Annotated in this window: 111 protein-coding genes, 2 pseudogenes and 2 riboswitches (1 of these 115 cut by a window edge); of the genes and pseudogenes, 59 read left to right on the plus strand and 54 right to left on the minus strand. The window is 66.9% G+C overall.

Annotation, left to right across the window (positions count from 1 at the left end; all coding sequences use genetic code 11):
* Positions 1-354 precede the first annotated feature (354 nt).
* From alr to O3X23_RS14375, 4 genes are all read left to right on the plus strand, one after another.
* Complete coding sequence (gene alr / locus O3X23_RS14360; protein ID WP_269271741.1) at positions 355-1,512, plus strand: alanine racemase; 1,158 nt, start codon at positions 355-357, stop codon at positions 1,510-1,512.
* 16 nt (positions 1,513-1,528) lie between these two features.
* The gene (locus O3X23_RS14365; protein ID WP_269271742.1) at positions 1,529-2,752 is read left to right on the plus strand and encodes an alpha/beta fold hydrolase; all 1,224 of its coding nucleotides are present in this window, start codon (positions 1,529-1,531) and stop codon (positions 2,750-2,752) included.
* A gap of 87 nt (positions 2,753-2,839) precedes the next feature.
* Positions 2,840-3,436, plus strand: coding sequence for a tRNA (adenosine(37)-N6)-threonylcarbamoyltransferase complex ATPase subunit type 1 TsaE (gene tsaE, locus O3X23_RS14370; protein WP_269271743.1), 597 nt, complete (start codon positions 2,840-2,842; stop codon positions 3,434-3,436).
* 118 nt (positions 3,437-3,554) lie between these two features.
* A complete protein-coding gene (locus O3X23_RS14375) occupies positions 3,555-3,749 on the plus strand; it encodes a hypothetical protein (RefSeq protein WP_269271744.1) in 195 nt (64 codons plus the stop codon).
* A gap of 81 nt (positions 3,750-3,830) precedes the next feature.
* Here O3X23_RS14375 and O3X23_RS14380 read toward each other — a convergent pair whose 3' ends face one another.
* Positions 3,831-4,388, minus strand: coding sequence for a hypothetical protein (locus tag O3X23_RS14380; RefSeq protein ID WP_269271745.1), 558 nt, complete (start codon positions 4,386-4,388; stop codon positions 3,831-3,833).
* 152 nt (positions 4,389-4,540) lie between these two features.
* On the opposite strand from O3X23_RS14380, the gene tsaB reads away from it, so the two are divergent.
* Genes tsaB through O3X23_RS14405 form a run of 5 tightly spaced genes read left to right on the plus strand, consistent with a single transcriptional unit; the run spans position 4,541 to position 7,908 of the window.
* Positions 4,541-5,203 carry a tRNA (adenosine(37)-N6)-threonylcarbamoyltransferase complex dimerization subunit type 1 TsaB gene (gene tsaB, locus O3X23_RS14385; RefSeq protein ID WP_269271746.1) on the plus strand — a complete coding sequence of 221 codons (663 nt, stop codon included), beginning with the start codon at positions 4,541-4,543 and terminating at the stop codon, positions 5,201-5,203.
* A 17-nt stretch (positions 5,204-5,220) separates the two neighbouring features.
* A complete protein-coding gene (rimI, locus tag O3X23_RS14390) occupies positions 5,221-5,706 on the plus strand; it encodes a ribosomal protein S18-alanine N-acetyltransferase (RefSeq protein WP_269271904.1) in 486 nt (161 codons plus the stop codon).
* The gene (tsaD, locus tag O3X23_RS14395; RefSeq protein ID WP_269271747.1) at positions 5,699-6,805 is read left to right on the plus strand and encodes a tRNA (adenosine(37)-N6)-threonylcarbamoyltransferase complex transferase subunit TsaD; all 1,107 of its coding nucleotides are present in this window, start codon (positions 5,699-5,701) and stop codon (positions 6,803-6,805) included. The genes rimI and tsaD overlap by 8 nt, the downstream gene beginning before the upstream one ends.
* Positions 6,805-7,056 carry a hypothetical protein gene (locus O3X23_RS14400; RefSeq protein ID WP_269271748.1) on the plus strand — a complete coding sequence of 84 codons (252 nt, stop codon included), beginning with the start codon at positions 6,805-6,807 and terminating at the stop codon, positions 7,054-7,056. The genes tsaD and O3X23_RS14400 overlap by 1 nt, the downstream gene beginning before the upstream one ends.
* A 9-nt stretch (positions 7,057-7,065) precedes the next feature.
* Entirely contained in the window at positions 7,066-7,908 is an 843-nt protein-coding gene (locus O3X23_RS14405) for a polysaccharide deacetylase family protein (RefSeq protein ID WP_443047851.1), read from the plus strand.
* Here the strand turns inward: O3X23_RS14405 and O3X23_RS14410 are convergent.
* Positions 7,899-9,107 (minus strand): class I SAM-dependent methyltransferase, encoded by a 1,209-nt coding sequence (locus tag O3X23_RS14410; protein WP_269271750.1) that lies wholly within the window; start codon positions 9,105-9,107, stop codon positions 7,899-7,901. The two genes, O3X23_RS14405 and O3X23_RS14410, sit on opposite strands and share 10 nt — an antisense overlap.
* A 227-nt stretch (positions 9,108-9,334) precedes the next feature.
* Here O3X23_RS14410 and groES point away from each other — a divergent pair, with 227 nt between their 5' ends.
* Together groES and groL are read left to right on the plus strand one after the other, a co-directional pair.
* Entirely contained in the window at positions 9,335-9,643 is a 309-nt protein-coding gene (gene groES, locus O3X23_RS14415) for a co-chaperone GroES (RefSeq protein WP_138352939.1), read from the plus strand.
* A gap of 109 nt (positions 9,644-9,752) precedes the next feature.
* Positions 9,753-11,378 (plus strand): chaperonin GroEL, encoded by a 1,626-nt coding sequence (gene groL, locus O3X23_RS14420; protein WP_269271751.1) that lies wholly within the window; start codon positions 9,753-9,755, stop codon positions 11,376-11,378.
* 77 nt (positions 11,379-11,455) lie between these two features.
* Here the strand turns inward: groL and O3X23_RS14425 are convergent, their stop codons facing one another.
* From O3X23_RS14425 to O3X23_RS14445, 5 genes are all read right to left on the minus strand, one after another.
* Entirely contained in the window at positions 11,456-12,157 is a 702-nt protein-coding gene (locus O3X23_RS14425; RefSeq protein WP_269271752.1) for an ester cyclase, read from the minus strand.
* A gap of 77 nt (positions 12,158-12,234) precedes the next feature.
* A complete protein-coding gene (locus O3X23_RS14430; protein ID WP_269271753.1) occupies positions 12,235-13,008 on the minus strand; it encodes an SDR family NAD(P)-dependent oxidoreductase in 774 nt (257 codons plus the stop codon).
* Between the two features lie 9 nt (positions 13,009-13,017).
* On the minus strand, positions 13,018-13,668 hold the full coding sequence (locus O3X23_RS14435; RefSeq protein ID WP_269271754.1) for an MOSC domain-containing protein: 651 nt from the start codon (positions 13,666-13,668) through the stop codon (positions 13,018-13,020).
* A 9-nt stretch (positions 13,669-13,677) separates the two neighbouring features.
* A complete protein-coding gene (locus tag O3X23_RS14440; RefSeq protein ID WP_269271755.1) occupies positions 13,678-14,343 on the minus strand; it encodes an MOSC domain-containing protein in 666 nt (221 codons plus the stop codon).
* Positions 14,344-14,408: 65 nt separating this feature from the next.
* On the minus strand, positions 14,409-15,518 hold the full coding sequence (locus O3X23_RS14445) for an aminotransferase class V-fold PLP-dependent enzyme (RefSeq protein ID WP_269271756.1): 1,110 nt from the start codon (positions 15,516-15,518) through the stop codon (positions 14,409-14,411).
* An 83-nt stretch (positions 15,519-15,601) separates the two neighbouring features.
* Between O3X23_RS14445 and O3X23_RS14450 the strand changes: the two genes are divergently transcribed.
* The gene (locus tag O3X23_RS14450) at positions 15,602-16,507 is read left to right on the plus strand and encodes a LysR family transcriptional regulator (RefSeq protein ID WP_269271757.1); all 906 of its coding nucleotides are present in this window, start codon (positions 15,602-15,604) and stop codon (positions 16,505-16,507) included.
* 49 nt (positions 16,508-16,556) lie between these two features.
* Here O3X23_RS14450 and O3X23_RS14455 read toward each other — a convergent pair whose 3' ends face one another.
* The gene (locus O3X23_RS14455; protein ID WP_138352947.1) at positions 16,557-16,865 is read right to left on the minus strand and encodes a WhiB family transcriptional regulator; all 309 of its coding nucleotides are present in this window, start codon (positions 16,863-16,865) and stop codon (positions 16,557-16,559) included.
* Between the two features lie 498 nt (positions 16,866-17,363).
* On the opposite strand from O3X23_RS14455, the gene O3X23_RS14460 reads away from it, so the two are divergent.
* From O3X23_RS14460 to O3X23_RS14475, 4 genes are all read left to right on the plus strand, one after another.
* On the plus strand, positions 17,364-17,975 hold the full coding sequence (locus O3X23_RS14460) for a response regulator transcription factor (RefSeq protein WP_003948568.1): 612 nt from the start codon (positions 17,364-17,366) through the stop codon (positions 17,973-17,975).
* Between the two features lie 228 nt (positions 17,976-18,203).
* Complete coding sequence (locus O3X23_RS14465; protein WP_331283910.1) at positions 18,204-18,833, plus strand: sigma-70 family RNA polymerase sigma factor; 630 nt, start codon at positions 18,204-18,206, stop codon at positions 18,831-18,833.
* A gap of 111 nt (positions 18,834-18,944) precedes the next feature.
* Complete coding sequence (guaB, locus tag O3X23_RS14470; protein WP_269271759.1) at positions 18,945-20,447, plus strand: IMP dehydrogenase; 1,503 nt, start codon at positions 18,945-18,947, stop codon at positions 20,445-20,447.
* A 104-nt stretch (positions 20,448-20,551) separates the two neighbouring features.
* The gene (locus O3X23_RS14475) at positions 20,552-21,673 is read left to right on the plus strand and encodes a GuaB3 family IMP dehydrogenase-related protein (RefSeq protein ID WP_269271760.1); all 1,122 of its coding nucleotides are present in this window, start codon (positions 20,552-20,554) and stop codon (positions 21,671-21,673) included.
* Between the two features lie 86 nt (positions 21,674-21,759).
* Here O3X23_RS14475 and O3X23_RS14480 read toward each other — a convergent pair whose 3' ends face one another.
* Both O3X23_RS14480 and O3X23_RS14485 read right to left on the minus strand, forming a co-directional pair.
* Complete coding sequence (locus O3X23_RS14480) at positions 21,760-22,332, minus strand: hypothetical protein (RefSeq protein WP_269271761.1); 573 nt, start codon at positions 22,330-22,332, stop codon at positions 21,760-21,762.
* A 135-nt stretch (positions 22,333-22,467) separates the two neighbouring features.
* Positions 22,468-23,724, minus strand: coding sequence for a nucleotide sugar dehydrogenase (locus O3X23_RS14485; RefSeq protein ID WP_269271762.1), 1,257 nt, complete (start codon positions 23,722-23,724; stop codon positions 22,468-22,470).
* A 222-nt stretch (positions 23,725-23,946) separates the two neighbouring features.
* Here O3X23_RS14485 and O3X23_RS14490 point away from each other — a divergent pair, with 222 nt between their 5' ends.
* From O3X23_RS14490 to O3X23_RS14525, 8 genes are all read left to right on the plus strand, one after another.
* The gene (locus tag O3X23_RS14490) at positions 23,947-25,653 is read left to right on the plus strand and encodes a glycerol-3-phosphate dehydrogenase/oxidase (protein ID WP_269271763.1); all 1,707 of its coding nucleotides are present in this window, start codon (positions 23,947-23,949) and stop codon (positions 25,651-25,653) included.
* 24 nt (positions 25,654-25,677) lie between these two features.
* Complete coding sequence (locus tag O3X23_RS14495; RefSeq protein WP_269271764.1) at positions 25,678-27,321, plus strand: protein kinase domain-containing protein; 1,644 nt, start codon at positions 25,678-25,680, stop codon at positions 27,319-27,321.
* 71 nt (positions 27,322-27,392) lie between these two features.
* The gene (locus O3X23_RS14500) at positions 27,393-29,282 is read left to right on the plus strand and encodes a serine/threonine-protein kinase (protein WP_269271765.1); all 1,890 of its coding nucleotides are present in this window, start codon (positions 27,393-27,395) and stop codon (positions 29,280-29,282) included.
* Positions 29,283-29,398: 116 nt separating this feature from the next.
* Positions 29,399-31,351 carry a protein tyrosine kinase gene (locus O3X23_RS14505; protein WP_269271766.1) on the plus strand — a complete coding sequence of 651 codons (1,953 nt, stop codon included), beginning with the start codon at positions 29,399-29,401 and terminating at the stop codon, positions 31,349-31,351.
* Between the two features lie 13 nt (positions 31,352-31,364).
* Positions 31,365-31,712 carry a hypothetical protein gene (locus tag O3X23_RS14510; protein ID WP_269271767.1) on the plus strand — a complete coding sequence of 116 codons (348 nt, stop codon included), beginning with the start codon at positions 31,365-31,367 and terminating at the stop codon, positions 31,710-31,712.
* Between the two features lie 50 nt (positions 31,713-31,762).
* Positions 31,763-33,370: a serine/threonine-protein kinase gene (locus tag O3X23_RS14515; protein ID WP_269271768.1), complete on the plus strand. Its 1,608-nt coding sequence runs from the start codon at positions 31,763-31,765 to the stop codon at positions 33,368-33,370.
* Positions 33,371-33,504: 134 nt separating this feature from the next.
* Positions 33,505-35,115 (plus strand): succinic semialdehyde dehydrogenase, encoded by a 1,611-nt coding sequence (locus tag O3X23_RS14520; protein ID WP_269271769.1) that lies wholly within the window; start codon positions 33,505-33,507, stop codon positions 35,113-35,115.
* 20 nt (positions 35,116-35,135) lie between these two features.
* Entirely contained in the window at positions 35,136-36,968 is a 1,833-nt protein-coding gene (locus O3X23_RS14525; RefSeq protein WP_443047852.1) for a GMC oxidoreductase, read from the plus strand.
* A 79-nt stretch (positions 36,969-37,047) separates the two neighbouring features.
* Here the strand turns inward: O3X23_RS14525 and O3X23_RS14530 are convergent, their stop codons facing one another.
* Together O3X23_RS14530 and O3X23_RS14535 are read right to left on the minus strand one after the other, a co-directional pair.
* The gene (locus O3X23_RS14530; RefSeq protein ID WP_269271771.1) at positions 37,048-38,022 is read right to left on the minus strand and encodes an LAETG motif-containing sortase-dependent surface protein; all 975 of its coding nucleotides are present in this window, start codon (positions 38,020-38,022) and stop codon (positions 37,048-37,050) included.
* Between the two features lie 568 nt (positions 38,023-38,590).
* Positions 38,591-38,902, minus strand: coding sequence for a chorismate mutase (locus tag O3X23_RS14535; protein ID WP_269271772.1), 312 nt, complete (start codon positions 38,900-38,902; stop codon positions 38,591-38,593).
* A gap of 313 nt (positions 38,903-39,215) precedes the next feature.
* Between O3X23_RS14535 and guaA the strand changes: the two genes are divergently transcribed.
* Both guaA and O3X23_RS14545 read left to right on the plus strand, forming a co-directional pair.
* Positions 39,216-40,811, plus strand: coding sequence for a glutamine-hydrolyzing GMP synthase (gene guaA, locus O3X23_RS14540; protein ID WP_269271773.1), 1,596 nt, complete (start codon positions 39,216-39,218; stop codon positions 40,809-40,811).
* A 126-nt stretch (positions 40,812-40,937) separates the two neighbouring features.
* Positions 40,938-41,714, plus strand: coding sequence for a class II aldolase/adducin family protein (locus O3X23_RS14545; protein ID WP_269271774.1), 777 nt, complete (start codon positions 40,938-40,940; stop codon positions 41,712-41,714).
* 86 nt (positions 41,715-41,800) lie between these two features.
* Here O3X23_RS14545 and O3X23_RS14550 read toward each other — a convergent pair whose 3' ends face one another.
* The 5 genes from O3X23_RS14550 to O3X23_RS14570 form a co-directional block, all read right to left on the minus strand.
* Entirely contained in the window at positions 41,801-42,619 is an 819-nt protein-coding gene (locus O3X23_RS14550; RefSeq protein ID WP_269271775.1) for a class II aldolase/adducin family protein, read from the minus strand.
* 136 nt (positions 42,620-42,755) lie between these two features.
* Positions 42,756-43,130, minus strand: a complete 375-nt coding sequence (locus tag O3X23_RS14555) for a hypothetical protein (RefSeq protein WP_269271776.1) — start codon at positions 43,128-43,130, stop codon at positions 42,756-42,758.
* A gap of 35 nt (positions 43,131-43,165) precedes the next feature.
* A complete protein-coding gene (locus O3X23_RS14560) occupies positions 43,166-44,029 on the minus strand; it encodes a JmjC domain-containing protein (RefSeq protein WP_269271777.1) in 864 nt (287 codons plus the stop codon).
* Positions 44,030-44,115: 86 nt separating this feature from the next.
* A complete protein-coding gene (locus O3X23_RS14565; RefSeq protein ID WP_269271778.1) occupies positions 44,116-44,361 on the minus strand; it encodes a DUF397 domain-containing protein in 246 nt (81 codons plus the stop codon).
* 727 nt (positions 44,362-45,088) lie between these two features.
* Positions 45,089-45,301 carry a hypothetical protein gene (locus O3X23_RS14570; RefSeq protein ID WP_269271779.1) on the minus strand — a complete coding sequence of 71 codons (213 nt, stop codon included), beginning with the start codon at positions 45,299-45,301 and terminating at the stop codon, positions 45,089-45,091.
* A 119-nt stretch (positions 45,302-45,420) separates the two neighbouring features.
* Between O3X23_RS14570 and O3X23_RS14575 the strand changes: the two genes are divergently transcribed.
* The 3 genes from O3X23_RS14575 to O3X23_RS14585 all read left to right on the plus strand — a co-directional run bounded on the left by O3X23_RS14575 (position 45,421) and on the right by O3X23_RS14585 (position 46,934).
* On the plus strand, positions 45,421-46,257 hold the full coding sequence (locus O3X23_RS14575) for a helix-turn-helix domain-containing protein (RefSeq protein WP_269271780.1): 837 nt from the start codon (positions 45,421-45,423) through the stop codon (positions 46,255-46,257).
* The gene (locus tag O3X23_RS14580) at positions 46,254-46,478 is read left to right on the plus strand and encodes a DUF397 domain-containing protein (RefSeq protein ID WP_269271781.1); all 225 of its coding nucleotides are present in this window, start codon (positions 46,254-46,256) and stop codon (positions 46,476-46,478) included. The genes O3X23_RS14575 and O3X23_RS14580 overlap by 4 nt, the downstream gene beginning before the upstream one ends.
* 123 nt (positions 46,479-46,601) lie before the next feature.
* Positions 46,602-46,934, plus strand: a complete 333-nt coding sequence (locus O3X23_RS14585; protein ID WP_269271782.1) for a histone-like nucleoid-structuring protein Lsr2 — start codon at positions 46,602-46,604, stop codon at positions 46,932-46,934.
* A gap of 479 nt (positions 46,935-47,413) precedes the next feature.
* Here O3X23_RS14585 and O3X23_RS14590 read toward each other — a convergent pair whose 3' ends face one another.
* Complete coding sequence (locus O3X23_RS14590; RefSeq protein WP_269271783.1) at positions 47,414-47,617, minus strand: hypothetical protein; 204 nt, start codon at positions 47,615-47,617, stop codon at positions 47,414-47,416.
* Between the two features lie 2,391 nt (positions 47,618-50,008).
* Between O3X23_RS14590 and O3X23_RS14595 the strand changes: the two genes are divergently transcribed.
* From O3X23_RS14595 to O3X23_RS14625, 7 genes are all read left to right on the plus strand, one after another.
* The gene (locus tag O3X23_RS14595) at positions 50,009-50,269 is read left to right on the plus strand and encodes a hypothetical protein (RefSeq protein WP_269271784.1); all 261 of its coding nucleotides are present in this window, start codon (positions 50,009-50,011) and stop codon (positions 50,267-50,269) included.
* 859 nt (positions 50,270-51,128) lie between these two features.
* Positions 51,129-51,788 carry a hypothetical protein gene (locus tag O3X23_RS14600; RefSeq protein ID WP_269271785.1) on the plus strand — a complete coding sequence of 220 codons (660 nt, stop codon included), beginning with the start codon at positions 51,129-51,131 and terminating at the stop codon, positions 51,786-51,788.
* Positions 51,789-51,934: 146 nt separating this feature from the next.
* Positions 51,935-52,423, plus strand: coding sequence for a hypothetical protein (locus tag O3X23_RS14605; RefSeq protein WP_269271786.1), 489 nt, complete (start codon positions 51,935-51,937; stop codon positions 52,421-52,423).
* A 409-nt stretch (positions 52,424-52,832) separates the two neighbouring features.
* Entirely contained in the window at positions 52,833-53,219 is a 387-nt protein-coding gene (locus O3X23_RS14610) for a hypothetical protein (RefSeq protein ID WP_269271787.1), read from the plus strand.
* Positions 53,220-53,810: 591 nt separating this feature from the next.
* On the plus strand, positions 53,811-55,079 hold the full coding sequence (locus O3X23_RS14615) for a hypothetical protein (RefSeq protein ID WP_269271788.1): 1,269 nt from the start codon (positions 53,811-53,813) through the stop codon (positions 55,077-55,079).
* Positions 55,080-55,145: 66 nt separating this feature from the next.
* Positions 55,146-55,781 (plus strand): hypothetical protein, encoded by a 636-nt coding sequence (locus tag O3X23_RS14620; RefSeq protein WP_269271789.1) that lies wholly within the window; start codon positions 55,146-55,148, stop codon positions 55,779-55,781.
* A 105-nt stretch (positions 55,782-55,886) separates the two neighbouring features.
* Entirely contained in the window at positions 55,887-56,279 is a 393-nt protein-coding gene (locus O3X23_RS14625; protein WP_269271790.1) for an Lsr2 dimerization domain-containing protein, read from the plus strand.
* Positions 56,280-56,661: 382 nt separating this feature from the next.
* On the opposite strand, the gene O3X23_RS14630 is transcribed toward O3X23_RS14625, so the two are convergent.
* From O3X23_RS14630 to O3X23_RS44170, 20 genes are all read right to left on the minus strand, one after another.
* Positions 56,662-56,934, minus strand: a complete 273-nt coding sequence (locus O3X23_RS14630; protein WP_269271791.1) for a hypothetical protein — start codon at positions 56,932-56,934, stop codon at positions 56,662-56,664.
* 44 nt (positions 56,935-56,978) lie between these two features.
* Positions 56,979-57,779 carry a peptidoglycan-binding protein gene (locus tag O3X23_RS43945; RefSeq protein WP_331283911.1) on the minus strand — a complete coding sequence of 267 codons (801 nt, stop codon included), beginning with the start codon at positions 57,777-57,779 and terminating at the stop codon, positions 56,979-56,981.
* Between the two features lie 90 nt (positions 57,780-57,869).
* Positions 57,870-58,139 (minus strand): hypothetical protein, encoded by a 270-nt coding sequence (locus O3X23_RS14645; RefSeq protein WP_269271792.1) that lies wholly within the window; start codon positions 58,137-58,139, stop codon positions 57,870-57,872.
* Between the two features lie 10 nt (positions 58,140-58,149).
* Positions 58,150-59,844, minus strand: a complete 1,695-nt coding sequence (locus tag O3X23_RS14650; RefSeq protein WP_269271793.1) for a glycerophosphodiester phosphodiesterase — start codon at positions 59,842-59,844, stop codon at positions 58,150-58,152.
* Positions 59,841-60,878, minus strand: coding sequence for a hypothetical protein (locus O3X23_RS14655; protein ID WP_269271794.1), 1,038 nt, complete (start codon positions 60,876-60,878; stop codon positions 59,841-59,843). Before O3X23_RS14655 ends, O3X23_RS14650 begins: the two co-directional genes overlap by 4 nt.
* A 13-nt stretch (positions 60,879-60,891) precedes the next feature.
* Positions 60,892-61,902: a phage tail domain-containing protein gene (locus O3X23_RS14660; RefSeq protein WP_269271795.1), complete on the minus strand. Its 1,011-nt coding sequence runs from the start codon at positions 61,900-61,902 to the stop codon at positions 60,892-60,894.
* A gap of 3 nt (positions 61,903-61,905) precedes the next feature.
* Positions 61,906-63,144, minus strand: coding sequence for a siphovirus ReqiPepy6 Gp37-like family protein (locus O3X23_RS14665; RefSeq protein ID WP_269271796.1), 1,239 nt, complete (start codon positions 63,142-63,144; stop codon positions 61,906-61,908).
* Positions 63,145-63,221: 77 nt separating this feature from the next.
* Positions 63,222-69,962, minus strand: a complete 6,741-nt coding sequence (locus tag O3X23_RS14670; protein ID WP_269271797.1) for a CHAP domain-containing protein — start codon at positions 69,960-69,962, stop codon at positions 63,222-63,224.
* Positions 69,963-69,972: 10 nt separating this feature from the next.
* On the minus strand, positions 69,973-70,212 hold the full coding sequence (locus O3X23_RS14675) for a hypothetical protein (RefSeq protein WP_269271798.1): 240 nt from the start codon (positions 70,210-70,212) through the stop codon (positions 69,973-69,975).
* A gap of 164 nt (positions 70,213-70,376) precedes the next feature.
* Entirely contained in the window at positions 70,377-70,676 is a 300-nt protein-coding gene (locus O3X23_RS14680; RefSeq protein WP_269271799.1) for a hypothetical protein, read from the minus strand.
* Positions 70,677-70,761: 85 nt separating this feature from the next.
* On the minus strand, positions 70,762-71,439 hold the full coding sequence (locus tag O3X23_RS14685) for a phage tail tube protein (RefSeq protein ID WP_269271800.1): 678 nt from the start codon (positions 71,437-71,439) through the stop codon (positions 70,762-70,764).
* Positions 71,440-71,516: 77 nt separating this feature from the next.
* Positions 71,517-71,909, minus strand: a complete 393-nt coding sequence (locus O3X23_RS14690) for a hypothetical protein (RefSeq protein WP_269271801.1) — start codon at positions 71,907-71,909, stop codon at positions 71,517-71,519.
* Complete coding sequence (locus tag O3X23_RS14695; protein ID WP_269271802.1) at positions 71,899-72,258, minus strand: hypothetical protein; 360 nt, start codon at positions 72,256-72,258, stop codon at positions 71,899-71,901. Before O3X23_RS14695 ends, O3X23_RS14690 begins: the two co-directional genes overlap by 11 nt.
* Positions 72,259-72,564: 306 nt before the next feature.
* Entirely contained in the window at positions 72,565-73,149 is a 585-nt protein-coding gene (locus tag O3X23_RS14700; RefSeq protein ID WP_269271803.1) for a phage gp6-like head-tail connector protein, read from the minus strand.
* Positions 73,150-73,272: 123 nt separating this feature from the next.
* On the minus strand, positions 73,273-74,265 hold the full coding sequence (locus O3X23_RS14705; protein WP_269271804.1) for a phage major capsid protein: 993 nt from the start codon (positions 74,263-74,265) through the stop codon (positions 73,273-73,275).
* Positions 74,266-74,281: 16 nt separating this feature from the next.
* Complete coding sequence (locus tag O3X23_RS14710) at positions 74,282-74,878, minus strand: hypothetical protein (RefSeq protein ID WP_269271805.1); 597 nt, start codon at positions 74,876-74,878, stop codon at positions 74,282-74,284.
* A gap of 70 nt (positions 74,879-74,948) precedes the next feature.
* Positions 74,949-76,397, minus strand: a complete 1,449-nt coding sequence (locus O3X23_RS14715) for a phage portal protein (protein ID WP_269271806.1) — start codon at positions 76,395-76,397, stop codon at positions 74,949-74,951.
* Entirely contained in the window at positions 76,384-77,952 is a 1,569-nt protein-coding gene (locus O3X23_RS14720; RefSeq protein WP_269271807.1) for a hypothetical protein, read from the minus strand. The genes O3X23_RS14715 and O3X23_RS14720 overlap by 14 nt, the downstream gene beginning before the upstream one ends.
* 19 nt (positions 77,953-77,971) lie before the next feature.
* Positions 77,972-78,364, minus strand: coding sequence for a phage terminase small subunit (locus O3X23_RS14725; RefSeq protein WP_443047853.1), 393 nt, complete (start codon positions 78,362-78,364; stop codon positions 77,972-77,974).
* 208 nt (positions 78,365-78,572) lie between these two features.
* Positions 78,573-78,926 carry an HNH endonuclease gene (locus tag O3X23_RS44170; protein WP_443047854.1) on the minus strand — a complete coding sequence of 118 codons (354 nt, stop codon included), beginning with the start codon at positions 78,924-78,926 and terminating at the stop codon, positions 78,573-78,575.
* Between the two features lie 1,573 nt (positions 78,927-80,499).
* On the opposite strand from O3X23_RS44170, the gene O3X23_RS14730 reads away from it, so the two are divergent.
* From O3X23_RS14730 to O3X23_RS14780, 12 genes and pseudogenes are all read left to right on the plus strand, one after another.
* Positions 80,500-80,958 (plus strand): hypothetical protein, encoded by a 459-nt coding sequence (locus O3X23_RS14730; RefSeq protein ID WP_269271809.1) that lies wholly within the window; start codon positions 80,500-80,502, stop codon positions 80,956-80,958.
* A gap of 99 nt (positions 80,959-81,057) precedes the next feature.
* Positions 81,058-81,363: a hypothetical protein gene (locus tag O3X23_RS14735; RefSeq protein WP_269271915.1), complete on the plus strand. Its 306-nt coding sequence runs from the start codon at positions 81,058-81,060 to the stop codon at positions 81,361-81,363.
* The gene (locus O3X23_RS14740; RefSeq protein WP_269271810.1) at positions 81,260-82,144 is read left to right on the plus strand and encodes a PD-(D/E)XK nuclease family protein; all 885 of its coding nucleotides are present in this window, start codon (positions 81,260-81,262) and stop codon (positions 82,142-82,144) included. The genes O3X23_RS14735 and O3X23_RS14740 overlap by 104 nt, the downstream gene beginning before the upstream one ends.
* A 3-nt stretch (positions 82,145-82,147) precedes the next feature.
* Positions 82,148-82,366: a hypothetical protein gene (locus O3X23_RS14745; RefSeq protein ID WP_269271811.1), complete on the plus strand. Its 219-nt coding sequence runs from the start codon at positions 82,148-82,150 to the stop codon at positions 82,364-82,366.
* A gap of 23 nt (positions 82,367-82,389) precedes the next feature.
* Positions 82,390-82,917: a hypothetical protein gene (locus tag O3X23_RS14750; RefSeq protein WP_269271812.1), complete on the plus strand. Its 528-nt coding sequence runs from the start codon at positions 82,390-82,392 to the stop codon at positions 82,915-82,917.
* A 47-nt stretch (positions 82,918-82,964) separates the two neighbouring features.
* Positions 82,965-83,816, plus strand: coding sequence for a DnaB-like helicase C-terminal domain-containing protein (locus O3X23_RS14755; RefSeq protein WP_269271813.1), 852 nt, complete (start codon positions 82,965-82,967; stop codon positions 83,814-83,816).
* A 372-nt stretch (positions 83,817-84,188) separates the two neighbouring features.
* Positions 84,189-84,386, plus strand: a pseudogene (locus O3X23_RS44175) (CHC2 zinc finger domain-containing protein); the annotation flags it as partial.
* Between the two features lie 25 nt (positions 84,387-84,411).
* The gene (locus tag O3X23_RS14760; protein WP_269271814.1) at positions 84,412-85,062 is read left to right on the plus strand and encodes a toprim domain-containing protein; all 651 of its coding nucleotides are present in this window, start codon (positions 84,412-84,414) and stop codon (positions 85,060-85,062) included.
* Positions 85,063-86,058 (plus strand): hypothetical protein, encoded by a 996-nt coding sequence (locus O3X23_RS14765; protein WP_269271815.1) that lies wholly within the window; start codon positions 85,063-85,065, stop codon positions 86,056-86,058. It begins immediately after the preceding gene.
* Entirely contained in the window at positions 86,055-86,681 is a 627-nt protein-coding gene (locus O3X23_RS14770; RefSeq protein ID WP_269271816.1) for a hypothetical protein, read from the plus strand. The genes O3X23_RS14765 and O3X23_RS14770 overlap by 4 nt, the downstream gene beginning before the upstream one ends.
* Before the next feature lie 57 nt (positions 86,682-86,738).
* On the plus strand, positions 86,739-86,954 hold the full coding sequence (locus O3X23_RS14775) for a hypothetical protein (protein WP_269271817.1): 216 nt from the start codon (positions 86,739-86,741) through the stop codon (positions 86,952-86,954).
* 61 nt (positions 86,955-87,015) lie between these two features.
* The gene (locus O3X23_RS14780; RefSeq protein ID WP_269271818.1) at positions 87,016-87,243 is read left to right on the plus strand and encodes a hypothetical protein; all 228 of its coding nucleotides are present in this window, start codon (positions 87,016-87,018) and stop codon (positions 87,241-87,243) included.
* 296 nt (positions 87,244-87,539) lie between these two features.
* Here O3X23_RS14780 and O3X23_RS14785 read toward each other — a convergent pair whose 3' ends face one another.
* Positions 87,540-89,198, minus strand: a complete 1,659-nt coding sequence (locus O3X23_RS14785) for a recombinase family protein (RefSeq protein WP_269271819.1) — start codon at positions 89,196-89,198, stop codon at positions 87,540-87,542.
* A gap of 32 nt (positions 89,199-89,230) precedes the next feature.
* On the opposite strand from O3X23_RS14785, the pseudogene O3X23_RS14790 reads away from it, so the two are divergent.
* Together O3X23_RS14790 and O3X23_RS14795 are read left to right on the plus strand one after the other, a co-directional pair.
* Positions 89,231-89,575: pseudogene (locus O3X23_RS14790) on the plus strand (class II aldolase/adducin family protein); the annotation flags it as partial.
* A gap of 202 nt (positions 89,576-89,777) precedes the next feature.
* Positions 89,778-90,323: a DoxX family protein gene (locus tag O3X23_RS14795; protein WP_269271820.1), complete on the plus strand. Its 546-nt coding sequence runs from the start codon at positions 89,778-89,780 to the stop codon at positions 90,321-90,323.
* 119 nt (positions 90,324-90,442) lie between these two features.
* Here O3X23_RS14795 and O3X23_RS14800 read toward each other — a convergent pair whose 3' ends face one another.
* Positions 90,443-91,741: a PspC domain-containing protein gene (locus O3X23_RS14800; protein WP_269271821.1), complete on the minus strand. Its 1,299-nt coding sequence runs from the start codon at positions 91,739-91,741 to the stop codon at positions 90,443-90,445.
* A gap of 183 nt (positions 91,742-91,924) precedes the next feature.
* Between O3X23_RS14800 and O3X23_RS14805 the strand changes: the two genes are divergently transcribed.
* The gene (locus tag O3X23_RS14805; RefSeq protein ID WP_269271822.1) at positions 91,925-93,205 is read left to right on the plus strand and encodes an ATP-binding protein; all 1,281 of its coding nucleotides are present in this window, start codon (positions 91,925-91,927) and stop codon (positions 93,203-93,205) included.
* Positions 93,202-93,873 carry a LuxR C-terminal-related transcriptional regulator gene (locus O3X23_RS14810; RefSeq protein ID WP_269271823.1) on the plus strand — a complete coding sequence of 224 codons (672 nt, stop codon included), beginning with the start codon at positions 93,202-93,204 and terminating at the stop codon, positions 93,871-93,873. The genes O3X23_RS14805 and O3X23_RS14810 overlap by 4 nt, the downstream gene beginning before the upstream one ends.
* A 219-nt stretch (positions 93,874-94,092) precedes the next feature.
* Here O3X23_RS14810 and O3X23_RS14815 read toward each other — a convergent pair whose 3' ends face one another.
* From O3X23_RS14815 to O3X23_RS14825, 3 genes are all read right to left on the minus strand, one after another.
* Positions 94,093-94,506: a DNA-binding protein gene (locus O3X23_RS14815; RefSeq protein WP_269271824.1), complete on the minus strand. Its 414-nt coding sequence runs from the start codon at positions 94,504-94,506 to the stop codon at positions 94,093-94,095.
* Complete coding sequence (locus tag O3X23_RS14820) at positions 94,488-94,772, minus strand: hypothetical protein (protein WP_269271825.1); 285 nt, start codon at positions 94,770-94,772, stop codon at positions 94,488-94,490. The genes O3X23_RS14815 and O3X23_RS14820 overlap by 19 nt, the downstream gene beginning before the upstream one ends.
* Before the next feature lie 203 nt (positions 94,773-94,975).
* Complete coding sequence (locus O3X23_RS14825) at positions 94,976-95,419, minus strand: ATP-binding protein (protein WP_269271826.1); 444 nt, start codon at positions 95,417-95,419, stop codon at positions 94,976-94,978.
* Between the two features lie 94 nt (positions 95,420-95,513).
* On the opposite strand from O3X23_RS14825, the gene O3X23_RS14830 reads away from it, so the two are divergent.
* The 5 genes from O3X23_RS14830 (at position 95,514) to O3X23_RS14850 (ending at position 98,030) form a co-directional block, all read left to right on the plus strand.
* Positions 95,514-96,323, plus strand: a complete 810-nt coding sequence (locus O3X23_RS14830) for a helix-turn-helix domain-containing protein (protein WP_269271827.1) — start codon at positions 95,514-95,516, stop codon at positions 96,321-96,323.
* Entirely contained in the window at positions 96,320-96,511 is a 192-nt protein-coding gene (locus O3X23_RS14835) for a DUF397 domain-containing protein (RefSeq protein WP_269271828.1), read from the plus strand. Before O3X23_RS14830 ends, O3X23_RS14835 begins: the two co-directional genes overlap by 4 nt.
* 247 nt (positions 96,512-96,758) lie before the next feature.
* Positions 96,759-97,043: a hypothetical protein gene (locus O3X23_RS14840; protein ID WP_269271829.1), complete on the plus strand. Its 285-nt coding sequence runs from the start codon at positions 96,759-96,761 to the stop codon at positions 97,041-97,043.
* Positions 97,021-97,392 (plus strand): hypothetical protein, encoded by a 372-nt coding sequence (locus tag O3X23_RS14845; protein WP_269271830.1) that lies wholly within the window; start codon positions 97,021-97,023, stop codon positions 97,390-97,392. The genes O3X23_RS14840 and O3X23_RS14845 overlap by 23 nt, the downstream gene beginning before the upstream one ends.
* 56 nt (positions 97,393-97,448) lie before the next feature.
* On the plus strand, positions 97,449-98,030 hold the full coding sequence (locus O3X23_RS14850; RefSeq protein WP_269271905.1) for a Uma2 family endonuclease: 582 nt from the start codon (positions 97,449-97,451) through the stop codon (positions 98,028-98,030).
* Position 98,031: 1 nt separating this feature from the next.
* Here O3X23_RS14850 and O3X23_RS14855 read toward each other — a convergent pair whose 3' ends face one another.
* The 8 genes from O3X23_RS14855 to O3X23_RS14890 all read right to left on the minus strand — a co-directional run bounded on the left by O3X23_RS14855 (position 98,032) and on the right by O3X23_RS14890 (position 106,560).
* On the minus strand, positions 98,032-99,102 hold the full coding sequence (locus O3X23_RS14855; RefSeq protein ID WP_269271831.1) for a C40 family peptidase: 1,071 nt from the start codon (positions 99,100-99,102) through the stop codon (positions 98,032-98,034).
* A 292-nt stretch (positions 99,103-99,394) separates the two neighbouring features.
* Positions 99,395-99,976: a hypothetical protein gene (locus O3X23_RS14860; RefSeq protein ID WP_269271832.1), complete on the minus strand. Its 582-nt coding sequence runs from the start codon at positions 99,974-99,976 to the stop codon at positions 99,395-99,397.
* Entirely contained in the window at positions 99,973-101,388 is a 1,416-nt protein-coding gene (locus O3X23_RS14865) for a DUF58 domain-containing protein (protein ID WP_331283912.1), read from the minus strand. The genes O3X23_RS14860 and O3X23_RS14865 overlap by 4 nt, the downstream gene beginning before the upstream one ends.
* On the minus strand, positions 101,385-102,362 hold the full coding sequence (locus O3X23_RS14870) for an AAA family ATPase (RefSeq protein WP_269271907.1): 978 nt from the start codon (positions 102,360-102,362) through the stop codon (positions 101,385-101,387). Before O3X23_RS14870 ends, O3X23_RS14865 begins: the two co-directional genes overlap by 4 nt.
* A 177-nt stretch (positions 102,363-102,539) precedes the next feature.
* The gene (locus O3X23_RS14875) at positions 102,540-103,025 is read right to left on the minus strand and encodes a hypothetical protein (protein WP_269271833.1); all 486 of its coding nucleotides are present in this window, start codon (positions 103,023-103,025) and stop codon (positions 102,540-102,542) included.
* Positions 103,022-103,996: a DUF4129 domain-containing protein gene (locus O3X23_RS14880; protein WP_269271834.1), complete on the minus strand. Its 975-nt coding sequence runs from the start codon at positions 103,994-103,996 to the stop codon at positions 103,022-103,024. The genes O3X23_RS14875 and O3X23_RS14880 overlap by 4 nt, the downstream gene beginning before the upstream one ends.
* A 4-nt stretch (positions 103,997-104,000) precedes the next feature.
* Positions 104,001-105,053: an NlpC/P60 family protein gene (locus tag O3X23_RS14885; RefSeq protein ID WP_443047855.1), complete on the minus strand. Its 1,053-nt coding sequence runs from the start codon at positions 105,051-105,053 to the stop codon at positions 104,001-104,003.
* Positions 105,052-105,216: riboswitch (cyclic di-AMP (ydaO/yuaA leader) on the minus strand. (Overlaps the previous gene by 2 nt.)
* 195 nt (positions 105,217-105,411) lie before the next feature.
* Entirely contained in the window at positions 105,412-106,560 is a 1,149-nt protein-coding gene (locus O3X23_RS14890) for a C40 family peptidase (protein WP_269271836.1), read from the minus strand.
* 6 nt (positions 106,561-106,566) lie between these two features.
* Positions 106,567-106,740, minus strand: a riboswitch (cyclic di-AMP (ydaO/yuaA leader).
* Positions 106,741-106,965: 225 nt separating this feature from the next.
* Between O3X23_RS14890 and pcrA the strand changes: the two genes are divergently transcribed.
* Complete coding sequence (gene pcrA / locus O3X23_RS14895; protein WP_269271837.1) at positions 106,966-109,422, plus strand: DNA helicase PcrA; 2,457 nt, start codon at positions 106,966-106,968, stop codon at positions 109,420-109,422.
* 109 nt (positions 109,423-109,531) lie between these two features.
* On the opposite strand, the gene O3X23_RS14900 is transcribed toward pcrA, so the two are convergent.
* Both O3X23_RS14900 and O3X23_RS14905 read right to left on the minus strand, forming a co-directional pair.
* Positions 109,532-111,022 (minus strand): peptidoglycan DD-metalloendopeptidase family protein, encoded by a 1,491-nt coding sequence (locus O3X23_RS14900; protein WP_269271838.1) that lies wholly within the window; start codon positions 111,020-111,022, stop codon positions 109,532-109,534.
* 128 nt (positions 111,023-111,150) lie between these two features.
* Complete coding sequence (locus O3X23_RS14905; protein ID WP_269271839.1) at positions 111,151-112,050, minus strand: esterase/lipase family protein; 900 nt, start codon at positions 112,048-112,050, stop codon at positions 111,151-111,153.
* 313 nt (positions 112,051-112,363) lie between these two features.
* Between O3X23_RS14905 and O3X23_RS14910 the strand changes: the two genes are divergently transcribed.
* A complete protein-coding gene (locus tag O3X23_RS14910) occupies positions 112,364-112,777 on the plus strand; it encodes a cobalamin B12-binding domain-containing protein (RefSeq protein ID WP_269271840.1) in 414 nt (137 codons plus the stop codon).
* A 29-nt stretch (positions 112,778-112,806) separates the two neighbouring features.
* Here the strand turns inward: O3X23_RS14910 and O3X23_RS14915 are convergent, their stop codons facing one another.
* On the minus strand, positions 112,807-113,302 hold the final stretch of the coding sequence (locus O3X23_RS14915) for a DUF5691 domain-containing protein (RefSeq protein WP_269271841.1). The gene runs 1,121 nt beyond the window's last position; 496 of the gene's 1,617 nt are visible here — the last part of the coding sequence; its start codon lies beyond the right edge, outside the window — the gene reads right to left on this strand; its stop codon occupies positions 112,807-112,809.

The raw sequence follows: 113,302 nt of genomic DNA on the forward strand, positions 1-113,302 counted from the left end.
CGTCTGGCGTCGGGCTCCGCCACCTTCTCGGCCCAGGACATCGCCTCGGCCCTCCCGGCCGCCTGGCGGCAGGTCGCGGGCGGCTGAGCTGTCCCGGCGGACCGGGCCGCGGGGTTGGACGCGAGGGGGACGGGTCCGCAGGGGGTGGGTTTCGAAATGCTGCCGAGCTATTTGTGGGCCGCTGGGGGCGCCCCCGGCCGAAGGTTGGGGGACCTGAATGGTCGACGTCGAAGCCCACCCCCGGAGGGCCCGGCCCCCGACCCGCACCCGGCACCCCGCACCCCGCACCGCCCACCGCGCAGGGCCCCGTGCCGCCCGCGCAGGCCAGGGCCTGGGCCTGAGACACTGAGGCTGATGGACACCGATGTGATGCGTGCCCGGGCGGAGATCGATCTGACCGCGCTTCGGGCGAATGTGACGGCGCTGCGGGCCTGCGCTCCCGGCGCCGGGTTGATGGCCGTGGTCAAGGCGGACGCCTACGGGCACGGGATGGTGCCGTGTGCGCGGGCGGCCCTGGAGGCCGGGGCGACGTGGCTCGGGGCCGCCACGCCCGAGGAGGCGCTGGCGTTGCGCGCCGCGGGCGTCGGCGGCCGGCTGCTGTGCTGGCTGTGGACGCCGGGCGGTCCGTTCCGCGCCGCCGTCGAGGCCGACATCGATGTGACGGTGAGCGCCCGGTGGGCGCTGCGCGAGGTGTGCGCGGCGGCCCGGGAGGCCGGCCGCACGGCCAGGGTGCAGCTGAAGGCCGACACCGGCCTGGGCCGCAACGGCTGCCAGCCGGCCGACTGGCCGGAGCTGACCGCCGCCGCGCGGACCGCCGAGACCGACGGGCTGATCAAGGTCACCGGCATCTGGTCGCACTTCTCGTGCGCCGACGAGCCGGGGCACCCGTCGATCGCCAACGAGCTGGCGGCGTTCCACACCGTCCTGGCGGTCGCGGCGGACGCGGGCCTCGACCCCGAGGTGCGGCACATGGCGAACTCGCCGGGCACCCTGACCCTCCCCGAGTCGCACTTCGACCTGGTGCGCACCGGCGTCGCGATGTACGGGATCTCGCCGGTGCCGCAGGTCGGCGGCCCCGCCGACTTCGGGCTGCGGCCGGTGATGACGCTGACCGCGCGGCTGGCGTCGGTCAAGCGGGTGCCGGGCGGGCACGGCGTCAGTTACGGCCACCACTACATCACCCCGGGCGAGACGACCCTGGCGCTCGTTCCGCTGGGTTACGCCGCCGGCGTCCCGCGGCACGCGTCGGGCTCGGGGCCCGTCCTGGTCGCCGGCAAGTGGCGGACGGTCGCGGGCCGGGTCGCGATGGACCAGTTCGTCGTCGATCTCGGGGGAGACGCGGCCCGGCCGGGCGACGAAGCAGTACTGTTCGGGCCGGGTGACCGGGGTGAGCCGACCGCGGAGGACTGGGCGCGGGCCGCGGGCACCATTGCCTACGAGATCGTCACGCGGATCGGTACCCGGGTGCCGCGCGTCTATGTCGACAACGGGAGACGCGTACCAGGGGAGTAGCGGGAACACGATGACCATGGACAGCGGAGCGAAGTGGGAACGGGCCGGCAAGAACGCCGGCTTCGTCGGTGCGGCGATCGGCGTGGTGGCGGCGGGCGCCGCCGCCGGCGTGGCGCTGGAACGGCTCACCGTCGGCAGGGGCATTCGCCGGAAGGCGCGGCTCGCGCTGGACGCGGCCGGGCCGTACGGGGCGCTGCGCGGCGATCCCGGCACGGTGGCCGCCGAGGACGGCACCGAGCTGTACTACGAGGTCGAGGACGTCGTGGAGCCGCCGGTGGTGGTGCAGCGGCGCGGCTGGTCGGGGATCTTCAAGCGGACCGGCGGGGTCGAACCGCAGCCGCTCACCGTCGTGTTCTGCCACGGCTACTGCCTCAACCAGGACGCCTGGCACTTCCAGCGGGCGGCCCTGCGCGGCAGCGTCCGGGCCGTCTACTGGGACCAGCGCAGCCACGGGCGCTCCGAGCGCGGCCGCGACCAGCTCGCCGGCCGGCCGGCCACGATCGACCAGCTCGGCCGTGACCTCAAGGCGGTGCTGGACGTCGCCGCGCCCGGCGGACCGCTGGTGCTCGTCGGGCACTCGATGGGCGGCATGACGATCATGGCGCTGGCCGACCAGTTCCCCGATCTGGTGAAGGAGCGGGTGGCCGGGGTCGCCTTCGTCGGCACCTCCGCGGGCAAGCTGGCGGCGATGACGATGGGGCTGCCGGCCGCCGGGGCACGGGCGTTCCGCGCGCTGGCGCCGGGCGTGCTGCGGATCCTCGGCACCCAGGTGGACCTGGTGGAACGGGGACGGCGGGCCACCGCGGACCTCTTCGCGGGCATCGTGAAGCGGTACTCGTTCGCTTCGGAGGTCGACGCGTCCGTGGGCCGGTTCGCCGAGCGGCTGATCGAGGGGACGCCCATCGACGTCGTCGCCGAGTTCTACCCGGCCTTCATCCAGCACGAGAAGGCGGACGCGCTGGCCGTGCTCGACGGCAAGCCCGCGCTCGTGCTGGCCGGGGACAAGGATCTGCTCACGCCGAGCGACCACAGCGCCGACATCGCCGAGCGGCTGCCCGCCGCGGAACTGGTGATCGTCGAGAACGCCGGCCACCTGGTGATGCTGGAGTATCCGGAACTGGTGAACGCCCATCTGGCCGCCCTGCTGGCCCGCGCGGCGGACGCCGTCCAGGCCCCGCTGCCGCGCGCGGTAAGGGAGTTGGGCCTCCCCGAGGTACGGGCGGCGGTCCAGGAGGCGTGAGACCCGAACGGCCGGCCGGTCACGGGCGGCCGCCCTCCCGGCCGACGGCCGGGTCCGGCTCCGCCACGCCGCGTAACATTCGCGGACATGGAACCGCTGCACGGTCAGCACACCGCTGACGACTCCGTATCCGTCCGCCTCACGATCCGGACCCCCGACCGTATGCGGGAGTTGGGCCGGGCTCTCGCCGGGCTGCTGCTCCCCGGAGACCTGGTTCTCCTCAGCGGCGAACTGGGTGCGGGCAAGACGACGCTGACCCGCGGCCTGGGGGAGGGCCTCGGGGTGCGGGGGGCGGTGACCTCGCCGACCTTCGTGATCGCCCGGGTGCACCCGTCGCTCAGCGGCGGGCCCGCCCTGGTGCACGTGGACGCGTACCGGCTGGCCGGCGGTCTCGACGAGATGGAGGACCTGGACCTCGACGTGTCGCTGCCGGAGTCGGTGGTCGTCGTCGAGTGGGGCGAGGGCAAGGTCGAGGAGCTGTCCGAGGCCCGGCTGCAGGTCGTCATCTCGCGGACGCTGGGGGCAGCCGGACCGTACGACACCACCGGCACCGACCCGGACGCCGACCCGGACGTCAAGGCCGATCCCGACGCCGCATCCGACGCGGATGACGTGCGCGAGGTGACGGTCACCGGTATCGGTCGACGCTGGGTCAACCAGGACCTTTCGCCGCTGAGGGCGTGACCGGGCGCGGGGCCTTCCGACAACGTGTCGGGAAGATGTTGCGCGCGGGTGGTCCGGCGTGGTCGCATGGGAGTGCAGATGTTGGTCGAGGCTGCCTACATTCCCTCAGGAGGCACGCATGCCGGCTCATGGCACTTCGGGCGCCCCGAAGCCCGCCGCAGTCCCAGCGGTTCCGGCTGCCCCCGCGGTTCCCAAGGTTCCCGCGATCCCGGCCCTGCCGTCGATGAGCGCGCTGCTGGCGGCGGGCGCGGCGGCGACGGCCGTCTCCACCCCGCCGGACGAGAAGGACGGCGAGCGGCGCGACGCCGCGTAGCAGCCGACGGCCGCTCACTCGTTCGGTGGAATCCGCGCCCCCGGCCGGATGGCTCGATGGCCCGACGGCTCGATCGCCCGCTCAGCGGACGACGACGATCCTCGTGTCGACCACCGCGAGCTTCCACAGCGCGTCACCGTCGGCGGGCTTCTCACGGATACCGCCGGTCTTCTTCCGCGCGTCCGGGCTGGGCATCGAGGCGTCGACCGCCGCGCTGAAGCCTATGACGGTGCTCCCGACGGTCGCGAACCGGACGACGTGCTCGATCGCGACCCCGTCACCGCCGGTGCCGCGCGCGGTGCGTGAGGTGACCTTGTACCGGCCGGGCACGGGATCGACACTGCCCGGCGCGACGAGGAAGGTGCGCAGCACCTTGTTGTCGTCCCCCACCAGCCAGACCCGCCGGTCCGTCAGCCCGTAGACCACGCGCTTGCCGGTGCCGGACTGGGCGGGCAGCGGCGGCACCTTCGCGACCGGCGGCACCTTGGCCGGGGGCGCGGTGGAGGCCGGGTTCGAGGGGATGGCCGTCGCCGGACGGTCGGCCGCGGAACCGGAGGCCTGGACGGCCAGTACGGCGATGACGGCGAGCGCGGCAGCGGTGAGGCCTGTCACGAGGGTCCCCGACCCGATCCTTGGCACGGTTGGTTCGCTCCTCCGGAGGGGTTTGCGGGCTGTGGTCGACGGTAGCAGCCGGGGCCCGCCGGATGACCGCGTGAGCGGGCGCCGGGCGGCCGGTGTCACGGCCGCGCCTGCCCGCCGCCGCGGCCGGGGCGGGGCCGTAGGGTGGCACCGTGCTTCTGCTTGCTTTTGATACCGCCACCCCCGCTGTGACCGCCGCGCTCCACGACGGTCGGCGGGTGCTTGCCGAGTCGACGGTCGTCGACGCCCGGCGGCACGGAGAACTGCTCATGCCGGCCGTCGACCGGGTGCTGGGCGAGGCCGGCGCGGCGATCGGCGACGTGACCGGCATCGTCGTCGGAACCGGTCCCGGGCCGTACACGGGGCTGCGGGTCGGGCTGGTGACCGCCGCCGCGTTCGGCGACGCGCTCGGGGTGCCCGTGCACGGCGTCTGCACCCTCGACGGGATCGCCTACGCGGCCGGTCTCGCCGGAGTCGACGGCCCCTTCGTGGTGGCGACCGACGCCCGCCGCAAAGAGGTCTACTGGGCCCGCTACGACAGCCCCCGCGAGCGCGTGACCGAGCCGGCCGTCGACCGTCCCGCCGACCTCGCGGGGACGGTCGCGGGGCTGCCCGCCGTCGGCGCCGGAGCCGCCCTGTACCCGGAGGTCTTCACGGACGTCCGGGCCCCCGAGCACCAGTCCGCCGGTGCGCTGGCCGCACTCGGCGCCGTACGGCTCGCGGAGGGCGCGGAGTTCGCGCCCGCGCTGCCGCTGTACCTGCGGCGGCCCGACGCGCAGGTGCCCGCCGGCTACAAGGCGGTCCTGCCCAAGTGACGGTGACACTGCGCGAGATGCGCTGGTGGGACCTGGACCGGGTGATGGAGCTGGAACGGGAGCTCTTCCCCGAGGACGCCTGGTCGCGCGGCATGTTCTGGTCCGAGCTGGCCGACGCGCGGCACCCGCTGGCGAGCCGGCACTACATCGTGGCCGAAGAGGATGCCGGGGGGAACGGGGGCCGGCTGGTCGGGTACGCGGGACTCGCGGCGATCGCCGGGACCGGCGACGTGCAGACCATCGCCGCCGCCCGCGACCACTGGGGCTCCGGCCTCGGCTCCCGCCTCCTCGCCGACCTGATGCAGCAGGCCACCGCCTTCGAGTGCCACGAGGTACTGCTCGAGGTCCGCGTCGACAACCTCCGCGCCCAACGGCTCTACGAGCGCTTCGGCTTCGAGCCGATCGGCTTCCGCAAGGGCTACTACCAACCGGGCAACGTCGACGCCCTCGTGATGCGCATGACCGAACCCTCCTCCGTACAAGGAACCACTACTGATGGCTGACGAGCCGCTTGTCCTCGGTATCGAGACCTCCTGCGACGAGACCGGTGTCGGCATCGTCCGCGGGCACACCCTGCTCGCCGACGCGGTGGCGTCCAGTGTCGACGACCACGCGCGCTACGGCGGCGTGGTGCCCGAGATCGCCAGCCGGGCCCATCTGGAGGCGATGGTCCCCACGATCCAGCGCGCCCTGAAGGAGGCGGGGGTCGCGGCGAGCGACCTCGACGGCATCGCCGTCACCGCGGGCCCCGGGCTCGCGGGCGCGCTGCTGGTGGGGGTGAGCGCCGCCAAGGCGTACGCCTACGCGCTCGGCAAGCCGCTCTACGGGGTCAACCACCTCGCCTCGCACATCTGCGTGGACCAGTTGGAGCACGGCGCGCTGCCCGAGCCGACGATGGCGCTGCTGGTCTCCGGCGGGCACTCGTCGCTGCTGCTCGCGCCCGACATCACCAGTGACGTGCGGCCGCTGGGCTCGACGATCGACGACGCGGCGGGGGAGGCGTTCGACAAGGTCGCCCGGGTGCTGGGCCTCGGCTTCCCCGGCGGCCCGGCCATCGACCGGCACGCCCGCGACGGCGACCCGAAGGCCATCAGGTTCCCGCGCGGCCTGACCGGCCCGCGGGACGCGCCGTACGACTTCTCCTTCTCCGGGCTGAAGACGGCCGTCGCCCGCTGGGTCGAGGCGCGGCGCCGCGAGGGCATGGACGTGCCGGTCGCGGACGTGGCCGCGTCGTTCCAGGAGGCGGTGGTGGACGTGCTGACCCGCAAGGCGCTGCGGGCCTGCAAGGAGAACGGCGTGGACCACCTGATGATCGGCGGCGGCGTCGCGGCCAACTCGCGGCTGCGCTCGCTGGCCCTGGAGCGCTGCGAGGACGCGGGCATCGTGCTGCGGGTGCCGCGGCGGGAGCTGTGCACGGACAACGGCGCCATGGTCGCGGCGCTCGGCGCGGAGATGGTGGCGCGCAACCGTCCGGCGTCGACCTGGGACCTGCCGGCCGACTCCTCACTGCCCGTCACCGAGGTCTCCGTACCGGGCCACTCACACCCTTCCCCTCACTCGCACGACCACGTCCACGAGCTGAGCAAGGACAACCTGTACTGATGACCGTCGCCCTGATGTGGGAGGCGCGGGCCGCCGAGGGGCGCGGCGCCGAGCTGCTGGAATGGGTCCGCGCCCAGGAGCTGGCGCCCGTCCCGCTGCGCCGCGAGCACTTCTCCGCACCCGGTGAGCGGGTGCTCGTCATCACCTGGTGGGACGCGCCCTACGAGGCCGAGTTGCCCGAACTGGCGGAACCCCCGGCCGCTTTTCTGCATCGTTCAGTACACAGATGGCGGTTTGAACGAACAGCATAGGGCTTGAAAATGCACATAAAAGCGGCAGGGTTGATCGTTTCCGGTCTCCTGCTCGTCACCGGGTGCTCGGCGGGTTCGTCCTCGCCGAAGGCCGCGCCGCCAGCCCCCGGGACGGGTCCTGCCGCCGCCCCCTCGCGGGACGGGAGCCCGGCGCCCGGCGAGGACGCCGGCACCGCCGCCGCTTTCCGCAAGTGGAGGATCAAGCCGATGGCGCCGGTCCCGGCCCCGCCGAAGGTGAAGCCGGTGAAGACCGGTACCGGGGTGCCGCCGGTGGTCAGTGACATACCCACCAAGGAGAAGATCGTCTTCGTCACCTTCGACGACGGCGCGGAGAAGGACCCGAAGTTCGTCACCATGATGGGCGAACTGAAGGTGCCCTTCACGATGTTCCTGACCGACGACATCATCCGGAGCGATTACGGCTACTTCAAGCCGCTCCAGAAGCTCGGCAACCCGATACAGAACCACACGCTGACGCACCCGAACCTGCGGACCGAGCCGGAGTCCGCGCAGCGCCACGAGATATGCACCCAGCAGACGAAGCTGAAGGCCGAGTACGGCACCGCGCCCCGCCTCTTCCGTCCGCCCTACGGCAACCTGAACGAGGCCACCAAGACCGCCGCGAAGTCCTGCGGGGTCCAGGCGATCGTCCTGTGGCGCGAGTCCATGCAGATCAAGGGCATGCAGTACCAGCGCGGCGACAAGAAGCTGCACCCCGGCGACATCATCCTGGCGCACTTCCGCGGCCCGTCGGAGCTCAAGGGCACCTCCATGACGGAGATGACCGCCAACATGCTGCGGGAGATATCCGACCAGGGCTTCACCGTGGCGCGCCTGGAGGACTACGTCTGAGACGCCGGGTCCTTCACCGGCCGGCCCAGCAGCATCGACGGCGCGCCCGCCACACGGGTCAGGAAGACCGTCACCGAGTGCGGGCCCTCCAGCCGGAGCTTCTTGCGCAGCTCCTCCGGCTCGATGGCGGAGCCGCGCTTCTTGATGACGGCGACGCCGACGCCGCGCTGCCGCAGCAGCGCCTTCAGCCTCTTGAGGCCGAACGGCAGCACGTCGGTGATCTCGTACGCCGTCGCGTACGGCGTCGGGCGCAGCTCGTCGGCGGTGACGTACGCGATCGTCTCGTCGATCAGCCGCCCGCCGACCTGCTCCGCGACCTCCGCGACCAGGTGCGCGCGGATCACCGCGCCGTCCGGCTCGTAGAGATACCGGCCGACCGGGCCGGCGGGCGGGTCAGGGAGCGGGGTGCCGGTCCACAGGGTCGTGGTGGCGGGCAGCAGGGTGGCGCTCACCGAGCCGGGGTCCTTGCCGAACCACAGCACGGCCTCCTTCACGTCGCCGCGGTAGGAGATCCACTCCGCCCCCGCGTCGTCGGGGACGGCCTCGTGCGGGATGCCGGGCGCGACCTTCAGGGCGGCGACCGGCACTTCACGGGCGGCCCCGATCGCCCAGGACAGCGTCGGCGAGTACGCCTCCGGATCAAAGATCCGGCCACTTCCTGATCTGCCTCCTGATCTGCCGCCGCGCCTGGCCGGGTCGACGAAGACGGCGTCGTAGCCGCTCGTGGCGACCTCGGCCACATCGGCGCAGCGCACCTCGATGAGGCGGGCCAGTCCCAGCGACTGCGCGTTGGCCCGCGCAACCGCGCAGGTCAGCGGGTCACGGTCGACCGCCAGCACCTCGACGCCGGCCCGTGCCAGCGCGATGGCGTCCCCGCCGATCCCGCAGCACAGATCGGCCAGCCGCCGGACGCCCAGGGCCTTGAAGCGCTCCGCCCGGTACTCCGCCACCTCGGTGCGGGTGGCTTGTTCCACCCCGTCGGGGGTGAAGTACATCCGGTACGCGTCCGCCCCGAACTTCGCCTCCGCACGCTGCCGCAGCCGTGCCTGGCCGAGCGCGGCGGACACGAGTTCCGCGGGATGTTCGCGCCGCAGCCGGGTCGCCTCCGCCAGTTCGCGGGCGGGGTCGTAATCGCGCAGCGACCCCAGCAGGGCCTGCCCCGCGGGGGTCAGCAGTGAGGAGAACGCGTCGAGATCCACGCTCCGATTGTCCTCCAGAACGGAGGCCGGCGGCACCGATCGGCGGCGCTCCGTTGGCACTCCGCTTGACCGAGTGCTAAAGCCGTCCTAGTCTCGGGTCTGGCACTCAGCACTGCCGAGTGCCAGCACAACAGCGACGGGCAGGTCCGGCACCCGCGACGACGGGCCTACCAGGTCGCCACCCAGACAGACACTCCCGTTAGCCCTTTGAAGGGGGAGGTCGGAACGTGACGACCGCCAGCAGCAAGGTTGCCATCAAGCCGCTCGAGGACCGCATCGTGGTCCAGGCGCTCGAGGCTGAGCAGACCACGGCCTCCGGCCTGGTCATCCCGGACACCGCCAAGGAGAAGCCCCAGGAGGGCGTCGTCCTGGCCGTGGGCCCGGGCCGCTTCGAGGACGGTAACCGTCTTCCGCTCGACGTTTCCGTCGGCGACGTCGTGCTGTACAGCAAGTACGGCGGCACCGAGGTGAAGTACAACGGCGAGGAGTACCTCGTCCTCTCGGCCCGCGACGTTCTCGCGGTCATCGAGAAGTAGGTCTGCTTCACCACTAGCAGCAGCCGTGACCTTCCCCCGGGTGATCCGTGTCTACTGACCCGGCGCCCGGGGTTTGGTCTTTGACGAGGAAAAGACGAGGTAGGACGCAGTGCCGAAGATCCTGAAGTTTGACGAGGACGCCCGTCGCGCCCTTGAGCGTGGCGTCAACAAGCTTGCCGACACCGTGAAGGTGACGATCGGTCCCAAGGGCCGCAACGTCGTCATCGACAAGAAGTTCGGCGCGCCGACCATCACCAACGACGGTGTCACCATCGCCCGTGAGGTCGAGCTCGACGACCCGTACGAGAACCTTGGCGCCCAGCTCGTGAAGGAGGTGGCGACCAAGACCAACGACATCGCGGGTGACGGCACCACCACCGCCACCGTGCTGGCCCAGGCACTGGTCCGCGAGGGCCTGCGCAACGTCGCCGCCGGCGCTTCCCCCGCCTCCCTGAAGAAGGGCATCGACGCCGCGGTCAAGGCTGTCTCCGAGGAGCTGCTGAAGACCGCCCGCGCGATCGAGGGCAAGGAAGACATCGCGGCCGTCGCCGGGCTGTCCGCCCAGGACAAGCAGGTCGGCGAGCTCATCGCCGAGGCGATGGACAAGGTCGGCAAGGACGGTGTCATCACCGTCGAGGAGTCCAACACCTTCGGCCTGGAGCTGGACTTCACCGAGGGCATGGCCTTCGACAAGGGCTACCTGTCGCCCTACTTCGTCAGCGACCAGGAGCGTATGGAGGCCGTCCTCGACGACCCGTACATCCTGATCCACCAGGGCAAGATCACCTCGATCCAGGACCTGCTGCCGCTGCTGGAGAAGGTCATCCAGGCCGGCGCGTCCAAGCCGCTGCTGATCATCGCCGAGGACGTCGAGGGCGAGGCGCTCTCCACCCTCGTCGTCAACAAGATCCGCGGCACCTTCAACGCCGTCGCGGTGAAGGCCCCGGGCTTCGGCGACCGCCGCAAGGCCATGCTCGGCGACATCGCCACCCTCACCGGTGCGACCGTCATCGCCGAAGAGGTCGGCCTCAAGCTCGACCAGGCCGGTCTCGACCTGCTGGGCACCGCCCGCCGCGTGACCATCACCAAGGACGACACCACCATCGTCGACGGTGCCGGTGACAAGGCCGAGATCGACGGCCGTGTCGGCCAGATCAAGGCCGAGATCGCCGGAACCGACTCCGACTGGGACCGCGAGAAGCTCCAGGAGCGCCTCGCGAAGCTCGCCGGCGGCGTCTGCGTCATCAAGGTCGGCGCGGCCACCGAGGTGGAGCTCAAGGAGAAGAAGCACCGTCTCGAGGACGCCATCTCGGCGACCCGTGCCGCGGTCGAGGAGGGCATCGTCTCCGGCGGTGGCTCCGCTCTCGTCCACGCCGTCAAGGTCCTCGAGGGCAACCTCGGCCTGTCCGGCGACGAGGCCACGGGTGTCGCGGTCGTCCGCCGCGCCGCTGTCGAGCCGCTTCGCTGGATCGCGGAGAACGCGGGCCTCGAGGGCTACGTCATCACCGCCAAGGTCGCGGAGCTGGAGGCCGGTCACGGCTTCAACGCCGCCACCAACGAGTACGGCGACCTCATGAAGGCCGGCGTCATCGACCCGGTCAAGGTCACCCGCTCCGCGCTGGAGAACGCCGCTTCCATCGCGGCCCTGCTGCTCACGACCGAGACCCTGGTCGTCGAGAAGCCGGCCGAGGACGAGGGCGACGCCGGTCACGGCGGCCACGGCCACTCGCACTGACGTTGTAGCGCTCTGTCGCGCGAAGGCCCCTGCTCCCGCCGCCCGGCGGGAGCAGGGGCCTTTCGCTGTGCCGCCGGCTAGTGCGGCATCTCGATCACGCCGAGCTTGGTCAGCAGGCCGAGCATGTCGTGGTTCCACCAGGATTCCATGATCATCCCGTCCTGGAACCGGAAGACCGTCTGGCCTGTCATCTCGGCCGACCGGTTGGTGGGCGGCATGCCCCGGAACTCGCCGACGTGGGTGGCGGCCCAGGTCCACCGGGTCGATACACAGTCCCCTTCGGCGAGCTGGTCGTCGACCGTGAACCGGAAGTCGAACCCCGCCCGGTATCCGGCGACCTCCTCGCGCAGCGCGGCGGTCCCCATGGTGTCCGTCTCGTTGTTGGGGTCGTGATCGTGGTAGCCGGCCGCGAAGATCTCCTCGATGGCGTCCATATTGCCGTCATTGCAGATCTCTTCGAAGAACCGGAGGCAGGCCGCCTTGTTGAGCTGTTCGTCCCGGACCACGTCCAGGTCCGTGAACGTAGGCATCCCGTCGCAGAGCGCCACCATCTCCTGGAAGATCCGCTCCGTCTCCGGAAGCCGGGAATTCTTCATTGCTTCTTCGTACGACGGGAATTCCACGATCTCGACGTAGTGGGACGCGTCGGCGCGGTCCTTGCCGAGGACGCTGTGGCTCGCGGTCCGCTTGCCCTTGGTCTGTTCGACCCAGCGGTCCATGAGCTGGTTCATGTCGTTGAACTGGTCGGTCTTGAAGTCGATGATCTGTGTGAACTGCATGGCGTACCTCCCGAGCCGGGTGGAATACGTCCATTTTAGTAATAAATGAGCCTTTCGCAGATATCGCCGGGCAGCGGCTACTGCGGCCCGTACTTGCGGCCTGTCCTGGAGGAGACCCCGCCGAGCAGGCCGCGCGGCGCCAGCTTCACCAGGCCCATCAGCGTCTTGTACCTCGGGTCCGGCACGGACAGCGTCTTCCCGCGAGCCAGGTCCTTGAGCGCCGTCGCGACCAGCTTGTCCGCGTCCAGCCACATCCAGCCCGGGATGTTGTCCGTCCCCATCCCGGCACGCTCATGGAATTCAGTCCGCACGAAGCCGGGGCAGAGCGCCATCAGCCGTACGCCGGTCCCCGCCAGATCCTTCGACGCGCCCTGGGTGAACTGCACGACCCACGCCTTGCTCGCCCCGTACGTACCGCGCGGCACGAAGGCGGCGACCGACGCGACGTTCACCACGCCGCCACGTCCCCGCTCCCGCATGCCTTCCGCCGCCGCGCTCGTCAGCCGCAGCACCGCCTCGCAGTGCACCTTGAGCATGGTCAGCTCGTCGGCCATCGAGACCTCGAGGTAGCGCCCCTTGTTGCCGAACCCGGCGTTGTTGATGAGCAGATCCACCGCATCGGTCCGGTCCGCGAGCCGTGACTCGACGGCCGCGATCCCGTCGTCCCGCGACAGATCGGCGGAGAGCACCTCTGCCTCGATGCCGTGCCGATCGTGCAGTTCGGCCGCCTGCTTCCGCAGCCGCTCGGCGTCCCTGGCAACCAGCACCAGGTTGTGCCCGTCGGCCGCCAGCCGGCGCGCGAAGGCGGCGCCGATCCCTGCTGTCGCGCCGGTGATCAGTGAAGTCGTCATCCCACGAAGTTAGCCGAGCCGCTTGCGGATCGATTCCGCGTACGCCCTGTTGATCACGTCGATCGCCACCATCGTCCGCGGCAGCAGCTCCGCCCGCGTCGTCAGCGCCCGGAACAGGAACTCGACGGTCACCTCGTGATCGGGCCGCGACAGCACGGTTATCCCGTCGCCGGCCCGCACCTCACCCGGCTCGACGACCCGCAGATAGGCGCCGGGCCTGGCGTCCTGGGTGAAGCGCCGCACCCAGCCCTTCTCGCCCAGCCACACGGCGAAGGTCCGGCACGGGATCCGCGGCGAGGTCACCTCCAGCACCACCTCACCGACCCGCCACCGCTCCCCGACCAGCGCGGAGTTGATGTCCACCCCGACCGTCGTGAAGTTCTCCCCGAACACCCCGTTGCGGAGCTCGCGCCCGAGCGACCCCTCCCACCGGTCCAGGTCCTCCCGCGCGTACGCGTACACGGCCTGGTCGTCCCCGCCGTGAAAACGCCGGTCGGCGATGTCGTCCCCCGCGAGCCCACTCCCCGCCACCCCCTGCGGCCCTGGATCGGCCACCGCCACCGGCCCCTCGACCGGCCGCTTGTCGATCCCGGTCCGCCCGGGGTCCGAGTAGTCGACGGCCGTCGAGCGGCCGATGTTGAGTGACAGGAGTCGCGCCATGCACGCACCTTACGTTCGCGGTCGGCGCCCGGCGACCCTCCGGCGGATCCGCTCCAGATCCTCCGCGGGCAGCGCGCCGGCCACGACCAGCCGCGGCAGCAGTTCCGGCTCGGCGGTCAGCGCCCGGAACGCCACCGCGACCGTCACGTCGTGCTCCGGCCGCCCGACGATCTCCATCGCGTCCCCCGCGCGGATCTCACCCGCCGTGACCACCCGCAGATACGCCCCGGGCACCGCGGCCGCGGTGAACCGCTTGAGCCAGCCCGGTCGGTCCAGCCACCCCTCGAACGTCACACACGGGATCCGCGGCGCCGACACCTCCAGCACCACCTCGCCCCCGACCCGCCACCGCTCCCCGATCAGCGCGCCGTTCACATCCAGGCCGACCGTCGTGAGGTTCTCCCCGAACACCCCGCTGGGAAGCTCCCGCCCGAGCTCTTCCTCCCACCCGTCGAGGTCCTCCCGCGCGTACGCGTACACGGCCTGGTCGTTCCCCCCGTGATGTTTCACGTCATACGCCCGGTCCCCCTCCAGCCCCACGGCCCCGCTCCCCTTGGCCCCCGGCGCCCCGACCCTCACCGGCCCGGCCACGGGCCGCTTGTCGATCCCGGTAGCGACGATCCCCTTCCACGGATTGGCCCGCGGAACACCGACGTTGACCGATAGCAGCATCATGCTCCGACTGTAGGCGGGGCCGCCTCCGGCGGGAATCGGGTTACGTCGCCCCCGGGCCGCCCCGCTCAAGCCGTCCGCAGGACAGCCAGCACGCGCTCCACGTCGGCCGACGTGTTGTACAGGTGGAAAGCGAACCGCAGGTTCCCCGCCCGCTCCGACAGCACCACCCCCGCCTCCGCCAGGCCGGCCGCGGGCAACCCCGGCACGGACACGATCGCCGAACCGCCCTCCCCGATCGGCGAGTACCCCAGCGCCTCCACCCCACCCCGGAACGCCGTCGCCAGAGCCACGTCGTGGCGGTGGATCGCCTCCACCCCCACCTCCTCGATCAGCGTCAGCGAAGCGGCCGCCGCCACGAACCCGAGATACGCCGGCGACCCGTCGAACTGCCGGGCCGTCGCCGCCAGGCGGGTGATCGGGCCGTAGCACTCCGCCCAGGGGTCGTCGCCCGCGTACCAGCCGGCGAACGCGGGGGAAAGGCCGTCCTCCGAGCCGGGGCGGACGGTGAGGAAGGAGACGCCGTGCGCGCCGAGGAGCCATTTGAAGGAGCCGCAGACGACGTAGTCGTCGTCGGACGCGCTGAGCGGCAGCCAGCCGGCCGCCTGGGTGGCGTCGACGAGCGTGCGCGCACCGTGCGCGGCCGCCGCGGCGCGGATCGCCGGGAGGTCGGCGACGCGGCCGTCGGCGGACTGGACGGCGCTGACGGCGACGAGCGCCGTACCCGGCCGCACCTCGGCCGCCAGGTTCGCCAGCGGGACGGAGCGCAGCGCCAGGTCACCGCGGCCGGCGAACGGGTTCACCAGGGAGCTGAAGTCGCCGTCGGCGACGAGCACGTCGGAGCCCGCCGGCAGCCGCGCGGCGATCTTGCCGACGCTCGCGGAGACGGTCGAGCCGATGGCGACCCGTTCGACGGGGGTGGACAGCAGCCGGGCGAAGGACGCGCGGGCGGCGCCGACGGCGGCCTCGTACCGGTCGAGGGGCGGCCGCCCGGCGGCGCAGTCGTCGACGGCGAGGTGCAGCGCTTCGGCCGTCCGGGCGGGCGGCAGCCCCATGGTGGCGGTGTTGAGGTACGTCGTGCCCGGCGCGATCGCTGCGAACGCGCCGTCACCCAACCCGGCCGCCCCGACTCCGCCATCCGTGCCGTCCGTGGCGCCCGTGCTCAGCAAAGGGTTCATACCTTCGAGCCTGCCGCTCCCCGCTCTCAAAGTCCATTGCCAGTTACTTAGACGTATACCCAAGCATCGCTTATGGTTGGAGCATGATCGAGGCACGTCATCTCAGGGTGCTCCGCGCCGTGGCCAGGACCGGTTCGTTCTCCGCCGCCGCCCGGGAGCTGGGCTGCACCCAGCCCGCCGTCAGCCAGCAGATGAAGGCACTGGAACTGTCCGCGGGGACGACCCTGCTGATCAGGACCGGTCGGGAGATGCGGCTGACGGAGGCCGGCGAGGCGCTGGTCCGGCACGCGGCCGGGATCCTGGCGGGCCTGACGGCCGCCGAGGAGGAGGTCGCGGCCATCGCGGGGCTGCGCGCCGGACGGGTGCGGCTGTCGTCGTTCCCCTCGGGCAGCTCGACGCTGGTGCCGACCGCTGTCGCGGGGATGCGCGCCGCGCACCCCGGCACCAAGATCTCGCTGGTCGAGGCGGAGCCGCCGAAGTCCGTGGAGATGCTCCGGGCGGGGGACTGCGACATCACGCTGGCGTTCCGGTACGTGGATCTGCCGACTCCCGCGGAGGAGCAGTGGGACGACCTCGTCGTCCGGCCGCTGCTGACCGACCGGCTGGTCGGACTGGTGCCCGCGGGGCACCGGCTCGCGGCGGGGGACCGGCCGGTGCGGATCGAGGAGCTGGCGGAGGAGGAGTGGATCGCGGGGTGCCCGCGCTGCCGCCGCCATCTGGTGGAGGTCTGCGAGCGCGCGGGCTTCACCCCGCGCATCGACTTCGCGACGGACGACTATCCGGCGGTGGTGGGCCTGGTCGCGGCCGGGCTCGGCGTGGCGGTGCTGCCCGAGCTGGCGCTGGAGGCGGTGCGGCCCAAGGGGGTCGCGGTGCTGGAGGTGCTCCCGGCCGTGCAGCGTGAGGTGGTGGCCCTCACGCTGCCCGACCTGGCTCAGGTGCCGGCCGTGGACATGATGCTCGGCCGACTGGCTCGGGCAGGCCTGCGCTAGGACCTGTCGTCATGGGGGTGCCGTGGAGGGAACCCGAAGAAACGATTCTTCAGTTCGTCGGCTGCATGGTGAGCAGCCGGTGCCGCGAGCGGCCCATCATCTCTTCGCGCTCGTCCTCCGTGAGGCCGCCCCACACCCCGTAGGGCTCTCGGACGGCCAGTGCGTGCGTCGCGCACTCCGCACGCACCGGGCACCGCATGCAGACCTCCTTCGCGGAGGCCTCGCGGGCGCTTCTGGCGGCGCCGCGCTCGCCTTCTGGGTGGAAGAACAGGGAGCTGTCGACGCCGCGGCAAGCCGCGACGAGCTGCCAGTCCCATAGATCGGCGTTCGGGCCCGGAAGGCGGGAGAAGTCTGCCATTGCTCATCCCCTCGAAGGGTGTGTTGGGGAGCCAGGGTCCTGCCCGGTCGATCCCCGGACCGTCCGCGCACTGCCAAGCGGGCCCCAGGTGCTCTCGACCGTACATCTACTGTCTAAGTAGATGTAAATATGACTCATCACAAATTTAGCCGCGAACACCGCGCATTGCGCCAAAGAGCATCCGAATAGTTCAAACTCAGACATAGGACCCGTTCGGCGGGATGCATGTCCGGCACATGGGCGCGCGAAGTGCTTCCGCGGCCGCTCGGAGTGCGCCCCGTGGACCCGCTCTGCGGCTGATCCGTATTCGGTCCCTCACGTAGAGTGCTGGCTACTGCAGCCAAACTCCGTAACTCTTTCGAGTGAGGGTCGTTGAGAGTACGGAAGTGGTTGGCGGACGAACGATTCGGGCACATGCCCGACGCCGTCAGCCCCAACGGTGAAGTTTCGTACAGCCTGGAGGCTCAACGTGACGCGGTTCAGCTGCGGAGGGCGGGCATGACTTCCGTCCTCGTCTGTGACGACTCCCCGCTCGCCCGAGAGGCCCTGCGCCGCGCGGTCGCGACCGTGCCCGGCGTCGAGCGTGTAACGACCGCGGCCAACGGCGAGGAAGTCCTCCGCCGCTGGGGCGCCGACCGCTCGGACCTCATTCTCATGGACGTCCGGATGCCCGGCCTCGGCGGTGTCGAGACCGTGCGCCGGCTGCTCTCCGCGGACCCGGGCGCCCGCATCATCATGCTCACCGTCGCCGAGGACCTGGACGGCGTGGCGCTCGCCGTCGCGGCCGGTGCCCGGGGGTACTTGCACAAGGACGCCTCGCGCGCCGAGCTGCGGGCCACCGTCACCCAGGCCCTCGCCGACCCGACCTGGCGGCTGGCCCCGCGCCGGCTGCGCTCCGCCGAGATGGGCGCCGCGCCGACCCTGACCGCGCGCGAGATCCAGGTGCTCGAAGGCATGAGCCATGGACGCTCCAACGCCGAGATCGGCCGCGAGCTCTTCCTCTCCGAGGACACCGTCAAGACGCACGCCCGGCGGCTGTTCAAGAAACTCGGCGCGTCCGACCGGGCCCACGCGGTGGCGCTCGGGTTCCGCTGGGGCCTGGTCCGATAGGACCGGGGACCCAGGGCCATGAGCGGTGGGCTTTCGGGTGGAGCCGCCCCGCTCGTACCGGTTTCCCGAGCGAGGACGCATGCTTGACGTATGGACTTCCTCGGGGATCGGCGGGCGGGGCAGCGGGGGGACGCCGTGAAGGCGGCCGACGCCCCCGCGCATAACGCTTCGGTGCACAAGGACTCACGCGATGCGGCAGAAAGTCCTGCGGCCAGGCACCATGGACCGATGCGAGACGAGGCCAACGGCGACAACGCAGCCTTCGGCGCCCTCGTCCGCAGTGCGGTCGATGGTGACGAGCAGGCGACCCATGATCTGCTGGCCCTCGTGCACCCGTTGGCCGAACGGTACTGCCGCGGCCGACTGTCCCGATTGCCCGGTGATGCTCGTCACTTCGTGGACGACCTCACGCAGGAGGTCTGCCTCGCCGTGCTGTGCGCGCTGCCGCGCTATCGCGACCAGGGGCGGCCGTTCGAGGCGTTCGTCTTCGCCATCGCCGCCCACAAGGTCGCGGATCTGCAGCGGGCCGCCATGCGCGGGCCGGGCAGTACCGCCGTGCCCTCCGACGAGATGCCGGAGAAGCCGGACGACTCGCTCGGCCCCGAGGAGCGCGCGCTGCTCAGCAGCGACGCGGCCTGGGCCAAGAAGCTGCTCGCCAACCTCCCGGAGCACCAGCGGGAACTGGTGCTGCTCCGGGTCGCGGTCGGCCTCAGCGCCGAGGAGACCGGGCAGGTTCTGGGGATGTCGCCCGGGGCCGTCCGGGTTGCCCAGCACCGCGCCCTCAGCAGGCTGCGCGCCATCGCGGAGGAGTCCGCGGAGGCCTCGACCGGCGGCGATCCCCGGGGTCTCAGCGCGTAGAACCGCTGCTCAGCCGGTGCTGGTCCCCAGGTCCCGGCTTCGCAGCGGGGAATGCCGGCGGAGTCCACTAGCATTGAACAACTCGCCGGGCAAGACCATTGGGAAGGTGTCATGACTCTGAACGCCGCAGGGGTACCCGAGAAATTCGCGATGCTCGGCCTCACGTACGACGACGTGCTGCTGCTGCCGGGTGCCTCCGAGGTGCTCCCGAACCAGGTCGACACCGCCTCCCGTATCTCGCGCAACGTCCGGGTCAACATCCCGCTGCTGTCCGCCGCGATGGACAAGGTCACCGAGGCGCGGATGGCCATCGCCATGGCGCGGCAGGGCGGCGTGGGCGTGCTCCACCGCAACCTGTCGATCGAGGACCAGGTCAACCAGGTCGACCTCGTCAAGCGCTCCGAGTCCGGCATGGTGACCGACCCGATCACCGTGCACCCGGACGCGACGCTCGCCGAGGCGGACGCGCTCTGCGCCAAGTTCCGCATCAGCGGTGTCCCCGTCACCGACGCCGCGGGCAAGCTGCTCGGCATCGTCACCAACCGCGACATGGCCTTCGAGAGCGACCGCTCGCGCCAGGTGCGCGAGGTCATGACGCCCATGCCGCTGGTCACCGGCAAGGTCGGCATCTCCGGCGTGGACGCGATCGGCCTGCTGCGCCGCCACAAGATCGAGAAGCTTCCGCTGGTCGACGACGAGGGCCGGCTCAAGGGCCTGATCACCGTCAAGGACTTCGTCAAGGCCGAGAAGTACCCCCTCGCCGCCAAGGACGCCGAGGGCCGGCTGCTGGTCGGCGCGGCCGTCGGCGCCAGCCCCGAGGCGCTGGAGCGCGCCCAGGGCCTGGTCGCGGCGGGTGTCGACTTCCTGATCGTGGACACCTCGCACGGCCACAACAGCAACGCGCTGAGCTGGATCTCCAAGATCAAGTCGAGTGTCCCGGTCGACGTCATCGGCGGCAACATCGCCACCCGTGACGGTGCCCAGGCCCTGATCGACGCCGGCGCGGACGGCGTCAAGGTCGGCGTCGGCCCCGGCTCGATCTGTACCACCCGCGTGGTCGCCGGCATCGGCGTCCCCCAGGTCACCGCGATCTACGAGGCGGCCGTGGCCTGTCAGGCCGCGGGCGTCCCCGTCATCGGCGACGGCGGCCTGCAGTACTCCGGCGACATCGGCAAGGCCCTCGCGGCGGGCGCCGACACCGTGATGCTCGGCAGCCTGCTGGCCGGTTGCGAGGAGAGCCCCGGCGAGCTGCTCTTCATCAACGGCAAGCAGTTCAAGTCCTACCGCGGCATGGGTTCGCTCGGCGCGATGCAGTCCCGCGGCCAGGGCCTGTCCTACTCCAAGGACCGCTACTTCCAGGCCGAGGTCTCCTCGGACGACAAGCTCGTCCCCGAGGGCATCGAGGGGCAGGTCCCGTACCGCGGCCCGCTCTCCGCGGTGCTGCACCAGCTCGTCGGCGGCCTGCGCCAGACCATGGGCTACGTCGGCGCGGCCAGCGTCGACGAGATGGCGACCAAGGGCCGCTTCGTGCGGATCACCTCCGCCGGTCTCAAGGAGAGCCACCCGCACGACATCCAGATGACCGTCGAGGCGCCGAACTACCACGGCCGCTGACCGACGGCCGGAACGTCAGTGGAGCCCGCGGACCGATGGTCTGCGGGCTTCCGCCTGCCCGCTCGGGGATACTGGGCGGGTAGACCAGCGAAGAAGGGCCAACAGTGACTGAGATCGAGATCGGGCGGGGCAAGCGCGGCCGCAGGGCGTACGCATTCGACGACATCGCCGTCGTCCCCAGCCGCCGCACCCGGGACCCGAAGGAGGTCTCGATCGCCTGGCAGATCGACGCCTACCGCTTCGAGCTCCCCTTCCTCGCCGCCCCGATGGACTCCGTGGTCTCCCCCGAGACCGCGATCCGCATCGGAAACCTGGGCGGTGTGGGCGTACTCAACCTCGAGGGTCTGTGGACCCGGTACGACGACCCTGAGCCGCTGCTCGCCGAGATCGCCGAACTGGACGAGACGGCCGCGACCGCCCGCCTCCAGGAGATCTACGCGGCGCCGATCAGGGAAGAGCTGATCGGGCAGCGCATCAAGGAGGTGCGGGACGCCGGTGTCGTCACGGCCGCCGCGCTCTCGCCGCAGCGCACCGCGCAGTTCTCCAAGGCCGTCGTGGACGCGGGCGTGGACATCTTCGTGATCCGCGGCACCACGGTCTCGGCGGAGCACGTCTCGGGCTCGCACGAGCCGCTCAACCTCAAGCAGTTCATCTACGAGCTGGACGTGCCGGTCATCGTCGGCGGCTGCGCCACCTACACCGCCGCGCTGCACCTCATGCGGACCGGCGCCGCCGGTGTGCTGGTCGGCTTCGGCGGCGGCGCCGCGCACACCACGCGCGCCGTGCTCGGCATCCAGGTCCCGATGGCGACCGCCGTCGCGGACGTCGCGGCCGCCCGCCGCGACTACATGGACGAGTCCGGCGGCCGGTACGTACACGTCATCGCCGACGGTGGCTTCGGCTCCAGCGGCGACCTGCCGAAGGCGATCGCCTGCGGCGCCGACGCCGTGATGATGGGCTCCCCGCTGGCCCGTGCCACGGACGCGCCGGGGCGCGGGTTCCACTGGGGCATGGAGGCGGTCAACCCGGAGCTGCCGCGCGGCAAGCGGATGAATCTCGGCACCGCCGGCACGACGGAGGAGATCCTGCTCGGCCCGTCGCACGCGCCGAACGGCTCGATGAACTTCTTCGGCGCGCTGCGCCGTTCGATGGCCACGACGGGCTACTCGGACCTGAAGGAGTTCCAGCGGGTCGAGGTGACGGTGTCGCCGGCGCACACGCGCTGATGCGCTCGCGCTGACGTGAAGAGGCCCGGCCCGCACCGTTGCGGTCCGGGCCTCTTGCGGTCGGGGGCCGGGCCCTCCGAGTCTGATCAGGCCGCGACGCGCTTGGCGATGACGAAGCCCTCGAGGCCGGCGAGGCCGAAGAAGAGGATGTCCATGCCGCCGACGTTCTCCTTCCATGCCTCCTGCACGAGGTCGAAGTGGTCCGTGAGGATCGTCATGACGTCGGGGGCGCCGGGCAGGTCGGCGATGGTCAGCGCTATGCCGAAGATCTGGCCCAGGTAGACGCCGAGCAGGGCGAGCGGGATGCCGAGGAACGGCAGGATCGGGTTGCGGCCGCCGACCTTGCCGAGCGCGACACCGACCAGGGCGCCGACGCCGAGCGCCGCGTAGCCGATCTCGTGCTCGGTCAGCTTGATGAGTCCGCCGTACGCCAGCGCGGCGACGATCATCGCGAGGACACCGACGAGGATGCCGAGGCCCACGTTGCTGCGGGCCGGCGGCAGCGGGGCCGGGGGCGGGTAGCCGCCGCCGAAGCCGCCGGGCTGCTGGCCCGGCTGGCCCTGCTGCGGGAATCCGCCCGGCTGCGGCTGTCCGTACGGCTGCTGCTGGCCGTAGGGGTTGCCGCCCTGCTGCGGTGGCGGTGGGTACGACTGGCTCATGGTGGGTCCCCCGGGGATGGAAGGTTTGGATCGCACGGAGTGGCGCGTGCGAACAACGGCCCCGAAGGCTAGCAGTCCGATATGACAGTGCGACAAGACGTTTCGTGGGGCCGTTACGTGACCGCTACCGGTCCGCTACAAGCGGGCGGCGGCCCCCACGGGGGTCGCGCCGCGGGTGTCGAGGAGCAACTGGGCCTTGACGGCGAGGCCTTGGAGGTCGTACGTGCGGTGGTGCTGCAGCAGGAGCGTCAGGTCCGCGTCGGCGGCGGCTTCCCACAGGGAGTCGGCGCGGGGGATGGGGCGGTCCAGGACGCGCCATTCGGGGACGTAGGGGTCGTGGTAGCAGATCTGGGCGCCCAGTTCGATGAGCCGGGAGCCGATCTCGCGGGCGGGGGCGTTCTCCTGGTCGGCCAGGTCGGCCTTGTAGGTGACGCCCAGCAGCAGGACGCGGGCGCCGCGCAGTGACTTGCCGTGCTCGTTCAGCAGGGCGGCCGCGCGCTGGACGACGTAGCGCGGCATGCGGCCGTTGACCTCCTGGGCCAGCTCGACGATGCGCAGCGGGTAGCCGGGGGTGCGGGCCCGGGTGGCGACGTAGTTGGGGTCGAGGGCGACGCCCGGTCCGCCGACGCCGGGGCCCGGCCGGAACGCCTGGAAGCCGAACGGCTTGGTCTCCGCGCAGCGGATGACGTCCCACAGGTCGACGCCGACGTCGTGGCAGAAGACCGCCATCTCGTTGGCGAAGGCGATGTTGACGTGCCGGTAGTTGGTCTCCAGCAGCTTGACCGTCTCGGCCTCGCGCAGCCCGCGGGCCCGGACGACGCGTTCGACGAAGCGCCCGTAGAACGCGGCGGCGGCCTCGGTGCAGGCGGAGGTGTAACCGCCGATGACCTTGGGGGTGTTGGGGATGTGGTGGTCCCGGCTGCCGGGGTCGACGCGGCTGGGGGAGTAGGCAAGGTGGAAGTCGCGGCCGGCCCGCAGGCCGGACTCCTCCAGGATGGGGAGGAGGACTTCCTCGGTGGTGCCGGGGTAGGCGGTGGATTCGAGCACCACGGTGGTGTGCGGCCGCAGATGCGTGGCGAGCGCCCGTGCGGCGGCCGCCACGGAGCTGAGGTCGAGGGCGCGGTCGGCGCCGAGCGGGGTGGGGGCGCAGATCACCGCGGTCCTGACCCGGCCGAGCACGGAGGGGTCGGAGGTGGCGCGGAATCCGGCGGCGAGCATGCGGCGGATGTCGGCCGCGGTGAGGGAGCCGGCGGGGACGCGGCCGGCGTTGATGTCGGCGGCGGTCCGCTCGTCGGCGTCGTATCCGATGACGCCGACTCCGGCGGCGGCGGCCGCTTGGGCGAGGAGGATCCCGGCGCGGCCGAGTCCGATGACGGCGAGGTCTGCGGGCATGGGGGTCAGTCCTCTCCCTAGCAGCCACGAATGGCTTGAAAACAGGCTAACCAGACATAACGCTGATATGACTGCACGGCGCGCCGGTATCGCGGGGGTTCCGCTCCACGGACGAGGGACCGATCCGGGGGTGCCGGAACCTGCAGAGGTGGCTGCCGGACCTTGTGGCGGTCACTATCGAGTGACGGGGCGCACGCACCTGCTCCACAACAGGAGGCACGAATGCGGACGACAACACTGGGCCCGGCGCAGCGCGAGGCGGCTCTCGCCCGGATGGCGGACGAGGAGCTCGACATCCTGGTCGTGGGTGGCGGTGTCGTCGGCGCCGGTACCGCGCTCGACGCGGCGACCCGCGGGCTGTCGACCGGCCTGGTCGAGGCGCGGGACTGGGCGTCCGGCACCTCCAGCCGCTCCAGCAAGCTGATCCACGGCGGTCTGCGCTATCTGGAGATGCTCGACTTCACCCTGGTGCGCGAGGCGCTCAAGGAGCGCGGCCTGCTGCTGGAGCGGCTCGCGCCGCACCTGGTGAAGCCGGTGCCGTTCCTGTACCCGCTGCAGCACAAGGGCTGGGAGCGGTTCTACGCCGGCTCCGGCGTCGCCCTGTACGACGCGATGTCGTTCTCGTCGGGACACGGCCGCGGCCTGCCCGTGCACCGCCACCTGACGCGTAAGCACGCGCTCCGGGTCGCCCCCGCGCTCAAGAAGGACGCCCTGGTCGGCGCGTTGCAGTACTACGACGCCCAGATGGACGACGCGCGCTACGTCACGACGCTGGTCAGGACCGCCTCGGCGTACGGCGCCCAGGTCGCCAACCGGGCGCGGGTGATCGGCTTCCTGCGCGAGGGCGAACGGGTCGTCGGCGCCCGGGTGCAGGACGTGGAGGGCGGCGCCGAGTACGACGTCCGGGCCAAACAGGTCGTGAACGCGACCGGGGTGTGGACGGACGACACCCAGGCGCTGATCGGCGAGCGCGGGCAGTTCCACGTCAGGGCCTCCAAGGGGATCCACCTGGTCGTGCCGAAGGACCGCATCCACTCCTCGTCCGGGCTGATCCTGCGGACCGAGAAGAGCGTGCTCTTCGTGATCCCGTGGGGACGGCACTGGATCATCGGCACCACCGACACCGACTGGGACCTGGACAAGGCGCACCCGGCCGCGTCCAGCGCCGACATCGACTACCTGCTCGAACACGTCAACTCGGTGCTCTCCGTCCCACTGACCAGGGACGACGTCGAGGGCGTGTACGCGGGCCTGCGGCCGCTGCTGGCCGGGGAGTCGGACGCGACGAGCAAGCTCTCGCGCGAGCACACCGTGGCCCACCCGCTGCCGGGCCTGGTGGTCGTCGCGGGCGGCAAGTACACGACGTACCGGGTGATGGCGAAGGACGCGGTGGACGAGGCCGTGCACGGACTGGACCACCGGGTCGCGGAGTGCATCACCGAGGACGTACCGCTGGTCGGCGCCGAGGGCTACCACGCGCTGTGGAACTCCCGGGCGCGCCTCGCCGCCCGAACGGGGCTGCACGTCGCCCGGATCGAGCACCTGCTCAACCGGTACGGCGCGCTCGCCGAGGAGGTCCTGCAACTCATCGTGGAGGACCCGTCGCTGGGTGACCCGCTGCCGGCCGCGGAGGACTATCTGCGGGCCGAGATCGTGTACGCGGCGTCGCACGAGAGTGCCCGGCACCTCGACGACGTGCTGACCCGCAGGACCCGTATCTCGATCGAGACCTTCGACCGCGGCGTCCGGAGCGCCCGTGAGGCCGCCGAGCTCATGGCACCCGTCCTGGGCTGGGACAAGGGGCAGATCGAGAAGGAGGTCGAGCACTACCAGAAGCGCGTCGAGGCGGAGCGGGAGTCGCAGCGCCAGCCCGACGACACCACCGCGGACGCGGCACGGCTGGGGGCGCCGGATATCGTTCCCCTCTAGAACAGCGGGGGAGCAGAGAGGCGCATGGTGTCTGATCACGCGGAGGCGGGGCGACTCGTGGCCGGCCGGTACCGGCTGGTGGAGCGGATAGGCCGCGGGGGCATGGGCACCGTGTGGCGCGCCGAGGACGAACTGCTCGGCCGCCAGGTGGCGGTGAAGAAGCTGCACCCCCCGCAGCCCCATCTGCACGAGGACGAACTGGCCACCATCTTCGAGCGCACCCGCCGGGAGGCGCGTGCCGCCGCCCGGATCAGCCACCCCAATGTCATCGTCGTGCACGACGTGGTGGACGACGCGGGCCTGCCGACCATCGTCATGGAGTACGTGCCGTCCATGACGCTGGGCGAGGTGCTGAAGAAGGACGGCGCGCTGCCGCCCGTGGAGGCGGCGCGCATCGGCCGCGGCATGGTCGCCGCGCTGCGGGCCGCGCACCGCGCCGGGGTGCTGCACCGTGACGTGAAGCCGGGCAACGTCCTGCTCGGCGGGGACGGCCGGGTGGTGCTGACGGACTTCGGCATCGCGCAGGCGTCCGGCACCTCGACGCTCACCCGCACCGGCGAGCTGATCGGCTCCATCGACTTCCTCTCGCCCGAGCGCATCAAGGGCCAGCAGCCCGGCCCGGCGGCCGACCTGTGGGCGCTGGGCGCGACGCTCTATCAGGCGGTGGAGGGGACCTCGCCGTTCCGCCGGGACACCGCCATCGAGACCGCGTACGCCATCTCCGAGGACCCGGTGCTGCCCGCCGCCAACGCCGGGCCGCTGGAACACGTCATCGCCGGGCTGCTCGCCAAGGATCCGGCCGAGCGGATGTCCGCGGAGGAGGCCGAGCGGCTGCTGCGGCTGCCGGCCGGCGAGGCGGACACCACGCGGTTCGAACGCGGCCGCACCGCGCAGCCCGCGACTCCGCCCGCCGTGTCCCGGGCCGCGAAACCGCCCGAACCCGCGCGCCCGACCGCGTCGGTGACGGTCGGCCACGGCGCGGAGCCGGTCCCCGACCCCTCGGCGACCGCGCCCGGCGGCCCGCCCGCCGGCACTCCCCGGCGGCGGCGCACGGGCCGGTGGGTCGTCGCCGTGCTCACCGTGGGCGCCGTCGCGGCCGGCGGGACCGTGGCCTTCGCGCACTTCCGGGACGGGAACGACTCCGTCGCGGCCCCGGAGCACACGGTCGCGCCGCAGACCTCGACCCCCGGCCCGACACCGTCGACGAGCGCGGCCCCACCGCCGGTCCCGAAGAACTACCGGCTCGTCAAGGAGGCCGCCAAGGGCTACTCCCTGCCCGTGCCGGAGGGCTGGCGGCGCTCGGTGGCGGACGGCGAGATCAACTACATCGACCCCACCGGGCTCGTGGGGCTCAAGATCAGCGTCCTGGACTACGCGGGACCGGACCACCTCGCGCACTTCAAGTCCCTGGAGACCAAGGTGCGCGACACCCTCGCCGGCTACCACCAGGAGCGGATGCAGCCGACGACCGTATTCGGACAGAACGCCGCCATATGGCAGTTCACGTTCAAAGGAAGTAAACGCGACTATCGGGCTATAGATCTGGGATTCGGGGAAGAAGGCGAACGCGAGTACGCCATCTATCTCTCCGCTCCCAAGTCCCAATGGGACGAGTACAAGCCGGTGTTCGACAACGCCGTGGCCGGTTTCAGGCCGTCCGCGCAGTAAGCCGGGTTCGCTTCGAAGGCCTCCGGTCGGCGATGATGGGACCCACATCACCAGTGACCGCAGGGGAATTCATGGGCCAGGCGCAAGGCACCGACGGACGTCTCCTCGCCGACCGGTACCGGCTCGGCGAGGTCCTCGGCAAGGGCGGCATGGGAACAGTCTGGCGCGCGGAGGACGAAACCCTCGGCCGGACCGTCGCCGTCAAGGAGTTGCGCTTCCCCGGAAATGTCGACGAGGACGAGAAGCGCCGGCTGATCACCCGCACCCTGCGCGAGGCGAAGGCCACCGCGCGGATCCGCGGCACCGGCGCGGTCACCGTGTTCGATGTCGTCGAGGAGGACGACCGGCCGTGGATCGTCATGGAACTGGTCGAGGGCCGCTCGCTGTCCGACGCCATCCGTGAGGACGGCCCGCTGACCCCTCAGCGCGCCGCCGAGGTCGGCCTGGTCGTACTCGACGTGCTGAAGGCCGCGCACAAGGAGGGCATCCTCCACCGCGACGTGAAGCCGTCCAACGTCCTCATCGCCGACGACGGCCGCGTGGTGCTCAGCGACTTCGGCATCGCGCAGATCGACGGCGACCCCTCCGTCACCTCGACCGGCATGCTCGTCGGCGCCCCCTCGTACATCTCGCCGGAGCGCGCCCGCGGCCAGAAGCCGGGCCCGCCCGCGGACCTGTGGTCGCTCGGCGCCCTGCTCTACGCGTCGGTCGAGGGCCGCCCGCCCTACGACAAGGGTTCGGCCATCGCCACCCTGACCGCGGTCATGACCGAGCCGGTCGGCCCCATGCAGAACGCGGGGCCGCTCGCCGACGCCATCCACGGCCTGCTCATCAAGGAGCCGGCGGAGCGCCTGGACGACGCGGGCGTCCGCGCCCTGCTCACCCGCGTCGCCACCGCGCCGCCGCGTCCCGTCGCTCCGGCGCCCGACGACCCGGGGAACGCCGCGACGCGCGTCGTGACGCTGCCGCCCGACCCGCAGCCGACCCCGACCGACGCGCCCCCCGCCGCCCGCAAGGCCGCCGCCGACCAGGCGCGGGTCCGCAACGCCCTGCGCTCGGTGCGCGGCGCCGCCGCGGCCGCCGGCTCCGCCACCGCGGCCACCGCCGCCAAGGCGGCGAAGGCGGCGAAGCCGAGACCGGCGGCAGAGCCGGGGGAACCCGGTGGCGCGTCCAAGTCGCCGCGCGCTCCGATCACCGACGTCGTACCGCGCCGGGTGCTGATCATCGCCGCCGTCGCGGTCCTCCTCGCCGTCGTCGGCACCGCGATCGGCTTCGCGCTGGCGAACGCCGGTGACAGCGACAAGGGGCCCGACTCCAAGCCCGGTGCCACGTCCTCCGCCCCGGGCAAGGCGGGCGACGGCAAGGCGTCACCCACCCCGTCGAAGGGGAGCACCGGCACGCCGGGCCCGTCGTCCTCGACGGGCGCGGCCGCGGGCACCAGCGCGGGGACGAGCGCGGGCACCAGCGCCGGCACCGGCGCGAACCCGCCGGCGGGCACGGGCGGCACCGTGCCGCCCGGCTACAGCGTCGTGACCGCGGGCCACTTCTCCATCGCGCTTCCCACCGGCTGGCACAAGACCGGCGGTGTGGGTGCGGACAGCTTCATATTCAGCGCCGACGGCGGCTTCCCGCGGGTACAGATCGACTTCACCGACCAGCCGGGCAAGGACGCGGCGGCCGCCTGGCGCGCGAACGAGCCCTCGGTGGGCGCCAGTAGCAACGGCTACAAGCTGCTGGGGATCACGAAGGTCGACTTCAACGGCTACCCCACCGCGGCCGACTGGAACTTCCTGCGGACCGAGAAGGGCGGCCTCAGGGCCCACGTCCTGAACCGCGGGTTCGTCGTCAACGACCACCAGGGTTTCGCCATCATGTTCTCCGCGCCCGCCGACCAGTGGGAGACGCCCGCCATCGCGCAGATGCGCAAGACGTTCTACGAGACCTTCAAACCGGCCAACTGATCTGCGCAGAGCGGGTCACGGGGCATGCCTCGGGCACGTATCGTGAAAGCCGGCGGACTGTCCGCATCCAGATTGCATCCGGTCCGGACCGGATCTGACGCTTTTGGGGAGGCGTCGTGGACGAATACGCGGGTCGCGTACTCGCCGACCGCTACCGCCTGCCCCGGCCGCCCGCGGACGAGTACGAACTGGTCGAAACGCGCGCTTTCGACACGTACAGCGGCCAGGAGGTGCTGGTCCGGCAGGTCCTGCTGCCGGAGGTCGTCAGCGCGGAACTGATCAGCCCGGGACAGCACGGCGACGACCGGGGCCCCGGCCCCGACCGTACGAGCGACAGCGCGCAGCGGGCGCTGGACGCCGCGCGGGCCGCCGCCGCGATACCCGACCACCCGCGCCTGGTGCAGGTCTTCGACATCTTCATCGAGGACGGCAGTCTGTGGATCGCCAGCGAGCTGGTCAACGCCCGGCCGCTCGCGTCCTTACTCGTCGACAAGCGGCTCGGTCACTACCGCGCCGCCGAGATCGCCTCGGACGTGCTCGTCGCGCTGCGCGTCCTGCACGCCTACGGCTGGACCCACCGCAATGTCACCGCCGGCACCGTCCTGGTCTGCGACGACGGCCGCGCCATGCTGTCGGGTCTGGCGGCCGGTGCCGCGCAGGAGGCGCTGTGCGGCTACGACCCCGTCCCGGCGGAAGTGATGGCCGGGGGGAACGGCGCCGGCTGGGGCGGACCGGATTCCACGCTGGAGCAGGAACGGGCCCGGCAGGCCCGTATCACCGTCGTCGGTCCGGTCACCGAGCGCTGGGCGCCGGAGCAGGCCACCCCTGTCCACGAGAACTGGCAGCTGGCACCGCCCGTCGGCCCCGCGGCCGACCTGTGGGCGCTGGGCTCGCTGCTCGTCCGCAGCGTCCAGGGCCACCCGCCCTACCCCGAGGAGAGCGCCCCGGAGCTCGTCCAGCTGGTCTGCGCGGAACCGCCAGCCTTCGCCGAGGAGAGCGGGCCGCTGCGGCCCATCGTCGAGTCGCTGCTGCGCCCCGACCCCGAGGAGCGCCCGGACTTCGACGAACTGGAGGGCTGGCTGCGCTCCTTGATCCGGTCCGCGCCCGAGCCCGATCTGGGGCTGCGCACGGTGCCGGTCCCGACCGATCCCCGCAAGCTGCCGATCGTCCGGCGCAGGGGCGAGCTGGTCCGCCGCCGCAGGGCCGCCGCGGCCGCCTCCGCCGAGGGGCTGTCCGGCACGACCCACCGGCGCCACGCGCGGTCGAAGCAGGAGCGGTCGTCCCGGCAGGTGGCCCCGGCGCGGCAGGGCCGGTCGAAGGAGCCGAAGGCGGCGAAGGCGCGCGGTCCGCGCAGCCTGGGCGCGCGGCTGCTCATCCTCGTGCTGCTCCTGCTGGTCGCCGTCGTGGCGTACGCGCTGGTGATGATGCCGCGCAACAGCAACGACGACGGGAGCGGGGGCTCGGCCAACCGGACGGTCCCGGCGCGGATGCCGGGTTCCGGCTCGGACGACAGGACCACCAAGGCCCCGACCACCGCGCCCACCACCGCCCCGACGTCCGCGAAGCCGCCGTCCAGTGCGCCGCCCCCGGCGACGAGCGCGCGGCCGGCCACGGACCTCGGCGGCGACTTCGCGCTGCGCACGGACGACGCCGGCTTCACGGTCGCCGTGCACACCGGCTGGCAGCGGCAGGGCAAGAACGCCCAGGACCAGGTCCGCTACACCGGCGGCGACTTCCAGCTGATCGTGGTCCCCGGCCGCGACCCGGCCTCCGACGCGGGCAGCGACCCGATGGCGTACCAGGCGAACGAACCCGAGCTGGCGCCGTTCCGCGCTTCGCAGTGGGCCTCGGCCGGTGCGCTGCGGACGCTCGACGTGAACGGATCGCCGGCCGCCGAGGGCGAGTACAGCTGGCGCGACGGCAACGGCCACCAGGTCTACGCCCGCAATCTCGCGGTGCTCCAGGACGGCAAGTACCACCTGGTCCTGGTGATCGGACCGGACGCCCAGCGGGCCGACGTCCAGCGCATCTTCGACAAGGCCGCCGAGACGTACCGTCCGACGGACTGACCGGGGGAGGGCCGTGCAGGAGTACGACTCGGGTCAGGTGCGGCAACTGCTGGGCGGGACGCGGTTCATCGACGATCCCTCCGAGCGGGTCTGCCCCGCCTGCGGGCAGAGGGCGGTACGCACCTACGCCTACCGCAGGGGAGAACCGGCGAAGCCGGTGCTGATCACCTACAGTTGGTGCGCCTCCTGCCGGCGGCACAAGGGGTGGACCGGGCCGGATCTCGGGGACCTCGACTTCGACGATCCGCTCCAGGAGCTTTCCGTAACGGAACGTGACGCGCTGTCACGGGACTTCGACGCGTTCCTGCGTGCGCTGGACGCCTTGTGGGAGGACGGCCGGCTGCCGCAGCGGTTCCGCTGACCTCCCGGTTCGCGGACAGGGCCGCGGGCCCGTGCGGCATGATGGGACCCATGACGAGCGACGGGGGGCAGGGCGTGTCCCCTTACGTGTCCGGCCTGCCGGGTCCCGTCGCCGGCCGGTACCGGATCACCGGGCGGCTGGGCCGCGGCGGTATGGGCACCGTGTGGCGGGCGACGGACGAACTGCTGGACCGGCAGGTCGCGGTCAAGGAGCTGCACTTCAACGAGGGCCTGTCCGACGGCGAGCAGCAGCTGTACCGGGACCGCGCGCTGCGCGAGGCGCGCAGCGTGGCGCAGATCCGGCATCCGCACGTGGTGGTCCTGCACGACGTGGTCGAGCAGGACGGCCGTCCGTGGATAGTGATGGAGCTGATCGACGGCCGCTCGCTCGCCGACGTGCTCGCCAAGGACGGTCCGGTGGAGCCCCGCGAGGCGGCCAGGATCGGCGCCGCGGTCGCGGGCGCGCTGCACGCCGCGCACGAACGCGGGGTGCTGCACCGGGACATCAAGCCGGCCAACGTCCTGATCGAGCGGGAGACCGGGCGCGTCGTCCTCACCGACTTCGGGATCGCCCGGGTGTCGGGCAGCGTCACGCTGACGGAGGCGGGCGTCTTCGTCGGCTCGCCGGAGTACACCTCGCCGGAGCGGATGTCCGGGGCGACGGCCGGCCCGGAGTCCGACCTGTGGTCGGTGGGTGTGCTGCTCTGCGCGTCCGTCGACGGGCACTCGCCGTTCCGCCGCGACTCGATCGGCGGGGTGCTGCACGCCGTCGTCTTCGACGAGATCCGCCCGCCGGCGAGCGTGGGCCCGCTGCTGCCCGTCGTCACCGCACTGCTGGAACGCGACACCGGCCGCCGGATGGGCGCGGTGGCGGCGGAGGAATGGCTGCGCGCGTACGCCGAGACCGGCGAGGCCACCGAGACGGAACCCGTCCCGACCGTCACCCAGGACACCGTGATCCCGCCGGATCCCGGCCTGGAAGCGGCCGAGGACCCGACCCCGCCCCTGACCCCCTCCCCGTCCCTCGCTGCGAGCTCCACGGGGCGGAAGTCCCGCAGGGGAGTGCTGGTGGGCGCGCTGCTCGCCCTGGCCGTCGGCGGTGGCGTGGCCGCCGCGGTGCTGACGATGAACGGTGCCGACGGCGGCACCGCGGCGAAGCCGCAACCCTCCTCGTCCTCTCCGTCGCGCGCGCCCACCACCGCGCCCGTCACACCGAGCCCGGTCCCGGCCGGATTCCGTACCGTCGACGACGCCTCCGGCTTCACGGTGGTGCTCCCCAGCGGCTACGACCGGTCGGTCGAGCCGCCGCGGATCTACTACTACTCGCCCGGCAAGGAGTTCCGTTTCGGTGTCCGCGACGGCGTGCCGGACCCGAAGGGCCCGGCCGCGGTGATGACCGCGCAGCACCACGTGGGCGCGAGCGCGTACAAGGGGTACCGGGACGGCTTCGTCACCGAGACGACGAAGAACGGCGCGCCGGCCGCGCTCTGGGAGTTCACCTGGGACGGCTACCCGGGCGGCGGCGCGCGCCGCACGTTCGACCTGTGCTGGACGGAGAACGGGCGGCAGTACGACATCTGGGTCTCGTCGCCGGTGGAGAAGTCGGAGCAGGGGCGGCACACCTTCGACACGGCGCGGGACACGTTCACCCCGCGCTGAAGTCCCGGAGCTGAAGTCTCTGAGCTGCGGAAATCAAGATCATGCCAGCGATTACTGGCTTAATTGTGCTCGTCAGGTGAAAAGTAGCTACTGATGGGTACCCAGCGGCGCGCATCAGCCGTAATCTCGCCGCTATGACGGACTCGCTCGGCATCACGCGCCCCACCGACGGCAACCCGGCGGCACCCACCACCGCCAGAGGAGCCCAGGACGTCGTCACCCCCGACCTCGTCGCTCGGCTGACGCGCGGCGTCATCGGCAGCGGCCGCACCAGCAACCACACCCCGCTCACCGGCGAGAAGCTCGCCGACCTCCCGGAGGCCACTCCGGACGAGGTCGCCACCGCCTTCGAGCGTGCCCGCGCCGCCCAGCACGCCTGGGCCGCCACGCCGGTCCGGCAGCGCGCCGCCGTGCTGCTGCGCTTCCACGACCTGGTGCTCAGCCGGCAGAGCGAGGTCCTCGACCTCATCCAGCTGGAGACCGGCAAGGCCCGGCTGCACGCCCACGAAGAGGTCCAGGCCGTCGTCATGTCCGCCCGCCACTACGGACGCCGGGCCCCCGCGTACCTCAAGCCCAAGGGTCACGGCGGGGCCGTCCCCGTCCTGACCAAAGTGGTCGAGCTGCGCCAGCCGCGCGGCGTCGTCGGGCAGATCGCGCCCTGGAACTACCCGTTCGAGCTGTCGGTCGGGGACGCGCTCCCCGCCTTCGCCGCGGGCAACGCCGTCGTCATGAAGCCCGACACCGAGACCGCGCTCACCGCCCTGTGGGCGCGCGAGCAGCTCATCGAGGCGGGACTGCCCGCCGAGGTGTGGCAGATCGTGATCGGCGAGGGCCCGGTCGTCGGCCCGGCCCTGGTCGAGCACGCCGACTACGTCTCCTTCACCGGCTCCACCCGCACCGGCCGCGAGGTCGCCCAGCGCGCCGCGGCCCGGCTGATCGGCGCCTCCCTCGAACTCGGCGGCAAGAACGCCATGCTCGTGCTGCGCGACGCCGACCTGGACAAGGCCGCCGAAGGCGCCGTCCGCGCCTGCTTCGCCTCCGCTGGCCAGCTCTGCGTCTCCATCGAGCGGCTCTTCGTCGACGAGTCCGTCGCCGACGCCTTCGTCGAGAAGTTCACCGCCCGCACCAAGGCGCTCAAGCTCGGCACGGCCCTCGCCTTCGGCGCCGGCATGGGATCGCTGGCCGGGGAGCGCCAGCTGGAGGCCGTCAACCGGCACGTCGACGAGGCCCGCTCCAAGGGCGCCACCGTCCTCGCGGGCGGCCAGGCCCGCCCGGACATCGGCCCCTACGTCTACGAGCCGACGATCCTCGACGGCGTCGAGGCCCCGATGTCGGTCTGCACCGAGGAGACCTTCGGCCCCGTCGTCTCGATCTACCGCTTCCGCGACGAGGACGAGGCCGTCGAGCGCGCCAACGCGACCCCGTACGGCCTGAACTCCAGCGTCTGGACCAAGGACACCCGCCGCGGCGGCCGCATCGCCGCACGGCTGCGCTCCGGAACCGTCAACGTCAACGAGGGGTACGCCCCCGCGTACGGCAGCGTCCGGGCCCCGATGGGCGGCATGAAGGACTCGGGACTCGGCCGCCGGCACGGCTCCGAGGGCATCCTCAAGTTCACCGAGGCGCAGACCGTCGCGACGCAGCGGCTGCTGCCGATGGCGCCGTCGATGGGCATGGACGACGAGAAGTACGCCGCCTTCATGAGCCGTTCGCTGCGCGCGATGAAGGTGTTCCGGCTGCGCTGACCGCGCGTACGGCAGGTGGCATGTGTTTCGGCAGTTCGAAGGCAACATCCGCTACGGAGGAACCTGTGTCGCGTGACCTGCCCGGCTACGACTACGACGTCATCGTCATCGGCTCCGGCTTCGGCGGATCGGTGTCCGCACTGCGCCTGACGGAGAAGGGGTACCGCGTCGGCGTGCTCGAAGCCGGGCGCCGCTTCACGCGCGACACCCTGCCCAAGAACTCCTGGGACGTCCGCAACTTCCTCTGGGCGCCGTCGCTCGGCCTCTACGGCATCCAGCGCATCCACCTGCTGAACAACGTCCTGGTGCTGGCGGGCGCGGGCGTCGGCGGCGGATCGCTGAACTACGCCAACACCCTGTACGTGCCGCCGAAGGCCTTCTTCGAGGACCGTCAGTGGGGCCACATCACCGACTGGCAGGCGGAGCTCAAGCCGTACTACGACCAGGCCCAGCGCATGCTCGGTGTCCGGCTCAACCCCACGCTCACCCCCTCGGACGTGCACCTGAAGGCCGCCGCCGAGAAGATGGGCGTCGGAGACACCTTCCACATGGCGCCGGTCGGCGTCTTCTTCGGGGACGGTCAGGACGCCGGCGGCGAGGCGAAGGCCGAGCCCGGCGGCGAGGTCGCCGACCCGTACTTCGGCGGCGCCGGACCGTCGCGGCGCGCGTGCACCGAGTGCGGGGAGTGCATGACCGGCTGCCGGCACGGCGCCAAGAACACCCTGAACGAGAACTACCTGCACCTCGCCGAGAAGGCCGGCGCCGTCATCCACCCCATGACGACGGTCGTCGGCCTCTCCGAGGACCCCGCGGGCGGTTACCGCGTCGCGACCGCGCCCACCGACAAGAGGCGCAAGGGCAAGCGGCAGGTGCTGCGCGCCCGGCAGATCGTCGTCGCCGCCGGCACCTACGGCACGCAGACGCTGCTGCACTCGATGCGCGACGCGGGCGAACTGCCCGGCATCTCGGCGAGGCTCGGCGAACTGACCCGCACCAACTCCGAGGCCCTGGTCGGCGCGCAGACCGACAACCGCCGCTACCGCAAGGCGCACGGCGCGGCCAAGGTCGACTTCACCAAGGGCGTCGCGATCACGTCCTCGATCCACCCCGACGCCAACACCCACATCGAGCCGGTCAGGTACGGCAAGGGCTCCAACTCCATGGGTGCCCTCACGATCCTCCAGGTCCCGCACGGCACCCGCGCCCCCAAGGCGCTCGCCTACGCCGCGACCTGCGTGCGCCACCCGCTGCTCACGTTCCGCTCGCTGTCCAACCGCCGCTGGTCGGAGCGCACCATCATCGGCCTGGTCATGCAGTCGCTGGACAACTCGTTGACCACGTACCGCAAGCCCAAGGGCCTGGGCAAGGGGCTGCTGACGGCCAAGCAGGGCCACGGAGCGCCCAACCCCGTCTACCTCCCCGAGGGCGCCGAGGCCGCCCGGCTGATAGCCGAGGAGATCAACGGCTTCGCGGGCAGCAACGTGGGCGAGCTGATGGGGACGCCGCTGACCGCGCACTTCCTCGGCGGCTGCGCCATCGGCGAGGACGCCGAGCACGGCGTGATCGACCCGTACCACCGGCTCTACGGGCACCCGGGCATCCATGTCGTGGACGGCGCCGCCGTCTCCGCCAACCTTGGGGTGAACCCCTCACTGACGATCACCGCGCAGGCCGAACGGGCGATGTCGTTCTGGCCGAACAGCGGGGACGAGGACGCCCGCCCCGCCCAGGGCGAGGCGTACGTGCGCCTGCCGGCGGTGGAGCCGCGGACCCCGGCGGTCCCGGAGGACGCCTTCGCCGCGCTGCGCCTGCCGCTGCTGCCCGTGCCGCCGATCCCGCCGAAGGCGGTCTGAGCCCGGAACGCCCGAAGGGCCGCACCCCGGTCGGGGTGCGGCCCTTCGGGCGGCTCAGGGACTCAGCCGGTCACACGGTTCAGACGGCGGAGCCGGCCTTGCGGCGGCGCACCACGAACATCGCGCCGACGCCGACCGCGACGGCCGCGCCGCCCGCGAGGGCGAGCTGCGGCATGACCGAGGAGGAACCGGTCTCGGCCAGGTGGCCGGTGACCTTCGGGGTGGTCGCCTTGTCCGGCGCGGAGACCGGAACCGGCACCTTGCCGCCCGTCTGGGGCACGGTGCCCTCGGTCTTCGTGCCGGCGGCGACGATCGAGAACGTGTAGGCCACGGTGCTGTCGCCGAAGCAGTTGCCCTTGTCGTTGATGTAGACACCGCCGCCGATGGTCAGACCCTTGACGGGGGCCGTGCCGGCCTTGACGTCCAGGCGCAGCTTGATGGTGACCTTCGCACCGGCCTTGAGCTTGTCGACGTAGCCGGCGAAGCCGACCGAGTGGCCCTCGCCGTCGTTGATGTTCTGCCACGTGCGGGACTCGGTGTCGTACGCCTGCAGCAGGACCTTCTTGCTGGAGAACGCGTCGGGGGCGTCCTCCGAGCCGACGCCGGCGTAGAAGCCGAGGTCGGAGATGTCGCTGCCGGACTTGTTGTCGGCGGTCAGCGTCAGGTTGTGCCAGCCGCTGCCCGCGACGATCTTGCCGGGCAGGCCGGTGATCCTGGAGACCACCTTCTCCTCGTAGCCCGGCTTGTCCGCGCACAGGCCCGGGTCTTCCGACGGCTCGGTGGTCGGCTTGGGCGAAGTGGTCGGCTTGGCGGTGCCGGTGGCGGTCGGCTTCGCGGTGGTGGTCGCCGTCGTGGACGCCGTGGCCGTCGGGGTGGCGGTCGCCGTGGTGGTCGCCGACGGGGAGGCCGAGCTGCCCGGGGTGGCCGAGGCGCTGGCGGACGCGTCCGCGCCGGGCACCGCGGTGTCGGCGAAGGCGGTGGTGGCGGAGAGCAGTGCGGCGGGCGCTATGACAGCGGTCGCGGCAACGGTCACCAAGGTGCGGCGGAGCTTCATGCAAGACCTCTCGGGTCCGAAAAATAGCTGGAGAAGCCGCCGCGGGAGGGAGTCACGCAGGACGGCTGGGCTGATCCTATGACCAGGTCGGAGGCGAGAGGTGTGCCGTTTCGGGGCCGCGGGACCGCGGTCGGGGGCGGGGGGACCGGACAGATCGCCGCAAAGCTTGGCAGTTGCCCACGATCGTCAGGAATTCGCTATGACGTATGTCACGCACGTTGCACTAGGGTTTTCGCAGAGTGACTTTCGCAGAGCGGCCGGACCCCAGCGTCCTGGGAGCCGACCGCCTCTTTGGAGTTGCGACCGGGTGGCTGTCCCCTGCCCTCCGGTCACGGAGCACGGAGCGAGGTCCCACGGCCTGCCGCACGAACGGGCAGGCCTCATCGCTCCGCAGTGGCACCCCGCTCAGCTGCGTCTGAGCGGCATCCTGTTCTGTCCACGCGTGGTTGTGGTCGACCGCCCCTGGCTGGCGCGGACACCCCGTCCAACGAAAGGGCCGGGGGCCGGTCACGTGCCGTACGGGTGACGCCGCCCGAACGGGCGATGCGCGGGACCGTCTGAAGAAACGTCACACCCGGCCGCGGCAGAGTTCCAGCAGGGTCATCGCGAGGGTCGTCCCGGGCCGGCCCAGCTCGTCGCTGAAGTGGTTCAGCACCTCCATCTCGCGGGACAGGCTGACCCGCCGGCCGCCCGACGCGATCCGGGCCCGCTGGATCTCCGACGAGACGGCCATCCGCTCGGTGACCAGCGCGATAATCCGGGTGTCGAGATCGTCGATCCGGCCGCGTGCCCCCGTGATGAGGGCCACCGCCTCGTCCGTACGCGCTCCGGTCCCGGCGGGAGCGGGGGCCGTCATGACTGCTGCTGTCGGGTTGCTCATTTTCAGGTCTCCTGTGGTGTGACGGGGCCCCGCACCGGCCAGGAGACGACAGACGCCCCGGACCGAGAGGTCCGGGGCGCCTGGGGAAGTCGCTTGTCAGTAGCTCAAGCAGCACGACCATGGCAGCCGGACCAGCCGGTGCCATAGGTAAACGCGAAGATCGCGTAGTGCGTGTTCGAGGACATGCGGACCAGTATGGCCACGGGTACGCCGGGCGGCCAGCGGGCGACCGGATCGTGAGACGGGGGAGCGTCCTCGGAGGAACGGTAGAATCGGGGTCCGACCCCTCGTACATAACGCCGGAAGGCCGCCCGTGGCATCAGCGACCCCAGCCGCCCCCGACCACACCCCGGACGTCGTCCTGGTAGTGGACTTCGGAGCGCAGTACGCCCAGCTCATCGCCCGACGCGTCCGCGAGGCCCGGGTCTACAGCGAGATCGTCCCCAGCACCATGCCGGTGGACGAGATGCTCGCGAAGAACCCGAAGGCGATCATTCTCTCCGGCGGCCCCTCCTCGGTCTACGCCGAGGGCGCCCCGTCGCTCGACAAGGCGATCTTCGAGGCCGGGGTCCCGGTCTTCGGCATGTGCTACGGCTTCCAGCTGATGGCGGTCGCGCTCGGCGGCACCGTCGACGACAACGGTGCCCGCGAGTACGGCCGCACCGCGCTGTCCGTCAGCAAGCCCGGCTCGACGCTCTTCGAGGGCACCCCCACCGAGCAGTCGGTGTGGATGTCGCACGGCGACGCGTGCTCGGCGGCGCCCACCGGCTTCGCCGTCACCGCCTCCACCGACGTGGTCCCGGTCGCCGCCTTCGAGGACGACGCGCGCAAGCTGTACGGCGTCCAGTACCACCCCGAGGTGCTGCACTCCACGCACGGCCAGCAGATCCTGGAGCACTTCCTGTACCGGGGCGCGGGCATCGCGCCGGACTGGACGACCACCAACGTCGTCGAGGAGCAGGTCGCGGCGATCCGCGCGCAGGTCGGCACCAAGCGCGCGATCTGCGGGCTGTCGGGCGGCGTGGACTCCTCGGTGGCCGCGGCCATCGTGCAGAAGGCCATCGGCTCCCAGCTGACCTGCGTGTACGTCGACCACGGGCTGCAGCGCAAGGGCGAGTCGGAGCAGGTCGAGAAGGACTTCGTCGCGGCCACCGGCGTCCAGCTGAAGGTCGTCGACGCGGAGGAGCGCTTCCTGACCGCGCTCGCCGGCGTCAGCGACCCGGAGACCAAGCGGAAGATCATCGGCCGTGAGTTCATCCGCGTCTTCGAGCAGGCCCAGGCCGAGCTCGTCGCCGAGGCGGGCGCGGCCGGCGAGGACGTCGCGTTCCTGGTGCAGGGCACCCTGTACCCGGACATCGTCGAGTCCGGCGGCGGCACCGGCACCGCCAACATCAAGTCGCACCACAACGTGGGCGGGCTCCCGGACGACATCGAGTTCGAGCTGATCGAACCGCTGCGCCAGCTCTTCAAGGACGAGGTCCGGATGGTCGGCCAGGAGCTGGGCCTGCCGGAGGAGATCGTCCAGCGCCAGCCGTTCCCCGGCCCCGGCCTCGGCATCCGCATCGTCGGCGAGGTCACCAAGGAGCGCCTGGACCTGCTGCGCGAGGCGGACTTCATCGCCCGCGAGGAACTGACCGCGGCCGGCCTGGACCGGGAGATCTGGCAGTGCCCGGTCGTCCTGCTCGCCGACGTCCGCTCGGTCGGCGTCCAGGGGGACGGCCGCACGTACGGCCACCCGATCGTGCTGCGCCCGGTCTCCTCGGAGGACGCGATGACGGCCGACTGGTCGCGCCTGCCGTACGACGTCCTCGCCAAGATCTCCACCCGCATCACGAACGAGGTCGCCGACGTCAACCGCGTCGTCCTGGACGTGACGAGCAAGCCCCCGGGCACCATCGAATGGGAGTGACGCCCTCCCGGCACACTTCATGATCGTCAGCGCCGCCGCCCGTCACATCGAGCGGCGGCGCTGTCGTGCCCGGTGAGGGCCGCAGCGGTCTTTTCTTCTGGCCTACCGCGCGGTAGCTTCCGCTGCATGGCCGATTTCCTCCCGCAGCCCGCGCAAGGGCGTACGCCGCCGCAGCCGATACCCACCGAGCAGCTGCACTTCGCGCTGCCGCAGACGTTCGCCAGTACCGAGGACGAGCGGCAGCACCGCAAGGAGCGTCTGGTGGCCGCGTTGCGGCTGTTCGGGCGGTTCGGGTTCGAGGAGGGCGTGGCCGGGCACATCACGGCGCGCGACCCGGAGTTCACCGACCACTTCTGGGTCAATCCGTTCGGGATGAGCTTCAAGCTCATCACCGTCAGCGACCTGATCCTGGTCAACCACGCGGGCCAGGTCGTGGAGGGCCGCTTCCACGTCAACCAGGCGGCCTTCGCGATCCACTCGCAGGTCCACCAGGCACGCCCCGACGTGATCGCCGCCGCGCACAGCCACTCGACGTACGGGCGGGCGCTGTCGTCGCTCGGGGAGCTGCTGGACCCGATCACCCAGGACGTCTGCGCGTTCTACGAGGATCACGCGTCACCTCGTGAAAATAGCACACGTTCTCGCAGGCCAGGGGCCTGTGGGGTTGAGAGGAGCCCGTCAGCATGGACGAGACCTTGGACCTGTGGATCGCTGAGCAAGTCGCACGCGCCCCCCGAATCCCGGATGAGCAGCTTCGCGACCTGGCCCGCAACCTGGGCATCGACCTGGGCGACTGACACCCACAAGCAACACGAGAGGTCCCCACCAAATTTTGGTGGGGACCTTCTTCATGTGCTCCCGGGCAGGGTCAGGCCCCGAGGGGTGCCGAGGAAAGATCAGTAAAGTCGGAGCCGTGCTGTTACGGCCTGAATGAACTCCGGGTACCAACCTGGGACGACAGGCAACCGGGCCGCACCGAGTGGTGTGAATCAGCTGAAGAGATCGGGTTCACTCCGCGAGATCTGCTGGTACAACGGCTGATAGTTGATCCAGGCGACGAGATCGTTCCCGAGCTGCTCGCGCGTATGCGCCGCGCTTGCGTGGTCGATCTGCACCGGCTTGCCGGCCGCCTTTGCAGTGAGTTGCACCTGGCAAGACCGCTCCATCGTGATGAACCACCACGCCGCCGCGTCGACCGAGTCGCCGACCGTCAGCAGTCCATGGTTGCGCAGGATGACGGCCTTGTGGGGCCCGAGTGCCTCCGCGATCCGGCGGCCCTCCTCCTCGTCAAGCACGACGCCCGTGTAGTCGTCGTACAGACTATGACTTTCGTAGAACGCGCAGACATCCTGTGTGATCGGGTCCAGCAGTTCCCCGAGCGACGACAGCGCCCGCCCGTACGTCGAGTGGCTGTGCGCGGCGGCGATCACGTCGGGGCGGGCCTGGTGCACCTGCGAGTGGATCGCGAAGGCCGCCTGGTTGACGTGGAAACGGCCCTCCACGACCTGACCCGCGTGGTTGACCAGGATCAGATCACTGACGGTGATGAGCTTGAAGCTCATCCCGAACGGATTGACCCAGAAATGGTCGGTGAACTCCGGATCGCGCGCCGTGATGTGACCCGCTACACCCTCTTCGAACCCGAACCGCCCGAACAGCCGCAGCGCGGCGACGAGGCGCTCCTTGCGGTGCTGCCGTTCGTCGTCGGTATTGGTGAACGTCGGCGGTAGTGCGAAGTGCAGTTGCTCGGTGGGTATCGGCTGCGGGGGTGTTCGCCCCATCGGGGGCTGCGCAAGGATGTCGGCCATGCAGCGGAAGCTACCGCGCGGTAGCGTCGATGAACAGACTTGCTGCTTGCTTAGGGATGAGCAGTCTCCGCAGCGACGCGTACGGGCCCCGCCCATGCTTCACTGAGGTGAGCGTCTGAGCGGGGCCCAGGAGAGGCTAGGGGCGTTCCGGATGTTGCTTCCATTGGAAGCCCCGGTTCCTGTGAAGGTACCGCGCATAGGGGCCGTCGGGGCTGTTGTCCGGGTAGCCCATCTCCCGGAACGAGGTGATCGGATCTCCCTCGTCCACCATGGAACAGGCACACCCGACACACCAAATGAGGAAGAGACCTAGCGGGTTGTCGGGCGTCCGGCGGCCTTGGAAGATCCGATCTTCGTCGGTGTACTCCTCAAGGTCGATGAGCACGGCCACCCGCGCGTCAGGGTCAGCGCCGCCTACTAGGTCCCCTTCGGCCTTACCGCAGTAGCTGCACAGCCTGTTGCCTGCCGAGTGCCTGCCCATGTCGCCCCTGTCGCCCTGGTGATCATCCACCGGTCCGCCTCCACTGCTTGGGCGAGTCTACGCCGCTACTTTCGTTCCATCCCGATTACTGACAGCCGCTGGCCGGAGCGCAGGTTGAGCCCTGCTTTCTCAACGTCCAATTCGGCCAGCCATTGCATAATCGTTTCCCGACCTACGTTGAATAGGTCTTCCATGTCTCGGCCGCCAAGGTCGGGCGGTAGGGCTGCGCGCATTGCTTCATCCTCTTCCGCCAACACTGCCAGCCTCTTGATCACCCAGTGCCAGGTAAGAAGCTGTACCCCCATAGTGATATGGAGCGACGGCTCATCGCTGGCACTGCGTCCAGAATGCACCCAACCGCGCGGGAGATACAAAACGTCTCCGGCGGTGAGTGTCAGGTCATAGTCGGGCGCCTTGTTGTTGAAGCGGTCCAGCTCTTCTGGAGAGAAGCCAATGCGCTTCCAGTTGTGGTGTTCCAGCGGGTCGACGAACACGGGCTCGTTGATGGACCAACGTTTAGACCCTGAGACTTGAGCGATGAAAACGTGGTGGCAGTCCCAATGCCATGCAAATCCCTGAGACTGCCCACCCGGGGTCAGATAGACGTTCCCGGTAACGGGGTGCCCAAGCTGGGCGCCGATCTCTTTGCAGAACAACATCAGCGGCGGCCACGACCTATGCAGTCCGTTGAGTACCAGAGTTGAGGCTTTATGGTCTGCGGTTGGCGTTTCGCCGGTTAGCCGCCCGTCACGGACCATGCCCATACCACCAGGACGCACGTCGGGATCGGCGATGATTTCGCGCACGCTGTCATGGTTGGCGAGAAGGGCAAGTTCTTTCGCGTCGCGCTTGTAGACCGTGGGCACCGCCGGCCACGCACGCCGGAACTCTTCCGGGTCTTCTACTAGGCGGTGCAGCGCTGATGTCATGGGTTTGCCTCTCTAGTTGGTTCTCGCGAGGCAGCGCGGCCCCCAGGTCGAGGACCGCGCCACCGTGCTTTCGCTGGATGGACGAACTAGCTGAGCAGGTGCGCGAACTCTCCGGCCGCTGCACCCTCGAACAGGCGCGTGATCTCGCCCGGCGTGAACGTGAGCGCCTTGCTCGGGTCCTTGGTGTCGGCCAGGACGATAAGGCCGTCCTCCGTCTTGCCCAGCGCTACGCACTCGACCTCGTCGTCAAGGTGCGAGTACGACGACTTGACGAACTCAGTTCCCCAGAATCCCGAAACGGCGAATCCCGGAAGGGGGGTTGCTTCAGACACGGTGTCTCCTTGGCTCGTTGGGGTGGTGCTCTTCAATCCGTTCCGATGGTCATGTTGGGAACGGAAGACTTTGGTGACCCACTCCCGGACGGGTGATGTGCCATTCCTGCCGTCCGGGAGCGGGGGTCTTTGGGGTCGCTAAAGGCCGTGGGGTCTCCGCCGGTGCCGACCAGCGCTATTGCGCGTTTGTGGAGGCACGCGCGGACCGAATGAGGCGGCGAGTCCGTAGTCATGCACTTCGTCTCTCGGAACGCGGATCATCTGCGAGGCGTATACGCGATCACGAAGAACGCCACAGCAGAACTCACACGCGTAGGCATCGCTGGTCACACCAGCGGCAGTTACAGGGCCAATCCACGTGACGCGTGTGTCCTTCCCGCAGTAGAACCAGCATTCGCCATCGACCCAGACATTGCCGTCATCCGTCTGTGCGACCGGTGGTAATCCGGTGCGCGCCGGTATCTGTAAGCCGGGCATTCTCGCGCCGGTCATCCGCCCTATCTCCCTTGGCTGTTGGCAACGGCAAGTCGGACGCTGAGTTCTTCGCGTGCCGTCAGCCGCCGGACACTGTCGATATCGGCGTCCCATGGTCTGCCCGATCGCAATGGACGCAGGCTGACTGCGCGGCCTTCAATGGCCGTCACAAGTCCTAGGCGCTGCCTGTCGATGTCGTGGGCCACCTTGCCGACCTCAACGCGCCTGGACGCCGCAGACGGATCTTGGGCGCTCACCGGTCGCACTTCCCCAGTTCGTCAATCAACCGGACCGCCACGTCATGACGCATCGGTGCGATGGCGACGAACGCACGGCCGTACATGGGCGGATCCGGGGTGACCACCACGTTGAACCCGATCTTCGCGAACGCCTCAGCCAGCTCATCCGCTGTGTTCTCAGCGATGCGCCGTACGTCGTCATCGGCGGTCTGCCGTCTCGTGTCCATCGGGCTGCCTCGCTTCGCTTGCGTCGTCACCTTCCGTGTTCCAAGGGTTGCCCTTCGCGCGTACGCTCAACAGGTCTGGAGGGTTTCCAAACCAGTTGGAAAGGCGGGGAGTTGAACACATGAGCGAGCAGCCGCACCCCGTGGCGACCGGCGAACCCGCGAACGGCCTTGAGTGGTTCGGGCGGGAAGTTGAAGAGGCGTTAGCCCACAAGGAAGGGGCCAGCCAGCGGGGTCTAGCCGAGGCGACTGGGTACAAAGAGCCGTACGTGTCCAAGGTGAAGAACGGCAAGTCGATGCCGTCCCCTCAGTTCGCGGAGGGCTGTGACCGCTACTTCAACACGTCGGGCTGGTTCGCGCGGATCCTGGTGAGAATCAGCGAGCGCGGGCATCCCAACTGGTTCATTCCGTACGTGAACCTGGAGCGGGACGCGAGCCGGGTTGAGGACTACAGCAACGCGTTCGTCATGGGCATGTTGCAGACCCATGAGTACGCGGAAGCGGGCTTCCGAGCGACACACCCGCGTGAGACTGACGACCAGATCAAAGCCCGTGCGGAAGCTCGCTTGCGTCGGCGTGACGTGATGCTGCGCAAGGATCCTCCGCTTCTGTGGGTCATCCTGCATGAGTCGGTCCTGCGTACCGTCGTCGGTAGCCCCGGCGTCATGGCTGCACAGCTTGGGCACCTCGTCGCCGAAGCGGCAACGCCCCACATCACGTTGCAAGTTCTCCCCTTCAAAGCGGGTGCCCCGGCGTCATCACTACCGTTTACCCTGCTTACGCCAGGCAGCGGGGCGACAGTCCTGTACTCAGAGACCAGAGATCAGGGCCACGTGAACGATTCGGCGACAGCTGTTGGGGGCGCTAAGGCCACGTACGAACGGCTACGCGCTGCCGCACTCTCGCCCGATGAGTCTGTGACCCTCATTCGACAGATCGCGGAGGATCACGCCAGATGAGCAACACCCCCGACCCCAGCGGTTCCACACAGTGGGTCAAGAGCACTTACAGCGGCGGCGAAGGCGGACAGTGCATCGAGTGGTCACCTGCGGCAGCAGTGACCGGCGTCGTCCCTGTTCGCGACTCGAAGGACCCGCACGGCCCCGCGCTCACCTTCACGCCGGATGCGTGGGCATCGTTCGTTGCTGGCGTTCAGAGCGGAGAGTTTCCTACCGCCTGACGCCACACTCGACCAGCCCTCGCCACCCCACGGCGGGGGCTTCGTCGTGCTGCCTGTCCGTACGGGCGTGCACACAACGGGTTATTTCTATGCGTTGCTCCGGCGTGCTGCTAATGTGCGCCAATGGCCCAGAAAATCGTAACCATTTACACGGATGACCTCACCGGCAAAGAGTCCGCCGAGGCATCTACTCACACGTTCTCCGTCGATGGCGTCTCCTATGAGATCGACCTCGGCCCGGACAGCTACGACAAGCTTCTCGACGCGTTGGGCCCGTTCGTCAAGGCTTCCCGCAAGGTCGGACGCACCCGTGGCGTAAGCGGCCCCCGCAAGGTCGGTCCGGTCAACAGTGACACGGCAGCGATTCGCGTATGGGCCAAGGAGAACGGCTACGACGTGAACGACCGGGGCCGCGTTCCCGCCACTGTCCGCGAGGCGTACGAAGCCGCCCACTGATCACGCTTCACCGCTTGTAAGACCCCGCCACCCAGCGTCTCGGATGGCGGGGTCTCATGCATGGGAGCCTTCGGCATACGGGGGCTCCCATGCATGCAGGTAGGTTGTCGAGATGGATGTAGACGCAGTACTCCGAGACATCACCGCACAAAGACTCAGGAACAAAGGCCGATCACTGACCTCCGGAGACCCGCTGATGCCCGCACTGGAGTGGGATGCGGTGAGCGAGGCATACACGGTGAAGGAGTGGGGTCCCTACCGCCTGCACATAAGTTCGCTCGGCGGTGACTGGCGACTGATGATGACTCCAAAGGCGTCTCCACATACCTGGGACTACGGCTGGGCCTACGCGACAGGCGATGACGCATACCTCGCCTGTCTACGCTGGGATCCCGCCACGCAAGCAGAGCCCGAAGACTGGACACGACAGGTCGGAATGGGCGTCCGCGGCCTGCCGATAGCGAGGCCGGCGGAGGACGCTAGCCGAGGACGCCAAGACTGCTGAGCATCAGAAGTAGGAGCGTCAAGGAGACTCCGGCCGCGGCACCACCGCGCGTGATGACGGCGGGGAGTCGGCTGCTATCGAGGTACGCCAGGAGGCCGGCCAGCATACCGACGATCACCGCTACCAGCGTCGCGGCCAGGACCAGCAGCAGCCTCACGCCGATCGACAACCCCATCATGAACCTCCGTTGCACACAGCCGAGATGGACGATTCCCAGCATCTGCGCAGGCCGGCAACCGCACTAGGATTCCGGACTACATCAGAACTTCTCAGGACTTCACAGGACTACGGGGGCGGACGTGGGGCGACGAGCGAACTCACTGGACCCGGAGAACCCCCTCCATGCCTTCGCCGCCGAGCTGAAAGGACTCCGGGATGCAGCAGGCCCAGCAGGAGCCCTTAGAGCCACCTGTGACCTCGTAGGGATCAACCGCACGACCTACTACGCATGGTTGAGCGGCAAGCAGCTACCCGGCAGAGACGTTCTGGGGATCGTCGTGCAGGCATGGGGCGGCAACCTCAAGTATTGGACGGACCGGCGTCGGAAAGCCGAAGCGTCCATGGCTGGACACGTTCAAAGGCGACACGATGCACCCTCTGCTCTTATCGACGCTGCGTTGGAAGATTTAAGACGCGCGAATCACTTGCATCTGAGGACATTGAATACACTCTGGGAGCGAGCGAGGTCCTCACCCGAGAACCTGATCGAGCTGGTGCCTCAACTCGCGCTTGTTGACTTTGAGGACCTATTGGCTGGGCGAAATGAGAGAGATCACACGACGGCCTACTACGAGCGACAGCTTCTAATCGGTGCATTGGAGGCTGACTTCGGACTAGAAACCGAGGAGCTGAGTAGGCTAGCAAATCACTGCCGAGAGACCGCACTTCTCGCTCGAAAGAGGGCAGAGGCTTTACATCGCCTTATGTGGATGCGCAGCAATCAAGGGCGTCCGAAACGCGAGTAAGATAAGTAAGTAGGTAGTGACCGGCAGTCACCAGATACGTACGTCGGCGGAGGACATGCCTCGGCTGGCGGTTCCTCATGAAATAGAGAAACATTACCCCACCTAACGTTATACATACCTAATTGTGATTATGGGTGACGGTTGCCCGACCTAATTACCTAACCTTATTGCGTTGGCATTTATTGCGCATGCATGAATCCGGGGATTGAGTAGTTAGGTCGCTGGGCGGCGGGGTGGCCCGATTGAATGGGTGGGCTACTGCGGACCGCCGTGATTCCCGCATTCCTTATTGGGCCCGAGGTGGCCACAGAAGGCTATTCCAGCGGTCAGAATGCAAGGGTTGGGGTCGTTGTCCAGTGCCAGCATTTGCGGCCCGCTATGGCCCTCCTGTGGCAGTCCGCCGGTCTAAATTGGGGGGTTACTTAAGCGTGTACGGGATGCTATAGTAGAGACATCGCCAAGCGGGAAGGGCGAAATCCGGAGCCGAAAGGCAATGGAATTCGAAAGGCCCGCGAATGTGATAAGCTGATGAAGTCAGAAGGGGAAAAGCTCGAAAGGGCCTAACGCCCGATGATGGATTAGCTTCCAATGATATTCACTATGATGCCCGGAGGGTGTGGACTGGCCTGTGACGGTAGCGATATCAGTGTGGTGCTTTATTGCCACACCGTGACGCTGCTACGAGGCTTCGCGAAGCACAGCAAAGGAAGCATGCGTTACTTGAGAACTGAATAGTGTAGCTATGTGTTCGCAGGAGGGTAGTTACCTGTGGAACCGTACGTAGCAGATAGGGCACATCTGCCCTTGACTAGCCTCCGTTGAGAGTGACTACTGCGTATGCTTCTTAGGGTCGGTGCTTGCGCCGTGACGTCACCTGTTTTCAATCCTGCGAACCTTCTCCAATTTTCTTTCTCTCTTTGCACTTCGGTGCAGCGTGGGGGATAGGTCGTAGGCTCGCATGCCATATGTGGTCCTTCTTATGCCAGTCCTGTCCTCGGCGCTGCCTTCACAGTCCGCATGGTCTGTGAGGTCAGTCGATAGATGGAGAGATTGAGGCTGGTCCGTGGGCATATATTTTTGCCGAATTACTTAAGTGTGTACGGATTGGCCTTAGGAGATGAGAGGTGGAGTTGTGTCCCGCGTGTTTGCTGTGTGGCATGGCGGTTCCGGATTCGGCCTGAGTGACATGTTCAAGGACATGGAAACGTGGGTGTCGAGAGGGGCTGCTAAGGATGCCCTATGGCGTAGAGCTCACTCCGGCATGACCCCAATCACTGATGGTGCCAGCCGTGTCGTATTCTGCGACGCCGGCGAGGTGCATATCAGCCATGCCGCGGGGGCCATTGCGTACCCGCTTGTCCAGGTGGATGAGTGCAGTATGGACATCTATGTCGGCAGTAAGGCCGAAGGTAGATGGGAGCTTGCCGACTACCCGGTACAGCGTTGGACCCTAGGTCCGCGTGGTGGGGTTCGCGTCGAGTCGTATTGATTGTCGAAACACGCCTTCTCTTTGCCCAATTACTTAAGTGTGTACATGAGAAGGCGTGTTCGCAAGGAATGGCCTCCTGTTCCGACGTGGCAGGCCAAAGAAGGAGAAGATACCGATGATCGACTGGGATACAGGCGTCGTGATCCTCGCAAAGGTGATCCGTCGTAAGGAATTCGTCCTTGGCAAGTCGACCGTGCTCGTTAGCAGAGCCGTCGTGCTACTCGATACGGGAGAAGTAAGAACAAGTTCTGTCCGCAGGGATGGGCGGCATGTTTCTACGCCCTTCAAGTGGAGCTTTGAGAACACGGTCGCTTCTTTGCGCGAGTTCGAGCGCGAGTTTATTACCGAGGAGCTTTCCGAGTGGAGGCGTCCATAGCCGAAACGGCCTTCGGGTCGTCTGCGGGGGTTTGCCTACCCGTACTGATGTGGCAGGCAATGAGAAAGGAGAGAGTGCCAGTGTCGTTCAATGCGATCCTGTGCGCAGAATGCAGCAAAGGCATGTATGCGCGTATCGCGTATCGCATGTACTCGTGCTGCGATTGCGGCAGGAAGCTAGCCGAGCGGGATTTGGTTCTTGACCCAGGGGAAAGAACGTTTCTCATCCATGAGCGGCTTTATGTCGAACGTGATGATGCGTCCTAGACCAAGGAGAAGTTATGTCTAATGTGATGTTCTTTCATCGGGAGATTCTGCGGAACCAATTTGGTTCATCGGTCTCTCGGAGGGAGGCAATTCGACGTCGCCAGCATGGGGCTCGACTGACTGTTTCCAAATTGGAAGCCCGGCGAGTCGAGTACGTGCACAAGTCTGCCGGTCAGCTCCTCCATCACATGGGGGATCTGAACTATGGGTTCACCATCTTCAAGTTGCTGCCTCTGAGCGGCCCTGGTTACAAGGCGAGCGCGTATTGGCCGAGCGGGAATGACTTGGCGGTGAGCCAAGCCTATGTCTTCAGGCGACGGAATCAGGCTATTAGAGCCGTGCAGCATCGCATGACTCTAGAGACCGGTGCCAATGTGTACTCGTCCTGGTCGCGCCATGACCGTGCGGCTGAGCGTCGTGCTTACGTCGGAGACAACCCGTTCTCTGAATCCGTTCTTTGGCACCACACCATCGATTACTAGTAGTACAGCTCTAGATCAATGCTTCGGTGTTGAACTGGCTACGTGCGGGTTCGATTCCCGCCTAGGGCGCCCCAACCTGATTAAAGGCTGGGAGAGAAAAGGAGAAGCAGTATGGATGACTACTGCAATGTTGCGTACGCCTACGTCCCGCAGTTGGGGTTTACCCGATTGCAGTGGAACGGTAATGGTGGCGCAAAGGTCAGTCGTGTCTTCACTGGACAGTCCGAGCAGCTGTGTGACGGTTGCCGGACTATACCGCTGGTGCAGGACATCGATCTGACGGAACTTGTCAGGAGCGTCGGGTACTGCTGCGATCACCAGCTCTTCGGAGTAATGGTTGATTTGGACGTTACCGATATCCAGTGGGTTCCCGAGTCCGTCTATCACCGATCACGACATGGTCAGGACTTGAACCTGAGCCCCTATGACCTGCTGGCCCTTCTGTATATGGGGACCAAGTGGGATCGGTGGAACCTCGAAGTGGCGTCGTATGAGGCGCCGATGTGGTGGAGAGCCACGCTCTCTGTCCGGAATCCCTTCGACGATGAGCAGTGGCTAGAGCCGGTCGTAATCGATGCCGGCCACGTGCGCACGATGCTGCGTACCGCCGAGAGTCTCATGCCGATTGATGTGCCGGCTGCGGAGCTCTTGCGCGCCCTCATGTCTGCGGATCATCGCGGCGTTGGGGATGCGATGAGGGCTGTTCGTCCGTCCTCGGCGGATCTGATTCTTCAGTACGCGATATTCGGGAAAGCGGTTTTCCACGGATGACAGTGAACGAGTATCCAGGGATGCCGATGAGTTACCTCGATGGGCGGCGTTAGGTCGTCGCAGCCCCCCTAGGCGGTGAGAGCTGGTTGCGAATACCAGCAGGGGCGCCGTGGCCTGTCTGGCCACGAGAGAAGAGGAGAAGCATCGTGAACAACGATGACTCTATGTGCGAGCGCCTCACGAACATGCAAACTGCCTGGAGCGAAGCAACTCCAGGAGAGACGCACGCGACTTGGTCGGGGCATCTCACGGCATGCGGTAAGCCCGTAATCGAGGCGAAGCCTGTTTACGACTCACACCCTCGTGACATTACGTGCGCGGAGTGCGGGGGTACAGCAGTGTTCGATCTAGAAACGGCCCGAACGTGGGCGCGGGTGATCACCGATACGTATGAGGTATCGGGCAGGCTCAGCCTCTTGGATGCTTACGACCTTCGCGAGACTGCCGTGACGTCGCTCGCACCAAAGGCATTCGTTCAGCGGCGCGAAGGGGATTCTTGGAACGCGATTAGCACCAACTTCCTGATGTCTACGGGTGCCGCGACTGAGAAGGATGGCACGTCGATATTTGTCGGTCGTGTCGGCTTGGCAGTACTTGAGGCGTTCCGTGAGTCGGAATACAAGGGCGGGTACTAGGTCGTGACAGTTCGATATCACGGGCGGGACGTTCCTGACACTGAGCCGCTAGACGATCTAGGGCGATCTCTTGCCAGCGGTGGATTCACATTTACTCGCTTGTCCGAACCTGTCTGCATTCGGATCACTAGCGGTCCTTGGGCCTCCAGGATGTCTCTCTACTACGACGACGCACAGGGCGTCTTCTCTGGAGAAGTCATCCCTTACGGCGCGAGTAGTTGGAAGAGGGCCGAATGGTTGGCCTTCACGAGTAGCGCCATTTACTTCGTCAAGATACTCGCCGAATAATTCGGCAGCCCTCCTAGTTGGGTTAACTCCGGTGCAAGTCCGGAGAGGGGCTCCGTGGCCGAACGGGCCACGAAGGAGAAACGGAGAAAACCATAATGCTTCCCTCCAAGGGTGGCGCTGGATGACGCGCTGGGTTATGGCGCTTGGGGAGAAAGATCCCGAGCGCGATCCGTCCTATGCGAGTCTCCCTGATCTGGCCGATGCCCGCGCTTCAGTCGTGGTCAAGAGGTTCGAGCAGTTGTTCCCTATCGTGCACGGCTGGAAAGAAATCTACGGTCCGGAAATCACATGCTGGGCAATGAGCTACTCGGCCGAGCTCGGCATCGAAGAGATTCAAGCTGCCTGGAGTGACATCACAATGGGCCCCTGGATTCGTCTTGATAGGCAGCAGGGGGGCTACATCAAAGTCTCTGACTACCGGGGATGTGAGCCAGAGGGGGAGTCATTGTTCCCACCTCCTGACTTGCCGACAATTGAAGCAGATCCGGGGGGTACAGATGCGCATTGACAAGATCAATACCGATCAGCTTGTGCTTACCGAGCATCTGGGCTGGAACTGCACTGCTCAAGTGCACATGGACCGGGCCGGATGTCACGTTAGCAGAAGCGAGGTGACGTTCTGGATTGGTGAAAAACCATTTGACGGAGGCCCCTGCCCTGCGCGGGTCGGTGACCATTGGGATTCGGGTCTGAGTTACGTCAAGTGGTGGATGCTCGGCAATGTGAAATACAGGGCAAACATATGGTTGCCGAAGTACGGACATAAAGCTCTCTACTGTACAGGGCAGTCAGAATGTAACTGCGAAGTGCACAAGGGCTAGATACGCGCTGCCTCCCTAGGTGGGTAAACCCGGTTGCAAATGCCGGGAGAGGCACCATGCTGGCCAAAACTGGCTAGCAGGAGAGAAAAGAGAATAGGTCATGACGAAATGCGGACCCTGTGCTTTGGAGGGAACGGTTTCTAAGGTCGTGGGTCAGCTTTCTATGACCTATGGCAGCGTAGCCGAGGTGTTCATGTGCGCACGACATGCGAAAGTCTTTATGGCCTTCTTCATGGAAGCGTTCTCTTCGGTCGCGATCATTGATGGAGAGGAACCAGGTGTCCGATGACGTCATCCTTTACGGTCCGATAGGTCGGGCTGTTAAAGAGATCGCGCCATATGTCGAATCGGATCCAGTCGGCATCTACGCGGCATGTCTGTCCATGTGGTCAATGGCCATCGGCGACAGAGTGTTTCTCGATCCGGACTTGCAGCGCAGCCCTCTCGTGTCCACTGCCCTCGTGGCTGGCACGGGAATCGGTAAGGGGGTTGCATTGGGTGCAGCTCAGCACATCATGGCCAAGTCTATTGGCAATGATCTTGAGCTGCGGACAACATCCGGAATCACATCCGGAGCTGCCCTCGTGGACCATATCTATAGGCAGATGGTCAAGACAAATGAGGCGTACGGGATCGAGGATAAACGTGTCCTGGTAGTGGAAGAGGAGTGGCGGGAGATCCTGGAAAGGGCATCCCGTGACCCGTCGTTCACATCCAAGATTCGCAATGCCTGGGACTGTCGAGTTCTCCGGAACACGACCAAGAAGAAATCTGAGAGCGACGCTCCGCAGGAAGTGAGAGGGGGACGTATTGTCTTTCACACTCACATCACTCCATCGGATTGGCGAAAGTTCATCAGCTACGACGATGCCGCAGGTGGTTCCTACAACAGGATGCTGCCGATTCAGTTGGATCGTGTGCCGCTGCTGCGACATAGGCAGCTGCCGGACGTCGATACGCGTGACCTGGTATCGGCGTTCGCCTGGCTGTCCAATGAGCCGCACGTCATGGAACCCAACCGGAAGGCGGATTATCTCAACTGGATTATGAGGAGGGCGGAAAGCATTCTCCTCGCCTCACTGCCTGAGCATCAGGGGGCTTTCGTGGCTCGTACGGCAGAGTCCACATACCGAGTTGCCGCACTACTGGCAGCCTCGGACGGAACCTCCCGCATCGCAGAGAAGCACATGCGTGCTGCTATCAGCTTCGTCGGGTACAGCGTTCGCACGGTCCTTGACCTGACTAAGGACGGGCCTGGGAAGAGCAATAAGAAGATCTCTCCGGAGGAGCGGATTCTTAAGCACCTTTCAGATCACCCGGGAGGGGTGCGGTCGGCTGTGCTTCAGCGGGCGACAGGCGCGAATGCGGCGGATCTGGAAGTGATGAAAGGGCGCGGATTGATCGCCCTTGAAGTCATCAAGGATGGGCCCGGTCGGCCGGTGATGCTGTACCGGATTCCGCGACAGTCACCCAGGCTGAGAGGCGGGGGCGGCCTGCCCGCGCCCGCAAACCCCAACCCATTCCTCGCGCTGCTGAATGTGGCATAGAGACACCTCGACACTCTCGCAAATCACAACCCTGCGGGAACCCAGTAGGAACACAAGGGAGAAGAAATGACGCTGTACGTAGCCGTGAATGGCAACGTCCACTCATCCAACACGGAACCGGAAAAGTGCGTAGTTGTCCGAAACAACTCCGTGACCGGATTCAAGGCTCTGGAAGTCGTGCCATTCGAGGACTATGAGCCTGGTACGGACTGCGGTAATTGTGAGGAGGCTATCGCAGACGAGATGCACGTCTGGATAGCTGCCAGCCCGGTTCCGGTGAGCACGCGCGAGGAGACTAAGAGCTCCGTGGCTCAGACCTCGTTGGCCGATGACGACGACGATGACGATGATGACGATGACGACGGGGACGACGAGGATTGGGACACTTTTGTAGTGGATCCGATCAAGCGTGCTCGTGTCGAGAAGGAACTCGGAATCATCGATGCGGAGCAGGCTATTGAGAACTGGACAGCGATATTCATCGCATCCAAGTCTCAGCGCGGAAAGGCGTTTTGGGAAACCAAGATCGAGGCCCTCAAGGTGGCGATTCAGGTAGATCCCGAACCGGATGAGGTGACGGCTGTTCCGGTGGAATCCACGGACCCTGACCCCGGGATTCAGGAAGCCGAAATTGTCGCGGAGCCTGTCACGATAAAGGCGGAACCGAAGCCCCCAAGCCGTAGAGCTGCCGCCAAGAAGTAAGTGATCCGCCCGCCTAGCTTGGGTGAACCATGGTGCAAATCCATGGCGGGCACCATGCACAGCCGGTCCGGTTGAGCAGATGATGATGGAACCTGGAGAACGTCAATGGCTAAGCAGACACGAGTCGTCACGGACTACACCGACGATATGACTGGTCTGGAGATTGCCGAGGAAGTAACGGAGGAAGGGTTGAAGTTCGGGATCGACGGCGCCGACTTTACGATGGATACGCACGGGGACGCAGCGAATGAACTCCGGGAGATGCTCGCTCGGTGGGTTGCGAACGGAGCAATAAAGGTTGAACGGCATGTGTACGTCGCTCCGAGGCCCAAGCGTAAGCCGGTAGACCCCGTGCGCATCGCACTCATTCAGAAGATCCGGAGGTGGGCGAAGTTCATGGAGGTCCCGTGCCCGGAAATGGGGCGCGTGCCGGGGAAGGTCCAGGAAGCCTTCCGCAAGTCCAACCCGGATGTAGATATGACACCTCTCTCCCGCTGATCGAGTAGTTCGCCACGATGGAAGGCACGGTTGCCCGATGGGGTAGCCGTGCCTTTCGTTGTAGCGGCCTACGGCTCTCCCTTGGGCGTACGTCGCACAGCGGAGGGCGTTCCCTTTACAGCCTCACCAGTCGAGCTCTCTGCCCCGTGCACTGGCCCCGCCTGTCCCTCACCGGATGGGCGGGGCCTTTCTGCGTTGCTGACGTGGGCGTGGTCCTGGCCCTGGCCCTGGCCCTGGTCCTCGATGAGCGAGGCTCGGTGCCTCAACCACAGAGGCCGCGCAGGAGCGGGCAGGCAGAGCCTGAAACGACGAAAGAGCCCCCAAGCCTCTCCGTAGTGGAGTGGCTTGGGGGCTCTGTGCCGTGCGTCTGTAGCGGGTTGGGTCAGATGGGCAGCTGTGTGTCCGTAGCGTCGTCGGTGGGCAGCTGTGCGGCGGTGAGTGTCTTCCCGTCCTCGAACCGCTGGACGATCTCACCGCCACCCAGCATCGCGGCCAGAACCGCGAGGATCCCCTCACGAGGCAGGCCGGGCACGTACACGGCCGCCAGGGCAAGCGCGGACGCAAGCACGCTGTAGACACGTGCGGGATGGGTTCGGACGAAGTCGATCAGCCCGTATCTGCTCGCGCGGGCTATGTCCTTGTCGGTATCCGTCATGAGTACTCCTTGAGTTCGGGGGTGTTGGTTGGTCGATGGGTGGGCTACTGCATGAGCCGGTGCCAGGTCTCCGAACCCGGGTATCCGTCCGCATCGGAGCCGGACCAACCCTGTGCAAGCTGGAATGCGCGAACCGCATTGCGGTCCGCGTCACCCCACTTCCGACCCGGACCGACCGAGTAGAACCGGCCGAGACCGTGCCGGACGAGCGCCTTGCCGAGCTGAGTGACGAAGTCATTGACCGCGCCGGCCTTGAAGTACTGCGCACCCGGAAACGCGGGAATCGCGGGGGTACCGCCTCCACCGCTCGGGATGTCAGCCTCGCTCGCCTCCTGCCCGAAGAAGGTGACACCCTTGCGGCCCTTCCACTCCGGATCGGCGACAACGACACCTTCGGCGAAGGCAGGGATGCCATAGCCGTAGACGTAACTCGACTTGCGGGCACGCTGCTTCAGATACACGCCATCACCCTCGGCGCTGCCGTTGGCGTTCGTGTTGCCCTCAATGGTGAAGATGGATTCTGCGTCGTATCGGTAGACGATGCCGGTGTGACTCCCACCGCCGGCACCGAAGAACACGATGCCGCCAATCACCGGATACACACTGAACCGGCCGCGGCTTCGGTACCACTCGACACCGCTCGGGCACCAGGCATATCGAGGCACTACGGCAGTGTTACCACTCTGTGCGGCCACCCAACTGACGAAGATCCCGCACCACGCGGCCTCATCCATCCCGTACCAGGCGCCGTATCGGTTCTTGTTGTTCCAGTGGCCATCCGAGTAGCCCTCTCGATAACCGACCTGGCTCTTCGCTACGCGGATCAGTTCCTTCGCTCCGGACATGTTTGCTCCTTGCGTGTGGGCATGAAAAAGGCCCCCGAGTTGCGGGGGCCGGGTGACAGGGTGCGTTTTTTATTCAACTGGTTAGATAAATCAGTCAGGCTGACGGAGTGCCGTGATACGCGCGGGGTTGAGTGCGGTCAGCAGGTCAATCAGTCGGCCGTTCTCCGCTTCGATGCGGGTAAGGCGATCCTTGATCTCGGACAGGTCGGATTGCAGTCGGTCCGCACGGGCTCGCTGAGCCTCGGCTTCCTCACGCCATACCCGTGCTGTGTTGATCTGGACTGCGGCCTTCACCAGGACGACAGCTGCGGCGACGGATGCCACGGTCCCCGCGAGAGCCAGGATGTTGCTCGGGCTCATATGGCTCCTCTCACAGAGGTGTGATTGTCATCCGCCGCCAGATCGGCCGTGCCGTGAGGGTGGTGACCGTTCCGTTCGACAGGTGAACGTATCCGCCGCGATATGCGGTGTTGTTCACGGTCAGGGTGATGTTCGGTGTGACATCGATGCGCTTCACAATGACCTGTGTAGGTGTGACATCGATCTGGAATGTGACCCACTGGCCAGCCGCGGGAGCAGCGGAGGATGCGGCTGCGAGCTGGGTACCAGTGGTGGATCCTGGTGCGTGGGTATAGAGCTGTAGGTCGCCACTGCCACGCAACGCGAGGTGGTATCCCCCGGAAGCATTGGCCGCACCGAAGCGGTATGTGTCGTCCTTCAGCCGTCCGAAAGCGATGCCGGCATGCTCGATAGCAGGGGGTGGAGTATCGAAGCGCATGTCGAACTGCACCCGGTAACCGCTCGATGGAGGGGTCGGAAGGGAGCGAGACCCGATGAGTCCGGATCCGCTCACGACTCCGAAGTACACGCCGCCGGTCCCGTCGTACTTCAGTGCCCTGGCGGGGTCGTACGTTACGTAGCCCATGTCCCCGGGCGCCTTGATGCCGGTGGCCCAGTCATCGGCCGGGCCAAGCTGCTTGCTGTTGCGCACGTACTGGATCTGCGGGCACATCATGCCGCGTACGCCGAGTCCTACCAGTCGGTCACGTTCGGACCGGCGGTGTACCTCCCAGCCGATGGCGAGTTGCCGACGCGCGGTGATCTCCGCTATGCGAGCGTCGGTCATCCCGTAGGGGGTACCCCACATGTCGATGTTCTCGGCGATGGCGTCCATCTGCGCGTTGGTGGTGGCGACATCGAGGTATGCCCACGTCTGGAAGCCCTGAGCCTTCGCCCAGGGCCACGTGTTCGAGGAGATGTGGCTCTTCCACACAACGGACTGGTTGGCGTACGGATAGAAGTCACTGAGTAGCTTCTTCAGGACCGGTACGGCCGCATTCGACTTTGGCTCCAGGAAGATGATGCAGCGACCCATGAAACGGTCGAGGACATCACGCAGGGGAGTCAGCGGTTGTTCCACCCAACCAGAACCGAGGAGTGGCCCGGCGTTGGTACGCACCTTGTTGTGGACAGCCGCGTACGTCCACGACTCGATACTTCCAGTGCTGTTCGTGGTCCGGTCCAGGAGCGCGTCATGCAGGCATACCAGCACACCGTCCGACGTGACGTTCGCCGAGACCTCGATGGCCTTCGCACCGTGAGCTATCGCGGATTCGTAGGCCATGAGCGTGTGCTCGGGGTATTCCATACCGCTGCCCCGGTGAGCGATGTAGAAGGGCATTTCGCTGATGAGGTCATCCACGGTGATGCTGGTCTGCGGGAGGAACCGGGTAGTAGCCCACTCGCGGCTGCCGTGTGGATCGGTCGCTGAAAGGTGCTCTTTCAGGCGGCTGTTGGTGTCGGTAGGCAGTACCTTGTAGCGGCCGGCCCCGAAGTCAATCCAAACGTATTCTGTCCCATCGGGGCCGTAGAAGGCGGGAATCATTCCGGAGGCATCCGCGGTTAGTATCGACAGTGGATTCCCGTTGATGTCAAGCAGGTCGGTCAGCTGAAGAGCATTGTCGGTGCCGGATTCCCATGCTGTTCCGGTGACGAAAGGGAGTCGCGCGCCGGTAGACGTCTCGGCGGCGGTGTCGGTGGTACCTCCGAAGAGATAACGAGTCATGCGGTCCCCTCGTTGTAGTAGTCGGCTTCGTAGGTTCCGTTGACGATCATCGTGGCTCCCTTTGGGAATCGTCCCCACCAGTCGCCGCCCTCATATGCGTTGTTCGTGTAGTTCTGGAGGATCGGCTGGCAGGTCCATCCGCCGTTGATGTAGCCCGTGCCGATCATGTAGTTCGGCATTCCCTCGTAGACTCCGCCGGTTGTGTTGTTCCAGAGGTTGGCCGCCATCACCTGAATGATTCCTCCCCTGGCGCGCTCGGGAAGGGAGATATTCATCTGTGTTCCGTTCCATGTACGGCCGGATGTATTGGTAACATTCGCCGTGAAATTGAGTGTGTTGGAACCTATCCATTGGTAGTGACCCTTGGCGCGATAGGATCCGTTCGACCAGTTGAGCTGTGGAGCGTAGGTCCGCGTTTTCCCGACCGCAGACACGATGGACCACCCGCCGGCCGCCGCGTACATATGCAGTTCCTCGGCACCGGTTGCACGGTTCTTGAAGTACACGAGGTCGCCCGGCGTCGGGTTTGACGGGACGTTGGTCTCTGCGACGGCGGGGATCCTCCCGCTGTCGTGCAGGGTGCGCACATCTCGGATGCTGTCGATCACTGTGGTACTTCGACGGACAGTCACCTGTGCGAGTGGGTACTGCCAGATGCCGCCGGTGGTCTGCGTTACGGCAGGAGGTATCGGGTTGGCTGCGGGCTGGCCCTTCAGTACACGGATGACTGCCTTGCCGTCCGTCACGGTGAGCTCGATGACCACCAGGTCTACGCGCGGCTGGGCCTCGGTCTGCGGGGCGAGGGGGAGCGTCATCAGCGCTGAAGACCGGTAGGCGAACCCCCGGACGATGGCCCGGCCCGGAGCGATGTCGATTGACCCGACCTGAGTCGTGGAGACCGACACCGACAGTGCCAGATCCCCCCACCGCCCGGTCACACCGCTGAGGGCGGAGGGAGAGACGAGGGACTGCCACCGTGCCGCATCCACCCGTACCCCGTCGCCCTGGTCGAACGGCCAGGATGTTTCAGCCATAGAGACTCCTTGCTTATCCGCCGATGTAGGAGAGGTAGCGGGGTACGAAGTGCAGGCGAATCAGGGTGTTAATACTGACGTCGACCGCGGTGACTTTCAGAACGTTCTTGCCGGGATGCAGCGACCACAGAGCGGAATCCGCTTTCATCTCCGGCCACAGATTGGTACCGCTACTCTTCAGGGTTACGGTCTTTACTCCGGGATTGGTGTCCACGGTCATGGTGTCTTCGCTCGGCACAGTGAACGCGTCGCGCATCTTGAAGGATTTTCCTGTGGTCCGGTTCTCCAGAATGAGTCCGGTAGCCGGTCCCACGCACGACCAGACCGGCCATGATTCAACTGACGAATCGTTGACGACCTCGACTGTTCCATCGGGTTGGAATGATGCGGCACTGATGCGCATCGGAAAGAACGATGGATAGGCGGAGCTGGACAGGAAAGGGGTCGAGGATTCTTGGGTCAGGGTCCAGTCGTATTGCCGCTCCGCATTGGAGTACCAATATGGGTCCATGGCCCGGAAGACCAGGGCGTACTTGATCCAGGTGAACCCGGCGTTATCCCGGGTCTCGGAGCCTTCGCCCCCGGAGAGGTAGTAGCACTCGATGTGACGGGCGATGCCATCGCCCTCGGATACTGTGATCCAGCCTGGCCCAATATTTGGGTTGAGTGCGCCGAGCAGTCGGTTATGAAGCTTGATTGCGCTGATCCGGTCGACTCCGCGAATCACCACAGGAATCGTGATATCGCGTGTGGTGGCCCGAACTGATTTGAAGAGGCCACCGTCCATGTTGGGAAGCTGATCGGCCTTCAGGTCGAATGTCGGCATGCCGAGACCCGCAGGACCTGAGGGGATCCCGATGCCGGCAGATCCCGCTGTGCAGGAGAGATCTCCGGTGAGAGGGATGATATCGAGATTGGCACCCGTCCACGTCATGAAGGTACGCGGCCATCGAATCGGTACGTAGTCGCCGCCGGGGGGAATGCCGCTGTCTGGGACATGCACTGGTTTCGCGGGAATCGGCATGCGTCACATCCTGGAACTCAGTTGGTTGACCTTCCTCCATAGGGCCTTGATCTCGCCGAACACATTCGTCGGCGCATCGGTGCCCTGGTTGCCGACATTCGGCGTGATGGACGACCCTTCTGCGGAGTCGGAGATCGTGACCTGCCGGACGATGTCCTGGTGAACGGTGCCGTCCACTACGCACGTGACCTTGTCACCGAGCCACCAGTGCACCCCGAATGTGAGGGATGGTGTATCCACGGGATAGACCTGCATATTGCCCTGTGACTGGTTCTGGGAAAGGACCTCCTGGCCTCGCTGTCCCATGGTCACCAGGCATGATTGCACGGTCGTGCCGGCCTCGACTTCCCCCACCAGCACCGGCTTGCCAGTCTTGTCCTTCTTCAACGGAACATCGCGGGCATCAACGAATTGCTCTGCGATGACGCCCCAGTAATCTTCCGCTTCCTTGTCGATATACGACGTGATGAAGCGCTCTTTCCCCTCACCTTGAGCGGCGACGATAGCGCGCGTCACCTTGGGTGCGGTCATGGAATACACAAACTCTTTCAAGTTCCCAAGGTCGGGGGAGAACCGAATCATCCCGGTGCGATCTCGGACCTGAAAGGTTTCGAGTCGAATGGTCCTTGTCTCGGGGTCATAGACGTTGCGCCAGCCGATCCCACCTGCCTCCGCGATGGTCTTTACCGCATCGCGAAGGTTGTCGAAGCGGAGACTGTACGGCGTGACCGGCCCGTATTCGTCGTACTTCCATGTTCCGACGGAGGTCGGAGTGAGGTACCCGAATGGTTTGCGACTGTCCAGGGACTCGCTGCCGCTATTCCGGCTGATCACCGATTGCAGCGCATGTGATGCGGTGAGTGCGGTAGTCGTATCGGAAGTCGTCGACTGCTTGTCGAGAGGATTGGAGGGGTCGGGATAGCAGACGTGCGACTGCATGATGTAATTGTCATCGGCTCCGGAGACGAAGAGTGCACCCGGCCCGCTGTCCGTGTCGATGGTCCAATATTTCTGAATGCCCTGCACTGGGCCCGAGAGAATGGGCTTCTCGACACCATTACGGTACACGATGATCCCGCACCCCGGCTGGAGAAGCCGGGCATGCGGCAATCCCGCCTGGATCTTTAGCGTCCACTGGCCGGTATCGCAGAACTTGAGAGTCGCAGTGAATTCAATGTAATCGTCGATCTGTCCTATCGGGATGAGCTCACGGTCCCGGACCACAATCTTGTACTCACCCAAAGGGCCTGCCTCTGATAATGAGACAGGGCAGGAAGTCCGTTAGATCTCCCTGCCCTGTCTCTCTTACTGTGCCGCCGTTAAAGGCCGTGCATCATGTACGCACGGTCCATGGCTCGGAGGATGGTCTCCTCGGTCGGCACGTCCGGCGCCGCGTTCACCGTGACGTTCACGGCACGGCCACCCAGGAGCTCGGATGTCTCCTGCGCGGTGTGAACTCGCTCGCCGCCCCGGAAGGCCACGAGTTCTGGGCCCTGCTCGCCCACCAGGGCGAGACCGGGCGACGCACTGTTCGTGCCCTTGGCGTACCAGTGGTTGCGCTGCCAGAAGTCCCACGCCTGCGCAGGATCGCCGTAGCGCTCCTTGATGTAGCCCAGGCCCCACCGCTCCTGAGTCACCGGGTTGGTGAGCCAGTCAGACCCGGCCGCCGCCATCTTGCTAGCGGGAAGCGACTGGGGGATGCCGTAGGCGCCGCTGTCGCGGTTACGGGCGAGCTGGTTCCATCCTGACTCGCGTGACCACACGGCATCCAGAGCACCGAACTGACTGCCCCATCCCCGGTCGCGCAGCAGCTGCCTGCCGACAGTCTTGTTGCGATCCGGCGTGCCGCCGTCGAGGCCGCCAGCATCCGGGATGTCCACACCCTGTGTGTAGGCGCCCGGCCACCCGGCAAAGCTCACGCCTTGACCACCACCGCCACGAGGACGGAATACATGATCAGGGTCAGACATTGCCCTCACCAATCGCCGCACTGACGGGCCGGTGTTGCCCTCGATAGTGTGAAAGACGCCACCGAGAGCTGACTCGACCATGCCGATATGACCGCCATTGCGGAAGGTGACTACATCGCCGGCACGTGCCTGCGAGGCGTCGATACGCGAGCCCGCGGCCTCCGCGTTCCAGGTGGATACGCTCGGCCATCGGTTGGCCGGCGTGCCCTGCGGAGAGTTCCAGTACGAGGAGTTCGCACCCGCCTTGTCGACCACCCATGACACGAAGTCCGCGCACCACTCCTCGCCGTTGAACTGGTTGTACTTGACTGAGTTCGGCCCGGACTCGGTGTATCCGAGCTCCTGCTGTGCGGCCTTCACCGCAGCCGAAGCACCGCCGACATGCTCGTCGAGGTACCGGCCCCAGCCGAGTAGGTTCGACCTGAACGAGCCGAACATGCCGCTGCCTACCCCGCCCATCACACCGAACGCATCACGGAGCCCAGCAGTGAAACCGCTGAGGTTCTCCGACCATCCGCGCGTGATCGCATCGGCGTACCCGGTGTAGGGATCGGCCTTGTGCGCGGTAACCCAGTCGCTTCCTGACTGCCCCTTCCATCCGATTGGCTGCACGATCCCACCAGCAGCGAAGGCGTTGCCGCCTCTGCGAGCGGTCCGATTCCATGTGTGGATCTGATCGGCACCCAAAGCTCGAACCACCTCCGGACGGAGGATTCCCTCACCCGGAGAGAGGATGGCCGGCACCGTATCCCGTTCCGGCGCGTAGCCTGGAACGACACCACCAGTCGCGAACCGAAGCGGCTGCAAAGGCGCTGCAGAACCTGCGAGTCGCGCCATTGATGCCGTCATTGACACGGCACCGCGGTTGTACGGCCCCGTGACAGTCGATCGAGTGGACGCGTCCACATACGACATCGCGGACCGCCAGGTTCCCGTGATGGAAGACCCCGCAGAGCGGAACTGTCCATCGAGACCTCCGACACCACGACCAAGCGCGGCAAGCGAGGCAAGTGACGACTGCTTAGAGCGGTCAACCTGCTGTGCAGCCTGCGACCACACCAGCTGATGCGACGCAAGGAAAGCTCGTTCCGACTGCGTGAGATCGCCGCGTACCTGAGTCGACCAGGCCGTCATGGACGGCTGCGCGGACGACTGCCACGCAGTCTGTACCGCCGTGCCGATCGTCGACCAGGCACCAACCGATGCCACCTTGAATGCCTCGGTGGTCGGAGACAGATCCGTCGTAACTTCCTGCGACATGCTGACGAAACTCGGCTGAATCAGGGTCCGCCACATCGCCTCAATCTGCTCGGCGAGACTCTTAAAGTTCCCCCCACGAGCAGCGGCATTCAGCCCGTCGATCTGCCCTGTTCCCATCATGCGTACGACCTCGGGTCGCAACACAGCCTCACCGGGCGACAGCATCGTACGCACACTGTCGCGGCCGGGAGAGTACCCGGGAACCACGCCGCCGTTGGCATAGCCCGTCGAGAAGTCGAAGAGCCCCTTCATGTTCGGTAGCGCGTCCTTCAGCCCGGAAAGCAGATCGCCAATGATTTCCTTTCCGTACTGCGAGGGATTGGACAGGAACGACGTGAACAGTTTCCAGGAATCACGGAACATTCCGATGAAGGAGCCGAAAGTGGTGGTTGCCCAGTCCTTCAGATCCTCGACAACGCCCGTGGGATTGGTGAGGAATTGTATGTTGAGCTTCACCAGCTCCTCGGCGCCGGACCACAAGGATTTGACTAGCTCGACGAGGTTGCTGAATACCTCCCCGATGGTATCGAGGCTGAATATGTCGGTGGTCATCCGGCCAGCCCGCCCGAGAACGTTTCCTTCTCCGTGATACACGTTCTCCATAAAGGAGCTGGAGACGACAGGGTTGACCAACCCCATCGCAAGGCCGGCCAGTTGCGACCACGGGGCGCCCTCAGGCTGTTCCGTCAGCCAAGGGGGCAACTTCTGCGTCACCCAGTTGGTGAGTTGGTCAGGGAGTCCGGAGAACTTGCTTCCAGCCCACTGCGTCTTATCGCCGACCCAAGCGCGTACGTTCTTCCCGGTATCTCCGAGTCCCGTCGTCGCGCTATCGACACCAATTGCTGTCGTCGCCGTGCGGACGAGACTGGAGAGATCCAGGATCTTGGTCAGTTCGTCCAGGCCGCCGAAGAGGCTGGAGATACCGCCACCGCCGCCGCCGGAGCCGCCGCTTCGAGGAGCGCCGAGACGGGGTGCTGCCAGCGCAGACATGCGGGCGAAGCCTGCACGGGGACTTGCAGACATGGCAGCAGCAGAGCCACCGCTGGCACTGGCCCCCGCAGACGGACCAATCGATCCGCCACCGAAGGAGGCATGCACACCATGGTCCACGAAGCCGCGTACCAGCGGGGCAGCGGAGCGAGCGGCCTTCTTCTTGCCGCCGCTCTTCTTGTTACCGCCACCCGCGCCGTTCTTATCGCTGTCCCCACCCGTCGCATCGTCCACGGACTTGAGGGCCGCCGCCAGGAGACCGACGGCCTTCGTGACGTCGTTGACTTTTCCTTCCAGTGACTTGAGGCGCTTCTCAGCGGTGCCGTAGCTGACACTATTGATCTTATTAAGCGCGTAGTTCAGACCGGACCGGCCGGACGGAAGTCCGACCGCATCCTTCACTTCAAGGACTCGGGACTTCAGGCTATCGGCGCCCGTAAATTTGCCATTGACGGTGTAGAAGCTGATGTCTTTCAGTCCACGGATGGCCGTTGTCAGGCGAGTGACAGCCGCTTTGGTCTCCTGTACCGAAGCCTTGAGAGATCCTTCCGCCCCGTCGAACTGGCTCCGCACACTGGCTGTGGACGCACTCACATTAAGATTAGTTATCGCAGACCGGGCACCCTTGATCTTGCCTTCGGCCTCACCGGCTGAGGATGCCAGCGACGCAGTCGGCCCACCCAATTCACCCTGAACGCGGGCGAGAGAGGATCCGTTCACCGGTTCCAGGGCTTGCGTCTTGATTGCCTTGACCGCCGACTCCGCCTTCATGGCGGAGCTCTCCACCGATCCCGCGCCCGCGCCGGACAAGTTGTTCCGGGTCGGGCTGAGATCGGCACTGTTCAACGCGGCGATACCAAGGTTCTTGATGTGCTCAATCGCCTCGCGTGCCTTGACCGCCGAGAACGAGACAGACGGTGTACTGCCATCGAACTCGCCTTGAAGATGGGCCAATCGCACCTCATTGATGCGCTTGATCTCCAGGTCCATCAGCTTGAGCTTGTCCTCGACCGCTTTGATGGCCCTCTCGGCCTCGCTGGTGTTCAGATTCAAGGCTTCGGTCTGAGTCCGGGGGACTGCGGGCAGGTGATCGCTGGCCGTATTGCGGCTGCGCTGTCGCCTCTCCCTGCCCTCTTGCTGATGCGTACCGCGCAGTTGGCGGGTGAGCTGATCGCGCTCGGAACGGGAGATGTCCCCGCGGTCATGTGAGCGATCCACGGCATCCCGGCCGGAGCGGTACTGCTCTCGCGACCGCTGCCGGCTGCTCTGTCGAGTCTGGTCATACCGAGCACGGTTCTCACGGAGATCGCGCTCAGTACGCAGGTGATCCCGCGCATTATCGGCGGTCTGCGGAGTCCGGTCGCGGTAACGACGCAGCGCGCGATCCCGACGCCGGTAGTCATCTCGTGCTCGTGACCGGCTGTCGCGTTCGTCGAAGTCGATCCGGCCGCCAGAGCCTCGCTGGATGGCAGTACGGGCGGTTCCCCGCAGGGTGTCCGTCCTGCTCTGACCCATCCGCCTGCGTGTGTTGTCACGGCTTTCGCGGAGATCGTTGCTCCACCCCCACCCGTCGGCCTGTGCGGCCCGTGTGCGGTTTCGGGAGGCTCGGTAGCCCCCAGTGAAGGATCCGCCACCACGGGAGGAGAGCACCCCGGCACCGAGATGCTTTGCACTACGGGACAGGCCGAGAGCCGCAGTGCCCAGTCCCTTGGCTGTACCGACGACGGCCTTACCGAGGATCTTGGCTGATCCGCCGAGCCCGGAGGCGATCGAACCGACCTTCCCCAAGATCTTCGCAGCCACACCGAAAGCAATCAGAAGCGGCAGCGCCTTGAGCGAGAAGGAGATGAGCGTCTTCATGAACCCCTGAAGCGCGGGGTGATCCTTGAGGAATGCCACGGCGGACGTCGCAATGCTGATGACCCGATTCAGGCCGTCAACAAACGATTTCGCCGCGACCTTCATGCCGGGAAGAACTTCTACCCACAGAACCTTCAGCCCGTCGAGAACCTTGAGGACATTCATGTATAGGTCGGTCTTGACGTGCGTGAGCATGCCGGTATCCGGATCGCGGGCGACCTCAAATTTTCCGTTCTTGTCGCGCTGGGCAAACAGGCCCATGAGGTCGCGCTGCATCCCTTCCTTCATGCCCTGAAGGCGACCACTGATCGTAGCGGTCTGCGCCCTCTTCGCTGAATCATCAATGCCCTTGCCCGAGTTGATGATCTCTTCAACGAACTTCCGGCCGCTCGGGGCTTTCGATTCCGTCATGTCGGCCATGAGGAGAGCGGAGGCGGTCTTTCGCTTCCCCGGCGTGCCCTTGTCTTCTACGTAGTTCGGCTTCCCGTCCTTGAAGCCGTTCTGAACGTACTTACCGCCGTTGTTCTTGACCCACTCGTAGTGACCGGCGTCCTTGGTATAGCCGCCGCGCGAGTTCTTGATGAACTCGCCCTTCTCGTCCGCCTTCCAATTGCCCTTAGTGTCCTTGGAGTAGTGGGCCTTATCGGTCTGCTCGACATACTTCTTGTCATAGTGCTGCCCCTTGGAGGGAACCACACTGGTACCGCTTTGGTCCTTGTAGCCGAGCATGGTCGCGATCTGCTGCATGGACATGTTCGTAGCGTTCTCGAACGGCTTGAGATTTCGGAGGGTCAGCTTGTCGGTATCCAGGATGTACGCGATCTGCTGCATGGCGCGAGACAGCTTCTCAGGGTCGGTGATACCGCCCTTGGCCGCGTTGTTCGCGATGGCCTTGATGAGCTGTTCGGACTGCTTGGCGGCAGTGTCCGGCTTCGTCCCGTGGGACGTGAGGATACGTACGTACTGCGGAGCGAACTCGTTCATATCGGCAAGACTGAACGAGGAGTTGATGGCAAAGTCCTGAAGGTCGTTCAGCATGACCTTCGTTGCCGTGATCGACACGCCGAGTCCTCCGAGCGAGTTCGCGGCCTTGTCGAAACTGTCGGTCGCCTTCACGCCGAATGTCGTGGCCAGACCGCCAGCGATAGCGAGGGGAGCAATGACATTGCGGCCGAGTAGCGTTGCCAGCTCCGCCGACTGAATACCCAAATGGTCGAGCTGCTGGGCGCCCCGTCGGAAGCCGGTACCCATCGTGGTCAGTAGGCCGGCCTGCCGTACAGCAGCAGCCTCTTGCGCTGCCGTAGCGGCAGTGAGCTGGGTACGCAGCTGAGCCAGACGCTCCGTCAGTTCTGCCTTGTAGTCCATGGTGACTTGGCGTTCGGCCTGCATTTCCTGGGTCTTCGCTGCCTTGTAGTCACGCAGACCCTCACGCAGACTCGCCTGCAACGCCGCGTTGTTCTGCCGCAGAACAGCCTTGTACTCAAAGCCCGTTGCCTTGAAAGCCTCCTGCTTGCGGAGTTCTCCGAGCTGGCTGGCCTTGACCATCGTCTTGACGGCGGATTCTTCGTCCAGGCCCATTGTCGACAGGATGCGCTTATGCCGGGCAGAGAGACCTTTCAGGGCGTTGTATTTTTCGTCGGCGGCTTGGAACGCTAGGCGGACGATGGTCGCGGTGGCCTGGCCCTCCGTCTCGACGACCCATTGAATCGCCTTGACCTGGGCCTGAGCGGCCCGCGTGGCAGCGGCTTTGAGAGCGGCCTCGGACGCCTTACCGGCCTCGGCGGCCTCGGCGGCCATCTCCTCCAGCGCGGCGGAGACCTTGGGAACAAAGCCTCGTTCGAATGCCTTGCCCGCCTCATCGGCGGTACGTCCGATAGCCCGAACCGTCTCTTCCTGCATCGTTCGCGTCGCGGAAAGATCGAGCGTCGGAACTACCGGAACCTTGGCCCGCGCTACGGGTATGCCCTGATCCTCAGCCATCAAGGCCCCCTTAGATTGAGTTCATCTCGCCAAACCACGCGGCGAGTTCTGCGCCGGAGGCCATGACAGGTTTGGTCGGCTCGCTCTCGGCAACACCCGGGCGCCACATGGGCTCGGGCGGATCGATATCACTGTCTCCGCTGGAATTGGCGCGGATGAACATGTAGTTAGCGGCCTCCAGCGAATCGGAGATACGCGCCAGGATATGAGCCTCGTGCGACCAGATCGCCGACTCATCTACCGCCGTCACCAGTGCCCCAGACCCTTGCCGGGATAGGAGCGAGGAGATGAGTACATGCACGCGTCTCAGGGAGAGTTGACCTGTCCACAGGTCCAGCAGATCGACCCCGTACACCTCTAGCAGGTCGGCCTCAAGCTCATCGCTGTGGTCCCTCAGTACGGTGAGGGTGCGAATCAGTTTCCCGAATCACCGAACCCGGCACCCTGGGTGATGAGGTTGGCGAACTCCTCGAAATCCTCGATAGTCGGCTCGGTCGTCGAGAACTTTGCCCACTGAGTCGGGCCGACGATGGCACGGATAATCGCCAGTTCACCACGGTCGTCCTCGATTGCCTCCAGAACAGGAAGGGGCAGGCGCTTCGCGGACTCCACAAGGAACGTGATGTTCTTGTACTCGACCTCTGTCGGCTGGCCGGTTGCCTCGGCCTTCTTCGCAGCGGCGGTCGGGGTCTTCTTAGCGGTCGGGACAGCCATATTTGTACTCCACAGGACAGGGGGAAAGGGTGAGTGCCGGGGCGGTTTGAGCCAGCCCCGGAAGGCTCAGAGTTAAATAGATAGATCAGGCATCGGGCGGCGCGGACACTGCGGGAGACTTCCGCATCGTGGTGCCGGCATCCACGCTGTCGGCGAAGAGGGGAAGCGCCGTGATCGGAGCAATCGACGGGTCGTCGGTCAGGAGATAGCCCAGAGTGCCGTCGCTATCCAGTGCGTCAAGGGTCAGTTCGAAGGTCTGGTTCTTGGTGCGGGTCAGGGAGATCGAGCCGCGGTCACTCACCATGGCGCGGCCGACAACTGCCCGGTACTTCGCAGCATCGTCCGACCAGTCCACGACCAGCGAGACCTCCGCGAGATCCGGATTGGAGGAGATATCCAGCCGGTACTGTTCCCGGTCACCCGGCTTCTTCGGCGTGACCTTGACCCACTCCGAGCCGTAGAACAGCCGGGTGGTCACGTCATTGCCCTGCATCAGAGTCGACTTGACCTGAAACGCGGCCGACTTCACATAGCGCAGGACCGGAACGGAACTCTGCCAGACGGCCAGCTCGTCCGTCTCGATCTTCGGTGTGATTTCGGTTCCGTCCTCCGAGCAGTAGCCCAGCGCGATGAACCCGGCAGTCTTCAGGTCGTCATCAACGCCCTGTGGCAGAGCATCGACAGCGAGCGCACCGAAATGAACGTAGAGGGCACCATGGGGTGCGAATCGAATTTGCTTAGCATCATTGCCAACAGCAGCCATAGGCAGTCTCTCTCAAGGATCGGGGCATGGAAAAAGCGGCCACCAGTTGGGTGACCGCTTGCGGGGATGGGGCTGGGTCAGGCGGATGCCTCGGTGAGGTAGAGCGCAATGTCGTGGACGTATCGGAACTCGGCTGACGTGGCGTCGGGCAGCGGGAACGGCATGGAGACCTCGGCAACATCGAGGACCTGGGCGCCGCCGACGACCGTGCCGGGCAGGTCATCGAGCAGGGAATCCCGCAGAGTGGATGCCAGGCCGGCGGCCTGGGTGTGCGTCGAGTGGTAGACGTTGATCGTCACGTCCGCACGGTCCATCCGGCGGCGCACCACCCGGTATCCGCCGGTGCCTTCCAGCACGACCGTGGGCTTCCCCCGGACACGACCGATCCGCGTACCGGACACCATGACGCCCGACAGATCCGGCAGAGTCGCGATGTAGGCGTGGAGTACTGCGATGGGGTCACTCGACACTGCGGCGCTCCCTTGCTACTGCTTCCCGGAGGAAGTGGTACGCAGGTGTCTTGTCCGTGCCGTACTCCAAATGCATCGCATGGGAAGCACCCGCGGGAACATCGGCATCAGGCACCACGCCACCGATGGGCTTCCCGTCGATCCACACCACCGCAGTCCTGACATTGACCGCAGCTGCGGTCTGGTTCCCATGCGGGCGGCGTCGGTTCACCCGGGCCAGCATCGACCGGTACCGCCTGGCAATGCGCAGCGTGGCCTTCTCGACCTCCGCCGCCGCTTGCGCTGATCCTTCGAGGCGAACCAGGGCCCGTTGATCCCATTCGATCTCAATGCCGTTGGGCTTGCTCACGTCGTCACCTCCCACATGCGGACGACCACATGACGGAGAGACCCGCGATCCCAGCGGGCCGGGATGCCCCGTACCTCGTACCAGTCGCCTCGATAGAGGACACGGTCCGAGGCTTTCGGCTCGGCGGATACCGGAAGGAATGCAGTCCGTACCGCGGCTGCCGTCTCGGTGGAAGGGTCATCATCTTCGGTGCTTTGGTAGGGCTGTACTGAGGCCGGCCCCGACCAGATTCGCCGAGCGCTATCCCAGTCACGTAGACGCGTATAGCCGTCTTCGACGACCGGTGCACGGTGGATTTCTAGGAGGTCATCGAAGCGCATGAGACCTCCTGACCTCACGAGACGTCACGGTTCTGCGGTACTTGCGCAGGGCCTGCTGAGCGCCTGCTGACAGTCCCTGAGAGGGAGCGGAGAGGCCGTAGGAGATCTCAAGATCGCCGACGCGTTCACTCATGACGCCAGGCTGAACAGCCAGCCACCGGGCCACCTCCGCACACACGATGGCCACCACAGCAGGCGGCACGGCCGGATACCCGTATGTGGCCGTCACGGTGATGTAGTGCCCGTGCTCCTGGGCAACCAGCTGCCAGCCGCCTGGAAACCACAGCGACCCACGGCGATACAGCCACCGCCCCATCACAGGCGTGCCATCCGCCGCAACGACACTGGTTACAGCAAGAACGGGACGCATGAACCGGGGGAGCGCCACCTCCGCATCCGGGACCAGGTCCAAGAGCACTGGCTCATCTCGATGGAACTGGAAGTCGGCGCCACAGTGATCGGTCACCAGGGCTGAGACGTCATCGAGGAAGGCGCTGATGCGCGGTCTTTCCTCATCAGTGACCGGTCGGCCCAGCCGTACGGCCACATCCTCAACGGTTGCCAGGCTCACGGCGGCTCACCGCCTTCTTGGCCCGGCGCCGTACCGGCTTCACCGGTTCGACAGCATCACCCTCACCCCAGCCACTACCGGAGAGCATCGGCTCACCAGAAGCGACCTTCAGCGGGGAGAGGGCTACGAAGGGTTTTTCGGGCCGATGGCGATGAGCTGCTCCGGCCGGACGATCTTCGCGTCGTAGTGAATGCGCGATTTGATCGCGTCCGTGAACTTCTTCTCCGGCTTGTAAGTTGCCATCTCCGCATGCGGGATCACGACACTCACCGCATTGGTTGCACCGAGCAGCATGTCAATATTGCGCAGGTTGTCAATAGCGGGTTCGACCATCGGCTTGTTCGGCGTCTTCACCGTGCCAAGCTGGTTCGAGACATAGATCGGGATGTTAAGAATCTGGCCGATGTGGCCAGTTGGGATAACCGGCTGGCCCCCGTAGAACGATGCGTTGATGAACATCGGATCCTTCAGGAACTCCTTGCGGACACCCGGGGAAATCACCAGGTAGCGGTCCTCTGGGGCTTCGATATAGTCGAGCTGCATGATCGCTTCGAGGATCATGTCGTAGGCGGAATCCGTCGGCTTCCGCTCCAGCTTCTCCACCTTGCTCGGCAGATCCACCATCGCGGCAGGCAGAGCGCCAGCGGGGGCGGAATTCGCGTCCTTGCCGTTCATCGCATGCGTGATGGTGTCCGCAACCACCATGTCCAGGGACCGAGCCGCGCGGCGTCCACGCTGGCGCACGAGCGACGTCATCTTGTCGATACCGGCCTGAGTGAAGAGCTGATCCAGGGAATCGATCTCCAGATGGAACGAGGAACCCTTCTGGACCGTCATCCGGATGTAGTCGAGTTCGGCATGGTCGGCTTCGCCGATCTCGCCGTACGCCTTCACGACGCCCTTGTCTTCCACGGTGTCGATGAAGTGCGGAACTCGAATCGTGTCGCCGCCCTTACGGAACTCGCCCTCATAGGTGCGGTTGGTGATGAGCGGGGACGAGAGAATGCTGTGCTGTTCGAGATCCTGGAGTAGCTGAGACGTCCAGATCTCCGGCGTGAATACGCCCTCTACGCCTGCGGTCAGGCGCGCTCCTGCATCCTTAGAAAAACCTGCCATATAGAGTCCTTAGTGGTTAGATCTCCCCGCGCATGACGGCATCGAGCAGGCCCTTATCCCGGGCGGTGTTGATCTGCGCGGTAGTCATGCGGGCGAGATCGGAGCGTGAAATCTGACCGGCCGTGCTGGACCCCTGTCGACCGAGCCCAAGGCCCTGCGCGTATACCGGGGCCTTCTTGGCCGTCGGCAGCGTGGACACGAATGCCTTCACCGCTGCCGGATCCGGGCTGCCGTCCTCGCTCACAAAGCGCGACAGGTTCAGGAAGTCCGCGTCAGGCAGCGTCGCCCCCGCGCTGGCCGCCTGGGCGCGTAGCTCGGCCGCCGCCAGGCGCTCACCGACCTCCGACAGGACAGCCGTGCGTGTCTCGGTGCGGGCCTGCTCAAGCGCCCGCTCCTGGTCGGACATCGAGACCTGCCGAAACTGGTCGAGTTCCTTGGACGCGGCCTTGAAGCTCGCTTCGTTCTTGCGAGAGAGGCCCTTCCACTTCTCGACCTCTGCCTGAAGTGCGGAAGGGTCGAGCGCAGGAGCTACGTCAACCGGGGTACCGGCTGGATCTGTCACTGCGGCGGAAGAAGCCTGCGCGGATGCGGGCGTGATGGTGGTGTCAGTCATGTGTGGCCATCCATTTCGGAGACGAGACAGCCCCCGTTCCGGGGGCCAGTGGAGAGGTTGTATCGAAGGGTCATCGCCGACTGGCGTCGTCCCCGGCCTGCTTGCGAGCAGCATTGCCCGCGTTGCCCTGGGGGGCAGTTGCCGCCATTTCGGCGACATCATTCGTAGCTCCCGCGGGCTGGGAAGCAGAGGAGGAGATGGCAGAGGGGTACTCGCGTATGAGCGCTTCCTGAAGGTCCAGCAGCGCGGGAAAGCGGTCGATCTCCTGTGGAGTGAACCCGGCTTTCTCCCAGAGAACCGCAGCCGGCACGCCGAGCGCGAAGAGCTTGACCAATGCGTCCATGTGCTGTGCTTCACTGCGGTTCTCGACCTCGCGCCAGATGACTTCGGCGCCGTAGGCGTCGGCACGAGGGTCACCCTTGACGGCGAAACAGAGCCTCATGACCTCGACCCAAGCGCGACCGAAGTGCAAGATGCGCTCGCGGGCCTTGGCAACGAGTCCGTACTCCGCAGCCTCGGCACCCTCTCCAGTAGCGGGCTGACCGCTGGGGTCAATCATGTAGGAGGGGATGCGGGAGATCGCCGCGAGATGCTGAGTCAGCATGTCGATCAGCGTCCTGTAGTTCTGCAAGTCCGCTGACTGGAACTGGCCGAACTTCGCTTGCGGGTCCTCCGCCTGGAGCACCTTGTCGATCGCGATCCGGAACGGTTCAATCGGGTTTCCGGCCTCGTCCTCGACGATCTCCAGCCCGGTCACGAAGCGTGCCGGGAAGGCCGCCATCTCGGACGCAACCAGCGCGTCCGTTCCGGTCTTGTTGATCGCGTCTTGCAGCGGGATCACTGACGCAAGGTCAGAGGTCGGATGGCCTGTCAGGCGGGCCCGATTGGAGATCGGTACGACGGGAACGCGTTTGAGGGGATTATCTGCTTGTACGGGAGGGAACCAACCAAGTCCCTGGGCGAACGAGGTGTACACGTATTCATCGGTCCACAGGGTTGCGTACTGCCTGCCCCAGTCATCCGAATAGAATTTCGCGGCGGCCTCAATCTCCGTACGAGATCCGGCCCGGTACTGCACGATGACATGCTCGGCGGACTCACACGAGATGATCGGCTCGCCATCGACGCCCGCCCACACAATCGCGTACGACTCGCCGTGCAGCATGGCATCCAGGTGGGCACCACTCGACTGCACGGTCATGTCGTTCCGCAGCCAAATCTGCTGCGCGTCCTGGTCTGCGTCCGGATCCGATGTCATCCGGAAGCCCTCAACCGCGAGGCGTTCGTTCACAGAGTCCACGATCAGGCCGCAGAAGTTGTCGGACCAGTCGCGGAAGGCATCGCCAAAAGCGGTGTTGTAGAGACTCTGGCTGAACGGCATCGTGGACTGACGGCCCTCGTAGTAGTCCGCGTACCGCCGGATCTGGGCCAGCCGGGTACTCAGGCGACCCTGTAGGTATATGAGCCATTCCACCGGAGTGGACGGCGGGGATCCAAGGTGGAAATCATCCGAAGCCAATCACCCGCCTCCTCTTCTTAGTCAGCCGGCCGTCCGCTATCGCATCCGCGCGGGCCTCGAAAGCCAGCACGGCGCACACGGCGAGGTCGATCTTGCGTTTGGATTTTGGACTGTCCTTCCGGATGAGGACTCCCTGCGGTATCTCGCGACTCACGGCGTTGAGGACGTGGCGAGTCAGCGTTCCCGGGTCCTCATGCGAGAGGTCACCGGTGGTCACCGCGGTACGGAATCGTTCCAGCGCATGCACCATCCGGGAGGGCTTGGAAGTCCAGTACTCGAAGACTCGATCGTCGCCGTACGCGAGCGACCACCGACCGATCGCTTCCTGCCAGTACGGCGGATCCGCGTACATCCACACCACGTCATAGGTGGCGAAGGCGTGTTGAATCACGGCCTCTACGGCCAGAACATCAACTTCCCAATCGGGGCCGGCGTGGTCTGGCTTCTCCCATACACCCAAGGTGAAGAGCCGCCCGTCACGCAGTCTGCAACCCACCAGCCCAGTGGCATCGCCGAAGAGACTCCCATCGAACCCGCACGTGATCTGATCGCCCGGCTTGATGGGATCAGCGTCTGAGAAGCAGGCATCCCACTCAGCCTTGCTCATCCAACCCGCCGCGCTCTCCGCAATGTTGTTGAGGTAGAACCGGTAGTCGTGCGCGGGGTTGTCGCTGTAGACGATGACGCTGACGAGCTGGTCAACCGGCGCCCACCAGGAGTCTCCGTACGCCTCGACCAACCCGGCCCGCACGCGATCGGGGTCCTTGAGGTCGATGTTCGGCTCGGCCTCGCGACAGTCGTAGAGGATCAGGGGATGGCCGTTCAGGACCGCTTCGTGTGTCCTCTGCGCAACAGAGTCTTCGTTGGGGTCGTAAGCGTTGGTCGTCTGCACACTCCGGGAACCCTGCGACAGAGTCTTGTTCGTGTTGCGCTGTAGCGTCTGGTGGAAGATGGGCCCCGAGTTGGAGTGCACCCAGTGATGCGTCTCATCACAGACGACGAACGTCGGCCGCGCCCCTTCGTTCCCTCGGGTGGAAGACGTGACAGGCGTAATCTTGCCCGGCCGATTCCCCTTGAACTGGATCATCGTCTTCGAGATATCGAGGTCGTATTCACGCTCCGCCGGCGACTCCGAAAGCATGCCGCGGATCATGTCCATCGTCTGGGCTGTCTGATCCAGCGAAGTGGCCGCAAGCTGGACTAGAGGAAGATGTACATGCTTGCCAACCGGGATCTTCGTCCCGTCCTTAGCCAACTTGACGACGCCGGTAAATCGACACGGGCCGATGAACTCAATGATCGCCAATGCTGCGAGTAGCGGCGTCTTCCCGAAGCCCTTGGCGCGCCTTAGCGTGGCCTCGTTGTACACCCACGAACCGTCAGGCTTGAGCGCGTACAGCCATTTGATGAAGTGCTTTTGCTCTTCGGTGAAACGCCAAGGCGAACCGGCACGCTCGCCATCCGGCTGGACAATAAAGCGCTCCGCCCAAGCCAGGATGTGATGCCCGAGGGTGAGATCAGGCGCATGCGCCGGGAGATTTCCCGTCTGCGGCACAGCCTCACCCCGTATCTACTTATCCAATTAGCTCGTCCAGCACGTCATCCCCCGCCGAATCACTGCCCGACTTCATGCGCATACGCAGGCGCTGGCGATCGAGCACGGTTCCGCCGAGCAAGGATTCCTGCTGGCGCAGCTCCGCATATGCGCGGAGGTCGGCACCTTCCATCTCGTAAATACGCTGTACGAGGAGAGTAAGAGTCTTGAGACGCTGAACGTCAGTCGGTAGGAATTGCTCGGACTGTGGCGAATGGCGCCATGTCTCCCACCACTCCTGAACTTCGGGAAGGAAGCGCTCCGGGTGGTCGAGCTCAGGCACGATGCTGGACCCTGTCCCGGTCAGCTCTGCCGTCTCGTGGCGGTTCCGCCGTACCGCGTTTGCTTTGGGTGGTGCACCTCGGCCAGCCAACTAGCGCACCCCCCGCATCATGCGGTGAGGGAGGCCGTACAGGTCCCCCAGGTCCTCCAGCTCTTCCCGTGCCTCCTGCTGCCACGACCGACGCTCAGCCGCACGTGTCCGCAGAGGTGAGACACCGAGCGCCTGGCCTTCGGGCTGACACTGGCAGGCGTCACAGGATCGGCTACAGGACATGCGGGACTCCTTTGAATTAGATAAATCAGAGGGCAGATCTACCGAACTGCGACTCGCGGACGCTCTTGGCCTTATGGCAGGTCTTGCAACATGCTGCAAGGTTTAGCGGGTCGTCCGTACCACCGAGGGCGACGGGGATAATGTGGTCGACTTCATTTGCTTTAGGGCTCCCGCACAGGTAGCAGTGGTAGCTATCCCGGCGGAGTATCTGGAGCCTCAGTCGTGACCAGCCAGCATGCCGGGCCTGGTTTCTCTTCGATGTATTCGACCAGGGCTGACGAGGATCCACACGCCGTATCGCATGTTCTGTGCATGCGCCGGCCTTGATGGCAATCCTGGGACATCCGGAGCGGAAGCACGTTTGTTTTGCTCTAGGCATGCATACCTACTAAAAGTCTCGGGGTGTCATCCCCCGGAAGAAATCAGACTGCACTGTCATCACTGGGGTGACGTGATGAAATTGCTTCCGGGGGAAGAACAGCCCCGCAGGGGCGCTCTATCAAAGGAGCCTCAACCCTGCGGGGAGCTTGATACTCCTGAGCAGTTTTGTAGCGCTCAGAAGGAGTGATGCTGAAAATCTGTTGTGGTGACCAGATTTCAGAACAGATACATAAGGTTCGGAAGAATCTGAGTTACTAACCTTTGAAGGCTGTAGATGTACCTAGGAATCTTCTATCTCTTGTATTCCTTATAGGGAGGAACGTGTGCGTGTGTTGTTCTCTCATACCTATAGCGGTGTCACGCCTCGAAAGCGAGACGGTGATGCGGCTGTGATCGCCGTCACATCTCGGCGGGCTTGACCGTGCGTACACACTTAAGTAATGTTCTGCATGTCACCACACACCAGCCGCCGACTCCGGGGCATGGTGTGCACGTACTGGCAACTGGGTCACGAGCCCGGATGATCGGTACGGCTGTGACCCCGGGAGTGATCCAGGGTTGACAACGGCACAGCATGTCTCAGGCCACCCCGAGAGCGCGGGAGGCACTACCTGATCAAACGTCGAGAAGCATCGACGTATCCACCAGTCCCACAGCGGCCTCCGCAAGGTGCCCGACCCAGATTTTTCGCCGTTGAACACGGCCTCTCTCCGCCGGTTCGCCGGTCGCCAGTGCAGGCACTACCACTGCATGGGGGAGAGGAAGCGGGGAGGACTGGCGCGGCACCCAGGCGAAGAACCGTGGGCTGGCTGGATGGGCATGAGGTGGGGGTCCCCGAGAGACGGGTATTCAGGTTTGAGCCCTGGAGGTCGCCCGCCGTTCGCCCAACGATCTACCAACACGACATCGATCGACCACAACTTAGTGAACGACTCTGAGAATCTGGCAGAGACTCCGTGGACTCGCTCCCAGGGCGGCTCCGCCATATTCTCAGCCATGTACACCGAGGATCGGCGCATGAGCAGCAAAGACCGAGAGAAGCTCAAATACCGAGAGAAGAGGCGGGGCACACGCATGGACGATCGCGCGTTCTCTTCAAGTAGGCCGGCACTGCATCCCGACCAGGGCCGCATCCATCACACTAGGATTCAGTGGAGCGTGGTCAGCTCAGAAACTTCCATGCTGAACAATCGTGCAATCAGCGAAGTCGGGTCGACATCTCGACCAATCGCAGAGCTGTCGTGATTGCAAGATCACCGATTCAACAAATTGCAGACGGTGAAGAACGGAGAGTACCCGGCTTCCCGCAGCTTCTCGTACTTCGTCCCGTTCTGCGGTCGTGGTTCGGCGAAGTGAAGTCGCCGAATGGGGCTAGTCCCCTACCGGGCACAAGGATCATGTCACATGGGGTGGGGGGCCTCACCATGTGCGGGCTGCGCCTCTCTGGGATCTGTAAGCCGGTAGCCAGAAACATGGCGACGCAGGCAGCGAAACGGGGGGATGATTTTCTCTGGTGAGGGCAGGGGAAATATCACGAGTCCAGTCGAACCCACAGAAAGAGAGACCCCCCAATGGCCCGCCCCGATACCCTTCCCACGGGAAGCGAGCTGTTTACCCTGCTAGCAAAAGGTGAGTACAGGAATCAAAAGGAAATCGCGGACGCCTACGGAGTGAGTGAAGCTGCCGTGAGTATGAAGCTGGCGCCCTTCAAGGAGAAGAAGATCGACTATAAGGCCATCTTGCCCTGGCAGGTGCTGCCTGAACATTGGAGGAACCCGCGCCCTGCCCGTAGCCTTCGCCTTCACTTGAGGTCGAAGCTGGAAAATCATACGTTGTCGGCGGCCGAGGTATCCGAGCATGATAAATGGCTTGACAGCCTGGAGAGCCAGACCCTCAACTACAGCCAAGAAGCAGGCTGGGTGTACGTCCCTCGTACACCCGAGCACGGTGATTCCGTGGCATTCCTGCCCAGCGGTAACGATCTTGCTCCGGAGACGGTCGACCTGTACCGTATGGGAGCAAATGAGTAGATCGAACGGAGTAGCGTAGAGGTGGGCGCTTATCGACGGCGCTCACCTCTTTTTTGTATCTGAAGGCCCTCGACCGAAAGCCATAGGGATAAAGTGCATATGATCGCAACGGTTGCAGCTAACTATGGGGCCATTCTCAACGCGAAGCCTATAGTGAAGCGCATCCTCGGGGGGATGACGGCAATCTCCGGCATGGTCATGCTCTTTAGTACGAACGACCAGGGGGAGTACTTCATCCACTACCACTGCGCAGAAACAGACGGCAGACAGCACGTAAAGCACTTCGCGGCGATCCCTGAGGATGTCAGTTTTCTGGGCACGACACCTGTGCGGGGATACGAGTACACGCCAGAGGGTGGAGGGAATAGGTTTGCCGATATCTACTACCGCGCCAAAGCGTCGTAGCCACAGCCAATACAACAGTTACTCTCAATGCGGCGAAGCGTACAAACTGGAGAGGGTAGACAGGAAACCGTCTGATCCGGCCGGATGGTTCGTGCAAGGCAGCGCGGTTCACTACGCTGTCGAGTGCTACGAGCTTTCCGGCCGAACGCTTTCCACTAGCCAGACCATCGCCCGCTATCGGGAGAAGTGGGACGCCGACATGGCGGCCGGCCTCGCCGTCCAACCCGACGTAAGCAAGTGGCGCACAGGCGGCTTCAAGAGTGGCACCAAGGATCTCGCCGACAGATACGACCTCGGTGAGCACCAGGTCGCCGACTACGTCTCCTACACGGAGACCAGCACCGACACCATCTGGACGACACCGGATGGCCGACTCGCCATCGAGTTGCAGTTCGACATCATGGTCGGCACTGTGCCCGTCCGCGGCTTCATCGACCAAATCGTATCCACCGCCTACGGGCTCTCTGTCCGTGACGTGAAGACCGGTACCAAGAAGCAGTCGTCGGCCCTCCAACTCGCTTTGTACCGGCGGGCGATCTGGGAGACCTACCGGATCGATGTCATCTGGGGTGACTTCTTCACCTGCGCTCGGAAGGGGCGATCACCTCGGGCCGGAGGCCCCACGGACCCGATCGACCTCACCACCATCGATCAACACTGGCTAGAGCAGCAGTACGCAGCGATGGACGCGGCCGAGCGGAACGGCGTCTACCTTGCGAACCCTGGTGATCATTGCACCGTCTGTGGAGTGCAGAAGTTTTGCAAGGCGAAGGGAAACTAGACAGTGACCACCACCCATGACTACGCGGGCTTCTCCGTGACCTTCCGCCCGGCGCCGAACCTGGAGATCACATTCGCGGGTGACACTCCGCTGACGGTCGGGCCCAATGTTTCGGCCTTCGTCCACGCGGCTTCGCGCTATGCGGATCTGTTCAGCCAGGCGCAAGTCGCCTTCAACCTGAGTGAGCTCGGTGCAACCGTCGTTCACACAACCAGTAACTAAGCAATGCGAGCAAAGGACTCTAGTTGACATTCTTCGCCCCCTCGGCGCCATCCACGTACGTGAAGTTTACCAACCCCGGTGATTCTGTGTCCGGCTACATTGAGGAGGTCTCAGAGCCGTTCCCTGTCCTCGAATTCAACAAGGACACCCCGAAGCTCGATTCCAAGGGCAACCCCGTGATGCAGGTGAGGGTGATCATGGCAACGGATCAAGACAAGGGTGAGGGTGATGACGGCGGCCGATCCCTCTACATCAGCGGATGGCGAATGCGGACAGCGATCGGGGATGCCATGAAGCGGGCTGGTGAAATGTCCGCCACTCCGCAGCCGGGGAGTTTCCTCAAGTTGACGTTCGCCAGGCTCGGCCAGGCTAGCCACGGGATGGCCCCGCCCAAGGTGTACGTCGCTGAGTACACCAAGCCGTCCAAGGCCGTTCAGGTCACATCGCCTGTCACGCAGGCCCAGGGGCCCAGGCAGCCCCCGACCCCGCCGCAGCCGGACGCCAACCTGTGGGGCGGCCCCCAGGAGTCGGCTGGCGCCGCACCCTGGTAGTTCCCGACCTATTTTTTTGGCGAATTACTTAAGCGTGTACACATCTAGTGGGGGCTGGCTGCCAAGCCGCATGCGGTACGCGGCAGCCAGCCCCGGGAGGGCCACGACTCATACTCACACTCACCCAGGCGCTGCATACGCGAGGCAACTCGGGTGAACCAATTCCCACGGTCTTCAAGGCACTCGACGCCATTGGCGTGACGTTCCGCCAGGGCCAACTTCATCTGATCGCCGCTGGACCAGGAACCGGAAAGAGTGCATTCGCGCTGAACCTGGCGCTGAAGAGCGGCGTGCCAACGATGTACTTCAGCGCCGACAGCGACGCATTCACTCAGTATGTTCGCGCGGCAGCGCATGTCACCGGCTGGACAACCAACGACGTCGAAGCTGCCATTCACAACAAGCAGACAACGACGATTGACTCTGCACTGGAGACCTACGGCAACATCCGATGGAACTTCGACGCATCACCGAGCATCGACGAGATTGAAGAATCGCTCAGGGCCTACGCCATGGTCTACGGATATCCGGCCATCACGATCATCGACAACGTGACCAATGTGGACGCCCCTGAGATGGGGGAAGGTCACGCCGGCCTCGATGAGCTCTGCGCTTTCTTCCACGATCTAGCACGTCAGACCGGTACCGCTGTGATCCTTCTGCACCATGTCACCGGCATCTACAACGACGGTATGAGCCCTATCCCGCTGTCGGGAATCAAGGGGCAAGTCGGACGAGTACCAGAAGTGATCCTGACGATGCATCGCGGCGGTACAGAGTACGAGGGCTACAGCCTTCGCGTATCCAACGTGAAGAACCGAGGGGGAAGGGCCGACGCTAGCGGTTTCACATTCGCCGAACTCGGCTGGATACCAGAGAGGATGCGGATCAATGGCTAACCCGAAACCCCGCAAACTGGCGAAACCCAACGGTGCTGCCGTGAAGGCGAGAGGGCGGAACTGGGAGAACGCAGTCGTCACTACCTGGAAGCGACTTGGACACCCAGACGCCAAGCGCAACGGAGCTATCTACGGAAGCAGAGACCGCGGCGACATCGGAGCTATCCCACTCACCTGTCAATGCAAAGCTGTGGATCGCGTACAACTTTGGAAGCATCTAGACGATGCGATAGAGCAAGCCAACAACAACGAAACCGGCGACGAAACCTGTGTCGTCTACAAGAGGCATGAAGCCTCGACCAGCAACGCAGCTTGGGTATTCCCTGGGTCATTCGCCGAGAGGCTACTGACAGCCTACTACGGACCGAAAGCGTGATCCCGCAAGTCAAGCCGCCCATCATCGATGTCATCCGGCACTACTTCCCCGACTGGCAGACCCCGCGAAGAGGCAGTGGATCGTGGCAGTCCTGCAAATGCCCGTCGCACGAGGACAGCAACGCCAGCGCCTCAATCAACATTGACGAGGGCGTTATCTACTGTCACGGATGTGACTTCAGTTTCGATAGCTGGGGCGTCATCATGGAAGAGGAGAAGATTGACTTTCCAGCCGCCATCGAAGCAGCGAATCGCCTTTTTGGATCAGGCAGCCACGACGTATCACCAGCAACTCGCAGCAGGAACTCCCGCCGCACTGCATTTGGAGAGCCGGGGCCTGACCTGGGACAGTGCTCGATACTTTCGGCTGGGATACGTCGGAAGCCCAATCTCGGGCCATGAGCGATATGCGGGAATGCTCGCGATCCCCTACATCAACATGCAAGGGGTCGTGGCGATCCGATATCGGTGCCTTGCCGGCCACGATTGCAAGGAACTCGGACACGGCAAGTACACACGTGAACCGGGTGATGAAGCCAAGATCTACAACATCAAAACACTCACCCTCAACGTGCGTCGTATCGCCGTCTGCGAAGGTGAAATCGACACCATGACTGCCTGGCAATGTGGCATACCCACTATCGGCGTAAGCGGAGCCCAAAACTGGAAACCCCTCTTTCACCGACACATCCGAGGCTACGAAGAGGTCGTCAATCTGGCTGATGGAGATGACGCCGGACTGAAATTGGCAGACACCATCATGGGGAAAAACGAACACGCCTCCCTCGCTCAGATGCCACAAGGATCGGACGTCAACAAGTACTACATAGACCATGGTGCTGAAGCACTCAAGACGAAAGCGAGGTTCTGAATGGGGAATTTCGCTCTGGGTGACTGGATCACCGTCAAGGACGCCACCAGTACCGAGCACATGCACTGCATCGGAAAATCGGGATGCCTTACCCGACGCTCCTTCACCGATGACACGGATCGCGCCTGGCGTGTTCGATTCACCGACGACAGCGAGCAGATCATCTACGAGAGTGAAATGGACCTGAATGATTGGACCCCGACCAAGGCGGCTTCGAAGTGTGGGAATGATGCTGTGAGACGCATTGTCCTGATCTCCGACCTACAGATGCCGCTGGAACACCAACGGGCAAACCGGTCTGTCATCAACTTCATCCACGACTACCAGCCCGACGAAGTCATCAATATCGGTGACATCACGGACTACACGTCGCCCTCTCGATGGTCCGCCGGCCGTCGCGCGGAGTACGGCATGACCGTCCGCCAGGAGGCCGACTACACCCGCAGGAAGCACCTTGATCCCCTGCGACAGGGCTACAGCGGACCGTACACGCTGCTGGGTTCGAACCACGGTGAGAGGCCCAGGAAGTACCTAGTGGAGAGAGCGCCAGCTCTCTACGACGATGAGGCATACCGAGAGGACAAGCTTCTCGACCTGGACGACTACGGCATCGCCTTCGAGCCGCTTCGGTACGACTTCGCGCCCGGCTGGGCTGCCATACACGGACACACACAAGGGATCAGCCTCTCCCGGCATGCGGGCGGAACGGCAATCAACGCTGCCCGGCGCCTTGATCGCAACGTTGTCATGGGCCACACCCACCGCGCAGGCATCGTCAACGAGAGCACTGGTTCCGGCGCCTCCAAGACGCTGACTGGGGTCGAGCTCGGTCACCTCATGGACATCCGAAAGGCCGAGTACCTAGGCGCTGCACGGTTCGCGAACTGGCAAATGTCGATCGGTCTGTTCTACGTCGACGGCAAGAACGTCACACCCCACCTTATTCCCGTACGCAGCAACGGATCATTCATCGCGGAGGGCGAATACTACAGTTGAGTTACATCGATCCAAACATCATCGAGACTGCACGTAAGGCAGCCGTCAAGCTCGCGCGCGAAAACAGCTACTGCGAAGCGGACGACATCGAGCAATTCATTCTGGTGACGTACTGGGAGAGCCGCGGAAGGTTCGCGGAGTATGCGCCCGAATCCCTGTACAGCGTCTTCCGGAACATCGGCTTGGAGCACTGCAAGGCGGAACGTCTCCACCACACCTACAACACAGCTCAGTGGATCTACACCCCCCGCGAAATACGCAACATCCTCAAACACGCCTACTACACCGAGGAGGGACGCGAGGTCATGCCCAACCGCAAGGACGACCTGATCAAGGTCGCCAATGACCGGAACAGCGTGGCCCTCAGCATCTGGGACATCGACGAATGCTTCCACGAACTCACCGCCAGCCATCAGTCCGCCATTGAGCGGGCGTACCTACACAACGTGATTCCCGAGCACGGTAGCGCCGACCAGAAACGCCTACAGCGAGCCATCGACCGCCTCACCGAGCGGCTGAATACGAAGGTCGATATCGACGGGAAAGAGCGCTCGCAGGTGCGTAACAGGATCCGTGGCGTATCTGCGAGTACTGCAATCGGCGGGACGAACAGCTCCTACTAAGGCCCTGCGAGCGGATTCGCCGGGTACGTCATCAACAACAAGGCAGGTAGCTAGTCCATGGACCCGAAGATCACTATCCGCCTCTCAATCAATGGCCTGCGTGAATATTTTGAACTCTACTCCTTGTTCCGCGTGATCTGCTTCGACTACTGCATAGAGGAGGAAGACGGATCTCAGACAGTAATCCTCATCAACCTCACCGCCGGCGAGTCCAGGCGCATCCGGAAGACGCTCAAGAAGATGGAACGTCAAACCCGTCGCAATCGAATTTGATTCTGAATCAGTAGCAGCATCACCCACAAGCTGAAGAGGGTAGAACTTGACGACTGACTCTATGCCGAACCCCGACGACTTCGCGGCCTACCTCAATGGGATCAGCGAGCGGATCAGTGACGCAGCTCGCGCCGAGTCGTACAAGCTCGCGGTCGGGGAAGCAATCCGAGTGATCAGCTATGCGGCAGAAGTACGCGAAGCCGCCGTAGCTGCCGGATTCTCGATGGAGCTGTCCGAGGAAATGGCAATGGACTTTTGGACGATCGCCAGCGGATTTGATTCGGAGTGACCCAGTCGAAAGAATTCCCTGCTCCGGGTGCCCACGGCTGGTATCCCGTTTCGGAAGCAGAAGAGTACACCGTAGATAGAACTGGGACGCGGATCTGTAGCTCTTGCGGTGAAGTACTCGGTAGCCTCGGATTGATAGGACGTTGACTTTACTGATCTAACCCTGACTCCCTCTAAGTCTCGCGGTCCTACCCTAGAGGATGCCGATAGGGAACTCGAAGATTGGATACTGCTTCAAGTAAAAGCTGCCCCTCGCCTAGGAGAGGGGCAGCTAGAGACTATCCGTAAACTCCTTGGCTAATGAGCCTTCTTGAACACGACCTCAATGAGTGTCGGGTCGAAGGCGGCTTTACGGGACCGTCCTTTGGGAATCGGGTGAACGATTACCGCCTGAAGGACGGTCCCTATTGCCAGGCCCTTCTGTGCCAGGTCGAACCGCTCCCAGTGCGCCTCTGTGAATCCGGCGAGAAAATTCTTTGCAGCTTGCTCTTGTATGAACTTGTCCCTGTCGGCCTCTGACTCCTTTATTTGGGAGTCGAGGTCGTCCTTGAAGTCCAAGTAGTCGTCGAGATCTATCCGCCCTGACTTGTAGCTGGCCTTGAGCACTTGCCTGCGAGCGATGAGTCTATCGAGCGTAGCTTTGCCATGCCAATCTTTGTGTTCTGGCTGGATATTTGAAAACTGCTCTTCGAGCGTCTTGATGACTATGGTGGAAACTATCTTGTCTATCTTGTCCATCCTCCGGCTTACTTTCCGGCATTCGGCGGCATTGCAAACGTAGTTTCCCCATTTATGGTTACCGTAGGGAGGGCGGCCCACCATGCCGTGCAGGCATCGATCCACTTTCGTTCTGCTCTCTAGTGCGGTTCCTGCCTCTGTCCTGCTCTCTGTGGTGGCCTCTGCGTTTTCCTCTTCTTTTATCGGTGACCCACATCGTAGAATTCCCGAGCTCAGATGCTTCCTCGCTACCTTCTTGGCTTTCGGTGGCCTCTTATCCGTTTTCGCATTGGGCCACTTCATTCTGCATATCTGTCGCCACTCTTCGGGTGTCGCGATGGTCTCCCACACGCCGACCACGGGCTCACCAGTCTTCGGATCAAGCACCAGTTCACCATTGAGGATTCGGTATCCACATATTGCTGGGTTCGTAAGCATGGCCGCGACTGTCGCAGATGCCCACTTGCCGCCGCGTACAGTGGAGATCTTTTCATTGATGAGCCAGACGGCAATGGTGTTCCATCCCTTTCCGCTCAGCTTCATGTCGATTGCCTTGCGAAGATGCGCCGACTCATACGGATCTAGTATTTCGTTCAGATCCCGCCCGAGCTTCGCGTCTTTGTCGAGCCATCCGAAGCGGCGCACGCCTCCCGTGTACTTGCCCTCGCTTGCCCGATCCCGCGTTGAGCGCTTGCTGCGCCTCCTGATCTTGCGGACCTCGGTCTCGCCTATAGAGGAAGACATGAGCCCACGTGTTTGCTCTACTTCGGCATACACATCGACGAGTTGGCGTTTGTCGGTGTAGTAGAGACAGCCCTCTTCGTCTACGGTGAGAGAGCGATAGAGGCGTAGGTAGTCCTCAGGAAGTCGGACGACGCGCTCTTCCTCGACAGCGATGATGCCTTTAATCGGGAAGCCATCTTCGGTCTGTCGTGCCCGAAGGTCGCGGATCATTTGCACGAACGCCGGTCGGGTGGTGTCCGGGTCCGCAGCGGTGATGTCGTTGTCCGTGTAGCGGTAGACGACAGCCCAACCGTGTTCCGCCGCTGCGGGGTCGCAGTGCAGCTCATGCTGTCGGGTGACGCCGAGTTCTTTCTTTCCGTTCCGCTGTAGGTCCCTGCTGATCCTGCCGTACGAGCAGACGGGGCAGCGGTCGCCGAGCCACTCCTCAAACGTCTGACCTGCGGCTAGGGCTGCCGCTAGGTCAGGGTGTATCTCCCACGTCGAGCTTGCGGGCATCAGTCCTCCGAACTACTGTGCTGTTTAGGAAGTATGACGACCACGCGCTGTTCGACGACTACACGGGCGTCGTGGTCGACGAGGAGGAGGGCCGCCGCATCGCGGAGGCGCTCGGGCCGCACAAGGCCGTCATCCTGCGCAACCACGGGCTGCTGACGGTCGGCGACTCGGTCGACGCGGCGGCGTGGTGGTTCATCACGATGGAGCGCTCCTGCCAGGTGCAGCTGACGGCCCGCGCGGCCGGGAAGCCGGTGCTGATCGACCACGAGAGCGCCGTCCACACCCGGGGCCAGCTGGGCAACGACCTCGTCGCGTGGATCAACTACCAGCCGCTCTACCAGCAGATCTCGCGCAGCGAGCCCGATCTCTTCGGCTAGAACCGGCCAGGACCGGCTGGAGACGGCCGGGACCGGCTTCGGACGGCTGGAACCGGTTTCCGGCGGGCGGCCCGGATCCGCCCGGAACTGAGTCGGAACTGAGTCGGATCGCAGGGGCGCACGTATCTCCCGGTGAGAGAGTCGTACGTGCAGAATCGTTTCCATCCTCGGGGGACGCGTACGACCTGAGAGGCGGGACATCATGCTCAGAACCTGGCGGGAGTCCGCTGCGCGCTACGCCCTGGTGCCGCTGCGGATCTTCCTCGGCGTCACCTTCGTCTACGCAGCGATCGACAAGCTCACCAGCTCGGTGTTCTTCACCGACTCCGCGCCGGGATCGCTGGTCGGCACCCTGCACGCGGTGCGCGACAGCGCGGCGATCCCGGCGATGGTCGATCTCGCGCTCAAGGCGCCGGACGGCTTCGGCTACGCCATCGCCTTCGGCGAGCTGGCCGTCGGCATCGGCACGCTCGTCGGTCTGTTCGGCCGCCTCGCCGCGCTGGGCGGCGCGGCGATCTCGCTCAGCCTGTGGCTGACGGTCAGCTGGGCCACCGACCCGTACTACTACGGCAACGACCTGGTGTACCTGATGGCCTGGCTGCCGCTGATCCTCGCCGGGACCCCGCTGCTCTCCCTCGACGGCCTCATCGCCTCACGCCGTGGGTCCGCCGTCGCCCCGGTGCCCCCGGCGGACCAGCCGGGTGACCACCGACGCCACCGCGGCGAAAGCCAGACCTCCCGCCGCTAGGGACACCGTCAGCCGCCGGGACGGATCCCAGTCGCCGGTGGCGTCCAGCAGGAACACCGCCGCGACACCCAGCAGGACCAGTCCCATCACGAGGGACGCGGGCTCGAATCCATGCCGCTTCACCGGACCACCCTCATCTGACCCGCGCCCACCTCGACGTCGAGTTCGATCGTGCCGGTCGACGGAATGCCCGCGTCCGGTTCGAAGACCATCTGGCTGTGCGCGTCCGAGCTGATGTCCACACCGTGGTTGACCTTGCCCGGCAGCTGCACCTCGCCGAAGCCGATCGTGTAGTCGAGCCGCACGGTGGCGTTCCTCGGCAGCCGGACCTCCGCCCGGCCCGCGCCCACCTCCAGCTTGGTCGTGACGGTCTTGCCGCCGAGCGGCAGGGCCGTCAGATCGAGCAGGCCGTGCCCGCTGCCCTGTTCGTACCGGGCCTGGAGGTCGGAGACGGCCACCGGCCGCCAGTCCGTCGTCGCCCAGTCGGTGGTCATCGTCTTGGGGACCGCGGCGGCCCCCACCAGCAGAGCGATCGTCAGCACGGCCCAGAAGGCCGTACCGCCCCTGGCCCGGCCGGTCCAGGCTCCGAGGACGAAGGCCAGCCCGAAGACGGCCAGCGCGCACGCCAGCCCGACCTCCAGAGCGGTGCCGAGCGCGTGCCCGTGCCAGGCCGCCGCCGTACCGGCCGCCCCCGCCAGCATCGCCACGAAGAACGCCAGCACGCCCAGCCAGGACGACTCCCGCCGGGTGGCGATCGTCCGGGCCCGCCAGGCCTTGCGGTCCTGCACCTCGTACGGGCCTTCGTCCGGCCCCCACAGATAGCCCGTGGAACCGCTGACGCCGGCCGAGAAGTCCTTGGTCAGCGGATCACGCCACCACGACGGGGTCACGGGGCTCGGGGGCGCCTGCGCGGCGGGCGGGGCGTCGGCGGCCGGACCGGCCGCCGCCGCGCTCGCCTCGCCGTCGAGCTGGGCCCGGCGGCGCTGCTGCGACCAGTAGACCGCGCCCACCACGGCGGCGAGCAGCAGGATCGAGAACCCCTGGTCGGTGCCGTTGCCGAGCATCGACGCGTACAGCCCGCAACCGACCAGCGCGACGAGCACGGCGGTCAGCGCCGTCCCCTCCACGCGGCCCGACAGCAGCCGGTGCGCCTCGCTCTGGTCCTCGCCCTCCTGCGGGATGACCAGCCACGCCATGCCGTACACGATGAGGCCGATGCCGCCGGTGAGCGCCAGCACGGCCAGCACGATCCGGAAGATCACCGGATCCAGGTCGAAGTAACGGCCCGCCCCGTCGCACACACCCGCGACCACCTTGCGGCGGCTGCGAACGATGCGGCGCCGGGCCGGGGGTTCCGGGGAGTCCGGAAGATCCGGGGTCGCGTCGGCCTCGAAGGCCGGCCTGCTGTCCTGCGTCATACCCCCATGGTGGCGGCCCCGGCCGCTCCGCGGCACCAGGTGCAACCCTGGCCGATCCCTGAGCTGCCCCCCAGGGGACCGGGGACCCGGGGACCTGGGGCCCGCAGGACGAGTTGTCCGTCAGGGTGACCTCCGGGAGGAACCCTGATGCCCCGGGCGGTCCCGGCGTGTGACGATCGGGGTATGCCAGCCACCACCCCTGCTCCTGCGACGGGCGCGTCCTACCTGAAGCCGCCCGACCCGGCGGACCCGCCGGCGCGCAAGCTCTACCGCAGCTCCGAGGGCCGGATGGTCGGCGGAGTGGCGCGCGGGCTCGCCGGGCACCTCGGGCTGCCGGTGTCGTGGGTGCGGGTCGTCTTCGTGGTCCTCGCGACGTTCGACGGCCTCGGCATCCTCCTCTACGCGCTCTTCTGGTTCTTCGTGCCGCTCGGCGTCGGCGGGGTGAGCGAGGCGAAGGAGCCGCGCGACGCCAGGTCCTGGCTGGCCGGACGGCGTCCCGACAAGGGCCAGATCCTCGCGCTCATCGCGCTGTTCATCGGCCTCGGCGTCCTCGTCAGCAACCTGAACCTGGGCGCGGCCAACGCCGCCATCTGGCCGCTGCTCGTCATCGGCCTGGGCGTCGCCCGGGTCTGGCGGCAGGCCGACAACGCCCGGCGCAGCCGCTGGGTCGAGATGAGCCAGGGCAAACGGTTCTGGCCGATCGCCCGCGGCGCCGCGGGCGTGCTGCTGGTCGGGGCCGGGGTCACCGGCTTCCTCGTGGTGCGCAGTTCCGGCAGCCACCTCGGCGGCATCCTCCAGGCGGCGCTCGCCGTGCTGGTCGGTGTGGCCCTCATCGCCGGCCCGTACCTGGTACGTCTGACCCAGGACCTGTCGGCCGAGCGGCTGATGCGCATCCGGGCCCAGGAGCGTGCCGAAGTCGCCGCACACGTCCACGACTCCGTACTGCATACCCTCACCCTCATCCAGCGCAACGCCGAGGACCCCCGCGAGGTGGCCCGGCTCGCCCGCGCCCAGGAACGCGAGCTGCGGGCCTGGCTGTACCGGCCGGAGGGAACGGGCAAGGAGGACGAGCCGGCCAATCTCGCCGACGCCGTACGCAAGGCCGCGGCCGAGGTGGAGGACGCCCACGGGGTGCCCGTCGAGGTCGTCTGCGTGGGCGACTGCCCGCTGGACGACAATCTCGTCGCACAGATGGCAGCCGCACGCGAGGCAATGGTGAACGCGGCCAAGTACGGTGGCGACGAAGCGGTTCAGGTGTACGCCGAGGTCGAGGAGCGCAAGGTCTTTGTGTCCGTCAGGGACCGGGGGCCCGGATTCGACCTCGACCAGGTGCCGGACGACCGCATGGGCGTGCGGCAGTCGATCATCGGCCGCATGCAGCGGAACGGCGGCGAGGCGCGACTGCGCAGCGCACCGGGCGGGGGCACGGAAGTGGAACTCGAAATGGAGAGGGTGGCGTCATGACTGAGGACCGACGCGTAAGGGTCGTGCTCGTCGACGACCACCGGATGTTCAGGACCGGTGTACAGGCCGAGATCGGCGAGACCGAACGAACGGGTGTCGAGGTCGTCGGCGAGGCCGCCGACGTGGACCAGGCCGTCACGGTCATCACCGCGACCCGGCCCGAGGTCGTCCTCCTGGACGTGCACCTCCCCGGCGGCGGCGGTGTCGAAGTGCTGCGGCGCTGCGCACCGCTCATGGGCGACGCGACGCAGCCCGTCCGCTTCCTGGCGCTGTCGGTCTCCGACGCCGCCGACGACGTCATCGGCGTCATCCGCGGCGGCGCGCGCGGCTACGTCACCAAGACCATCACCGGCCCCGACCTGGTCAACTCCATCTTCCGGGTCTCCGACGGCGACGCCGTCTTCTCCCCGCGCCTGGCGGGCTTCGTCCTGGACGCCTTCGCCTCCACGGACGCCCCGCCGGTCGACGAGGACCTGGACCGCCTCACCCAGCGGGAACGGGAAGTGCTGCGGCTCATCGCGCGCGGCTACGCGTACAAGGAGATCGCCAAGCAGCTCTTCATCTCCGTGAAGACCGTGGAGTCCCACGTCTCGGCGGTCCTGCGCAAGCTCCAGCTCTCCAACCGGCATGAGCTCACGCGGTGGGCGACGGCGAGGCGCCTGGTCTGACGGCTGGGGGCCGGTCGGCTAGGACCTGTCGTCAAACTGGCGCCTGCCCGGCGGCGCCTGGCACGCACGCTCTCCCCCAGCTACCGCTGGGGGTGCCCCCAGTTGTCGGGATCGCCCCAGTACGTCCAGTACAGGGGCGACCCTCCGCCTTGCGATCGCACGCACCAGACACCGCCGGGCCCGCCCTCCGGGCGAACGCCGCCAGTTTGAAGACAGGTTCTAGACGGCGACGACGCGCACCTTGTCGCCGCAGAGCTTCGTCATGTCATCGACGTCGGACGTGAGCAGGACGACCGGCCGCCGTTGTCGCAGCGCCATCTCGGCGACGGCGGCATCAATGGCGTACTTGTGCCCATGGAGCCCGGCGCTGATCAGCATCGCGGACGCGGCCCTGGCCTCGTCGTCACCGAGGTGCACAATCCGCAGGCCCGAAAGGACCCAGGCGAGCCGCGCCTTGTCGGTACGGTGGTGCGCGGCTTCGATGATGGTCAGCGCACTGACCACTACCTCCATGCCCCGCTTGCGCGCTTCGGCGACCAGGGCGACGACGGGCTCGTGGTCACCGACGAGCTCCGACAGCCCCTCGCAGTCGAGCACGAGCGTGCCCTCGTGGCTCAGTTTGCGGCGGGCCATTCGCCCTCCTCCGCGAACACTTCGTCGAAGAACTGGCGCGCGCGATCCTGCTCCGGCTCGGAGATCCGCCCCTTACGAAGTTCGTAGTCGGCCAGATACTCGTCCAGGATCTGGCCGCGCAGCTCACGCTCCACAGCCTCCGTGATGAACGCCGAGAACTCGCGCTTGCCGACCCGCCGCCGGATCGCCTCGGCCGTCCCCTCGGGGAGCGACAGGCTCACCCGGGTCGCCGGCCCTTCCCCAACGCTGTACGGAAGCTCGCTCATGGCGCAAGATTATCAAACAAGTAGGAATCTCGTCGGCGGCAAGGCGGCCCGCACTGGTCAGACACGTCCTGACTGGTGCTGTCGGCCCAGCTCCGTGATGATCTTGGTGTGGGTGGCGGTGCTGGTGCCCGCCCGGGAAGCGCAGCGGACCGGCCTCACTGCCAGGCGCGCAGCGGGGCCTCCCCCTCCGCGCAGTCCTGACGTCAGCCACCGCCCGGGACGGTGAGTTCGAACCACACCGTCTTGCCGATGCCGCACGGGCGGGGGCCGGAGTCCCACGCGTTGGCGAGTGCTGCGACGAGGGCGAGGCCCCGCCCGGACTCGTCGTCCGGCGAGGGGTGCAGGAGCACGGGACGACCGCCGCCCGCGTCCGAGATTTCGACGCGCAGCGTCGAGCCCCGCAGCGTGCAGCGCGCGCTGATCTCCCGGCCGGGAGAGGCGTGCGCGTGACGGCAGGCGTTGGTCATCAACTCGCTGAGCAGCAGGGCTGCGGTTTCCGCCGTGTCCTCGGGGATCCGCCACGAACTCGACTGCTCGCGCAGCAGTGTTCGGGCGCGGCCCACGCTGCGGGGGTGGGGCGGCAGGCGCCACTCGATGTCCTGGGGGAGACCACCGGGTCGTGCGGCCGGTGAAGTTCCGACGTTCATGGGTCATACCGTGCCGGGCCGGGCATAGCCTCGGCAGTAACGACGTGAGTACGTACCGTAGTCGTACCCCCTGGGTACCGGAGAGGCGGAGCACATGACCAACAGCGAGTCCCCGCCCCCTATGGCCTGGCGCTACTGCGGCAACCAGATCAAGCTATGGCGCACGCGGGCGGCGATCAGCCGCGAGGAGTTGGGCAAGGAAGCGGGCTACGAGTTCGAGACCGTCAGATCGATGGAGATGGGCCGTCGCAAGCCGACGGTGCGTTTGCTTGAGGTCGCGGATGAGATGTGCGGGGCGCACGGGTTGCTGGTGGCAGCGCAGGATTATCTGAAACCGGAACGGTTTCCGTCGTACTCGCAGGATTACATGCGGTACGAGGCTGAGGCACTCGTGCTCAGCTGGTACGAGGCGCAGTTCATTCCGGGCCTGCTCCAGACGGAGGAGTACGCGCGGACACTGATTGGCTCCTACTCGCCGCCGCTGGACGATGAAACGGTCGAGGAACGAGTTGCGGCACGAGTGGCGCGGCGCCACTTGCTGGAGAAGCAGACGAAGTCATTCAACTTCGTGATCGCGGAGTCGGCGATCCGCCACCCCATCGGAGACGTGGAGGAGCACCGACGTCAGCTGCACCATCTGCTGGCGGCGGGCGCCCCCCGCCACATCACTATCCAGGTACTGAGGGCAGGCGGAGCGCACCCGGGGCTTGGCGGACCCTTCGTGCTGCTGGAGTCCCCCGAGCACGAGCAACTGGCCTATGAAGAGGGCCAGATGATGGGGCTCATCTACGCGGAGCCGGTTAAGGTCAGCATCCTCGCTCAGCGCCATGCAATGATCCTTCGGCAGGCTCTCCGGCCCGAAGAATCGGCGCAGTTCATCGGAATGTTGGTGGAGGAACTATGAGCACCGAACTGGCGTGGTTCAAATCCAGCTACAGCAACGCCGAGGGCGGCGCCTGCGTCGAAGTCGCTACCTGCCCGGCCACCATCCATGTCCGTGACTCCAAGGACCCGGCCGGCCCCCAGCTGAGCTTCGCCCCCGCCGCCTGGGCGGCGTTCGTGGCGTTCGCGGGTGCGCAGGCTGTCGCGTAGGCCACGAAGCTCAAGTTCCGTGCCTCGGGGGTCGAGTGCTGCTTGTGAGGATTGGGGGGTTCGGTAGAACCCACCCACCCTCCCCGTGGCGGCCAATTGCCGCATTTCCATGCGCTGATGACTTTTTTCGTTACGTTTAGCAACCTTGTGCTCGCGCTATGTAACGTGCGCCGCAAGAAACAACCCCCGCCGGTGTTAGCGCACCAGACGGGGGTTTGACCAACGCGATCGATTCGGACTCGACCACATGGCTACTGCCGATTTTAGCGCTACCCCGCTCCTGTCCGCGCCCCCGATGGCCACTCCCGGCTTCGGCAAGCGCTCCGCCCCAGGACAACGGCCGCACAGCGGCTCCGACTTCACCCATCTGCCGTACCGCGAGGCGTCGATCGCCGCGTACATCGATCAGTTGCCGGACGGCGCCGCCATCGACGGAGGGGCGTCCGCAGTGGGTGTCCCGTACGTACTTCTCACGGACGCCCCGCGGCGACGACTGGTGGGCCGCCTTCATGGCAGGCGCCGTTCCGGATGACGAGGCGTCGCCCGCGCCTCCGGTGCGGCCGACGGTCACCACGACCGTCCCCGCGCAGGCCGCTCCCCGCCCCGCGCGTTCCGAGGCGTACGAGGCGCTCGCTGTGCTCGGCCGGACCGATCCCCGTATGACGCTCTCCGTCACCGATTGCGCGGTTCTGGAGCCGCTCGCCGCCGAATGGCTGCGCCGCGGGGCCACGAGAGCGCAACTGTTGTACGCCCTCACCGCCGGTCTGCCGCCCACCGTGCCAGAGCCTGCTGTCCGGGAATTCCTTGCCCGCCCCGACATCCGGCCTCGCATCGCGAGTCTGCGTGCGGCCATCCGCATGCGGGAGAGGAGAACCCCATGAGCGTCGCGCACGCACCGCCTGGATCCGGGGCACCATGGAGTGGAGGAGGCGACGCCATGACCCCGAATACCGCCGCAGGGCAGCCGTTGTTGCTGATCGAAGACTTCGAGCAGATTGCACGCACGGCTCCTGAGAACGTGCGGCTGGAGTTCGTCAACGGAAAGATCGAGGTCAAGCCCGTGCCGGACTCCAATCACGGCGCGGCGGTGATGTGGCTCCTCAAGCGCTGTATGCAGCAGCGGCCTGAGCTGGCTCTTTATCCGGAGCAAGGGCTCAAGATCGAGGATTACCGTAAGGGCCGGGCCATCCCGGATGGAGTTCTCGTCCCCGACGACCATTTCGTCGGGCAGGGCGATTGGGCGGAGCCGGACGGTGTCCTGATGACCGTCGAGGTGACGTCGTACGACCGCGACACCGACCAGCGCGACCGGCACGAGAAGCGCGATGGCTACGCGGCCGCCGGCATTCCGGTCTACCTCCTCATCGACCGGGACAAGCAGACGGTCACGGTGTTCAGCGAGCCGGAGGGAGGCGAGTACCGGAGCCGCACGTCCCGGCCGTTCGGCGCCGTCGTGGAGATCCCCGCACCCGTCGGCATCACCCTGGAGACCGAGAAACTGAAGGACTACGTCCGCTAGGTCACGACGGGCGGCTCGCGCCGGCGAAGGGCATCTCGTTGATCGGGGCGATGCGGATCGGGGCGCCGGGGCGGGGGGCGTGGATCATCTGGCCGTTGCCGATGTAGAGGCCGACGTGGCTGATGCCGGAGTAGAAGAAGACCAGGTCGCCGGGTTGGAGTTGGGACTCGGAGACGCGTTGGCCGGCATTGATCTGGGTGTACGTGGTGCGGGGGAGTGAGACGCCGGCGGCCTTCCAGGCGGCCTGGGTGAGGCCGGAGCAGTCGTAGGACGACGGTCCGGTGGCGCCCCAGACGTACGGGAGGCCGAGGGCGGTGAAGGCGAAGGCGACGGCCTGGGCGGCGCGGGCGGAGGGCGCGTGGATGTCGCCGGGGGCGATCGGGACGCGCGCGGCGGAGCGGTCGGCGTGGGCGGCATCCGTCGTCCCTGTCCCCGTCCCGCCGCTCTCCACCGTGGCCCGCTGGGCGGCCGTGAGGCGGTCCAGGAGGGTCTGGGCGGCACGCAGCTTGCTCTCAATGGTGCGCTTGTGCTCCGCGAGCTTCGTCTGGGCCTCGCTGAGGGCGGCGAGTTTGACGTCCGCCGCGTCGTGCGTCGTCTTGATCTCCCGCTGCTGCCGGCCGAGGGTGCGCAGGATGACGGCCTCACGGCCGCTCACCTGGTCGACGAGCGCGGCACGTTCGAGGTACGTGTCGGGCGTGGAGTCCAGCGCGAGCTGCATGGCCGGGTCGATGCCGCCTGAGCGGTACTGCGCGGCGGCGATGGCGCCGATCTGGTCGCGGGTGGTGTTGAGCCGCGCGGTCTTGCGGGCCATCTCGTCCTGGAGCCTGCTCACATCGGCGCGGGCGGTGTCCGCCGCCTCCTTGGCGCCGTTGTACTGCTCGGTGGCCTGCTCCGCCTGCTCGTACAGGGCGTCGACCTGGGTCCTGACCTCGCCGACGCTGAGCTGCGGGTCGGCGTGGCCGGTCTCGCCGAAGGCGGTGACCGACGCGGCTCCCGCCATGGCGAGGGTGGCCGCGGTGCGTGCGGTGGTACCGGTGAGTGAGCGCTGCTTGGGCTTTCTGTGCGACGCCACGCGGCCGTCACTCCTCTGTGCCTGGGACTGGTGCCCGCCGGGGGGACCTCGATCCGGCGGCGTCCGCACGGGGAAGCGGAACACCGCCGGACCTTCGGCGGGGGCGGCCGTGCCGTCGTGGTCCGACGGCAGTGGGGTTCGGCCACCTGGAGGAGGACGCTAAACCGGGGGAACGGCGGAGTACGGCGTAGAGCGGGACTGGTCTCAATCGACCGTCGGATGAGCGTCATTGACCGCTGTTCGACGGATGGCGTGGCCACTTGCGGAAGAGCTCTGACCGATGGGGTGGTTGTCACCGCTCGGGCGTCTGGGCCCTGCTACGGGGTGTGCGGGGCTCGCGCGGCCACAGAGCCGTTCCGACCGCGTAGGCCACGGCGATCAGGGCGGCGGCCGCGACCACCGGACCCCAGGCACTGCCGTCGGAGGGGGCGAACGCGGCGAACAGGACCAGGGCGCTCGCGCCGTACGCGGTGAGCGGGACGTGGCGTGCACGCAACTGGCGGATGCCCGCCGGGCCCGCGGCGCAGGCGTCGACGATGAGGAGGTAGGTCAGCAGCAGGGCCGCGACGCACGACGCCAGCCAGACGGGCGGCGTGCTGAACGCGGCCAGGACGACGCAACCGACGGCGAAGACCGTGTTGCGGTGCTGGGAGAGCAGCGCGGCCTTCCGGGCCGAGTACTGGACCGGGCGCCGGACCAGGGGCGGGGCCGCCCACCAGGCCAGTGCGACCGCGGCGAGCGGCGGCACGACGTCGCCCGGCGTGACGGAGCCGGTGAGGTGCGGATCGCAGGCCGCGAGGGCCAGCGCGACGCCGAGGCCGCGCACCGGCCAGACGGGTACCTGGGGGAGAGGTGCGGCGGTGGTCCGCGTCATCGGGTCCTGCCCTGGATTCGGGTGCGGAGCAGCGGGGCGAGGGCCAGGTCGAGGCTCTTGCCCGCCGTCTGGGCGACGACCGGGATCCCGCGTTCCCGCAGCGCGAACCGCATCGCCGCCCGGTCGGCGAGCCAGAGCCGGCGGGCGAGCTGCCCGACGGCGTCGCCGGGCGCGATGTGCGGGGAGCCGGTCGGTATCTCGATGACGACCAGCGGGTTGCCCCGTTGCGCGAGATCGCCCAGCACTTCCAGGATCCGCTCGTCGGCGAGCTGCGTGATCGCGTAGACGAGGGCGCCGCGGGGCAGGGCGGGCGGGGGCAGGCGCTGGAGGGCGGGGACGGAGTAGCCGAGGTCCTTGCGGACCTCCAGCACGCTCTCGACGATCCGGTAGAAGTACCCACCGCCGGAACCGGGTTGCAGCCAGCGCAGCGTGCCGCCGATCGACACCAGGCCCACCCGGTCGTGGCTGCGCAGATAGGCGCGGGTGAGGCCGGCCGCCGCGCGCACCGTCTCGTCGAGCCCCGACGCCCTGGTCGATGGGTCGATGAAGTCGACGAGCGCGTCGACCAGGACGACGGTGTCGGCGGTGCGTTCGGCGGCGAACTGGTTGATCTGGATGCTGCCGCGGCGGGTGGTGGAGGGCCAGTGGATGCGCCGCTGCCGTTCGCCCCAGATGTGCGGGCGCACCCCGACGACCTCGATGCCGTCGCCGTTCTGCCGGGCGGTGTGTTCCCCCAGCCGGTCCGGCAGCCGGACCGGGATGGGGGTGAGGTGCGCCTGCGTGGGCACCGGGAAGACCTGGATCTCGCCGAGCTCGGCCCTTACGGTGCGGCGGGCGAGCCCGCCAGTGTCGTAGACGTCCACGTCGACCGTGCCCAGGCTCCAGCGGCCCCAGCGGCGGGCGGTCAGGGCGAGTTCGACGACCGGGCCGGCCACGGTGAGCGAGGTCAGCTCGATGCCCGGCCCCAGGGTGATCCCCGGGTCGATCCAGCCCGCGGCCCCGTCGAAGTCCAGCCGGACGCGGACGGCGATGTCCTCGTGCTCGAAGCAGCGGTCGGGTTCGGTCTCGACGGCGGCGGTCAGCCGGGTCGGCCGGCCGGTCCCCGCCGCCGCTCCCGCCACCGCTCCGGGCCCTGCCAGCACCAGCAGGACGACCGGGCCGGCGGCCAGGGCCAGCAGCCACGCGTGGCCGGTGAGCAGGGCGGCGGCGGCCGCCACGGCGGCCACCGTGAGCAGCCGCAGGGCGCGCTCGCCGACCCGCCAGCCGGGCGGTGGCGGGGCCGGCGGCTCGGCCGGTTCCGCCACCTCGCCGGCGGTGGCTCGGGGCGGGCCGCCCAGTGCCCGCGCGATGTGCGCGGGGACGGCGGCCGGCCGGTTGACGGGCCGGCCCGGCGGCTGTCGGCCCGCGGTCACGGCCGCGCCGGCCGCTTGTCGGCGGGCAGGGTCTGCGGGGCCGGTACGGAGCGGGCGAGTTCGGCGATGACGTCGTCGGCGTTGATCTGCCGCACCCACAACTCGGGCCGCAGCGTGACGCGGTGCGCGAGGGCGGGGACGACCAGGGCCTTCACGTCCTCGGGGGTGACGTAGTCGCGGCGGTCGAGCACCGCGCGGGCGCGGGCCAGCTGCACCAGCGCGAGACCGCCGCGCGGCGAGGCGCCGACCTGGATCTGCGGATGGGCGCGGGTAGCGCCGATGAGGGCGACGACGTACGCGATCAGATCGTCGTCGACCTCGACGCTCTCCAGGCTGGCCCGCATGGCGAGCACCTCGGCGGGCGTGCTGAGGGTGTTCAGCACGGCCTCGGGAGCGGCCCGGTCGAGGCGGACGCGGAGCATCGACGCCTCGTCGGAGGGCGGGAGGTAACCCATCCTGACGCGCAGCTGGAAGCGGTCCAGTTGCGCCTCGGGCAGGCTGTAGGTGCCCTCGTACTCGATGGGGTTGGCCGTGGCGATGACCACGAACGGCTCGGGCAGCCGCCGGGTGACGCCGTCGACGGAGACCTGCGCCTCGGCCATCGCCTCCAGCAGGGCCGCCTGGGTCTTGGGGGGCGTGCGGTTGATCTCGTCGGCGAGCAGCAGGTGTGTGAAGAGCGGGCCGGGCCTGAAGACCATCTCGCCGCTGCGCTGGTCGTAGAAGGGCGCGCCCGACACGTCGGAGGGCAGCAGGTCGGGGGTGAACTGGATCCGGCGGAAGTCGAGTCCGAGCGCGGTGGCGAAGGAGCGGGCGAGCAGGGTCTTGCCGAGCCCCGGCAGGTCCTCGATGAGGATGTGGCCGCCGGCGAGGACGCCCAGCATGACCAGTTCGAGGGAGTCGGGCTTGCCGACCACGGCGCGCTCGATCTCGGTGAGCACCAGGCGGGCGCGTTCACCGGCCTCGCGCGGTGTCAGGGCCGGGGGCGGGGTGGTGACGGAGTGGGCGCCGGCGGGATGGGTGTCGGTGGGCTGGGCGACGGTGGCCTGAACGGCGCCAGGCTGGGCGATGGGCTGGGCCGGCTGAGTGGTCGTCACGGTGCTCCTGGGAGGACGTTCGGCGGTTCAGTGGTTCCGATGGGGCGGCGGTCCCCGTTACAGCCCGTCGAGGCGGTCGATGACGGCCCGCAGGACCTGCGGCGGGATGGTGCCCTCCGGGGCGGGCCGGCGGGGATCGATCCAGGGCCACAGCTCGGGGCCGACCACAGCGGCGGCCCGGTCGGGCTGGGCGGTCAGCGAGATCCCGTGGCGTTCGGCGAGCCGGGCCGCGTACAGCCGCTGGATGCCGGGCCGGAGGGTGTGGGTGTAGCCGTTCTCGGCGGACATCCCCTGCGCGACCGCCCGGCCCCAGTCGCCCAGCCGGGGCGTCCTGCTGCCCAGCAGCCGGACCGGTCTGCGGTAGCCGAGGTCCTGGGAGTCGAAGCCGGCCGCGTAGCGGGCGGTCAGCAGGGCGACGGCGGTGAGGAGCACCGCGCCGGTGCCGGCCGCGGCCAATCCGCCGGCCAGGGCGAGGGCGGCCTCGGTGCCGGCCGCGAAGGCGCCGAGCACGAGCAGCGTGTGGCGCGAGGAGCCGGCGATCACCGGTCACCCACCGGGGTCCCGGTGGCGGTCGCGTCCTGCGCGGCCTCCGCCGCGGCCAGTTGGGCCGCGATCGTGTCGAGTGCGGCGCCGGCCCGTCGCAGATGGCCGTCGTCCATCGGGTGGCTGGAGTACCGCGCCTCGCGGAAGAGCTGCGTCAGGTCCCCGGCGGCGGTCCCGGTCAGCGTCCCGCCGGCCACCGCGCGGTGCAGCAGGTCCGTCGGGCTGTCCGACGCGAGCCGGGCGATACCGGACCGGCCGAGGGTGGTCTCCATCGCCGCGTAGCAGGCGATCACCGCGGCGCGCGCGTCCGTGCCGTGCAGGGCCCGGCGGCCGGAGTCGACGGCGCCGGCGAGCGCGCTCTCGGTGGAGCCGGGGCTGCCGGGGATCAGGTGGAGGCCGGAGCCGGCCTTGGCGGCCAGGTACCAGCGCAGCCAGCGGACGAGCGCGACGACGACCACGACCGAGGCCAGCACCGCTCCGACGACGAGCAGCAGGTGGAACAGGTCGAAGGACGATGCGTCCGCCGGCTGTCCGGTGGAGACCGACGGCGCGGCCGGCTGTTCGGTGACGGGCGGTCCGCTCGGCGTCTCGGTGGGGACGCCCGGGTCGTTGCGCGGCTCGGTGCCGGTCGGGTCGCTCCGGTGGCTGAGCAGCACGGCGACGGGGACCAGCACCGTGGCGGCGGTCAGTAGCGGGAGCGCCGCGTCCTTGAGCCGTTCGGCGACCGGGTCGGGGCTGTCGACGTGCTGCACGGCCCGGCGGTAGCGCGCGGCGAGCAGCGCGCCGCCCACGACGCACGCCAGGGCCAGCAGCAGGAGGTATCCGCCGTGGTGGGAGAGCGGGCCCGAGCCGTCCGAGCCGTCGAACACCGATCGGCCGCCTCCCGCTCGCAGCGCACCGGCCGCGAGGACCAGACCGCCCACAGCGGCGGTGGCGAGGAGGAGGACCGGCCGACCGGTGATCCGGGCCAAGGGGTCAGGCGAGACGCACAGCGCCGGCGAACGGCATCCAGCTCATCTTGCCGACCTCGACCACGCCGCCCGGGTGCGGGGCGTGCACGATCTCGCCGTTGCCCAGGTAGATGGCCACGTGGCTGATGCCGGAGTAGAAGAACACCAGGTCGCCGGGGCGCAGCGCGGACTGCGAGACGCGCTGGCCGTCGTTGATCTGGGTGTACGTGGTGCGGCTGATGCTGATGCCGGCCGAGCGGTACGCGGCCTGGGTGAGGCCGGAGCAGTCGTACGAGTTCGGGCCGGTGGCGCCGGAGACGTACGGCTTGCCGCGCTGGGCGAGGGCGAAGCTGATGGCCTGCGCAGCGCGGCCGCTGGCGGGGCCGTTGTACGTGTAGGCCGCGCTGTTGCCGCTGCCGGACTGCTGGGTGTCCAGCTGCTTGACCTTCTTCTGCTCCTCGGCGGTGAGGCTGCTGAGCAGCTTCTGCGCGTCGGCGAGCTTGGCCGCGGCGTTCTTCTTCTCGGTGGCCAGCTTGGTCTGCGCGGCGGCGAGGTCGGCGACGCTGGCGGCGGCCTTGGTGCGCTCCGTCGTCGCGGCGGCCTGCTGGGTCCGGAATTCCTTGATGGCCTCTTCCTGCGTGGCCGACACACGGTCCACGAGGTGGGACTGCTCGAGGAACTTCTCCGGGTTGTCGGAGAGCAGCAGGGCGGTGGTCTGGTCGACGCCGCCTTCGCGGTACTGGGCGGCGGCGAACTGGCCCAGGGTCTCGCGGGCTTCGTTCAGCTTCTGCGTCTTCTTCGCGACCTCGGCCAGCAGCAGGTCGGACTTCGCGCGCTGCTGGTCGGTCTTCTCCTTCGCCGCGTTGGCGTGCTCCGTGGCGACTTCGGCCTTCTCGCGGAGGTCGTCGATCTGCGCCTTGACCTCCGTGATGGAGGGCTTCGCGGGCGCGGCGCTCGCGGACTCGCTCAGCAGAGTCACAGTGGCCAGCGCCACCGTCGTCAGGCCCACCATGGCACGCGGGCCGGTGGAGGCGAGTATTCGGGGACGCGGTTTGCGGTGCGACGCCAAGGCAGACATTCCTTCCGTGGACCGCTTACCGGGTTAGCTGACGGGTTCGGGCTGTGGAAGGCTGCCCTACGGTGCTGGCGTCCGTTGTGCGGACGTTCGCCCCGATTCACCCCAAGTCCTGCGTGTGGGTCCCCGGTTCCGACCTCGCGGCCGGATTCAGCGGAGGCAGCTCGCCGTCGGCACTGCGCCGGCTTGGGAACGATCTGCCTAGCGGGTCACCGTAGCCAACTGGGGCGACTCTTGGGAAGTTTCCTTCGGAAGGTGAGCGAAATCGCCTCGTTACCTTACCTATTGTGACCGTCGGGCCGGTCCTGGGCCCGACGGTCCACCCCATAACGGGAGAAGGGATCATTCAGGATGTGAACGGTCAGGACGGGCGCGAAGCGCCGTAAAAGGGCATCTGCGTGATCGGTGCGATCTTGACGACCGTGCCGGTGTGCGGCGCGTGGATCATGTTGCCGTCGCCTATGTAGAGGCCGACGTGGCTGATGTCGTCGTAGAAGAAGATCAGGTCGCCGGGCCGCAGCTCCGACATCGAGACGCGGTCGCCGGTCTTCACCTGGTCCCAGGTGGTGCGCGGCAGGGTGATGCCGGCCGCCTTCCAGGCCGCCTGCGTGAGCCCCGAGCAGTCGAACGAGGTCGGGCCCGTCGCGCCCCACACGTACGGCTTGCCGATCTGCTGACGGGCGAAGGCGATGGCCTTCTCCGCCTGCGAGGAGCTGCTGCTCGTACCGGACCCGCCCGTGCCGGTCCCCGTGCCCGTGCCGGCCTTCGCCGCCTCCTTGGCGGCGGCTTTCCGCGCGGCCTTCTCCTTGGCGGCGATCGCGGCGGCGCGCTTGCGGTCCTCCTCCGCCTTCTTGGCCGCGGCGGCCGCCAGCCGTGCCTTCTCCTGCACGGTCAGGGTGTTGAGGAGCTTCTGCGCCGACGCCAGCTTCTCCTTGACGGTCTGCTTCTCCGTCTCCAGCTTCGTCCGTGACGCGTTCAGCGCGTCGAGGCCCTTCACCGCCTCGGTGCGCTTCGTGGTCGTCGTGGCCTGCTGGACGCGGAAGTTCTCGACGGCGTCCTTCTGGTTGCTCGTCATCCGCTTCATCTGGTGCGTCTGGTCGAAGAACTCCTGCGGGGTGTCGGAGAGCAGGAAGGTGCTCGTCGTGTCGACACCGCCGCTGCGGTACTGGGCAGCCGCGTACTGGCCCAGGACGCGCCGGGCGTCGTTGAGCGACGCGGTCCGCTGGGCGACCTGGTTCAGCAGCGACTCGACCTTGGAGCTCTGCAGGTCGGCCTGCTCCTTCGCGCCGTTGTAGCGCTCGGTGGCGACCTCGGCGTCGTGGTTGAGCGCGTCGACCTTCGCCTGCACCTCCTCTATGGAGGGCGGCTGCGCGGGCGCCGCGCTCGCGGTCTCGCCGAGCAGCGTGACGGTGGCCAGTGCCGCCGCCGTGAGCCCGACGGCCGCGCGCGGGCCGGTCGTGGTGAGCAGCCCCGCGCGTATGCCGGGGCGGGGTTTGCGGTGCGACGCCAAGGCGGGAAGTCCTTCCGTGAACCGCTTACCGGGTTAGCTGTCGGGTTCGGGCTGTCGGAAGGTCGCCCTACGGTCCTGGCGGAAGATCCTGTGCGGACGTTCCGTGCGGACCGATTCACCCCAGTGGTGCTGATGGGTCCCCGGCTGCGGCCTCGCGGCCGCACTCAGCGGAGACGGCCCGTGACGGCGTGTTGCCGAAGGGGAGGACGGACCGTCTGGTTCGGCACGGTAGCCAACTCCCCCGCCCCGTGGGAAGGCCGGTGTCCGATAGGCCCGAAACCATTTCGTGATGTGCGCGCAGTGACCGGGAACGACAGCGGAGCGTGACGGATCTGTCGGTGTCCCTGGCGGACTCCCGCAAGCTGAGTACGAGGTGTCAGTGGGGGCGCCTAGACTCGGGAGGCGATGAGCAGCCTCTTTGACGACAGCTTCCTGGCCGACCTCCAGGCCCCCGACCACGGGTCGGAATCTGCCCCGCCGCCCCCGGAGCACAGCTCCGCGCACGGGCGGCCGGACGACGCGGCGGACGATCTCTTCGGCGGGCGCTTCCACGAGCCCCCGCAAGGCGGCCGGGACGCGTACTACCGGGACGGGGCCGCCCGCCCCGTCGTCGATCCCGCCCAGCTCCTGGAGGGGCTGAACGAGCAGCAGCGCGCCGCCGTGGTGCACGCGGGCGGGCCGCTGCTCATCGTCGCGGGCGCCGGATCGGGCAAGACCCGGGTGCTGACGCACCGCATCGCCCACCTGCTGGGCACCCGCGGCGCGCACCCCGGCGAGATCCTCGCGATCACCTTCACCAACAAGGCCGCGGGCGAGATGAAGGAGCGCGTCGGCGACCTCGTCGGCGCGCGCGCCAACGCGATGTGGGTCATGACCTTCCACAGCGCGTGCGTCCGCATCCTGCGCCGCGAGAGCAAGAAGCTCGGCTTCACCTCCAGCTTCTCGATCTACGACGCCGCCGACTCCAAGCGGCTCATGGCGCTCGTCTGCCGGGACCTGGACCTCGACCCCAAGCAGTTCCCGCCGAAGGCGTTCAGCGCGAAGGTCTCGAACCTCAAGAACGAGCTGATCGACGAGGAGGACTACGCCCGGCAGGCGGAGAACGCGTTCGACCGGCACGTCGCCGAGGCGTACGCGCTCTACCAGGCGCGGCTGCGCGAGGCCAACGCCCTGGACTTCGACGACATCATCATGACCGCGGTGCACCTGCTCCAGGCGTTCCCGGACGTCGCGGAGCACTACCGGCGCCGCTTCCGCCACGTCCTCGTGGACGAGTACCAGGACACCAACCACGCCCAGTACACGCTGGTGCGCGAGCTGGTGGGCACCGGCGACCAGACCGCCGAGCTGTGCGTGGTGGGTGACGCGGACCAGAGCATCTACGCCTTCCGCGGTGCCACCATCCGCAACATCCTCCAGTTCGAGGAGGACTACCCGCAGGCGACGACGATCCTGCTGGAGCAGAACTACCGCTCCACCCAGACGATCCTCACGGCCGCCAACGCCGTCATCGAGCGCAACGCGGGCCGCCGCGCCAAGAACCTGTGGACGGACGCCGGCGACGGCCCCGTCATCACGGGCTACGTCGCCGACCACGAGCACGACGAGGCGCAGTACATCGCCGAGGAGATCGACCGGCTGACGGACGCGGGCGAATCCCGCCCCGGCGACGTCGCCGTCTTCTACCGGACCAACGCCCAGTCGCGTGTCTTCGAAGAGGTCTTCATCCGCGTCGGGCTGCCCTACAAGGTCGTCGGCGGGGTGCGCTTCTACGAGCGCAAGGAGGTCCGCGACATCCTCGCGTACCTGCGCGTCCTGTCGAACCCCGAGGACACCGTCCCGCTCCGCCGGATCCTGAACGTGCCCAAGCGCGGCATCGGCGACCGCGCCGAGGCGATGATCGACGCCCTGTCGCTGCGCGAGAAGATCTCCTTCGCGCAGGCGCTGCGCCGGGTCGACGAGGCGTACGGCATGGCCGCCCGCTCCTCCAACGCCGTCAAGAAGTTCAACGAGCTGCTGGAGGAGCTCCGCACCATCGTCGAGTCGGGCGCCGGTCCCGCGACCGTCCTCGAAGCGGTGATGGAGCGGACGGGGTACCTGGCGGAGCTCCAGGCCTCCACGGACCCGCAGGACGAGACCCGCATCGAGAACCTTCAGGAACTGGCCGCCGTCGCCCTGGAGTTCGAGCAGGAGCGAGCGGCGGCGGAGGACGCGGAGCCCGGCACCCTCGCCGAGTTCCTGGAGCGTGTCGCACTGGTCGCCGACTCGGACCAGATCCCGGACGACGAGGAGGGGGGCGGCGTCATAACGCTGATGACGCTGCACACCGCCAAGGGCCTGGAGTTCCCGGTGGTCTTCCTCACCGGCATGGAGGACGGGGTCTTCCCGCACATGCGGGCCCTGGGGCAGGCCAAGGAGCTCGAGGAGGAGCGGCGACTGGCCTACGTCGGCATCACCCGGGCGCGCGAGCGGCTGTACGTGACGCGGTCGACGATGCGCAGCGCCTGGGGACAGCCCTCGTACAACCCGGCCTCGCGTTTCCTGGAGGAGATCCCGCCCACGCTGATCAACTGGAAGCGGACCGGCCCGCCGGCCGGGCCGGGTGCGGCGATGTCCGCCGCGGCCTCCTCGCTGTCCTCCTCCCGCGCCAAGGCGGGCCCCAAGGGCTTCGCGACGCGGCGGGCGACCGACCGTCCGGTGATCGCACTGACAGTGGGGGACCGGGTCACGCACGACCAGTTCGGGCTCGGGACCGTCGTCGGCGTCAGCGGCAGCGGGTCCGAGGCGCAGGCGACGATCGACTTCGGCGAGGAGAAGCCGAAGCGGCTGCTACTGCGGTACGCGCCGGTGCAGAAGCTCTGACAGCCCGCGGGTGGTGACGGGCCGGGGCGGCTTCGGCCGTCCCGGCCTTTCGACGTTCCGACGTTCTGCTGGTCCGACGTTCAGTCGTCGCGGCGTTCTGCGGGCTCGGTCAGCGGGGGTCGAGTCCGTGCGACCGCAGCCAAGGCATCGGGTCGATCGCCGAACCGCCCTGCGGCCGGACCTCGAAGTGCAGGTGCGGACCGGTGGTGTTGCCGGTGTCGCCCGAGTACGCGATGAGCTGGCCGGCCTTGACCTTGCCGGAGCGGATCTTGGTGCTGCTGAGGTGGCAGTACCAGGTCTCGGTGCCGTCGGCGGCGGTCACTATGGCCATGTTGCCGTAGGAGTTGTTCCACTGCGTGCGGATCGTGCCGTCGGTCACGGAGGACACGGGGGTGCCGGTGTCGACCGGGAAGTCGATGCCGGTGTGCAGCGCCATCCAGTTGACGCCGGACTGCCCGTAGTACGCGCTCAGTCCCCGCGCCGACACCGGCAGCAGGAACTTCGGCCGCAGGGCCTCCTTGCGCGCCGCCGCGTCGGCCTTCGCCTTCTTCGCGGCGACCTCGCGGTCCTTGAGGTCGATCCGCTCCTGCGTACGGCTGGCGCGGGTGGCGAAGTCGTCGGCGTCGGAGGTGACCCCGGCGAGCTGCGTGTCGAGCTTCGAGACGGGCGCGTTCGTGGCGGTCTTGGCGGCGGCCTCGGTCTTGGTCGTCGCATGGGCGCCCGGCACGTCGGAGATGGCCGCGGCGGCACAGGCCGCCACCCCCATGACGGCGACGGACGGCACCGCGATGGTCAGGAGCGCGGAGCGCTTCGCGGGCCGCTTGCGGCGGCTGCCGCTCCCGCCGCCGCGCGGGCCCGACGGTACGGGGGCCAGGTCGGCCTCGGGCGCGGTGTCGAGCTCGTGCTCGGATTCGTCTTCGGCGGCGAGCGCGGATTCGTGTTCCGGCTCCGACTCGTGCTGCGGCTCGGGCTCCGGCTCGTGCGTGTACTGGGCGGGGAACTCGGCGTACCCGGTGCCCGACACATTCGTGTACCCGGTCCCGTACGTGTTCCCGTAGGCGTCCGGGTAGGCGTCCGCGTAGTGCGGCGCGGGCTCCGGTGCCGACTCCGGCGCGTAGCCGTGCTCGACGGGTGCGGCCTGCTCGGGCACGGTGTAGAGGCCGGTGTCCCACGACATCGCCTCGTACGTGCCGGTCGGGTAGCTGCCGGTGTCCTGCCCGGGGGCGTTGTAGCCGTACGCCGGGTACTGGCCGGAGTCCCACGCCTGTTGCGGCTGCTGCCCCTGCTGCTGGTACTGCGCCTGGGGCTGCTCCGGATACGTCGGGTAGCTGCCCGTCTGCGCCTGCCAGAAGCCGCTCGCGTCGTAGCTGCCCGTCTCGTGGACGGACGCGCCGGGCGCTTCGTAGCCGTGCTGCGCCGGTTGCGGGACAAACGCGTAGCTGCCCGTGGCGCCCTGGTCCGAGGTGGCGGCCATCGCTCCGAAGAGCGGGTCGCCATCGGCGAAGGTGGTGCCGATGTTCTGGTACGAGCCCGTCGTAGAGGGGTCGTAGCCGTAAGCACCGTAGTCGGGGGCGTACCCCGACGGGTGACGATCGTTCACCGCCTACTTCTCTTTCGCTTCGGCAGCAGGAGAATTAGCGGTGACTGTAGCCCCCTACCCCCGACGGCGACAATCTTCGGCAGGTTCCGGATCTGCACAATGCGTTGTGTTCGAATTCAATTCGACGGCTATGCCACGTTCTCCGCCGCCACCGCGCGCTCCTCGCCGCTCAGCGCCTGCCGGATCCCGGCCGCCACAGCGGCGTGCACCGGCAGTGCGAGATGCCCGATTCCCGCGACTTGCACATTGTGTACTGCCAGGTCGGGATGGTCGATGCGGGCGGTTTCCGCCGGGATCATCAATTCGTCCAGGTCGCTCCAGAAGGCGACGAAATGTGTGCGACAACCGGGGGCCGGTTCGGTCAATTCGCGCAGCAGGCCGGAGCCCGGGCGCATTTGCCACACGATCGGATGCGGCGCGAGCAGCGGCGCGAGCCGCGTGCCGGAGTGCGGCGTTCCCAGCGTCACCACCGTGCGTACCCGGGCGTCTCCGCCGAGGCGCTGCACGTAGTAGCGGGCTATCAGACCGCCCAGGCTGTGGCCGACGATGTCCAGCTGCCGCTGCCCGGTCTGTTCGCAGATCTGCTCGACGTGCCGGCCGAGCAGTGCGGCGGCCGTACGGATGTCGCAGCTCAGCGGTGAGTAGTTCAGCGCCTGGACGTGCGTCCAGCCGTGCTTCCGCAGGGAGCGGCGCAGGAGGGTGAAGACGGAGCGGTTGTCGACGAAGCCGTGCAGCAGCAGGACGGGCGGGTGCGCGGGGCCGGCGGGCCGCAGCCGCGTCGGCGTACTGCGGGAGCCCGTGGCCGTCTCTGCCGACGGGTCGGTGAGCGCGTCCGTGGGTGGGTCGGCGGGTGGGTCGGTGCCCGCGGAGGGTGCGGGGCCGGAGGGGCGACGCTCGGGGAGGATGCCGGTCGGGTAGAGGAAGAGGTGCCCGGTCAGGATGACGAGTTCCAGCACCGCGGCCCGGACGATGGCTGTGCTGCGCAGCCAGCGGCCCGTGGCGGCGGTTTCGAACGACTGGGCGCTCATGGCTCACCTCCCGTGCGGCACGACAGGAGACAGCTCCGTCCCCCGTGCGCCCTAGTCCCCCATGACCGGAGAGCCGTTTTCCCAGCCTCCGCCTCTCCGGGAACGCATCGGGCCCGCAGGGCGACCTCCGGCGGAACGGAGGACGGCGGCGGGCCCAACGTGTTGCGAACGTGTCCCTTCGTGTGATTTCCCCCTCGCTCCGCACCGCGAAACTGTCGGGTGCGGGATGCTGGAGATAACGTTCGTTCACACTCGGTCCCGCTCGTGGTCCCGCTCGGCCGGCGATGGCGCCGGCAATGTCATGGAGGCAGTGATGGGAGTGTCCGGTCCGATCCGCGTGGTAGTGGCCAAGCCGGGTCTCGACGGTCATGATCGCGGGGCCAAGGTCATCGCCAGGGCGCTGCGCGACGCCGGCATGGAGGTCATCTACACCGGCCTCCATCAGACCCCCGAGCAAGTGGTCGACACCGCGATCCAGGAGGACGCCGACGCGATCGGGCTCTCCATCCTCTCGGGAGCGCACATGACGCTCTTCGCGAAGGTCCTCGACCTGCTGAAGGACCGCGACGCCCTGGACATCAAGGTCTTCGGCGGCGGCATCATCCCCGAGGCGGACATCGCGCCCCTCAAGGCGCTCGGCGTCGCGGAGATCTTCACCCCCGGCACGCCCACCACGGACGCCGTCGCCTGGGTCCGGGCCAACGTCCGCCAGGGCGCCGAGGCCTGAACCAACCGGATCCGCCGCCGTCGGCCGGTTCATCCGGCCGGCGGTGGCGGGGCCGGCGGCTGGAGTTCCGCGAGCATGACGGAGCGCAGGCGCAGGGTGCTGACCAGCCGCTGGAAGGCCTCCACCCAGTAGCTGCCCGCGCCGGGCGACCCGTCGTCCGGCTCTTCCGTCACGGCGGTCAGAGCGGTGAGCCGCTCGGCCTCCGCCGGGTCGAGGCACCGTTCGGCCAGGCCCATCACCCCGCTGAAGCTCCACGGATAGCTGCCGGCGTCCCGTGCGATGTCGAGAGCGTCGACCACCGCCCGGCCCAGCGGGCCGGCCCAGGGGACGGCGCAGACGCCGAGCATCTGGAATGCCTCGGACAGCCCGTGCGTGGCGATGAAGCGGGCCACCCAGTCCGCGCGCTCCTCCTCCGGCAGGATCGACAGCAGTTTGGCCGGGTCGCCGACCGCGGCGACCGGTGACGCGGGCGCCGGCGGCGGTCCGAGCAGGGCGCGGGCCCAGGCGGGGTCGCGCTGGCGCACC

The organism is Streptomyces sp. H39-S7, from assembly GCF_027158205.1.
Lineage (GTDB): Bacteria > Actinomycetota > Actinomycetes > Streptomycetales > Streptomycetaceae > Actinacidiphila.

Excerpts from the sequence above, each read along its gene's own strand:
- alr (WP_269271741.1), top strand. The coding sequence starts at position 355 with ATGGACACCGATGTGATGCGTGCCCGGGCGGAGATCGATCTGACCGCG.
- O3X23_RS14365 (WP_269271742.1), top strand. The coding sequence starts at position 1,529 with ATGGACAGCGGAGCGAAGTGGGAACGGGCCGGCAAGAACGCCGGCTTC.
- tsaE (WP_269271743.1), top strand. The coding sequence starts at position 2,840 with ATGGAACCGCTGCACGGTCAGCACACCGCTGACGACTCCGTATCCGTC.
- O3X23_RS14375 (WP_269271744.1), top strand. The coding sequence starts at position 3,555 with ATGCCGGCTCATGGCACTTCGGGCGCCCCGAAGCCCGCCGCAGTCCCA.
- rimI (WP_269271904.1), top strand. The coding sequence starts at position 5,221 with ATGCGCTGGTGGGACCTGGACCGGGTGATGGAGCTGGAACGGGAGCTC.
- tsaD (WP_269271747.1), top strand. The coding sequence starts at position 5,699 with ATGGCTGACGAGCCGCTTGTCCTCGGTATCGAGACCTCCTGCGACGAG.
- O3X23_RS14400 (WP_269271748.1), top strand. The coding sequence starts at position 6,805 with ATGACCGTCGCCCTGATGTGGGAGGCGCGGGCCGCCGAGGGGCGCGGC.
- O3X23_RS14405 (WP_443047851.1), top strand. The coding sequence starts at position 7,066 with ATGCACATAAAAGCGGCAGGGTTGATCGTTTCCGGTCTCCTGCTCGTC.
- O3X23_RS14425 (WP_269271752.1), bottom strand. The coding sequence starts at position 12,157 with ATGCAGTTCACACAGATCATCGACTTCAAGACCGACCAGTTCAACGAC.
- O3X23_RS14430 (WP_269271753.1), bottom strand. The coding sequence starts at position 13,008 with ATGACGACTTCACTGATCACCGGCGCGACAGCAGGGATCGGCGCCGCC.
- O3X23_RS14435 (WP_269271754.1), bottom strand. The coding sequence starts at position 13,668 with ATGGCGCGACTCCTGTCACTCAACATCGGCCGCTCGACGGCCGTCGAC.
- O3X23_RS14440 (WP_269271755.1), bottom strand. The coding sequence starts at position 14,343 with ATGATGCTGCTATCGGTCAACGTCGGTGTTCCGCGGGCCAATCCGTGG.
- O3X23_RS14445 (WP_269271756.1), bottom strand. The coding sequence starts at position 15,518 with ATGAACCCTTTGCTGAGCACGGGCGCCACGGACGGCACGGATGGCGGA.
- O3X23_RS14450 (WP_269271757.1), top strand. The coding sequence starts at position 15,602 with ATGATCGAGGCACGTCATCTCAGGGTGCTCCGCGCCGTGGCCAGGACC.
- O3X23_RS14455 (WP_138352947.1), bottom strand. The coding sequence starts at position 16,865 with ATGGCAGACTTCTCCCGCCTTCCGGGCCCGAACGCCGATCTATGGGAC.
- O3X23_RS14460 (WP_003948568.1), top strand. The coding sequence starts at position 17,364 with ATGACTTCCGTCCTCGTCTGTGACGACTCCCCGCTCGCCCGAGAGGCC.
- O3X23_RS14465 (WP_331283910.1), top strand. The coding sequence starts at position 18,204 with ATGCGAGACGAGGCCAACGGCGACAACGCAGCCTTCGGCGCCCTCGTC.
- guaB (WP_269271759.1), top strand. The coding sequence starts at position 18,945 with ATGACTCTGAACGCCGCAGGGGTACCCGAGAAATTCGCGATGCTCGGC.
- O3X23_RS14480 (WP_269271761.1), bottom strand. The coding sequence starts at position 22,332 with ATGAGCCAGTCGTACCCACCGCCACCGCAGCAGGGCGGCAACCCCTAC.
- O3X23_RS14485 (WP_269271762.1), bottom strand. The coding sequence starts at position 23,724 with ATGCCCGCAGACCTCGCCGTCATCGGACTCGGCCGCGCCGGGATCCTC.
- O3X23_RS14490 (WP_269271763.1), top strand. The coding sequence starts at position 23,947 with ATGCGGACGACAACACTGGGCCCGGCGCAGCGCGAGGCGGCTCTCGCC.
- O3X23_RS14495 (WP_269271764.1), top strand. The coding sequence starts at position 25,678 with ATGGTGTCTGATCACGCGGAGGCGGGGCGACTCGTGGCCGGCCGGTAC.
- O3X23_RS14500 (WP_269271765.1), top strand. The coding sequence starts at position 27,393 with ATGGGCCAGGCGCAAGGCACCGACGGACGTCTCCTCGCCGACCGGTAC.
- O3X23_RS14515 (WP_269271768.1), top strand. The coding sequence starts at position 31,763 with ATGACGAGCGACGGGGGGCAGGGCGTGTCCCCTTACGTGTCCGGCCTG.
- O3X23_RS14520 (WP_269271769.1), top strand. The coding sequence starts at position 33,505 with ATGACGGACTCGCTCGGCATCACGCGCCCCACCGACGGCAACCCGGCG.
- O3X23_RS14525 (WP_443047852.1), top strand. The coding sequence starts at position 35,136 with ATGTGTTTCGGCAGTTCGAAGGCAACATCCGCTACGGAGGAACCTGTG.
- O3X23_RS14530 (WP_269271771.1), bottom strand. The coding sequence starts at position 38,022 with ATGAAGCTCCGCCGCACCTTGGTGACCGTTGCCGCGACCGCTGTCATA.
- O3X23_RS14535 (WP_269271772.1), bottom strand. The coding sequence starts at position 38,902 with ATGAGCAACCCGACAGCAGCAGTCATGACGGCCCCCGCTCCCGCCGGG.
- O3X23_RS14545 (WP_269271774.1), top strand. The coding sequence starts at position 40,938 with ATGGCCGATTTCCTCCCGCAGCCCGCGCAAGGGCGTACGCCGCCGCAG.
- O3X23_RS14550 (WP_269271775.1), bottom strand. The coding sequence starts at position 42,619 with ATGGCCGACATCCTTGCGCAGCCCCCGATGGGGCGAACACCCCCGCAG.
- O3X23_RS14560 (WP_269271777.1), bottom strand. The coding sequence starts at position 44,029 with ATGACATCAGCGCTGCACCGCCTAGTAGAAGACCCGGAAGAGTTCCGG.
- O3X23_RS14570 (WP_269271779.1), bottom strand. The coding sequence starts at position 45,301 with ATGGACACGAGACGGCAGACCGCCGATGACGACGTACGGCGCATCGCT.
- O3X23_RS14575 (WP_269271780.1), top strand. The coding sequence starts at position 45,421 with ATGAGCGAGCAGCCGCACCCCGTGGCGACCGGCGAACCCGCGAACGGC.
- O3X23_RS14580 (WP_269271781.1), top strand. The coding sequence starts at position 46,254 with ATGAGCAACACCCCCGACCCCAGCGGTTCCACACAGTGGGTCAAGAGC.
- O3X23_RS14585 (WP_269271782.1), top strand. The coding sequence starts at position 46,602 with ATGGCCCAGAAAATCGTAACCATTTACACGGATGACCTCACCGGCAAA.
- O3X23_RS14590 (WP_269271783.1), bottom strand. The coding sequence starts at position 47,617 with ATGATGGGGTTGTCGATCGGCGTGAGGCTGCTGCTGGTCCTGGCCGCG.
- O3X23_RS14595 (WP_269271784.1), top strand. The coding sequence starts at position 50,009 with ATGATCGACTGGGATACAGGCGTCGTGATCCTCGCAAAGGTGATCCGT.
- O3X23_RS14600 (WP_269271785.1), top strand. The coding sequence starts at position 51,129 with ATGGATGACTACTGCAATGTTGCGTACGCCTACGTCCCGCAGTTGGGG.
- O3X23_RS14610 (WP_269271787.1), top strand. The coding sequence starts at position 52,833 with ATGACGCGCTGGGTTATGGCGCTTGGGGAGAAAGATCCCGAGCGCGAT.
- O3X23_RS14620 (WP_269271789.1), top strand. The coding sequence starts at position 55,146 with ATGACGCTGTACGTAGCCGTGAATGGCAACGTCCACTCATCCAACACG.
- O3X23_RS14625 (WP_269271790.1), top strand. The coding sequence starts at position 55,887 with ATGGCTAAGCAGACACGAGTCGTCACGGACTACACCGACGATATGACT.
- O3X23_RS14630 (WP_269271791.1), bottom strand. The coding sequence starts at position 56,934 with ATGACGGATACCGACAAGGACATAGCCCGCGCGAGCAGATACGGGCTG.
- O3X23_RS43945 (WP_331283911.1), bottom strand. The coding sequence starts at position 57,779 with ATGTCCGGAGCGAAGGAACTGATCCGCGTAGCGAAGAGCCAGGTCGGT.
- O3X23_RS14645 (WP_269271792.1), bottom strand. The coding sequence starts at position 58,139 with ATGAGCCCGAGCAACATCCTGGCTCTCGCGGGGACCGTGGCATCCGTC.
- O3X23_RS14650 (WP_269271793.1), bottom strand. The coding sequence starts at position 59,844 with ATGACTCGTTATCTCTTCGGAGGTACCACCGACACCGCCGCCGAGACG.
- O3X23_RS14655 (WP_269271794.1), bottom strand. The coding sequence starts at position 60,878 with ATGGCTGAAACATCCTGGCCGTTCGACCAGGGCGACGGGGTACGGGTG.
- O3X23_RS14660 (WP_269271795.1), bottom strand. The coding sequence starts at position 61,902 with ATGCCGATTCCCGCGAAACCAGTGCATGTCCCAGACAGCGGCATTCCC.
- O3X23_RS14670 (WP_269271797.1), bottom strand. The coding sequence starts at position 69,962 with ATGGCTGAGGATCAGGGCATACCCGTAGCGCGGGCCAAGGTTCCGGTA.
- O3X23_RS14680 (WP_269271799.1), bottom strand. The coding sequence starts at position 70,676 with ATGGCTGTCCCGACCGCTAAGAAGACCCCGACCGCCGCTGCGAAGAAG.
- O3X23_RS14685 (WP_269271800.1), bottom strand. The coding sequence starts at position 71,439 with ATGGCTGCTGTTGGCAATGATGCTAAGCAAATTCGATTCGCACCCCAT.
- O3X23_RS14705 (WP_269271804.1), bottom strand. The coding sequence starts at position 74,265 with ATGGCAGGTTTTTCTAAGGATGCAGGAGCGCGCCTGACCGCAGGCGTA.
- O3X23_RS14710 (WP_269271805.1), bottom strand. The coding sequence starts at position 74,878 with ATGACTGACACCACCATCACGCCCGCATCCGCGCAGGCTTCTTCCGCC.
- O3X23_RS44170 (WP_443047854.1), bottom strand. The coding sequence starts at position 78,926 with ATGCCTAGAGCAAAACAAACGTGCTTCCGCTCCGGATGTCCCAGGATT.
- O3X23_RS14730 (WP_269271809.1), top strand. The coding sequence starts at position 80,500 with ATGGCCCGCCCCGATACCCTTCCCACGGGAAGCGAGCTGTTTACCCTG.
- O3X23_RS14735 (WP_269271915.1), top strand. The coding sequence starts at position 81,058 with ATGATCGCAACGGTTGCAGCTAACTATGGGGCCATTCTCAACGCGAAG.
- O3X23_RS14740 (WP_269271810.1), top strand. The coding sequence starts at position 81,260 with ATGTCAGTTTTCTGGGCACGACACCTGTGCGGGGATACGAGTACACGC.
- O3X23_RS14765 (WP_269271815.1), top strand. The coding sequence starts at position 85,063 with ATGGGGAATTTCGCTCTGGGTGACTGGATCACCGTCAAGGACGCCACC.
- O3X23_RS14775 (WP_269271817.1), top strand. The coding sequence starts at position 86,739 with ATGGACCCGAAGATCACTATCCGCCTCTCAATCAATGGCCTGCGTGAA.
- O3X23_RS14780 (WP_269271818.1), top strand. The coding sequence starts at position 87,016 with ATGCCGAACCCCGACGACTTCGCGGCCTACCTCAATGGGATCAGCGAG.
- O3X23_RS14785 (WP_269271819.1), bottom strand. The coding sequence starts at position 89,198 with ATGCCCGCAAGCTCGACGTGGGAGATACACCCTGACCTAGCGGCAGCC.
- O3X23_RS14795 (WP_269271820.1), top strand. The coding sequence starts at position 89,778 with ATGCTCAGAACCTGGCGGGAGTCCGCTGCGCGCTACGCCCTGGTGCCG.
- O3X23_RS14800 (WP_269271821.1), bottom strand. The coding sequence starts at position 91,741 with ATGACGCAGGACAGCAGGCCGGCCTTCGAGGCCGACGCGACCCCGGAT.
- O3X23_RS14805 (WP_269271822.1), top strand. The coding sequence starts at position 91,925 with ATGCCAGCCACCACCCCTGCTCCTGCGACGGGCGCGTCCTACCTGAAG.
- O3X23_RS14810 (WP_269271823.1), top strand. The coding sequence starts at position 93,202 with ATGACTGAGGACCGACGCGTAAGGGTCGTGCTCGTCGACGACCACCGG.
- O3X23_RS14815 (WP_269271824.1), bottom strand. The coding sequence starts at position 94,506 with ATGGCCCGCCGCAAACTGAGCCACGAGGGCACGCTCGTGCTCGACTGC.
- O3X23_RS14820 (WP_269271825.1), bottom strand. The coding sequence starts at position 94,772 with ATGAGCGAGCTTCCGTACAGCGTTGGGGAAGGGCCGGCGACCCGGGTG.
- O3X23_RS14825 (WP_269271826.1), bottom strand. The coding sequence starts at position 95,419 with ATGAACGTCGGAACTTCACCGGCCGCACGACCCGGTGGTCTCCCCCAG.
- O3X23_RS14830 (WP_269271827.1), top strand. The coding sequence starts at position 95,514 with ATGACCAACAGCGAGTCCCCGCCCCCTATGGCCTGGCGCTACTGCGGC.
- O3X23_RS14835 (WP_269271828.1), top strand. The coding sequence starts at position 96,320 with ATGAGCACCGAACTGGCGTGGTTCAAATCCAGCTACAGCAACGCCGAG.
- O3X23_RS14840 (WP_269271829.1), top strand. The coding sequence starts at position 96,759 with ATGGCTACTGCCGATTTTAGCGCTACCCCGCTCCTGTCCGCGCCCCCG.
- O3X23_RS14845 (WP_269271830.1), top strand. The coding sequence starts at position 97,021 with ATGGCAGGCGCCGTTCCGGATGACGAGGCGTCGCCCGCGCCTCCGGTG.
- O3X23_RS14850 (WP_269271905.1), top strand. The coding sequence starts at position 97,449 with ATGACCCCGAATACCGCCGCAGGGCAGCCGTTGTTGCTGATCGAAGAC.
- O3X23_RS14860 (WP_269271832.1), bottom strand. The coding sequence starts at position 99,976 with ATGACGCGGACCACCGCCGCACCTCTCCCCCAGGTACCCGTCTGGCCG.
- O3X23_RS14885 (WP_443047855.1), bottom strand. The coding sequence starts at position 105,053 with ATGTCTGCCTTGGCGTCGCACCGCAAACCGCGTCCCCGAATACTCGCC.
- pcrA (WP_269271837.1), top strand. The coding sequence starts at position 106,966 with ATGAGCAGCCTCTTTGACGACAGCTTCCTGGCCGACCTCCAGGCCCCC.
- O3X23_RS14905 (WP_269271839.1), bottom strand. The coding sequence starts at position 112,050 with ATGAGCGCCCAGTCGTTCGAAACCGCCGCCACGGGCCGCTGGCTGCGC.
- O3X23_RS14910 (WP_269271840.1), top strand. The coding sequence starts at position 112,364 with ATGGGAGTGTCCGGTCCGATCCGCGTGGTAGTGGCCAAGCCGGGTCTC.